This is a genomic window from Sulfitobacter sp. PR48 (assembly GCF_028807335.1).
In the GTDB taxonomy this organism is placed as follows: domain Bacteria; phylum Pseudomonadota; class Alphaproteobacteria; order Rhodobacterales; family Rhodobacteraceae; genus Sulfitobacter.
This window is the reverse complement of record NZ_JARAMM010000007.1, coordinates 171,302-261,794: the sequence shown is the minus strand read 5'-3', so window position 1 is coordinate 261,794 and position 90,493 is coordinate 171,302. Positions and strand designations below refer to the sequence as shown.

The window sequence follows — 90,493 nt, the reverse complement described above, 5'->3', positions numbered from 1 at the left end:
GGGAGGGTCGGGCGCGGCCCGGGCTGACACCCGGGCCAAGGCTTGTGGCTGGCGTCGTGGAAGAACGATTTCGTTGTTTCGGGGGGGGGCGGGTGCAGGAACGTGCTTTTTCAGCAGCCTCAGGAGAGCCGAAGCTCTCCTCTAGTTTCGCCGTTCCGTTTGCATTTCCTTCAAATGCAAACTCCCCTGACAGAGGCCTTTTCCTTAAAAGGCCGGAGTCAGCCCGCATCCTCCCGAACAGAAAAAAGGGAGCACCGAAGTGCCCCCGTAGTTTCGCCGTTCCGTTCGCGCTTTGCGCAGCAAACGCGAACTCCCCTGACAGAGGCCTTTTCCTAGAAAAAGGCCGGAGTCAGCCCTCATCCTCCTGAACAGAAAAAAGGAGAGCCGAAGCTCTCCTCTAGTTTCGCCGTTCAAGCTCAATATGTTAACCGCTCGGTATTTGTTTGCCTGCGGCCTGAACGTCGTCCAGAGCACGCGCACGCGCTCCGTGTCCCGCGCCCCGGCGATGCCGGGGCTGCGGCGTGGGTGGCAGCGTATCGCAAAGCGATGCGCGAGAACCCACCCCGTCTCAAATGGGCCTGCCCGGGGCCCTTGTCTCGTCGGGGCGGGCCCCAAGGCCCTGCCCCTGCACGCCCCCGTCAGGGCGCGGTCCGATATCAGCTACAGCCGCTTGTCCCACCGCAGGTGTTGCACTTCATGCAAGTGCCGTTGCGCACCAGCGTGTAATTGCCGCATTCGCCACAGGCCTCGCCCTCGTAGCCCTGCATCTTGGCCTTGGTCCGGGCATCCATGCTGACCGCCCCGGTGGCCACCGACGTGCTTGCCGCCATGGCGACGGCGGCATTGCCGTTGACCTGCGGAGCAGCTGCGGCGACGGCGGCTGCCATCTCGCGCTGGCCGCCCTGAAGCACCACCAGTTCCTGCGGCAGACGGTTGCGCAGATAGCCGGTCGAGCTGATCTGGCGCAGCACTTCGAGGCTCTTGGTCGCGGCGGTTTCCGACAGTTCGGAGACATTGGCCACGCCTTCTTCCTCTTCGCCCCGGCCCAGATCGTCAAATGTGGCGCCTTCGGGCTTCACATGGGCCAGATCGGTCCGGTCCAGGTAGCTGACCGCCAGTTCGCGGAAGATATAGTCGAGGATCGAGGTCGCATTCTTGATGCTGTCATTGCCCTGCACCATGCCTGCCGGTTCGAACTTGGTGAAGGTGAAGGCATCAACGAATTCCTCCAGCGGCACGCCGTACTGAAGCCCGACAGAGACCGCGATGGCGAAATTGTTCATCATCGCCCGGAAGCCCGCGCCCTCCTTGTGCATGTCGATGAAGATCTCGCCCAGCTTGCCGTCGCCGTATTCGCCGGTGCGCAGATAGACCTTGTGGCCGCCCACGATGGCCTTCTGGGTATAGCCCTTGCGGCGCTGGGGCATCTTCTCGCGGTGCGATTTGATGATTTCCTTGACGATCACCTTCTCGACGATCTTTTCGGCCAGCACGGCGGCTTTCTCCTGCAGGGAGCCGCTTTCCAGCACCTCTGCCGCATCGTCGTCATCCTCGATCAGCGCGGCCGCCAGCGGCTGGCTGAGCTTGGAGCCGTCGCGGTAGAGCGCATTGGCCTTGATCCCGAGGCTCCAGGACAGCTCATAGGCTTGCTGGCAATCCTCGATGCTTGCGTCATTGGGCATGTTGATCGTCTTGGAGATCGCGCCGGAGATGAAGCTTTGCGCCGCGGCCATCATGTAGATGTGGCTGTTGACGCTGAGATACCGCTTGCCCTTCTTGCCGCAGGGGTTGGCACAATCGAAGATGCCGTAATGCTCTTCTTTCAGGTGCGGCGCCCCTTCCAGCGTCATGGTGCCACAGACGTGGTCATTGGCCGCGTCGATGTCCGCGCGGGTAAAGCCCAGGGATTTCAGCAGGTCGAAGGTCGGGTCATTCAGCTTGTCCGCCGGGATGCCCAGCACGTTCTTGCAGAAATCCGCACCCAGCGTCCATTGGTTGAACACAAAGCGGATGTCGAAGGCCGAAGCCAGCGCCTTGTCCACCTTGGCCAGTTCGTTGGGGCCGAAACCATGGCCCGCCAGCGAGGTGTGGTTGATGCCGGGGGCATTGCCGATGGTGCCGTGGCCCACGGCGTAGGACACGATCTCTTCGATCTGGGCGGAGCCGTAGCCGAGCTTTTCCAGCGCGGCGGGCACAGATTGGTTGATGATCTTGAAATAGCCGCCGCCGGCCAGCTTCTTGAACTTCACCAGGGCAAAGTCAGGCTCGATCCCGGTGGTGTCGCAATCCATCACCAGACCGATGGTGCCGGTGGGCGCGATGACCGAGACCTGCGCGTTGCGATACCCATGTGCCTCGCCCAGTGTCAGCGCCTCGTCCCAGGTGGACATGGCCACGTCGATCAGGCCGGGCTGCGGGCAGTTGGCGTGATCCAGCGGCACCGGCTTGACGCTCAGCTTCTCATAGCCGGTGTCGTTGCCATAGGCCGCGTTGCGGTGGTTGCGGATGACGCGCAGCATGTGCTTGCCGTTCTTGGCATAGCCCGGGAAGGCCCCCAGCTCGCCCGCCATTTCGGCGGAAGTGGCATAGGACACGCCGGTCAGGATCGCGGTCAGCGCACCGCAAAGCGCGCGGCCCTCGTCGCTGTCATAGGAATAGCCCATGTTCATCAGCAATCCGCCGATGTTCGCATAGCCCAGACCCAGGGTGCGGAAGTCATAGGACCGCTGCGCGATTTCCCGGGAGGGGAATTGCGCCATCATCACGGAGATCTCCAGCGTCACGGTCCACAGGCGCGCGGCATGCATGTAGTCTTCGACGTTGAACACGCCGTCCTGCAGGAAGGTCAGCAGGTTCATCGACGCCAGGTTGCAGGCGGTGTCATCGAGGAACATGTACTCCGAGCAGGGGTTGGAGCCGCGGATCGCGCCGTCTTCGGGGCAGGTGTGCCAGTCGTTCACCGTGTCGTGGTACTGGATGCCCGGATCGGCACAGGCCCATGCGGCATGGCCCACCTGGGCCCAGAGGTCACGGGCGCGGATGGTCTTGGCCACCTTGCCGGTTGTGCGGTCGGTCAGTTCCCAGTCGGCATCCTTTTCGACGGCGGTCAGGAAGGCATTGGTGACGCGGATCGAGTTGTTGGAGTTCTGGCCGGAGACCGAGTTGTAGGCCTCGGAGTCCCAGTCGGTGTCATAGGTCGGGAATTCGATGCTGGTGTGGCCCTGCTTGGCGTAATCCAGCACGCGTTTGACGTAGGTCTCGGGGATCGCAACCTTTTTCGCTTCGCGGATCGCCTGTTTCAGCGCGTCATTCCTGGCCGGGTCATAGGCATCTTCAACTGTCCCGTCCCATTCCTTGATCGCCTTGAACAGAAGGTTCAGCTTCTGCTCGTGCATCTTGGAGCCTGCGACGATGGAGGCGACCTTCTGCTCTTCCAGCACCTTCCAGTTGATGAATTCCTCGATATCGGGGTGGTCCGCATCGACGATCACCATCTTGGCGGCGCGGCGTGTGGTGCCGCCGGATTTGATGGCACCGGCGGCGCGGTCACCGATTTTCAGGAAACCCATCAGGCCGGAAGATTTGCCGCCGCCCGACAGTTTTTCCCCTGCCGCACGCAGCGAGGAGAAGTTGGTGCCGGTGCCGGAGCCGTATTTGAACAGCCGCGCCTCGCGGACCCAGAGGTCCATGATGCCGCCATCGCCCACCAGGTCATCGGCGACGGACTGGATGAAGCAGGCATGCGGCTGGGGGTGTTCGTAGGAGGATTTGGAACGGGTCAGTTTGCCGGTCTTGTAGTCGACATAGTAATGGCCCTGCGCAGGACCGTCGATGCCGTAGGCCCAATGCAGACCGGTGTTGAACCACTGCGGGCTGTTAGGGGCCGCGCGCTGGCTGGCCAGCATATGGCGCATCTCGTCAAAATAGGCGCGGGCATCTTCCTCGGTGGTGAAATAGCCACCTTTCCAGCCCCAATAGGCCCAGGCCCCGGCGAGACGGTCGAAGACCTGCTTGGAAGAGGTCTCTCCGCCCATCTCGGCACCTTCGGCGGGCACGGAGCGCCACAGGAACTCGGGCACGCCCTTTTCCTTCACCTTTTTCAATTCGGAGGGCACGCCCGCCTTGCGGAAATATTTCTGCGCGATCACGTCGCTTGCGACCTGGCTCCAGCCGGAGGGCACTTCGACATTGTCGAGCTTGAACACGACGGAGCCGTCGGGATTGCGGATTTCGGAAACTGTGCTGACAAAATCCAGGTCCGCATATGCGTCCTGGCCCGCGGTCGTAAACTGACGTTCAATTTTCATTTTTTACTGCCTCATATCCAGCATTAACAATCTACGGAAACCCGCCTGTCATTGCAGACTGTCCCCACCCCGTTCATTGCCGACAAAAGGCACAGAAAGACCGATCACGGAGGGAGCCTGCCCCGTGTTCCTGCAGCATTTAACGAAGTTTTCGTCCTGGTGCCTGTCTTCTGCCCTGATGCGCCCTGCGAGCGTTAACCACTACATATTGTGGCGTCATCGTCGGCCTACACAAATTGACGCATCATGGGGGTACGGGTCAACGGATTTTTTGAGAAATCTTCCAATCTTTAAGGTTGACCGGTGCCGCTCTTTTTGAGCGGCCCGCCGGGCTCCGATTCATACCGATCATATCCCCAGCCCCCCTGAACCGTGGAGGTTGCATCGCCGGTGCTATTCTCCAAACGTTACGGCACATTTAGGGGTATCGGCTCACCCTTTGCATGAAGTTATCCACAGATCCGCTGTGAACAAGATGTCCTAAAGGTGGCGATCCGGTTTCGCCGGAAAAATCTGCAGCGATTCATAAAAATGTCACGTTGGCCGGATTCTCGGGCCAAGAATCATCGGCAAATGCCCACCGCATCTGGAAGGGGTCAGGGTGCTGCCCACCACATGTAGGGGTGTCGCGTCGTCAGGGGTCTTGTACGATGCGAGCACGGCCCGAGGTACAGCTAGGCGGAGGTTTCTGCCGTTGGCAACGAAACCCCAAGCCGCGCATCGACGGGCCGTGGTGCGGCGATCCGACCTCAGTGACTGGCACCCAGGCCCGGAACAAGCCGCAGGCGCCGGGCCCCAAGCCAACCTTTAAGATTTCATGAGGCGGCGCATTCAAGCCGCGGGTGCAGATAACGTGTTTGCAATCTGGTGGCGGGCAAACCGAGACTGGGCGCAACTGCACCCAAAGGGCATTTTGTGACCCGAAAGGGCAAATGTCCTGACTATCAACATAAATGAAAGTGGTCGGAGCGAGAGGATTCGAACCTCCGACCCCCTGTACCCAAAACAGGTGCGCTACCAGGCTGCGCCACGCTCCGACCTGGCCTCTTTAGTCGCTGGCTTCGTGAATGAAAAGACCTAGATTAAGGTGTCTCGCAAGGCCATGCCGGCCCGAAGCGCGCAAAGGCGGGATGGCGCAGCTCGGTGCCTTCCACGATCCCCAGCCGTTGTGCCAGCCCGCCGTTGATCTCCAGCACCGCCAGGACGTTCTCGCCGCCGAAAATCGCGGTTTCATCCAGCGGTACGGCATTGTGGTGAATGTGGCGCACGACACCGGTGGCGTCGATGAACAGCATATCGAGGGGAATCAGCGTGTTGCGCATCCAGAAACTTGAACGGCGCGGCGCGGGATAGACAAACAGCATCCCCGAAGAAACCGGCATCGAGGTCCGGCCCATCAGCCCGCGCATCTGTTCCTGCGGTTCATCCGCAATCTCGACGGTGAAGCGGACCTGGCCCCAGTCGCCACGCAGCAGGACCGTATCGGCGCGGCAGCCGGATGCGGCCTGGGCCGCAAGGGGCATCAGCGCGACAAGGACAAGGGCAAGGGCCGCAGCACGGATCCCTATTCGTCTTCGCGTTCCGTCAAGACCGTTTCCCATGCCTGTACCTCTGCGGCCATACGGCCGCGCTTGCCTTCGATCACCCGCATCGCCAGTGCTTCGCCCGGCTGCAAATCGGACAGGCCGGACTGGCGCAGCACTTCGATATGCAGAAACACATCCTGCGGCTTGCCAAAGACATTGGCAAACCCGAATCCCTTGGATTTATCGAACCACTTTACCCGCGCAGGTTCCAGAGGTGCCGCCGCCACGGCGCTGCGGTCCAGCCCCACGATATCCGGCAATGCGCTGGTCTGGACGTTGCCGGGCGGCTGGATCGACAGCACGGCGGTGGCCTGCACCCCGCGTTCGGTCCGCTGCGCGATCACCTCCACCCGCGCGCCATCGGTGACAGAGCTCTGGCCGAAGTTGCGCAGGACATTCACATGCAGCAGAATGTCCGGCCCCCCCTCGTCCGCCACAACAAAGCCGAACCCCTTGATCGGGTCGAACCATTTCACGACGCCCGATACCGGCGTCCCCTCGGGCGCATCTGTTTCGGGCTCGGTCGGTATGTCGCGGTCGTCCTGCACAATCGTCCTTTATCGTTTGCTTCCGTGCCCTTGGGCCGGAAAATTCAAGTTCTTATCACACGAGACAGCTTATTGATACTCAGGGGTTCAGGCGGGTCACATCCCAGGGGGAGGACGGATCGCCCCGCCGCCATTGGAACCGGTTGTGAAGCCGGAATTCGCCGTCGGCCCAGAACTCGATCTCCAGCGGCGTGATTCGATATCCGCCCCAGAACGGAGGCCGCGCCGGATCGGTTCCCTTTGCCGCCGTCACCTTTGCCACTTCGGCAACCAGCGCCGCGCGGCTTTTCAGGGGGCGCGACTGCGCCGAGGCCCAGGCCCCCAGCCGGCTGCCCAGCGAACGGCTCTTGTAATAGGCGTCGGCCTGCGGCCCGTCCTCGCGGGTGATCAGCCCGCGCACCCGGATCTGGCGGCGCAGCGATTTCCAATGCATGACAAAGGCCGCCTTGCCCGCGCCATCCAGCTCCCGCGCCTTGGCGCTCTCGTAATTGGTATAGAAGACAAAGGCATCCGCCTCGATCTCTTTCAAAAGCACCATGCGCGCATTTGGCAGACCATCGTCGTCCACTGTCGCCAGGGCGATCGCGTTCGGATCGTTGGGTTCTTTGCTTTCCGCCTCGCCCAGCCACTGCCGGGCAATTTCGAACGGATCCTGCCCCGCAAAAATACCGGTGCGTTTTTCCATGTAGTATCCCAATTTCATAATCGTGCGCCGCAAATCGCACCGATCACTATAGCGCTATATCAAATGACATAACGCAACAAGCCACAGGACCGATTTTTATACAACCAATCCGGTAGTTGGCGCTAACACGCCAAAGGCAGGCATCTTGATGGCATGGCCGCAATGTCCTAGAGGTAACCGGTAATGTAACAGGCAGAGGTTCGGTGCCCATGGAAAACACTTTGATGCAAGGCAAGCGTGGGCTGATCATGGGCCTTGCGAACGACAAGTCCATCGCCTGGGGCATTGCCCGTACCCTGAGCGAAGCGGGGGCGGAACTGGCGTTCTCCTATCAGGGCGATGCGCTGAAAAAGCGGGTCGATCCGCTGGCCGCACAATTGGGCAGCGACATCGTCCTGCCCTGCGACGTCGGTGACGAAGCCAGCCTGGACGCGCTGTTCGACGGGTTGAAAGAGCGCTGGGGCGGTCTTGATTTCGTTGTTCATGCCATTGGCTTTTCTGACAAAAACGAACTGCGCGGCCGCTATGTCGATACCAGCCGCCGCAATTTCGCGATGTCGATGGATATTTCCGTCTATTCCTTTACCGCCGTCATGCAGCGCGCGGAAAAGATGATGTCACCCGGCAGCAGCGCGCTGACCCTCACCTATTACGGCGCGGAAAAGGTCATGCCGCATTATAACGTCATGGGCGTGGCCAAGGCGGCGCTGGAAGCCTCGGTGCAATATCTGGCCGAGGATCTGGGCAAGGACGGCATCCGCGTCAATGCGATCTCGGCGGGGCCGATCAAGACGCTGGCAGCCTCCGGCATCGGCGATTTCCGCTACATCATGAAGTGGAACGAATACAACTCTCCGTTGCGCCGCAACGTCACCATCGACGACGTCGGCAAGGCGGCGCTTTACCTGCTCAGCGATCTGGGATCCGGCACCACCGGCGAGAACCTGCATGTGGATGCGGGCTACCATGTCGTCGGCATGAAGGCCGTGGACGCGCCCGACATGGCCAAGGAATAAGCCTGAACCGATGTCCCTGGAAAGCCTCATCGCCTTCAACCTGCTCCTCCTCGCAGCCCTGGCCAGCCCCGGTGCCGCGATGATCTTTGTCATCCGGACCACGGTCAGCGCGGGCCGCGTCGCGGGGCTGCTCAGCGGCGTGGGGCTGGCACTGGCGGCAGGCTGCTGGACGGCCTCGGCCTTTCTGGGGCTCGACCGGCTGCTGGCGCTTGCCCCCTGGGCCTATGTCACGCTGAAGGTGGCAGGCGCGCTCTATCTGATCTGGATCGCGGTGCAGACCTGGCGGCACGCCCGCCAGCCCCCCGGCGCTGCCCTGCCCCGGCCGGCCGGCCGCAACCTCATGGCCGGTGCGCTGGTGAACCTCGGCAACCCCAAATCAATGCTCTTTGCCGCCGCCCTGATCCTCGTGGTCTTTCCCAAGGGCATGAGCGCGGGCGAAATCGCCTTTGTCGTGTTCAATCATGTGACGCTGGAAATCCTGTTCTACAGTCTCTTTGCCACCCTGCTCAGCACCCCGGTTGCGCGGCAGGGCTATCTGCGTCTGAAACCGGTCTTCGACCGCATCGCCGCCCTGCTGCTGGGGGCCTTCGGCACCCGGTTGCTGATCGAAAGGTAACCCCATGTCCGACAAACGCGACGCCAACCGCCTGCCCCATGAAAAAGGCTTTCACATTTCCTGGGACCAGATCCACCGCGACAGCCGCGCCCTGGCCTGGCGGCTGGACGGCGAAGGCCCCGATGACGGCGCCTGGCGCGCGGTGGTCGCCATCACCCGTGGCGGCATGGCCCCGGCGATGATCGCGGCGCGCGAGCTGGACATCCGCACGGTCGATACGATCTCGGTCAAATCCTACGACCACCAGGACCAGTCCGAGGCGCAGGTGCTGAAATCGCCCGATGCGACGCTGATGGGCGACGGCACCGGCATCCTGATCATCGACGACCTGGTGGACAGCGGCAAGACGCTGGAAGTGGTGCGCAAGATGTACCCCAGGGCGCATTTCGCCACCGTCTATGCCAAGCCCAAGGGCCGCCCTCAGGTCGATACCTTCATCACCGAAGTCAGCCAGGACACATGGATCTTCTTTCCCTGGGACATGGCGCTGCAATATGTCGAACCCTACCGGGGCAAGGACTGAACCCTTCCCCTCTTTTTGACCTTAGGCTCTGGACCCATTAATTCTATATGCTCAGTTTGACAGATTTTTTCGCAGACCAGGAACATCTGCGCAGGAATAGTGGTTCTATTTCAAGCAGATGTGACGCAGGCTGCGGGAAAATCCGTCAAACCCGTCACGCCAAAGGCGTGCCAACATGACTCGGCGCTCCTTCGGAGCGACGGGCGGCGATTTCACTTCATTTCAACGGCTTGGGTCGCTTGCAAATAGAACCACTATTGGCTGCACGCCCCAAACCATTGAAATTTCGTGAAATCGCCGCTGAGTATATAGAATTAATGGGTCCAAAGCCTAAATATTCCCGGGGAGTGTGAGGGGCCGGCCCCTCACGTCCGCCGCTGCAAGAGGATGCCCCCGATGCCATTGCCCCGCACCGCCACCACCTTTGCCCCGCCGGTGATGGAAGCCCGCCGCTGGCTGCAGGGCGTCGACTTTGCCCCCGGCCGCCCGCTGATCAATGTCAGCCAGGCCGCCCCGGTGGAGCCGCCGCCACAGGCGCTGCGCCAGGCGATGGCCGATGCCGCCCTGACCAATGACGCGGCGCATCTTTACGGCCCGGTGCTGGGCCTGCCGGAACTGCGCGCGGAACTGGCGGCGCAGACCGGGCAGCATTATGGCGGGCCGGTCACGCCCTTGCAGGTCTGTATTACTTCCGGCTGCAACCAGGCCTTTGCCGCCGCCATTGCCACGCTCTGTGCCGAAGGGGATGAGGTTATCCTGCCAACCCCCTGGTATTTCAATCACAAGATGTGGCTCGACATGTCCGGTGTTGCGGCGGTCCCGCTGGCCACCGGCCCGGACCTGCTGCCGGATCCGGACCATGCCGCCGCCCTGATCACGCCACGCACCCGCGCCATTGCGCTGGTCACCCCCAACAATCCCGGCGGCGTCGAATACCCCGCCGATCTGGTGCAGGCCTTTTTCGATCTTGCCCGCCGCCATGGCATCGCGCTGATCCTGGACGAGACCTATCGCGATTTCGACAGCCGCAGCGGCCCGCCCCATGCGCTGTTCCAGGACCCGGACTGGGCCGAAACGCTGATCCACCTCTATTCCTTTTCCAAGGCCTACCGCCTCACCGGGCACCGTGTCGGTGCCATGGTCACCTCGGAACGGCGCCTTGCGGAGGTTGAAAAGTTTCTCGACACCGTGGCCATCTGCCCCGCGCAACTGGGCCAGCATGGCGCGCTCTGGGGCATGCGGAACCTCGCGCAATGGCTCGCCGGTGAGCGCGACGAGATCCTCGCCCGCCGTGCTGCGATCACGGCCAACATGCCCCGTCTGGAACCGCAGGGCTGGAAACTGCTGGGGCTGGGCGGCTATTTCGCCTATATGCAGCATCCCTTTGCGCAATCTGCCGCCACGCTGGCCCCGGAACTTGTGCGCAGCGCGGGCATCCTCTGCCTGCCCGGCACCATGTTCTGCCCCGAGGGCGACGCCACCGGAGAGCGGCAGCTGCGCATCGCCTTTGCCAATCTCGACGCCGCCGGGATCGGCGTGCTGTTCGACCGGCTGGCAGAGCTGAGGCCCGGTTAGGCCCGGGGTTCAATGATCCTGATCCAAAGCGCTGCAAAACATGCATAGTTGCTTGCCCCGCGCGGGTCGGACGCATAGACAGTTGCGAAAGTAAAAAAGGGTGATGGCACATGGCCAAAGGGTCGAGCATTTCAAAAACCGCGGTCTGGATTCTGATGGGTCTGCTGATCCTCGGTCTGGGTGGCTTTGGCGCGGTCAACCTGTCGGGCAACCTGCGCTCCATCGGTACGGTGGGTGACAAATCCATCCCGGTGGATGCCTATGCGCGCCAGCTGCAGAATGAAATCCGCGCCATCGAACAGCAGACCGGCGAAAGCCTGCCCTTTGCCCGTGCCCAGGAAATCGGCCTGGACCGCGCGGTGCTGCAACGGCTGGTGCGCAACCGGGCACTGGACCATGAAACGGCGCAGCTGGGCCTGTCCATCGGCGACGAAGCCCTGCGCGAGGACATTCTGAACATCCCCGCCTTTCAGGGTGTCGATGGCAAGTTCGACCGTGACGCCTACCGCTTCGCCCTGCAGCAGGGTGGCCTGTCGGAGGGTGAATTCGAAACCTCCCTGCGCGAGGAAGCGGCACGCACCCTTTTGCAACGCGCGGTCACCGGTGGCGTGGTGATGCCCGCCACCTATGCCGATACGCTGATGACCTATATCGCCCAGGAACGCAGCTTTACCTGGAGCGTGCTGGACGAAAGCGATCTGGCGACCCCGCTGGCAGAGCCCGGAGAAGAGGAACTGCGCGCCTATTACGACGAAAATCAGCAGGCCTTCATGCTGCCCCTGACCAAGAAGATCACCTATGCCTGGCTTTCCCCCGATGCCATGCTGGACGAGGTGGAGGTGCCCGAGGACGAGCTGCGCCGCGCCTATGACGACCGCGCCGCCGAATACCAGCAGCCCGAGCGCCGCCTGGTGGAACGCCTGGTCTTTGCCGATCAGGAAAGCGCCGACCGGGCCGCCGCCGCGCTTGAGGTCGATGGCACCACCTTCAACGCGCTGGTGGAGGAACGCGGCCTTGAACTGTCGGATGTGGATATGGGCGATGTCGGCAGGCTGGACCTGGACGCCGCGGGCGAGGCTGTCTTTGCCGCCGAAGTGGGCGATATCGTTGGCCCCCTGCCCAGCCCGCTTGGGCCCGCCCTGTTCCGGGTGAACGGCGTGCTGCCCGCCCAGAACACCACCTTCGAGGAAGCCCGCCCGGCCCTGCAGGCCGAGCTTGCCTCCGCCCGCGCCGTGCGCGCGGTAGAGGCCCGTGCGCAGGAGTTGGACGACCAGCTTGCCGGCGGCGTGACCCTCGAACAGATGGCTGAGGAAACCCATATGACCCTCGGCACACTCGACTGGACCCCCGAAAGCAGCGAGGGCATTGCCGCCTACACGGCGTTCCGTGACGTGGCTGCCGATGTCACCGCCGAGGATTTTCCGCGCATCACGCAACTGGAAGACGGCGGCGTCTTTGCCCTGCGGCTGGATGAGCGGCTGGAAGAACGCCCCGAACCTTTCGAGCAGGCCCGCGATGACGTGCGCGCCGCCTGGACCGCCGAACAGACCGTTGCGCAGCTGACCGAACAGGCCGAGGCATTGGTGCAGACACTGGGCGGCACCGCCTCCTTCGAGGAAGCGGGGCTTGACGCCACGATCGAGGAAAACCAGACCCGCCGCGCCTTTATCGAAGGCACGCCCGAAGGCTTCATGGAAACGGTCTTCAGCCTGGAACCGGGCGCCGTGACGGTGCTGCCGGGGGATGGCAATGTGGTGATCCTGCGCCTCGACGCGATTGAGCAGGCCGGCGAGACCGACGAATCCGCCGCCCTGCGCGCCCGCCTCACCGAACAGCTGGACCAGAACCTGTCGCAGGACCTCTATTCCGTCTTTGCCGATGACGTGGTGCGCCGCGCCGGGCCTAAGGTGGACCAGCGCGCGCTGCAGGCCGTCCATGTCAACTTTCCCTGATCGGCGGCACCCATGACCCTGACACCGGCATATGAAGATTTCGCCGCAGGCTACGGCGCGGGCGAAAACCAGATCGTCTTTACCCGGCTGGCCGCCGACCTGGACACACCTGTCTCGCTGATGCTGAAACTGACCGGGGCGAGCGAAAACGCCTTTGTGCTGGAATCGGTCACCGGCGGCGAGGTGCGCGGACGCTATTCCATCATCGGGATGAAACCTGACCTGATCTGGCGCTGCCGGGGCGAAAGCTCGGCGGTGAACCGCGCCGCCCGCTATGACGCGGATGCTTTCGAAGAGATGCCCGGCAATCCGCTGGACGTGCTGCGCAACGTCATCGCCGAAAGCCGGATCGACCTGCCCGAAGATCTGCCGCAGGCGGCGGCGGGGCTGTTCGGCTACCTGGGCTATGACATGATCCGCCTGGTCGAACATCTGCCAAACGTGAACCCCGATCCGCTGGGCCTGCCCGATGCGATCATGGTCCGCCCCTCGGTCATTGCCGTGCTCGACGGGGTCAAGGGCGAGGTCACTGTCGTCTCCCCCGCCTGGGTCTCTGACGGGCAATCGGCGCGTGCCGCCTATGCACAGGCCGCCGAACGGGTGATGGACGCGGTGCGCGATCTGGAACGCGCGATGCCTGCCACCTCCCGCGATCTGGGCGACGCCCATGAGACCCCGGAACCGGTCAGCAATTTCACCCGCGACGGGTACAAGGCCGCGGTGGAAAAGGCGCGCGACTATATCGCGGCGGGCGACATCTTTCAGGTGGTGCCCAGCCAACGCTGGGCGCAGGGCTTTACCCAGGATCCCTTTACCCTCTACCGCAGCCTGCGGCGCACCAACCCCTCGCCCTTCATGTTCTATTTCAACTTCGGCGGCTTTCATGTGGTGGGTGCCAGCCCCGAGATCCTGGTCCGGGTCTTTGGCAATCAGATCACCATCCGCCCGGTGGCAGGCACCCGGCCCAGGGGCGCCACGCCGGAAGAGGACCGCGCGCTGGAAGCCGACCTTCTGCTGGATCAAAAGGAGCTGGCAGAGCATCTGATGCTGCTGGATCTGGGCCGCAACGACGTGGGCCGGGTGGCAAGGATCGGCACCGTGCGCCCGACCGAGGAATTCATCGTCGAACGCTACAGCCATGTCATGCACATCGTCTCCAACGTGGTGGGCGAGCTGAAGGAAGGCTGCGATGCGCTTGATGCCTTCTTTGCCGGCATGCCTGCGGGCACCGTGTCAGGGGCGCCCAAGGTGCGCGCGATGGAGATCATCGACGAGCTGGAACCCGAGAAACGCGGCCTTTACGGCGGCGGTGTCGGCTATTTCAGCGCGGGCGGTGACATGGACATGTGCATCGCCCTGCGCACCGCCGTGATCAAGGACGAGACGCTCTATATTCAGGCGGGCGGCGGCGTGGTCTATGACAGCGATGCGGAGGCCGAATATATGGAGACCGTGCATAAATCCAACGCCATCCGGCGGGCTGCCGCGGATGCCGCGCGCTTTGGTGGTCAGGGGAACCGCTGAAGGTGCCCAGCCGCGCGCCTTTCGAGATCGCGGGGCAATCTGTCGCCCCCGGCACCAGCCTCGGCATTGACCTGCCGGTCTCCACCCTGCCCGATCACACGCCGGTGCATCTGTCGGTCGAGGTGCATCACGGCAAGCGCCCCGGCCCCACCATGTTCGTCAGCGCCGCCGTGCATGGCGACGAGGTGATCGGCGTCGAGATCGTGCGCCGCCTGCTGCGCGCACCACAGCTCAAATCCCTGCGCGGCACCTTGCTGGTGATTCCGGTGGTCAATTCCTTCGGCTTTCTCAGCCGCTCGCGCTACCTGCCCGACCGGCGCGACCTGAATCGCTGCTTTCCGGGCCACCCCTCCGGGTCGCTGGGGGCGCGGCTGGCGCATATCTTTCTGCAGGAAGTCGTCCTGCGCTGCGATTTCGGGATCGACCTGCATTCCGCCGCGATCCACCGCACCAACCTGCCGCAGGTGCGGGTTTCGCCCTCCGACAAGGTCACCCAGAAAATGGCGGTGGATTTCGGCGCGCCGGTGGTGCTGACATCGGGGCTGCGCGACGGGTCCCTGCGCGCGGTGGCTGGCAAACAGGGCGTGCCGATCCTGCTCTATGAAGCGGGCGAAGGGCTGCGGTTCGACGAAATGGCCGTGCGCGCGGGGCTTGCGGGCATCCTGCGGGTGATGCGCGGCCATGACATGCTGCCCGCCAAGGGCATCGCAAAGGCGCGTGTCGCGCCCTATCTGTGCACCTCCTCCCACTGGCTGCGCGCCCCTGCGGGCGGGCTGCTGCGCACCTTCCGCGGCGAGGGCGAGACCGTCGAAAAAGGCGATGTGCTGGCCACGGTCTCCGACCCTTTCGGCGCGGTGGAGACCGATCTGATCGCCCCCGAAGCCGGCATCCTGATCGGCCGCGCGATCCTGCCGGTGGTGAACGAGGGCGATGCTGTCTTTCACCTGGCCAAGCTCAGCCCCCGCGCGGCAGAGGCCACGGTGGATGACCTGGCCTCGCAGCTGGAAAGCGACCCGCTGTTCGACGAGGATGAAATCATCTGATTGCTCTGCCGCGCAGCCGCGCTACCTGTTCCTGCGACCCCGAAGGAGCCACCAGATGATCCGAACCGCCACCTGTCTCTTGATGCTTTGTGCCGGCAGCGCCCAGGCCGACCTGAACCTGCGCTTTGTCGAAGGTGCGCCCGGCGACCGTTTCGTGCTGACCAACACCGGCAGCTGCCCCCTGGCCGAAGCCACGCTGACGCTGGACATCGGTGCCGCCCCCGCCGGGCTGCTGTTTGACGCAACGCCGGGCGGTGCCGGGGTGGACAGCTATCACCCTTTCGAGGTGATCGAGGGCCGTGGCGCGCTCTTGGGGCTGCCGGAGCTGGCGGATGGCGACACGGTGCTGAGCCTGAACCTTGCAGGGCTTGAGGCGGGCGGCATCGTCAGCTTTTCGCTGGATGTGGATGATACCGGCACAGGCCGCCCCGAAACCATCGCTGACAGCGAGATCGCGGGCACGATGGTCACGCTGGTGATGGGCGAGACAACGCTGGAGGTGGCCTTTTCCGATCAGGCCAGCGCCGTCATTCCGATTGCGCCCTGCATCAGCTAGGGACGCCGGACTTTTCAAAAAGTCCGGAGCGATTTTTCAAAAAAATCGTCTCAGGTCTCAGGCCAGATCACCTGTGAAACCCGCCGAGGTCGGGACCAGCGACCTCATGCCAATTGCCCCGACATCAGCCAGACACGCCGGACTTTTCAAAAAGTCCGAACCGATTTTTTCAAAAAAATCGTCCCCGGCCCCAGGCCTATTCGCGGGTCAGAACCGCCGAGACCGGGACCAGCGCCACGCTGTTGGCCCGGTCCTGCAAGCCCCAGAGCAACAGCGCCGAGATCGTATCGGGCCGCAGCCGGCCCAGCATGATCACGGCCCCTTCCTGCCCCGCCTTGAACGCCGCCTGATCCAGGAACCGGCGGATCACCGTGGCGCTCTGCCCGTTGCTGTCGAAATCGCGAAAGATCGGATCGGCCGGCACGCCTTCCTTGCGGGCAAGTTTGGGCATCGTGTTCAGCCCCTTGTCCTGGGTGATCAGCCCATGCCCGGTATCGGCCAGGATCGCGGTGATCTGGTCTGACAGGTCGCGGCTGCCCTGAAAGCCGCCATCGGGGGCCTCCAGCACCGCGACGACCTGATCCAGATCCGGCAGCACCACATTGAACGTGGTTTCCGCGTCGCTGGGCTGCGCGCCTTCGGGCAGGGACACCATCGCCACCACTTCAAAGCCTGCCTCGCGGTAAAGCGCCATGCGCTCCGCCGCATCGGGCTTGCTGGCATCCACCGCGAAACTCAGGGGATAGGGAAAGCTGCGCAGCGCGGCCAGGCCCTGCGCCCCGGAGGTCAGGCCGGAGCCGTCGTCGATCAGCACGATCCCCATCAGCGGTTTGCCTTCGGTTGGCGGATAGGGCTGCGCAAAGGCTTCAAGCGGCAGCACCTTGCTGTCCTCCGGCGTGGCATCGCCATCCACGGCCCCGGCAGAGGCCTCGGCACTCTCCGGGGCGGGCGTGGCAGAGCCGGGGCGGTTGACGGTCACGCCGCTCTCGCGGTCGGTCAGCGTCACGGCGGGCGTGCCGATTGCGGGCCGTGTCGCGCGGTCTGCCGATGGCGTTTCTTCCGCTGCTGTCTCGGGCGTATCCGCGGCCGGGGGTGTCTCGGCGTCGGGAAGGGTCTCGGCCACCACTGGCGGCGTTTCCGGCTCGGCCTGCGGCGCGATCTCTGCGGTTTCGGGTTCCGGGGCCTGTGGCATCGGTTCGGCCCCGGTGGTCTGGACCGGTGTTTCGCTCTCCGGCGCGACCGGCGTGGCATCGGCGGCAATGTCGTCGGCGCCGGGCGTCTCCCCCCCCTCCTGCGCCACCTCGGGTGTCGCGGGCTGCTCCGGTGCATCGGGCACGGCAGGTGCGGCCCCGGTGGTCTCGAACGGTCCGCTTTCCGCCTGCGGTTCGGGCGGCTGCGCAGGTTCGGTGCTGATCGACAGGGTGTCAGGGTCCTGCGGGGCCATCGGGGCCAGGGCCTGCGGATTCGGCAGCACCGGGCTTTCGGCCTCGGTTGCAACACCGCTGCTGTCCGCCCCGCCCTCCGGCGCGTTCAGCCCTTCGACGCCGCCCGTCTCTGGCGCGGCCGCAGGGCTTGTCGCCGTTTCGTCCAGCGTGGCCAGCGTATCGGGGTCAGGCGGCACCCCCTGGGGCGCGGCAGGCGCGGTTGCGGGGGCGCGATCGGTAAGGCTGGCCTTGTCGGTGCCCGTGCCATCCGGGCTGGCCGGTGCCTGGGTTCCGCCGGGGGCCGCATCGGAGACCTCGGGCGGCATCGGCGGTTCCAGCAGAACCGAGGCGATGCCGGCCACGCTTACGCTCACCACGCCGCCCAGAACGGCCCCTTTGAAAAAACCCCGTGCCATTGTCGCACTCTCCTGCTCTTTTCAGCGGCATGTGAACGCCGCTTTGCCTGCCCTGTTCTTATGCACGGACCGCTCTTGACGCCAGCGGACAACCCTGAACATGTAGGGCGTAACTATACCCCCGTCAGGGGCCTCAAAACCAGTGCCAATCCGGTCATAAGGACAAAGAATTCAGACGTGTTGCTCCTGATAGATAACTACGACAGCTTTACCTACAACCTCGTCCATTATCTGGGCGAATTGGGGGCGGATGTGGTCGTGCACCGCAATGACAAGATCAGCGTGGAGGCGGCGCTGGCGCTGCAGCCCGCGGGCATCCTGCTGTCCCCCGGCCCCTGTGACCCGGACCGGGCGGGCATCTGCCTGGAACTGACCCGCGCCGCCGCCAAGACGGGCCTGCCCCTGCTGGGCGTCTGCCTGGGGCATCAGACACTGGGCCAGGCCTTTGGCGGCCAGGTGGTGCGCGCGGGCGACATCGTGCATGGCAAGCTGGGGCTGATGCACCATGAGGGCCAGGGCATCTTTGCCGGTCTGCCCAGCCCCTTCCCCGCCACGCGTTATCATTCCCTGGTGGTGGACCGCGACAGCCTGCCCGACTGCCTGCAGGTGACCGCGGCACTTGAGGACGGCACCATCATGGGGCTGCAACACCGCGAGCTGCCGCTGCACGGGGTCCAGTTCCACCCGGAATCGATCCGCTCGGAACATGGGCACAAGATGCTGCAGAACTTCCTCGACGTGATGAAGGTCCCGGCATGAGCGACACCCTCAAACCGCTGATCGACGCTGCCGCCAACGGCCCGCTGACCCGTGCGCAGGCGGCAGAAGCCTTTGAAATCCTCTTTGACGGCGAAGCCACCCCCAGCCAGATCGGCGGCTTCCTGATGGCGCTGCGCACCCGGGGCGAGACGGTGGATGAATATGCCGCCGCCGCCAGCGTGATGCGCGCCAAATGCCATGCGGTGAAAGCCCCCGAGGGCGCGATGGACATCGTCGGCACCGGCGGCGACGGCAAGGGCACGCTGAACATCTCGACCGCCACCGCCTTTGTCGTGGCAGGTGCCGGGGTGATCGTGGCCAAACACGGCAACCGCAACCTCAGCTCCAAATCCGGGGCGGCGGATGCGCTGACCCAGATGGGCCTCAATGTGATGGTGGGCCCCAAGGTGGTGGAGCGTGAACTCGCCGAGGTCGGGATCGGCTTCATGATGGCCCCCATGCACCACCCGGCGATTGCCCATGTGATGCCGACACGCTCAGAGCTGGGCACAAGGACGATCTTCAACATCCTTGGCCCCCTGACCAACCCCGCCGGCGTCAAACGCCAGCTGACCGGTGCCTTCTCGCGCGATCTGATCCGCCCGATGGCCGAAACCCTGCGCGCGCTTGGCAGCGACAAGGCCTGGCTGGTCCATGGCTCTGACGGCACTGACGAGCTGACCATCACCGGCGTGAGCTGGGTCAGCGGGCTGGACAGGGGCACCATCCGTGATTTCGAAATCCACCCCGAAGACGCGGGCCTGCCCGTCCACCCCTTCGAGGCGATTGTCGGCGGTACGCCTGCCGAGAATGCCCAGGCCTTCCATGCCGTGCTGGCGGGGGCCGCATCCGCCTATCGTGATGCCGTGGTGTTGAATGCGGCGGCGGCCCTTGTGGTGGCCGATGCCGCGCCGGACCTGAAAACAGGTGTTGAAATGGCCCGCAGCAGCCTTGATTCCGGCGCTGCCCGCGAAAAGCTGCGCCGCGTGGCCGAAGTATCTCAGGAAAAGTGATGAAATCCCCCCTTGCACGGCTTGGCGACTGGGCTGAGCTCCCCTTTTTTACCACCACCTTTCCGGCGATCGAGACCGCGCTGCGGGCCGAGAAGCGCAATGTCTTCCCCCCCGCCGACCAGATTTTCGCGGCGCTGGAACATGTCGCCCCCGGTGATGTGCGCGTGGTCATCCTGGGCCAGGACCCCTATCCAACCGTGAACCACGCCCACGGCTATGCCTTTTCCGCCGAGGAAGACACCCGACCGCTGCCGCGCTCTCTGGCCAATATCTTCAAGGAGATGCGCAGCGACATCGGCGCCGCACCGGAGAGTGCCGACCTGCGGTTCTGGTCCGATCAGGGGGTGCTGCTGCTCAACACCATCCTGACCGTGCCGGAGGGACAGCCGAAGGGCCATGAGACGCTGGGCTGGCAGGCCCTGTGCGATCAGGTGCTGGCACGGCTGGCCGACAGCCCGCGTGCCTATCTGCTCTGGGGCAGCAGCGCGCAAAAGGCCGCGGCCGGCGTGGACCCGACCACCAATCTCAAGATCGAAAGCCACCACCCGGTCGGCATGTATGGCAACATGGGCTTTTTCGGCTCCCGCCCGTTTTCCCGCACCAATGCGTGGTTGCGCCAGCAAGGCCTGCCCGCCATAAACTGGGCCAACCCGGAGACCACATGACACAGACCATCCTGGACAAGATCAAGGCCTACAAGCTGGAAGAAATCGCCGCGGACAAGGCGGCCAAACCGCTTGAAGCGGTCACCGCAGAGGCGCGCGCGGCAAGCCCGGTGCGCCCCTTTGCCGAAAGCCTGCATCAGGCCTCGCGGGAGGGCTATGGCCTGATCGCCGAAATCAAGAAGGCGAGCCCCTCCAAAGGGTTGATCCGGGATGATTTCAACCCGGCCAACCACGCCGCCGCCTATGCCGCCGGCGGGGCGACCTGCCTGTCGGTGCTGACCGATACGCCCAGTTTCCAGGGCGCCAAGTCATTCCTGACAGAGGCCCGCGCCGCCTGCGACCTGCCGGTGCTGCGCAAGGATTTCCTTTATGACACCTACCAGGTGGCAGAGGCCCGCGCGCTGGGGGCCGATTGCATCCTGATCATCATGGCCTCGGTCTCTGACGCTCAGGCGGCGGAACTGGAAGCGGCCGCGATGGAATTTGACATGGATGCGCTGATCGAGGTGCACAATGATGCGGAACTGGAGCGCGCCACCAAGCTGAAAAGCCGGATGATCGGGATAAACAACCGCAATCTCAATACTTTCGAGACCTCTCTTGATGTGACCCGCCGCCTGTCCAAACATGTGCCGCCGGACCGCATGATCGTCTGCGAATCCGGTCTGCACACACCGCAGGACCTGGCGGATATGGCCATGTTCGGCGCGCGGTCCTTCCTGATCGGTGAAAGCCTGATGCGCCAGCCGGATGTGGAACAGGCAACGCGGGACCTGCTGGCCAATCCGCTGACCGCCGGGGGCATGTGATGGCGCTGACGCATTTTGACGGCAAGGGCGATGCCCATATGGTCGATGTCTCCGACAAGGCAGTGACATCGCGCATCGCCATTGCCGAAAACCACATCAAGATGCGCCCCGAAACCCTTGATATCATTACCGAAGGACGCGCCAAGAAAGGTGATGTTCTGGGCGTGGCACGGCTGGCCGGGATCATGGCGGCCAAACAGACCGCCAGCCTGATCCCGCTGTGCCATCCCCTGCCGATCACCAAGGTCAGCGTGGAGCTGACCCCCGACGCCGCGCTGCCCGGCATCCGCATCGAGGCCACGGTCAAGACCACCGGCCAGACCGGGGTGGAGATGGAGGCGCTGACGGCGGCCTCCGTTGCGGCGCTGACGGTCTATGACATGGCCAAGGCCGTGGACAAGGGCATGGAAATCGGCGGCCTGCGCGTGGTTCTCAAGGATGGTGGCAAATCGGGCCGCTACACCGCCCCATGATCTCCGTCGAAGAGGCGCTTGCCCGGCTGCTGGCCCTTGTCGCGCCGCTTGAGGCCGAAGAGGTGCCGCTGCGCGCCGCCGCCGGCCGGGTACTGGCCCGCGATGTGACTGCCAGCCGCACCCAACCGCCCTTTGCCGCCTCTTCGATGGATGGCTATGCCCTGCGCCGGGACGAGGTGGAGCCGGGCGCGATGTTCAAGGTCATCGGAGAATCCGCCGCCGGCCACCGCTTTGACGACGCGGTCAAACCCGGTCAGGCGGTGCGCATCTTTACCGGCGCGCCGGTGCCGGAAGGTGCTGATTTCATTGTCATTCAGGAAGATGTCACCCGGCGCGGCGATCTGATCACCCTGGGCCATGACATCGGCGAAAAGGACAATATCCGCCCTGCAGGCGGTGACTTTGCCGCCGGTGACAAGATCCCGGCCCCGCTGCTGCTGCGGCCCACGGATATTGCGCTGCTGGCGGCAATGAACATCGCCCGCGTTCCGGTCACCCGCAAACCACGGCTGGCGATCCTTGCCACCGGTGATGAGCTGGTCCAGCCCGGCGAAGAGCCCGGCCCCGACCAGATCGTCGCCTCCAACAGCCACGGGCTGACCGCGATGTTCGAGGAAATGGGCGCCGAGGTGCAGCTGCTGCCCATTGCCCGCGACACTGCCGCTTGGTTGAAACAGGCGTTCACGCTGGCCCGGGGCGCGGATCTGATCGTCACCATCGGCGGTGCCTCTGTCGGTGATCATGATCTGGTCGCGCCGGTGGCGGTCGAACTCGGCATGGAACAGGCCTTTTACAAGGTGGCGATGCGCCCCGGAAAACCGCTGATGGCCGGGCGCATCGGTACATCGGCGATGATCGGCCTGCCGGGCAATCCGGTTTCGGCCATGGTCTGCGGCAGCGTTTTCGTGGCCCCGATGCTGCGCCGGATGCTGGGCCTGGGCGATGCGCCCGCCCCGATGCGCGACGCAGTGCTGGGCGTCGACCTGCCCGCCAACGGCCCGCGCGCCCATTACATGCGCGCACAGATCCGCGACGGCGCGGTCCACCCCGACACGCGGCAGGATTCCTCGCTCTTGTCGGTGCTGGCCCATGCCGATGCCCTGCTGGTCCGCCCGGTCGAAGACCCGGCGCGAAAGGCTGGCGATACTGTCCGTGTCATCCCGCTCTGAGGCACCGCGCCCTTTCAGCGTTGACACAAAACAGGAACATCCCTAGAACAAAAAGAAACAACTGACCAAAAGGGACGGGCCGTGCTTACCAAAAAACAACTCGATCTGTTGGCATTCATCCAGAAACGTGTGCAGCGCGACGGCGTACCGCCCAGCTTTGACGAAATGAAGATCGCGCTTGATCTGCGGTCGAAATCCGGCATTCACCGCCTCATCACGGCGCTGGAGGAACGCGGTTTCATCCGCCGTCTGGCGCACCGCGCCCGCGCGCTTGAGATTGTGAAACTGCCCGAAAGCCTGGGCGGCGCGCCCAGCGGTTTTACCCCCCGCGTGATCGAGGGGGACCGCCCCGACAGCCCGCCGCCGGCCCAGGCCATGGCGGTCCAGGCCACGGCGCTGGACCTGCCGGTGATGGGGCAGATCGCCGCCGGTGTCCCGATCGAGGCGATCAATCACGAAACCCACCGCGTTTCCGTGCCCGGCGGCATGGTTTCGGGCAAGGGCGAACATTACGCGCTTGAAGTCAAAGGCGATTCGATGATCGAGGCCGGGATCAACGACGGCGATGTCGTGGTGATCCGCGAGACCTCCACCGCCGACAACGGCGATATCGTCGTGGCGCTGGTCGATGACCTTGAGGCGACGCTGAAACGCTTCAAACGCAGCGGCACCTCCATCGCGCTGGAGGCCGCTAACCCGGCCTATGAGGCGCGGGTGCTGGCCGCCGACCGGGTCAAGGTTCAGGGCCGTCTGGTCGGGCTGATCCGCACATATTGATCCGGCGCAGCCTCCGGCTTTGCCGGGGGCCAATGGGTCCATAACCTGTCACCGGTCCGTTCGCGGGCCGTTGTCAGGGTCCAGCCCTGCTTGCCCGGTGTCAGCGCCAGCGCGCCCGTGTGTTTCAGCAGCAGCGGGTCAAAGACATCGCAGGGCGCCTGCGCCAGATCGGCCGCAGGGACAGAGACGACGACGATCTGCCCCGGCGCACATCCCTCGAATGCCGCCAGACGCCGCTTGCCGCTCAGGTGGATGACCTTGCCGCCCTCCGGCCAGCGCAGGGCGGCCTCCAGCTGCCCGCCACCGTCGCCATCATTCTCCAGCCAGTTGCGCGCGACAAATCCGGCGGTGCGCTCCCGGCTCAGCGCCCGGCCCTGCGGGGTCATCACCCCGACCAATGCGCCCGTGTCGGAGATCAGAACAGCGGGCCGCTGCGCCCCCTGCCAAAGAACAAGGGCCAGTGCCATCACGGGCAACCCCGCAAGGCGCAAACGGCCCTGCCAGAGGATCAGCAGCAGGAACCCCAGTGCCAGCAGCGGGATCACCCAGCCCCCCGGCCCCACCACATAGCCGCGCGCGCCCTCCAGCCCGGCGATCCAATGGGCCACGCCGAGAATCCAGCGCAAGCCCAGCCCCATCACCCAAAGCCCCAGCGCCTCTGCACCGAAGGGGGCCAGCACCAGCGCCGCCACGGCGGCAGGGATGATCAGCACCCCCATCAGCGGCACCGACACCAGGTTGGCGATCAGCCCGTAATGGGCAATGGTGTTGAAATGCGCCGCCGCAATCGGCGCAGTGGCCAGCCCCGCCACGGCAGAGGAGACAAAGACCGCAAAGGCGGGTTTCAGCCAGGGCGGCAACCAGCCCATATCGACCGCCCTGAGCCAGCCAAAGACCGCAACCAGCGCCGTTGTCGCGGCAAAAGACATCTGGAACCCCGGCCCCGTCAGCGCCTCTGGCCGAAGGATCAGCACCAGCGTTGCCGCAATCGCCACCGCCCGCAGGGACAGCGCCCGCCGCCCGATCATCAGCGCCCCCAGCGCCACACCCACCATGATAAAGGCCCGCTCCGTCGCCACGTTGCCACCCGACAGCGCAAGGTAACCTGCCGCCGCGATCAGCGCACCACCGGCGGCGATCCCCTTTGCCGGCCAGCGCAGGGCCGTGACCGGATGCGCGGCCAGCAGCAGCCTGAGCGCGCCCAGCACCACGGCGCTGAGCAGCCCCATGTGCAGGCCCGAGATTGCCAGCAGATGCGCCAGGTTGCTGGCGCGCAGCGCCTCCAGCGCCTCGCGGCTGATGGCGCTGCGGTCGCCGGTGGTGATGGCGGCGGCAAAGCCACCAATGTCACCGGGCAGAACCTGCCGGATGCGGGCAGAGGCCGCCATGCGGATGCGAAACACCGCCAGCCCCGCATGGCCATCCCGCGCCTCTGCCACCCCCAGCAGCGGCACGCGGGTATAGCCGACGGCGCCCAGCCGCGCGAACCAGGCGTGGCGCTGGAAATCGAATCCGCCCGGCTCCACCGGACCGGCGGGGGGCGACAGATGGGCCGTGGTCATCACCCGCAGCCCCGGTTCGGGCGTGATCCCCGCACCGCCATGCAGCGACAGCCGCACCCGGTCTGGCGTTCGCGCAGGTGACACCCGCGCCAGCCGCACCTGATCCAGCGTCAGGCGCAGCGCATCGGACTGGCTCCGGTCCATCGCGACAATCCGCCCCTCAACCGGCCCGTAATAGCGCCAGCCCAGCACCGGCCCCGCCACGCGATGCGCCCGGCCCGCCGCCAGCAATACCCCGATCAGGCAAAGCGCCGTGCCAAGGGCAAGGGGCGCCACCGGCTCCGGCAGGAAGCGGGCCAGCACCAGCATCAGCAGCGCCGTCGCGGCAAGCCCTGCAAGCACCGGCAGGTCAGGCTCCGTGGCCAGTGAAAAATAGCTGCCGACGCCCGCCGCCAGGCAGACCGGCACCCAGCAGATCAGGCCGCCGCGCTGTGCCAGCAGCACCTTGCCTGCAGAATTGGAAATGCGCCCGCATAGGCCCATGCTTGCCCCCGCGCACAGCACTGGATAGACAGGCAGCACCCTAGAGGCCCCGTGATGAACAAGAGATTAACACGAGGCTGAGCACGTCAGAATTTGTTAGGAAAACATCCCCCATGTCCGCCGAAGTCGTCACCCGTTTCGCCCCGTCTCCCACCGGTTTCCTGCACATCGGCGGCGCGCGGACCGCGCTGTTCAACTGGCTTTATGCGCGCGGCAAGGGCGGCAGATTCCTGCTGCGGATCGAAGATACCGACCGCGCCCGTTCGACCCCGGAGGCGACGGATGCGATTCTGCAGGGTCTGGCCTGGCTGGGTCTGGACCATGATGGCGAAATCGTCAGCCAGTTCGAAAATGCGCCGCGCCATGCGGAAGTGGCCAATGCCCTGCTGGAGGCCGGCAAGGCCTACAAGTGCTTTGCCACGCAGGAAGAAATCAACGCCTTCCGCGAGGCCGCCAAGGCCGAGGGCCGCAGCACGCTTTACCAGTCACCATGGCGCGATGCGGACCCCGCCAGCCACCCCGATGCCCCTTACGTCATCCGCATCAAGGCCCCGCAGGAGGGCCAGACGGTGATCCGTGACCAGGTGCAGGGCGATGTGACCATTTCCAACGCGCAGCTTGATGACATGGTGCTGTTACGTTCCGATGGCACACCGGTCTACATGCTGGCGGTTGTCGTGGATGATCATGACATGGGCGTGACCCATGTGATCCGGGGGGATGACCACCTGAACAATGCCGCGCGCCAGATGATGATCTATCAGGCGATGGGCTGGGATGTGCCGGTCTGGGCGCATATCCCGCTGATCCACGGGGCGGACGGCAAGAAACTGTCGAAACGCCACGGTGCTTTGGGCGCACAGGAATATCAGGCGATGGGCTATCCCGCCGCTGGCATGCGCAATTATCTGGCCCGGCTGGGCTGGAGCCATGGCGACGATGAATTCTTTACCGATGCCCAGGCGCGCGACTGGTTCGACCTGGACGGTATCCGCAAGAGCCCCGCGCAGTTCGACCTGAAAAAGCTGGAAAACATCTGCGGTCAGCATATCGCGGTCTCGGATGATGCCGCGCTGCGGCAAGAATGTCAGGGCTACCTGGCGGCAGCCGGTCTGCCCCCGCTTGATCCCGATCAGGCGCAGGGTTTGGAGCGGGCCATGTATTGCCTCAAGGAACGGGCAAAGACATTGCCTGAACTCATTGAAAAGGCACATTTTGTTCTGACGCATCGCCCTGTGGAGCCGGACGAGAAGGCGCAAAAGGCGCTGGATGCGGAGGCCCGTGGCTTACTGGCGGAATTGACGCCGCACCTGCAAGATGCTAGCTGGACCAAGGAAACGCTGGAAGAGGTAATGAACAGCTTTGCGGCTGCGCATGATACCAAATTCGGCAAACTCGCAGGGCCCCTTCGGGCTGCCCTTGCTGGGCGCGCGGTCACCCCATCCGTTTTTGACATGATGCTCGTGTTGGGACGTGATGAGACCCTCGCCCGACTGACGGATGCGGCGGCGTGAACAGGGTTAACCCCCTGGAAACGCCACGCGCGATAACACATCGGCAGGTCCTGTCTCAGGGCCTCGTCGTGACGGCGGGCAATACGCCCTGCCGCCAGCTCAAGGGGAAGGGACCGCATGACTGAGAGCACGAAATCCGCAACGCTGACCATCGACGGCAAAAACTATGATCTGCCGATCTTTTCGCCAACCGCAGGCCCCGACGTGGTCGACATCCGCAAGCTCTATGCGCAGGCCAATGTCTTTACCTATGACCCCGGCTTCACCTCCACCGCCGCTTGCGACAGCACCATCACCTATATCGACGGCGATGCCGGGATCCTGCTGCACCGGGGCTATCCCATCGACCAGCTGGCCGCCAAATCGCATTACCTCGAAGTCTGCTACCTGCTGCTTTACGGTGAGCTTCCCTCCCCCGCAGAGCTTGAGGATTTCGAAAGCCGCGTGACCAACCACACCATGCTGCACGAGCAGATGATGAACTTCTTCCGCGGGTTCCGGCGCGATGCGCATCCGATGGCGGTCATGGTGGGCGTGGTGGGCGCAATGTCCGCCTTTTATCACGACAGCACCGACATCAACGATCCCTGGCAGCGCGAGGTCGCGTCGATCCGCCTGATCGCCAAGATGCCGACGATCGCCGCGATGGCCTATAAATACACCATCGGCCAGCCGTTCGAATATCCGCGCAACGATCTGGACTATGCGTCCAACTTCCTGCGCATGTGCTTTGCCGTCCCGGCAGAGGAATATGTCGTCGATCCGATCCTGAGCCGGGCGATGGACCGCATCTTTACCCTGCATGCGGATCACGAGCAGAACGCCTCCACCTCCACGGTGCGACTGGCGTCCTCCTCGGGGGCCAACCCCTTTGCCTGTATCGCGGCGGGCATTGCCTGTCTCTGGGGCCCTGCCCACGGCGGCGCCAACCAGGCCTGCCTGGAAATGCTCAAGGAAATCGGCACGCCCGACCGCATCCCCGAATTCATTGCCCGCGCCAAGGACAAGAACGATCCGTTCCGCCTGATGGGCTTTGGCCACCGCGTCTACAAGAACTTCGACCCGCGTGCGACGGTGATGAAGGAAAGCGCGGACGAGGTTCTGGAACTGCTGGGTGTGGAGAACAACCCGATCCTGCAGGTTGCCAAGGAACTTGAGAAACAGGCGCTCAACGATCCGTATTTCGCGGAAAAGAAACTGTTCCCGAACGTGGATTTCTATTCGGGCATCATCCTTGAGGCCATGGGCTTCCCCACCTCGATGTTCACCCCGATCTTCGCGCTGTCGCGGACCGTCGGCTGGATTTCGCAGTGGAAGGAAATGATCGCCGATCCGCAGAACAAGATCGGCCGGCCGCGCCAATTGTACCTTGGCCAGACCGCCCGCGATTACACGGACATCGAAAACCGGTGATCCGACCCCGGCAAACGCCCCGTTCAACGGGGCGTTTCGCTTTGTTGCCCAAACGTAAACAACCTTCCCATCAGAACGGGAAGTTTTCGGGGTGCTGATCTTCGCCGGCAGATCGGCTGCCGGTTCGTCGGAAGGCCAAGAATCACAACTTTCCCTTCCGCGCCCAAGAACCAAAGGCCGCTGAGCCTGCCGACTGTTTCAGCCGTCATTGCCCAATGCGAAACACCGGCCCCTGAAACATGGCTAAATTGTGGCATTGTTTCGCCCTTCCAGACAATCTGCGAGGTTGCTTGACCGCCCTTCAAAAGCACCGTTAACCTGTTGAGAAATGTAGCGAGGAGGCACCATGTCGCTTTGGTTTTCATGCGGGTCGATTGTGCTGGTCGTTGCCACACTGATCCGGACCACACGAACAGATCAGGCTTTGTTGCGGCCTGTTCTGGTCCCGATCCGTTACAAAACAGATGCGCCCGGTCCCTTGCGGAAATGGAGGCTCACATGACAGATTGCCGCTCGGACCGCCCGATGGAGGGCAGATTGCGCTGGGACCGCGCGGCAGGCTTGTTGCCCACCGCGGCGCGGTCAGGCCCGGGGCCGCAGGGCGCGCTGGTGCCCGCAGGCCTGCGTGACAACGATCAGATCGCCGTGATCTATGACAAGGGGCAGACCCCGCCGGAAATCACCATCCGGCAGGTGTCGGGTACGGTCCATACGGTTCTGGCGGATGGTGTTGCGGTCGCCGTTGTGGCCAGCGCCAATGGCCCCGCCCCCAGCAAGGACGATGTGCTGCTGGTCGAACGCTCGGTATGACCGGCATCGCGCAGCCGACGCGTTTCGCGTCCCGGTGCGGGTGTTCGTGGTCTGCGCGGTGTGGGATCGGAAGCTGTTCAATGTGACATGAGACACAAGCCGGGCCGTCGCCTGCCCGGGGTGGGCGATACTGCCCTTGGCTCAAGCCACTTTATTTCTCAACCATGATGAATCCCATCAGTGGAACACCCAGCCTCACCAAATCGCCTACCCGAGGGGCGGGCAGGCGATGGCCCGGCGCCTTCGGCTTGTTCCGGGCCTTGGCATGACTGATCGACGACAGCGCTGCCCGGCTCTGATGAAACTCAATGCCCAATACCGTCAGTTTGTACGATCACCTGAAGTGTCATGCGAAAGACCGCAAAAGCCCCGGAGCCCAAACCGGGCCACAGGGTCCGACATTCAGCGCCCCTCGAAGGTCGCCTTGCGTTTCTCGGTAAAGGCCAGCACCCCTTCCTTGAAATCACGCGTTGCGCCGCATTGGCCTTGCGTCTCGGCCTCCTGCGCCAGCTGATCTTCATAGGAATTGTCCCAGGTCCCCCGGATCACCTGTTTGACCCCGGCATAGGCCGCTGTCGGCCCCTGCGCCAGTTGCGCCGCGCGGGCCTGCCAATGGGCCGCAAAATCCGCATCTGCAACAGCTTCCCAGATCATGCCCCAGTCGTCGGCCTGCCGCGCGCTGATCTTGTCCGCAAAAAGTGCGGCCCCCATGGCCTTGGCCGTGCCCATGTTGCGCGGCATCACATAGGTGCCGCCCGCGTCGGGGATCAGGCCGATCCGGGTAAAGGCCTGCATGAAGTAGGCGCTTTCGGTGGCAAAAACCACGTCACAGGCCAGCGCCAGGTTCGCCCCTGCCCCCGCCGCCGGTCCGTTCACCGCAGCAATGGTCGGCACCGGGCAGTTCACGATGGCACGCAGCATCGGCGCATATTCATCGCGCAGCGTGCGTTCCAGATCGACAGAGGCCGCGGTGGCCCGATCCCCCAGATCCTGGCCGGAGCAGAACGCCCTGCCCGCCCCGGTGATCACCACCACCCGCGCTTCCTTGCCGCCCTGGGTTGCGGCATGTGCAATCTCGGCGCGCATCTGCGTGGTCAATGCGTTCATCTTGTCCGCACGGTTCAGCGTGATCGTGGCAATGCCCTCTGCCACATCATAGGTGATCGTCTGATATTCCATGTTTCCGGTATCCTTCGCTTGAGGCCTTTGCCCCTTGATACCAAAGCGGGTCACACGGACCAGCAAAACCGCACGTCAATCCTTGAGAATCTCGCGCAGCCGGGCCTCTTCCTCCGGGCTCAGAGGGGTCTCTCCGGCCTGGGTGGCACGCGACCGGCCGCGCAGATAGACAAAGCCGACACCCCCCGCGATGAGCAGCATCAGCGGCCCCGCTCCCCAGAGCAGCCAGTTCGCCCCCGTCACCTCGGGCCGCAGCAGCACATATTCGCCGTAGCGTTGCACGATGAAATCCACCGCCTCGGCGTCCGTGTCCCCGGCAACCAACCGCTCGCGCAGCAGGATGCGCAGGTCACGCGCGAGACTTGCGTTGCTCTCATCAATGCTTTCGTTGCGGCAGACAAGACAACGCAGCCCCCTGGACAGCTCCCGCGCCCGTGCCTCCAGCGCGGGATCCTCCAGCATCTCATCGGGCTGCACGGCAGCCAGCGGCGAGGCCAGCAGCATCAGGATCAGGACAAGGCGTTTCATGCCGCAGGCACCGGCGTGGCGCGGGTCTTGCGCGCGCCTGCCGCCACGCGGAAGCGCCGGTCGCTCAGGCTCAACAGCCCTCCCAGCGCCATCAGCCCGCAGCCGATCCAGATCCAGTTGGTCAGCGGCTTGACATAGACCCGCACGGTCCAGCCGCCATTGTCCTGCTGATCCCCGATCACCACATAGACATCCCGCGCGAGGTTGTAGTCGATGGCAGCCTCGGTCGTGGGCATGCGGGCGACCGGGTAGAACCGTTTCTCGGGCATGAGCTGCGAGATCACGCTGCCGTCCTTCGACAGGGTCACATCGGCCTGCGTCGCCTGATAGTTCGGCCCGCGTATCTCGTTCACTTCGTTCAGCGTCAGGGTGTAGCCGCCCACAACCCAGGGCTGCCCGATCTGGGCCACGCGGATGTCATCCTGTGTCCAGGCGGTCAGCCCGGCGATGCCTGCCATGGTCACGCCAAGCCCCGCGTGGGCCACGGCCTTGCCCCAGTCCGCGCGCGGCAGCCGGCGCAGCCGCGCCCAGCGTCCCGCCCCGCGCCCCGTGCGCTGCGCCAGTTCGACAACCACACCGGCCACCAGCCAGGCCCCGAGGAACAGGCCCATCGGCCCCAGCAGGCTGCGCCCTGACTGCATCGTCCAGGCCAGCCCGCCCACCGCCAGCGCCAGCACAAAGGCATAGCGCAAGGGCCGGACAGCACGGGCAATGCGCGCCCGTTTCCAGGGCAGCACCGACCCCACCGGCAGGATCAGCCCCAGAAGCACCATGAAGGGGGTGAAAGCCGCGTTGAAAAAGGGCGGACCGACGCTCAGCTTGCGGTCAAAGAACATCTCGGCCAGCAGCGGCCACATGGTGCCGACAAAGACCACGAAACAGGCCACCGCCAGCAGCAGGTTGTTCACCACCAGAGCGGATTCGCGGCTGACCAGTCCAAAGACGCCCTTGGCCTCCATCGCGCCCGCGCGCAGGGTGAAGAGGATCAGCGCGCCGCCCATGAAAAAGGCCATGATCGCCAGGATGAACACGCCGCGTTCGGGATCGTTGGCAAAGGCATGCACAGAGGTCAGAAGCCCCGAGCGCACGATGAAGGTGCCGATCAGCGAGAATCCGAAGGCGAGGATCGCCAGCAGGATCGTCCAGCTTTTCAGGCTTTCGCGTTTTTCCACCACGATGGCCGAATGCAGCAGCGCCGCCGCCAGCAGCCAGGGCATGAAACTGGCGTTTTCCACCGGGTCCCAGAACCAGAAACCGCCCCAGCCCAGCTCGTAATAGGCCCACCAGGACCCCAGCGCGATGCCGATGGTCAGGAAGATCCAGGCCGCCAGTGTCCAGGGCCGCACCCAGCGGCCCCATGCGGCATCCACCCGCCCCTCGATCAGCGCCGCCACGGCAAAGCTGAACGCCATGCTGAGGCCCACATAGCCAAGGTAGAGGAACGGCGGATGAAAGGCCAAACCCGGGTCCTGCAGCAACGGGTTCAGGTCACGCCCGTCAAAGGGCGGTGTTTCCAGCCGCAGGAAAGGGTTGGAGGTGAAGATGATGAAGGCGAAGAACGCCACCGCGATGGCCGATTGCACCGACAGCACCCGCGCCCGCAGGCTGGGCGGCAGGTTGCCGCCGAACCAGGCCGCCATGGCACCGAACAGCGTCAGGATCAGCACCCAGAGCAGCATGGAGCCCTCGTGATTGCCCCAGGTGCCGCTGATCTTGTACAGCATCGGTTTCGCCGAATGGCTGTTCTCGACCACCAGCTTCAGCGAGAAATCGGAGTTGATGAAGGCCCACATCAGCGCGCCGAAACTCAGTGCCGTCAGGGCAAACTGCGCGCCTGCCGCCGGTTCCGCCACCGCCATCCAGCCGGGCCAGCGTTTCTGCGCCCCGATCAGGGGCACGATCATCTGAACGATCGCCACCGCAAAGGCGAGGATCAGCGCGAAATGTCCGAGTTCTGTGATCATGCCCCGATTATAGGCGGGGGCCGGGGCGCCTGCCACGGGATTCTGTCACAATCGGCGCATCAAAGCGTCGCAGCCTGCTCAGATGTCAGGCCGCGCGTTTCCAGGCCTCCAGCGCCGGGTTGCTGTCGGGTGTGATCACCGCCAGTGACAGGCCCGCGTCATTGCCGGTTTCTGCCGCCCGCGGGCTGTCGCTGCGCAGGGCCTTGATGGCGCTGATGTTCTCCAGCACCTGGGGCAGCCGGGTGACCGTGCCTGCAATCTCGCGCTGGAACTGCTGGGCTTTGACCTGATGGCGTGCCCCGAAATAGAAGGACACGATCACCCCCAGCAACCACCACAGCGGCTCCGGCACCAGGGCGATGCCCTGCATCCGTTCGGAAAACCACAGCGGATCAACCATGGCAGAGACGAACAGCCCCATCGTCCCCAGCGCCAGCGCCGGACGTGGCAGACGGTTCAGCCCATCCATGAAACGGTCAAAGCCGCCCTGCCGCGCCACCGCGAATTCCGCGCCATATTGCGACATCGCCTGCCCCTGCGCCGCGGCGGCCCGCACCGCCCCCGCCTCTGCGTTCTCGCGAAAGACTTCCACGGTTTCGCGCACAACGTTACGCTCGCCCCCGAACATCAAGCCAAAGATGCGTCCGATTACCCCCATGCCGAGATCCTTTGCCGAAATGCCGCCGTGCTGAGATGATACTGCGGCGAGATGAACTCCTCGGCCCGGAGGATCCAGCCGCCCTTGCCGCCCGCCCGGTTGCGCGCGTATTTGCGGCTGGCCGGGCGGCGGTCTGCCAGTCTGAAATAATAGTTCCGGCGCGCGATCCCATAGGCATCGACAAAGGCATCAGCGCCCCGCCGCATGGCCCCGCGCACCGCGCCGATGCTTTGCGGTCCCAGCGCGCCATCAACCACCACGTCATATCCCATGTCGCGCAACAGCCGTTGCAGGATCTTCACCGCATTGGCCCCCGCGTTGACATACATGTCAAAGACACTGGGTTGCAGAGTGCCGGGCAACTCCCCGATCAGCGGCCTTTCGAAATAATGCCGGATAAAGATATCGACGGCCTGCGCGCGGGTCAGGCTGCGCACATCGCTGACGTCGACCTGCCCGTCCCCGGTCAGGTCCAGCCCCAGCCGCCGCATCGTGTGGATTGTCACGCCAAAGTTCGTGGCCCCGCCCGGATCGTCCGGATCATTCACGAATCCGCCTTCCCGCGCCACGATGGCCTCGGCGATCTGCCTGACCGTCTGCATTGCTGCTGCTCCTTGCCCGTTGATCGGGGCAAAGACTGCTCAGAGAATGGTTAACAGATCTGGCGGCAGCGCGCGTTGCTCAGCCTTCGGGCTCCTTGTAGACGCCCTGCGCCTTGAGCGCGTCCACGACCTCTTTCGGCATGTAGGTTTCATCGTGTTTTGCAAGGATTTCAGTGGCTTCGAAAACACCGTTGATGTAACGGCCGGTGCCAACCATACCTTGATTTTCCGCAAAGAGATCCGGCAGGACACCGCTGAAGGTCACCGGCACCCTGGCCCCGCCATCGGTCACGTTGAAGCGCACGACCTCACCATCACCGCGGATCAGACTGCCCTCTTCCACCAGCCCGCCGATGCGGAACACCTCCGTCGGCGCGGGCGGTTCCGCCATCACCTGAGAGGGCGCCCGGAAAAAGTTGATGCCGTCGCGCATCGCATAGCCGATCAGCGCAGTGGCGGCGACCAGCGCCACCACCGCCACGGCGATCACTTGAATACGGCGTTGCTTTTTCAGGTTTTTCATCGGCTTAGCATGGCCTCACGGGAACAGGGGCGCCATCATCAGCCCCTCGGTCTCTGCAATACCTAACATCAGGTTGGCGTTCTGCAATGCCTGCCCGCTGGAACCCTTTGTCAGGTTGTCCAGCGCCGCGATGACAATGGTGCGCCCTTCGATCCGGTCCGCCACCACGCCGATATGGCAGAAGTTCGACCCGCGAATATGCCTTGTGCTGGGGGCCTCGCCCAGCGGCAGAACCTCGATGAACGGTTCGGCCTCATAGGCATTTTTCAACGCGTTATGAATGGCTTGCGCCTCTCCTTTCACGTAGCATGTCGCCAGGATACCCCGGTTTGCCGGGACCAGATGCGGCGTGAACTGCACCTTCACGGGCCGCCCCGCAAGCGCCGAAAACTCCTGATCGAACTCGCCCAGGTGCCGGTGTGTCCCGCCCACCGAATAAGCGTGGTAGCCTTCGGACAATTCCGCGTGAAGCAGGTTTTCCTTCAGCGACCGGCCCGCGCCCGACACCGCGCATTTCAGATCCAGGATGATCTCATCCAGGTCGATCACCCCGGCCTCGATCAGCGGGCGCAGGGCAAACTGCCCCGTGGCCGCGTTGCAGCCCGTGCCCGCCACCAGCCGCGCGGCGGCGATCTCCTTGCGGTAGAATTCGGTCAGCCCATAGACCGCCTCCTCCTGCTGCGCCAGCGCGGCATGGTCGTTGCCATACCATTTCTTGTAGGCCGCCGGATCGCGCAGCCGGAAATCCGCGGAAAGGTCAACGATCTTGAGGTCTTTCGGCAGCGCCGCGATCACCTCTTGCGAGGTCTTGTGCGGCAGGGCGCAGAAACACAGGTCGATGTCGGAAAAGTCGATTTCCTCGATGGTCACCAGGGCGGGCAGATCAAGGTGGCGCAGGTGCGGAAACACTTCTGCCATGCTTTGCCCGGCCTTCGAGTTTGCACCCAAGGCCTTGATTGTCATGGAGGAATGTCCGGCGATCAGCCGGATAAGTTCAGCACCGGTATAGCCGGATGCGCCAAGAATGGCGATGTTATGGGTCATGTCGTGGTCCCTCTTGCAGGGGATGGAATATCGGGGGTTCAGGCGGCGGTAAATGTGATCGGTCGTCGCAGGAACTGGGTCGCGCGGGCGCTCACCTGCTTGGGGTCACCCGTTGTCAGAAAGGCCCGTTCGCCCGTGCCCAGCATGTCGGGATGCCGGGTCAGGTAATCGGCCAGGCTTTCAGCCACCAGATTGGCCTGGCTGAACACCTGCACATCGGCGCCCAGGGCATCCTGAAAGGCATCCTGCATCAGCGGATAATGGGTACAGCCCAGAATCGCGGCCTGCGGATGCGGCATCTTGCGTTTCAATGCATCCACATGGCTGCGCACCAAGGCTTCTGCCAGGATGAAATCACCCTCTTCGATGGCATCGACCACGCCGCCGCAGGCCTGCGCCTCCACGTCCACGCCGATGGCGCGGAACGACAATTCGCGCTGAAAGGCGCGGCTGGCGACGGTTGCGGGTGTGGCAAAAAGCGCGACATGGTTCAGCGCCACCTCGCGCGGCGGGGAATTGTCGCCCCATTGCCGTTCGGTCAGCGCCTCGATCATCGGGACAAAGACCCCAAGCACCCGCTTGTCCGTGGGCACCCATGATTCCTGCATCCGCCGCAGCGCTGCGGCAGAGGCCGTGTTGCAGGCCAGAACCACCAGATCGCAGCCCGCATCGAACAGGCGCTGCACCGCTGCCGTGGTCAGATTGTAGATGTCATCAGACGTCCGCACGCCATAGGGCGCATGGGCGCTGTCGGCGATATAGGTGAAATCCACCTCAGGCAAACGCGCCTGCACCGCCTGCCAGACGGTCAGACCGCCCAACCCACTGTCAAAAATGCCAACCGCCATGTCGTCCCTTCAGGCGCGATGCCTTGCTTCGAATTCATAGCCCAGTTCATGCGCATGAACCGGGTTCGGGGACAACTCATATGTCGCTTTGCGCAGGAAATCCATCATCGCTTTTGCATCGCCGCGCAGCGGGTCCAGAAGGTCACGCCCCAGCGGCGCGCCGATGGCGACACGCACCGGCGTATCCACACGTTTGCTGAATTCCTTGATCAGCAGACCCATGCGCAAAGTGGCGTGCAGATGGCTGGCAATCTGGAACATCCGGCTGCATTGGCCGTCGAAAAAGACCGGCACGACAACCGCATCGGATTTGGCGATCATCCGCGCGGTAAAGCTGCGCCAGCCGGGGTCCAGCGGACGCGAAAAGGGTCTGGCCGCGGTGCTGACGGTGCCGCCGGGAAAGATGCCGATGGTGCCGCCCTGCCCCAGATAGTCCAGCGCGGTCTTGCGGGTCGCCAGGTTCAGCGCCAGCGCCTCCCTACCGGGTGCAAAATCAATCGGCAGCAAATGGCGGTTCAGGTCCGGCGCACGGTTGAACACCGCATTGGCGAGGATCCTGAAATCCCCACGGCTGCGCGACATCATATGGCCCAGCATCAACCCGTCCAGAATGCCATAGGGGTGATTGGCGATAAAGATCACCGGCCCGCTGCGCGGAATGAGGTCCAGACTGCCCGCCACCACATCCAGCGAAAGCCCGTAGCGCGCCGCCATCACGTCGAAAAAACATGCCCCCGCGCCGATCTCGTCCTCATAGCCCGCGGCACGCCTGATCAGGCGCAGCCGGCCGGTGGAATTTTCCATCAACCGGATCAGCGCACGCCCCCCGCGGCTTTGCGCGGACCATGCGTAGGATATGTCACTGGCCCGGTCCGGTCTCAGCTTGGGCATCGCGGCTCCTGAACGACGGTCACGGCGCATCAGATAGCGGCGAAATGCAACAGTCGCGTGACAGTTACTCCGCCGCCTTTGCGGCTTCCGCCCCGCCGGACCGGATCACCGCCAGCAGCTCCTCCCGCCGTTTGGCGGCCTTGGCTTCATTGGCCTGTTTGACCGGGCCGAAGCCGCGGATCTGCAGCGGCAGTTCGGCCAGCGCCACGATGGCATCGCGGGTCCGGTCGGTCAGCCGGGGCAGCACATCGGCCATATCCCCCTCATACTGCTTGATCAGCGCGCGCTCCATCTTGCGCTCGGCCGTATAGCCAAAGACATCCAGCGGCGTGCCGCGCAGGCGCTTCATGCCCGCCATCATCCGCAGCGGTCTTTCCAGCCACTGGCCGAATTCGCGCTTCACCGGGCGGCCGTCCGGCCCCTGTTTCGAGATGATCGGCGGGGCCATGTGGAAAGTCATCTTGAAATCGCCATCGAACTCGGCGGCGGCCTGTTCCCGGCTGCGCAGCAGCAGGCGGGCGACCTCGTATTCATCCTTGTAGGACAAGAGCTTGTGATAGCCCAGCGCGACCGCTTCTTTCACCCTGGGGTCGCTGATCTGGTCCAGCATCTTGCCATAGCGTTTGGCCAGACCCTTGCCCTGGTAACCGGTCAGATGCTCCTTGCGATAGGCGATCCTGTCGTCCAGCGATTTGGGCAGCGACACGACCTTGGGCATGATCACCGCCGCCGCATCCTCGGGATAAAGCACCGCCCAGCGCCCGATCTCGAAGGCGCGCAGGTTGCGTTCGACCGCGGCACCGTTCAGGCGGATCGCCTCCTCGATGGACTCAAAGCTCAGCGGGATCAGACCCTTCTGCCAGGCGCCCCCAAAGACCATCATGTTGGAATAGATGCTGTCGCCCAGCGCCGCCTTGGCAAGATCGGAGGCATCGAACAGCGCCACATCCTGCTTCAGCCGCGCCTCCAGCGCCAGGGTCAGCCGGTCATAGGGCATCTGGAATTCGGTATCGCGGGTAAATTCGCCGGTGATGATCTGGTGCGAATTGACCACCGCACCAGTGCGCCCGGCGCGCGTCAGCCCCAGCGTCTTGTTGCCTGCCGAGACAACAAGGTCGCCGCCGATCAGGGCATCGGCCTCGCCGGTGGCGACACGGATGGCGCTGATGTCTTCGGGCCGCTCGGCGATGCGGCAATGGATGTGGACCGCGCCGCCCTTCTGGGCGAGGCCCGCCATTTCCATCATGCCGGCCCCCTTGCCATCAAGCTGCGCCGCCTGCGCCAGAACCGCACCGATGGTCACAACCCCGGTGCCGCCGACCCCGGTGACCACAACGTTATGGGTGCCCTTGATCACGGGCAGATCGGGTAAAGGCAGATCGGGAATGTCGATTTTGGTGGTGGGGTCCTTGCGTACCTTGGCCCCTTCCAGCGTCACGAAAGACGGGCAGAACCCTTTGACGCAGGAGAAATCCTTGTTGCAGGACGATTGGTCGATGGCGCGCTTGCGGCCCAGTTCCGTGTCCTGGGGGACGATGGAGACACAGTTCGACTGCACGCCGCAATCGCCACAGCCCTCGCAGACATCCGTGTTGATGAACACCCGCTTGTCGGGGTCGGGGAACAGCCCCCGCTTGCGGCGGCGGCGTTTCTCGGCGGCGCAGGTCTGGATATAGACGATGGCCGAAACGCCTTCGATCTGTTCGAACTGCTTTTGCACCTTCATCAGTTCGGCGCGTTCATGCAGCGGCACCCCCTTGAAGGCGGCAAAATCCACGTCTTCTTTCTCGTCATAGACCACGGCCAGGTGCTTGACCCCCATGGCGCGCAATTCGGCCACGATGCGCGGCGCATCCAGGTCGCCCTCATTGTGCTGGCCGCCGGTCATGGCGACCGCATCGTTATAGAGGATCTTGTATGTGATATTGGTCTTGGCAGCGATCGCGGCACGGATCGCCTGCACACCGGAGTGGTTGTAGGTGCCGTCACCGAGGTTCTGGAACACATGCTTGCGGGTGGAAAACGGCGCTTCGCCGATCCAGTTCGCGCCCTCGCCGCCCATATGGGTAAAGCCGGTGGTTTCGCGGTCCATCCACTGCACCATGTAGTGACAGCCGATCCCGGCATAGGCGCGCGCGCCCTCGGGCAGCTTGGTCGAACTGTTGTGCGGACAGCCCGAGCAGAAATAGGGTGTGCGCGCTGCGATATCCTCGGCGTTGTCGGCACGGCGCGCATCGTCGAGCGATTGCAGGCCGGCGCGGATGCCATCGGTGTCGCGGCCCTCTTCCAGCAGGATTCCGCCCAGCTTTTCCGCAATCCAGATCGGGTCCAGCGCACCCCGTGTCGGGAAAAGCTCCTCGCCGTGCTCCATCCCCGCGCCGGACTTGTGCCAGCCATAAACGCGGCGGTGGGTGTCGTTGAACAGTGCCTCCTTGATCTGGATCTCGATCAGCTTGCGCTTTTCCTCGACCACCACGACCAGGTCCAGCCCCTCTGCCCAGTCATGAAACCCATGCATGTCCAGCGGAAAGGTCTGCCCGACCTTGTAGAGCGTGATGCCCAGCCGCTCCGCCTCGTTCTGGTCGATGTTGAGCAGGCTCATGGCGTGGATCAGATCGAGCCAGTTCTTGCCCGCCGCGACAAAGCCGATCTTGGCCCCGCGCTTGCCCCAGAGGCGTTTGTCCATCTTGTTGGCATGTGAAAAGGCTTCCGCCGCAAAACGCTTGTGGTCGATCATCCGCGCTTCTTGCAGATGCGGCGTGTCCTGCAGACGGATGTTCAGCCCGCCCTGGGGCAGGTCGATCTCCGGCACCGCCAGCTGCATGCGATGCGGATCGCCGTTGACGACAGAGGTCGCCTCCACCGTGTCCTTCATCGTCTTCAGGCCGACCCAGAGACCGGAAAACCGGCTCAGCGCCCAGCCATAGATGCCGTAATCGAGTATTTCCTGCACCCCGGCAGGCGAGACCACGGGCATATAGGCATCCACCATCGCCCATTCGGACTGATGCAGCACGGTGGAGGATTCACCGGTATGGTCATCGCCCATCGCCATCAGCACGCCGCCGTGCTTGCTGGTGCCCGCCATATTGGCATGGCGCATCACGTCGCCCGACCGGTCCACGCCCGGCCCCTTGCCGTACCACAGCCCGAATACGCCGTCGAATCTGCCCTCACCGCGCAGTTCCGCCTGCTGGCTGCCCCAAAGCGCCGTCGCCGCCAGATCCTCGTTCAGACCCGGCTCAAAGCGGACCTGATGTTCCGTCAGCACCTTCTCGGCCCGTGCCATCTGCAGGTCCACCGCCCCCAGCGGGCTGCCGCGATATCCGGTTACGTAACCCGCGGTATTCAGCCCCGCCGCCTTGTCGCGCGCCGCCTGCATCAGCATCATCCGCACCAGCGCCTGCGTGCCGTTCAGGAGCACAGGGCTCTTATCCAGGTCGAAACGATCGTTGAGTGAGATTTTCTGCGTTGTCATGGCGTCCTCCCAGAACGTCGGTTCGCGTGATACGGGATACATAGGTCATTAATGCTGACCTGTATAGCGGGTTTTTTGCCGTATCTCCGCAATATTCCAACTGTGAGACTTTATCTTATATCTATTTAGGATAGAGACAGACAAAGCCAAAGAAAGCGCCGATCATGGATTGGGACAAACTCAGAATCTTTCATGCCGTGGCCGATGCCGGCTCGCTCACCCATGCGGGTGACAAACTGAATCTGTCGCAATCCGCCGTCAGCCGCCAGATCCGCGGACTGGAAGAACAGCTGAACACCAATCTGTTTCACCGCCACGCGCGCGGCTTGATCCTGACCGAACAAGGCGAGCTGCTGTTTGATGCAACGCGGTCGATGACCAAGCGGGTCGATGCCGCCACCGCACGCATCCGCGACAGCGAGGAAGAAGTCTTTGGCCAGCTGCGGGTGACCACCACCACCGGCTTCGGCACGCTCTGGCTCGCCCCGCGCCTGCCGAAGCTCTACGAGAAATATCCGGACCTCTCCGTCGACCTGATGCTGGAGGAACGCGTGCTTGACCTGCCCATGCGCGAAGCCGATGTGGCCATCCGCATGAAGGAACCCAGCCAGGCGGACCTGATCCGCAAGAAGCTGATGATGATCCGCATGTGCCTTTACGCAACCCCCGCCTATCTGAAGGCGAACGGCACGCCGATCCGGCTTGAGGATATGTCCGACCATCGGCTGATCTGCCAGAATACCGAAAGCGCCCAGGTTGCGGCGGGCCAGAACCTTGTCCAGCAGCTCATGCTGAACGATGTGCGGTCCCTGCTGACGGTGAACAATTACTTCGGCGTGCTTCAGGGTGTGCTGCATGATCTGGGAATCGGGGTTCTCCCCGACTACCTGACACAGGACTTTCCCGACCTTGTGCGGATCCTGCCGGATATCGAGTCGGCGGATGTCCCGGTTTTTCTCGCCTATCCGGAGGAATTGCGGCAATCAAAACGCGTCGCCGCCTTCCGGGATTTCGTCCAGGATGAGATTATTACCTACCGTAAACGCCTGCGGGATAAAGAAAACGCCTAAGCTATGCGCAACAAGCATACCCGACATGCTATGGAAATTGAAAAACTGACTTGATCCAGGGCACGGTGCTACCTAATTCAGCGTTATGAAGATTGATGCGCTTCGAACGAGTTCCAGGCGCGTGGCTTCATACCTCCCTGTTGGACTTGGGCCGAGCTTCGTGCTCGGCCTTTTTTTTGGCCCCGCGCGACCGGCCTTGCGTGACAAACCCGCGACAGCATCCGGTCAGGTCCTGACAGCACGGATTGAAGGCCGCTTTGCCCTTTTCCCCTTCCTGCGCTTCAATTAAGACAGCCCCATGAACGCCATCGGGGATACCGCACATGACCGAACCTGAGATCACACCGGAAATCATCAAAGCGCACGGGTTCACCCCCGAGGAATTCGCCGAGGTGAATGCGATCCTGGGACGGGCGCCGAATTACACCGAGATGGGGATCTTCTCGGCCATGTGGAACGAACATTGTTCCTACAAATCCTCCAAGAAGTGGCTGCGCACCCTGCCCACCACCGGCCCGCAGGTCATCTGCGGCCCCGGCGAAAACGCAGGCGTGGTCGATATCGGCGACGGTCAGGCGCTGGTCTTCAAGATGGAAAGCCACAACCACCCCTCCTACATCGAACCCTATCAGGGGGCAGCCACCGGCGTGGGGGGCATCCTGCGCGATGTCTTCACCATGGGCGCGCGGCCCATCGCGGCGATGAACAGCTTGAGCTTCGGCCGCCCCGACCACCCCAAGACGCGCCAGCTGGTGCATGGTGTCGTGGCGGGTGTCGGCGGTTACGGCAATTGCTTTGGCGTGCCCACCGTGGGCGGCGAGGTCCGCTTTGACGCGGCCTATGACGGCAACTGCCTGGTCAACGCCTTCGCCGCGGGCCTCGCGGATGCGGACAAGATTTTCTACTCCGCCGCCTCCGGCGTCGGCATGCCGGTGGTCTACCTTGGTGCCAAGACCGGCCGCGACGGCGTTGGCGGGGCCACCATGGCCTCTGCCGAATTCGACGACACCATCGAGGAAAAGCGCCCCACCGTGCAGGTCGGCGACCCTTTCACCGAAAAACGCCTGATGGAAGCGACGCTGGAACTGATGGCGACCGGTGCGGTGATCTCGATCCAGGACATGGGCGCGGCGGGCCTGACCTGCTCTGCGGTGGAAATGGGCGACAAGGGCGGCCTTGGCGTGCGGCTGAACCTGGAAAACGTGCCCCAGCGCGAAGAGAACATGACCGCATACGAAATGATGCTGTCGGAATCCCAGGAGCGCATGCTCATGGTGCTCAAGCCCGAGCTTGAGGCCGAGGCGCGCGCCGTCTTCGTGAAATGGGACCTCGATTTCGCCATCGTCGGCGAAACCATTGCCGAAGACCGTTTCCTGATCACCCTGAACGGCGAGGTCAAGGCCGACCTGCCGCTGAGCAAACTCGCCTCCACCGCCCCCGAATATGACCGCCCCTGGGAGGAAACACCCCCCGCGGCACCGCTGACCGATGTGCCGGGGGTCGATCCCATCGACGGGCTGCGCGCACTGTTGTCCGATCCCAACCACGCCTCCAAGGCCTGGGTCTACGAGCAATACGACACCATGGTCATGGGCGACAGCGCCCGCACGCCGGGTCTGGGGGCCGGCATCATCCGGGTGCATGGCACCGACAAATCCATCGCCTTCACCTCGGATGTGACACCGCGCTACGTCAAGGCGAACCCGGTCGAGGGCGGCAAACAGGCCGTCGCCGAGGCCTACCGCAACCTGACCGCCGTGGGGGCGACCCCGCTGGCGACCACCGACAACATGAACTTCGGCAACCCTGAAAAGCCCGCGATCATGGGCCAGTTCGTGGGTGCCATCAAGGGGATCGGCGCCGCCGTCACCGCGCTGGACATGCCGATCGTCTCGGGCAACGTCTCGCTCTACAACGAGACCGACGGCACCGGCATCCTGCCCACCCCGACCATCGGGGCGGTGGGGCTGATCACCCATCCCGACGAGATCATCGGCTGCGAGGTGCGCGACGGCCATGTGGCGCTGGTGCTGGGTGAAACCACAGGCCACCTGGGCCAGTCCGCCCTGCTCGCCCGTGTCCACGGCCGCGTCGAAGGCGACGCGCCGCCGGTCGATCTGGCGGCGGAAAAGGCCCATGGCGATTTCATCCGCGCCAACCGCGCCCACATCAAGGCCTGTACCGACCTCAGCGACGGCGGTCTGGCACTGGCGGCTTTCGAACTTGCCGAAAAGTCCGGCGTCGGCGTCTCGCTGGACGCGGGCGACACCCCGACCCTTTTCGGAGAGGACCAGGCCCGCTACCTGATTGCCTGCAACTTCGACCAGGCCGAGGCGCTGATGATCGCCGCCTCCCGCGCGGGCGTGACCCTGACCAGCGTCGGCAAATTCGGCGGCAGCGAGGTCAGCTTCGGCGGCGTCTCCGCCCCATTGGCCGACCTGTCAGAGACCTACCGCACCACCTTCGCCGCCACTTTCGCCTGAACCTTTGGTTTCGGAGCCGCCTTTGCTTGCGCAAGGAACGGCGGCGCGCGGGGTGATTGCCAAGGGAAATCGCCGAGGGGCCCCTTTGGGGAGACGGCTATTTCCCTTGGGAAGCGCCGCGCGCGTTGCCATGACGGGCGCGATCAAAGACGGGTCCGAAATCCATTGGTTTTGGTAAGACCTGCAGCGCAAAACAATAATGTAATGCGCCTTAAGGCGCTCAATTTTCCAACACCCCCATCAGGCGCACCTTCTCGCCGGTGTCATCCGGTTTCGAAATCACCGCCGCCAGTTCTTCGAGCGAGGCAATCGAATGGCCTGCGCGAAAACTGTCCACATGGGGCAGCATCGCACGGATGCCTGCGGCCTTGGGCGCAAACCCGTCCCAGCGCAGCAGCGGGTTCAGCCAGATCAGCCGCCGCGCCGTCAGATGCAGGCGCTGCATCTGACGCGCAAGGTCACTTTCTTTCACGCCGTCCCCGCCCGCATCCCGGTCCAGCCCGTCGGTGATCAGCAGCACCACCGCGCCCTGCCCCACGACCCGGCGCGACCAGTCTCGGTTGAACATCTCCAGACAAGTCCCGATCCGCGTGCCGCCCTCCCAGTCCTGCGCCTCTGCCCCGGCGGCGGCCAGTGCCGCATCCACGTCACGGGTGGCCAGGTGCCGGGTGATGTTGGTCAGCCGGGTGCCGAAGGTAAAGGCATGCACCTGCGCCCAGCCCGCCCCGCGCGTATTGCTGACCGCATGCAGGAAATGCAGGATCACGCGGGAATACTGGCTCATCGACCCGGAAATGTCGCAAAGCACCACGAGGTTGGGATAGCGCGGGCGCGGTGTCTTGAAGGCGAGCCTGTCCATCTCCCCGCCCCGCCGCAGGGCGCCGCGCAGGCTGCGGGCCGCGTCGATCCGGCCCCGCTGCGACACCATTCCGCGCCGGGAGGGGATCGGTTTCACCGGCAGCTTCAGCCGTGCCAGCATCCGTTTCGCCTCGGCCACCTCCGCCAGGCTCATCTGTTCGAAATCCAGCGTCTTCAGCCGTTCCGCGGCGGACATGGTCAGGCTTGCGTCAAGCTCGATCAGCGCATCCTCGTCGCGCGGCTCCTCCGCATCCTCGCCCGGCGGGGCCTCTGCCCCGTCCAGCAGCGCCTCCGCCGCGCGTTTCTCGGCGGCCTGGGCGGGCCGGTCCTCCTGGACTCCCCGGATCGCGGGCAGCATGGCGGCCATCATATGTTCAAGGTATCGCGGATCGCGCCAGTAGAGCCGGAACAGCTGCGCAAAGACGCGCCTGTGTTCGGGCCGGTTCACGAAACAGGCGTGCAAGGTCCAGTAGAAGTCGCGCCTGTCGGTGAAGCCCGCCGCCCGGACCGCGCGGATCGCGTCGATCACCCGGCCCGGCCCGATGGGCAGGCCGGCCCGGCGCAGGGCGCGGGCGAAATGGGTGATGTTGCCCGCAAGCTTGGGGTCATCGGGCAATTCAAGCGGCGGCAGTTCAGCCATGACTGGCTGAATGGAGGGCGCTGCCCTCCAAACCTCCCGAGATATTTTCTGCCAAAAAGAGGATCATGCCGGTTCCAGGCTGGCGCGCGCCTGGTCGAGAATGCGCTTGGCCTCGGATCCCTGCAATTTGGCGATGTCGTCCTGGTATTTCAGCACCGCGCCCAGCGTATCCGCGATCACCTCGGGCGAGAGGGTCATCACGTCCAGCGCCAGCAGGCATTTGGCCCAGTCGATGGTTTCGGCCACGCCGGGTTTCTTGAACAGATCCTCGGTGCGCAGCTGCTGGACAAAGGCCACCACCTCGCGGCTCAGCGCCTCTGCCGCCTCGGGCGCACGGGCGGCAAGGATTTCCATTTCGCGCCCGAAATCGGGATAATCCACCCAGTGATAGAGACAGCGGCGCTTGAGCGCGTCATGCACCTCCCGCGTGCGGTTGGAGGTCAGGATGACGATGGGTGGCTCCGGCGCCCTGATGGTGCCCATCTCGGGGATGGTGACCTGAAAATCGCTGAGCGCCTCCAGCAGGAAGGCCTCGAAAGGCGCATCGGTGCGGTCCAGCTCGTCGATCAGCAGGATCGGCGCGCCGTTCTCATCCGGTCGCAGGGCCTGCAACAGCGGGCGTTCGATCAGGAATTCGTCGCTGAAAAGCGATCTGGTGAGCGCGGCACTGTCCGTGCCCTCCCTGGTTGCCTCGGCGCTGCGGATCGCCACCATCTGGGCCGGAAAGTTCCATTCATAGACCGCCGATGCCGCATCCAGCCCCTCGTAACATTGCAGGCGGATCAACCGGCGGTTCAGTCCGGCCGCCATGGCCTTGGCAATCTCGGTCTTGCCGACGCCCGCCTCCCCCTCAAGGAACAGCGGCCGGCCCAGCCTGAGGCTCAGGAACACGACCGTGGCAAGCGCGCGCCCGCAAACGTAGCCTTGCGCATCCAGCATCTTCTGGACCGCGTCGATGGATGTCATTTCTGTCATGGTGCCTCCCCGCTGCTGACAAAGGTGCATCTGCACCGGGCGGGGTCAAGGTGCCAAAAAGTGCCGATTTGTCACGCGCACCCCCACAGATACGCGCCAGATTGACGCGATTCCACCGCGCTGCCATAATATTTACGAATAAAGATGAGGTTGGGGGCATCCTGCCACCGAACCCAGAGGCGGAAGATGAGACAGACAACAGACACCCCGATGACGGTCGGCGGCTGAGGCCATGCGCATCACGGCAGTCACCTGCGTCAAGAACGAAGGGCCCTTCCTGCTGGAATGGATCGCCTTTCATCGGATCATCGGCGTCACTGATTTCCTGTTTTATTCCAACGATTGCACCGATGCGACGGACCGGCTGCTGGACCGGCTGGAGGGGCATGGCATCTGTGCGCATCTGCCGAACCCGGCAACCAACCGCAATTACCAGATGCAGGCGCTGAAGAAGGCCCGGCGGCATCCGCTGATCAGATCGGCCGATTGGGTCTGGGTCGCAGATGTGGACGAATTCCTGAACATCCATGTGGGCGATCATACGATCCCCGCGCTGATTGCGGCCTGCGGCAATCCCAAGGCGATATCGGTGACCTTTCAGTTCATGGCCAATGGCGGGGTGGAGGCATTTGAGGATGCGCCGGTGATCACCCAGTTCCTGCGCTGTCACAATCCGGACATCTGGTGCGCCGAGACCGCGATCGAGGTCAAAAGCCTGGTGCGCGGGGATTTCCCGCTGGAATATTACGGCGCGCACCGCCCGTTCCACGACGAGGCAAAGGAACGCCCGCAGTGGACCGACGGATCAGGCCGCCCGGTGCCACCGCCGTTTCGCAAGCAGTCGAACAAGCGCCGCATCCGCGCCTATCCCGCAAGAGGGGCGCGGGAATTTGCCACGCTCAACCATTATGCCCTGCGCTCGCTCGACAGTTATCTGGTCAAGAACGACCGCGGGGATGTGAACCGCGAACACCGTGCCTTTGACGATACCTACTGGCGCGAGCGCAATGACGGGGCCTGGTTCGACGACAGCATCCTGCGCTACGACGCGGCACTGCGGGCCGAGATGGACAGGCTGAAGGCGCTGGAAGGTGTGGGCGACTTGCATGACGAGGCGGTGCGCCTGCACCGCGCGAAACGCGATGCCCTGCTGGCGCAGGAGAGCTACCGCGAGATGCAGGCGCAATTGCGCGCAGCCAGCCCCTATGCCGCGGCCGAAGCCGCCCTGCGCGACGTGATCGGTCTGCAGCCGGGGGAAGCGCTTTGAGCCGTTTGCGTGTCGTCAACCTCGCCCTGCCGAAAACCGGCACCACCACGCTGACGGATGCGCTGCGTCAGGCCGGTCTGACGGTGGCGGACTGGAAGATCCGCCCCGGCCAGAGCAGCCGCAGCGACATTCCCCGCCAGCACCTGGGCAAGGTGATCTACGAGGATTACTTTGCCAGTGGCGATCCGCTGGCGCGGCTGGATGAATTCGACGTCATCAATGAAATGTCCGCGGTGCGCCAGGACCGCTCGCTCTGGCCGCAGACCGACTGGGGGCTGATCAGCGCCATTGCGGCGCATCATCCCGGTGTGCGGTTCATCCTGACCACCCGTGACCCGGCAAAAGCTGCCAACAGCATGATGCGCTGGAACAATCTGGGCAAACGCCGCCTGCCGCAGGCCGATATCCCCGGCCTGCCGCGCGGTTTCGGCAGTACGGAGGCCGAGCTGGCGCGCTGGATGGCGGGGCATTACGCCTTTTGCCGCCGTGTCTTTGCGGGGGCCGGCAATTTCATGGAATACGACATCGAAGATGCGGATGCGCCGGAGAAGATCGGAAGCTACCTGGGCCTTGACCTGCCCTGGTGGGGACAGAGCAACATGGGCAAGCCCCAGGCGCAGGAGGTCGGCTAGATGCGTCTGACGCTGTTCATCGGCCCCACCGAGAAAGCCGCCATGCGGCTGCGGGGGCTTTTCAAGGAGAAGGAAGCGCCGCTGGCCAAACAGGGGATCATGGCCCCCGACTGGAACCATGTGCGCCTTTATGCCGCCTGTGCCGAGGCCGAAGAGATCAGTTCGCTGCGCCACAAGCGGGGGCTGGACAATCCGCTGGTGCAACAGACCCTGACGGCGGAGTTCCAGAGCCTGCTGGCAAGGGAATTGCCCGAAATGAAGGGCAATCATGTGGTTCTGGCTGCGGCGCAGATGGGCAGCCTGCTGTCCCGGCCCGCGGAACTGGCGCGGCTGCACGATCTGCTGGCGCCGCATTTCGAGCGGATCGAGATCGTGGCGCATCTGGAGGAACAGGCACGCGCCCTGACGCAGCATTACAATCTTGCGGTGCTGGACGGGCGGCGGCGCAATCTGGGGCAGGAACTGGCGCTGGCGGGGCAAAAGGACTGGTGGAAGGGCGCGCTGGCGCTCAGGGGCGAAAACGACAGCTACCTGGCGCAGTTCAACGATGTGCAATGCCCGCCTTTCTGGCTGGACTACAAGGCGCTGCTGGCGGCATGGGAAAAGGCATTTGGCAAGGGCCGGGTGACATTGCGCCCCCTGGATCTGCCCGCGCTTTGTTCCGAAACCGGCACGGCGGAGCTGGAAGCTGTGCTGGGGGTCAAATCGCTTGGCAAGGTACAGCCGGACCGCATCCCGCAGCAGGAGGCGGCGGCCTCCCTCACCCGGATCAGACAGATGAACGAAGGTCTGGCGCGATATGCCCGGGCCAAACAGATCATCATTGCGCGCGACTTCTGCCAGCAGATCCGCTTGGCGGTGCGCGTCGGCGGGCCGGAAATCGCGCCGGGCAGCCTGCATGCGATCTCGAAACATTTCAAATCCGCCAATGCGGCATTGGTCAAAGACTTTCCCGACCTCAAGGCGGCGCTGACGCCGGATGCGCCTGCCCCCGACTGGAGGGAAGCGGACCCCACCCTGGGGTTCCGCGCGACGCAATATCTTGCCGCCTTTGCCTTTGGCATCAACAAGAACGCCACCCCAATGGCCAGCAAGCGCGCCGAAGCCGAAGCGGTGGAGGAAGCGGCGGAAAAGTTCGACGAGTTGCTGCCTGCGGACAGCCGGGATGACGCCGAACAGGACGCCAACACGCGGCTGCTGAACCGGGTGAAGGTCAATCACCAGATGGTGCTTTCCACCCAGTTCCGGCCCCATAACAACCTTGGCGCGGTGAACGAGGAGGAATTGGGAGCGGCCTATGCCCCGGCCCCGGCACGGGTGCTGAAACCCGGCTCAACCGGCAATGTGATCGTCGGCTGCATGAAGAACGAAGCGCCCTATATCGTCGAATGGATCGCCTATCACCGCGCCATCGGGGTCGACAACTTCCTGATCTACACCAACGATTGCAGCGACGGCACCGATGCGGTGCTGGGCCGCTTGCAGGAAATGGGCGTGATCCAGCACCGCAACAACGACAACTGGAAGGGCAATTCGCCCCAGCAATACGCGTTGAACCAGGCGATGAAGGAACCGGTGATCGAGAATGCGGAGTGGATCATCCATATCGACGTGGATGAATTCATGAACGTGCGCACCGGCAATGGCACGCTGGAGGACTTCTTTGCCGCTGTGCCCGATGCCACCAATGTCGCGATGACCTGGCGGCTCTTCGGCCACAACGGCGTGACGCAGCTGCGCGATGAATTCGTGATCGACCAGTTCGATACCTGCGCACCGAAATACTGCCCCAAGCCGCATACGGTCTGGGGATTCAAGACCATGTTCCGCAACATCGGGGCCTATGCGAAACTGTCCTGCCACAGGCCCAACAAGCTGGCGCAACCCTTTGAAGACAAGGTGAAATGGGTCAACGGATCGGGCCGTGACATGACCCGCGATGCCGCCCATAACGGCTGGCGGTCGTCGAAAAAGAACGTGGGCTACGACCTTTTGCAACTGAACCATTATGCCCTGCGCTCGGCTGAAAGTTTTCTGATCAAACGCCAGCGCGGCCGCGCCCTGCATGTGGACCGCTCCATCGGGATCAACTACTGGATCCGCATGGACTGGTCCGATTTCCGCGACATCACCATCAAGCGCAACATCCCCCGCCTGCGCGCCGAATACGACAGGCTGATGCAGGATGACATCCTGCGCGCGGCCCATGAGGCGGGCTTTGAATGGCACAAGGCCAAGGCGCGCGAATTGCATGGCATGCCGGAGTTCCGCGACCTTTACACGCAGGCGCTGGAGGTCAAACTGAACGAAACGGAGCGGGTGGCCTATGCGCTCTCGCTCGACATGGAGAGTTGAGACATGGACGGTAACACAGTCGATACGCCCGGACGCAAGACGAACGCCCAATTCGTGATGTCACGCGGCATGCGATTCCCCAAACATCCCGACATCATCCAGGGCCGCGTCCGCAAGCTGTTGCGCACCAACCAGTATGAAGCCAAGGAGACCGAGGCCGCCCTGCGGGTCGTGCGCGAGGGCGATGTGGTGATGGAACTGGGGGCCGGCATCGGCTATATGTCCACCCTGGTCGCCACCAAGCGCAAGATCGCCTCGGTCCATTCCTTCGAGGCCAATCCGCACCTGATCCCCTATATCCAGACCGTACATGCCGCCAATGGCGTGAAAAACGCCTCGGTGACCAATGCCATTCTCGGCCCCCGCAAGGGCACCGTCGATTTCTATGTCCGCGACGCGTTGCTGGGCTCCTCCCTGCAGGTGCTGGAGGGTGAAGTGGACCCGCCCGCCACCAAGGTCGACGTGCTGAACATGAACACGGTGATGAAGGAGATCAAACCCAATGTGCTGATCTGCGACATCGAAGGGGCCGAAGCGGATCTGATCCCGCAGATGGACCTGTCAGGCCTGCGCGCCGCGATCCTGGAGACCCATCCGCAATGGATCGGCCCCGAGGGGATCAACAAGATTTTCCGCGCCTTCATGGATGCAGGCCTCGCCTATTACCACCGCGGCTCGCAGGGCAAGGTCGTCTGTTTCCGCACGGATTGGTAAGTGACCCATACCGCGCTTTTGTGCGTCCGCAACGAGGGCGCTTTCCTGCTGGAATGGCTGGCCCATCACCGCGCGGTGGGCTTTGACCATTTTGTCGTCTTTTCGAATGATTGTCAGGATGGCACCGATGACATGCTGGATCATCTGGCGACGCAGGGCTGGCTGACCCATCTGCGCAACGACGGCCCCTATGACAAGGGCGGCATCCAGTTCACCGCGCTGAAGGCGGCGGCAAAGCGCGAAGAGCTGCGCCGCGCCGACTGGCTGTTGCCGCTGGACGTGGATGAATTCGTCAACATCCACGCGGGCGACCATACGCTCGCCGCCCTGCACACCGCCCTGCCGGAGGCCACGGCGATCACCCTCACCTGGCGGTTGTTCGGTACGGCGGGTCAGGTCCGCTATCAGGATACCCCGGTGACAGAGACCTTCACCCGCTGCGCCCCTGCCGTTCTGCACTGGCCCTGGCGCGCGGCGATGTTCAAGACGCTCTACCGCAATGACGGCACCTACGGCAAACCGGGCGTCCACCGCCCCCGCGCGCCCGACCCCGCGCGGCTGGAACAGGCCCGCTGGTTCGATGGCCATGGCCGCCCCCTGCCCGACCAGTTCAAGACCAAACGCATCTTCTCCAACTTCGGCCAGGACAATTACGGTCTGGCCCAGCTCAACCATTATCCGCTGGGCGCGCTGGAATCCTATGTGCTCAAGGCCGACCGGGGCCGCGCGGTGCATTCGGATCACCTGCTGGGGCTGGATTACTTCGTGGAGCGGAATTTCAACACCGACAGCGACACCAGCGTCAATGCCATCGCCCCCCGGCGCGATGCCCTGCTGAACGAATTGCGCGCCGATCCCACCCTGGCCGCGCTGCATGACGCCGCCGTCACCTGGCGCAAGCAAAGGTTCGAGGCATTGCTGCGCCTTGAGCCCTTCCGCGCCCTCTTTGGCAGGCTGATGATGGCACAGCCGACCCAGCCCCTGCCTCGGCAGGCCGCCCGCTTCCTGGTGCAACACGCCAACCTGGCGCGGCAGAGCAAGGGCGATTAAAGCGCTTCGGGATATACCTGAATCACTTGTTCGCTGCCTCTCCCTTCGGCCCTACGCGAAAAGTGACGCGGGATGTTTCAAGTTTATCCCGAAACGCTGTAGCGCCAATTTCGCAAAATTTCTCCCAATTTTTGCCGCATTCCCGATCTATTGCCTGCATAATCATACGCTCCAGACGTATGAAACCGGCTTGAGGATGCGGCAATGGCTGACGAACCCCTTACCCTGAAGTCTTCGCTGGCTGACCTGTCCAAACGGGACTGGCTCGCCGCGGTGTCTGAACTGTGTGAGGAAGACGGGTATTTCGAACCCCTGGGCAAGCGCCACTTCGCGGCCTTCATTGAGCGTGATTCAACCCTTCTGGTCAGCTTTGAAACCATTCAGGGCATGCATGCGCTGTCGGACAAGGCACAGCCACTGGGCTGGGAAATGATCGAGACGGGCAACTGGTCGCACCTGTGCCTTGCCAGCGACGGCGACACCTGGTTTCGCGACCAGGCGGTACATGGCTATTTCGACCGGCTGATCGACGATGGGTTCTTTGACGAATTCGAAACCGTGCTGTTCTATGGCGCGGGGCCCTGCGGCTATGCCGCTGCGGCCTATTCCGTTGCCTCCCCCGGTGCCCGGGTGCTGGCGATCCAGCCGCAGGCCACGCTGGATCCGCGCGTCACCGAATGGGATCCGCGGTTTACCGACATGCGCCTGCAGGATTTCACATCCCGCTACGGCTATGCTCCCGACATGCTGGATGCCGCCGACCACGCCTATGTGCTTTATGACCCGCGCGAGGCGCTGGACGCGATGCATGCGGCGCTGTTCACCCGCCCCAATGTGACCAAGCTGCGCATGCGCTTCATGGGCGATGCCCTGCAGACCGATCTGCTTGAGATGGAACAATGGGGCCCCCTGCTGATCGCAGCCGCCGACGGCAGCCTTGATGCCGCGGCTTTTGCCACCACCTATCGCGCGCGGCGCGAATACCGCCCCTATCTGCGCAATCTGCTGAACGCGCTGGACGACGACGACCGCGACGGGCTGATCGAGATGCTGTGCCGCAATGTCGCCGGACGCATTGGCGGGCGGCGCTTTGTGAACCGGCTGGCGCAACTGGAAAAAGCGCGCGGCGAAGGGTGATCTGATCCCGCGCCACCTGCCCCTCACGCACAACTCCGGCTCGACGCGCTCTACCTGCTCGATCGACCTGCCCGACGCCCCACCCCCGAATGATGACATGTCATTTATGACATGTCTTGGCAGCAGGCGCCCCGGACAAGGCACCAGCGCGCCACGGGTCACCTTCTGCCCCGGAAGTGCCAAAGGATACTGGCCCCCCCGCCGCCATTGTGCTAGCGCGAGGCCATGACACAGACACTGACAATCCGCCGCCCGGATGACTGGCACCTGCACCTGCGCGACGGCGACATGCTGCGCGCCGTTCTGCCCCATACCGCGCAGCATTTCGCCCGCGCCATCATCATGCCCAACCTGGTGCCGCCCGTGGTGACCGGGGCCGAAGCCGCCGCCTACCGCGACCGGATTCTCGCGGCCCTGCCAGAGGGCGCTGATTTCACCCCCCTCATGACCCTCTATCTGACCGAAGACACCGACCCCGACGACGTGGCACAGGCCCATGCCTCGGGGCTGATCCACGCGGTCAAACTCTATCCCGCCGGGGCCACCACCAATTCCGCCAGCGGCGTCTCCGACTTTTCCCGCGTGGCCACGGTCCTGGGCAGGATGGCAGAAATCGGCCTGCCGCTCTGCACCCATGGCGAAGTCACCGATCCGGCCATCGACATCTTCGACCGCGAGGCGGTGTTCATCGAACGGGTGCTGGACCCGATCCGCAAGGCCCACCCGGAGCTGCGCGTGGTGATGGAACATATCACCACCTCCGATGCGGTCGACTATGTGATGGCCTCGGACCGGAACCTTGCCGCAACGATCACCACCCATCACCTGGTGATCAACCGCAACCACATCCTCGCCGGGGGCATCAAACCGCATTACTACTGCCTGCCGGTGGCCAAGCGCGAAACCCACCGCCTGGCCCTGCGCCGCGCCGCGACCAGTGGCGATGCCAGGTTCTTTCTGGGCACCGACAGCGCGCCGCATACGGATGCCAACAAGCTGCTGCCCTGCGGCTGTGCCGGCTGTTTCACCGCCCCCAACACCATGTCCATCCTCGCCGAAGTCTTTGAACAGGAAGCGGCGCTTGACCGGCTGGAGGCCTTTGCCTCCCGCAATGGTCCGGCCTTCTACGGCCTGTCCGTGAACGAGGCTACCCTGACCCTGGTGCGCGAAACCCCGGATTTTCCCGGCCATATCGACACCCCCGATGGCCCGGTCACGGTTTTCGATCCGGCCATGCCGCTGCACTGGACCGCCTGATTTCATTGTTCCCAAAATACACCAAAGCACCGCCAGCAAAGGACGCAACCGATGATCCCAACCAGCTATCCCTCGCCACAGGAAATGGCCCGCCTCACCGCCCGGATGCTGCTTGAGATCAAGGCGGTCCATTTCAACGCCGCGGAACCGTTCATCCTGGCCTCCGGCCTGCCCAGCCCGACCTATATCGACTGCCGCAAGCTGATCTCCTACCCCCGCATCCGTGCCACGCTGATGGATTTCCTGACCGTGACCGTGATGCGCAACGCAGGGTTTGAGGCCTTCGACAACATCGCGGGCGGCGAAACGGCCGGTATCCCCTTTGCCGCCCTGGTGGCCGAACGCATGGGCCTGCCGATGACCTATGTGCGCAAGAAACCCAAGGGCTACGGGCGCAATGCCCGTATCGAGGGCGACATGAGCGAAGGCCAGCGCGTGCTGCTGGTCGAGGATCTGACCACCGACGGCGGATCCAAGCTCAGCTTCGTGGATGCGATTCGCGACACCGGCGCGCGCTGCGCGCACACGGCGGTGATCTTCTACTACGGCATCTTTCCGCAGACCGAAAAGACATTGGGTGATCATGGCGTTACCCTGCATGCGCTCTGCACATGGTGGGATGTGCTGGCCGAAGCCAGGGCGCAGAACGCCTTTGACACGAAGACGCTGCAGGAAGTGGAAAGCTTCCTCAACGCCCCAAAGGCATGGCAGGACGCCCATAAATCCTGAGGATTTCCCACCTCATCTTGACCCGGAGGCCCTTTCCCGGGCAAGATGTGGTGTGCGGGCGGTTCTCCACCAGATATCCACAAAAACATACAATTTGCCCCCGCGCAGCGCGCTGCCTATGACAGCCCTGGGGACAAACGGGTGAGACAATGAACGAGATCACGTCGCTGAACGCGAACAATATCGCCGTGCAGGCACCGGAAACGATGCCGCATTCCATCGAGGCCGAGCAACAGCTTCTGGGCGCGATCCTGACCAATAACGACATCTATGACCGTGTCGCCTCCATCATCGGGGCCAGGCATTTCTACGACCCCGTTCATGCCCGCATCTATGACATCGCGGCCCAGCGGATCGCCAAGAACAACCTCGCCAGCCCGGTGACCCTCAAGGCTTTCATGGAAGACGACGAGGGCCTCAAGGAGCTGGGCGGCCCGGCCTATCTGGCCCGCCTTGCCGGTGCGGCGATCAGCGCCTTTGCGGTGCGCGACTATGCCCAGATGATCTATGACCTCGCGGTGCGCCGCGATCTGATCCAGCTGGGCCGCGACATCTCTGCCAAGGCCGCACAGGTCGATATCGATTCAGAGCCGCGCGAACAGATCGTCGAAGCGGAACAGAAACTCTACCAACTGGCCGAACAGGGCCAGATCGAAAGCGGATTTCAGAGCTTTCTCAAGGCGGTAACGGACGCTGTTAATGTCGCCAACGCGGCCTATCAACGCGACGGGGGGCTCTCGGGTGTCTCCACCGGGCTCATCGACATGGATGCCAAGCTGGGCGGGCTGCACCGCTCCGACCTGCTGATCCTTGCGGGCCGCCCTTCGATGGGCAAGACCTCGCTGGCGACCAACATCGCCTTCAACGTCGCCAAGGCCTATAAGCGCGGGCTGACCCATGATGGCACCGAAGGGGCCGTCGATGGCGGCGTCGTGGGGTTTTATTCGCTGGAGATGAGCGCGGAACAGCTGGCCGCGCGCATCCTCTCCGAAGCCGCCGAGATTCCCTCCCAGCAGATCCGGTCCGGTGACATGACCGAAGCCGAGTTCCGCCGTTTTGTCGATGCCGCCAAGGCGCTGGAGGCCTGCCCGCTATTCATCGACGATACGCCCGCCCTGCCGATCAGCCAGCTGGCCGCCCGCGCACGCCGCCTGAAACGGACCCATGGCCTTGACCTGCTGATCGTGGACTACCTGCAACTGGTGCGCGGCACCGGCAAGTCCGAGAACCGGGTGAACGAGATTTCCGAGATCACCATGGGCCTCAAGGCCATCGCCAAGGAGCTGGACATTCCGGTCATTGCCCTGTCCCAGCTTTCCCGCCAGGTGGAAAGCCGCGAGGACAAACGGCCGCAGCTGTCGGACCTGCGTGAATCGGGCTCCATCGAACAGGATGCCGATGTGGTGATGTTCGTGTTCCGCGAGGAATACTACAAGGAACGCGAGAAACCCGGTGACCACGAGCTGGAAAAAATGGCCGCCTGGCAGGAAGAAATGGAGCGCCTGCATGGCCGCGCCGAGGTGGTGATCGGCAAGCAGCGCCATGGTCCCATCGGCACGGTCGACCTCAGCTTTGAAGGGCGCTTTACCCGCTTTGGCAACCTGGCCAAGCCCTGGCAGCAAAACGGCGGCAACGATCAGGAATTCTGACGGCCTGCGATCCGCGCCGGAATTTTCAAAAATTCCGCACCGATTTTTTCGAAAAAATCGCCTCCTATTGAAAGGGCACCGTGCAAAAGCCGGTGTCCTTCGTCATTGAACGGATCGTCCCGGCGATGCAGGGCGCCGGCCCTGCCGCGTCCCGCACCGGAATTTTCAAAAATTCCGGGCCGATTTTTTCGAAAAAATCGCCCCCGCAGAAAGGGCACCGCGCCAATGCCGGTGCCCTTTATCATTCATTCGGGCGTTTTGACCTCATAGACCAGCCCCTTGGCCGTGCCTTCCGGAAAGCCTTTCCAATAGCTGTGGTCTTCCTTTTCAGTGCCGTCCTCGTTCATCGACCAGACACCATCATTGGAGTTTTCCACCAGGTCGAGGTAGGCACCGGCACCGGCATCGCCTTTCAGCTGTTCATCCAGCCAGGCGGTCACGAAATGCTGCGCGATGTTGTTCATCCGCGCGGTGTCCCAGACCGCATCCGTGTAATGTTCGGAAATGTTGAACCCCTTTTCCTCGCTGAAATAATAGCTTTCCTCCGGGGCGGGCATCGGCGCACCGGCGTTGTGATCCGCATTGACGTAGGTCAGCAGCGCCGTCTTCACGCCCGACACGTTTTCCCAGATCGCCCGCACACCCTTTTCATAAAGCGATGTTTCATCCCGCGAACCCGCAATGAAGAGCATCGGAATCTGCACGCCTGCCAGGCCTTCGGCGTCCCAGAACCCGGTGTTCATCCCCCAGGGGCCAAAGGCAACGGCGGTCTTGATGCGCGGATCGGGCAGGTTCTTGTGGGTTTCGGACCCGGCCTGATGGATGCCCAGCGTGCCATGCGGCCCGCCCCATGGATAGCCGACCGAGGCTTCGGTCACGCCGCCCCCGGCGGTGATCACGGCACCGTATCCGCCCATGGAATAGCCGATCAACCCGGTGTTTCCGGCGTCGTAGAGCCCCGCGAACTCACCGCCCTCGGCCGCCTTCTGCGCCATCTGCTCCAGCACGAAAAGCTGGTCCAGCGACCGGTTCACCAGGGTCGAGCCAAAGGCCGCCTGGGTGCGATAGGTGCTGTCGGTATGGTCGATGGAGGCCACCACATAGCCCTTGGAGGCCAGATTTTCAGCCAGGTGTGACATCAGGAACCGGTTGCCGGGATAGCCATGGCTGATCAGCACCAGCGGATAGGCCGCCGCGCCCGCCGCAGGCTCTGCGTCCCGGTGGGCCTTTCCGACCAGTGTCACCTCGGTGACCCCATCGCGCAGATAGGCCTTCATGCTGGTATCGCCCTCGGCCCCCTCTGCCGCAGGATACCACATCTCCACCGTCAGCGGACGGTCATAGCGGGGCCATTCGGCGGGCTTTTCCGCCTGCGGGTCGATGGCCAGGATGTCGATCTGGCCGGGATTGACCATCTCGATCGTGCGGACCCCGACCGGCAGCGCTCCGTAGGCTGCCAGTTCCGGCGCGTTTGGCAGTTGGGTGTCGATGCGATTTTCGGCCAATGCGCCCCCCGTCCCCAGGGCAACCGTCGCCGTGGCGATGATAAGATGTTTCATGGTCCTCTCCCTTTATGAGTGCATCCAGACCTTAGGCGCATCTCGGGACAGGGCAAGCGGTGATAAAGTGACGTTACGAAGACTTCATATTTGCGGCCTGCGTCATCTGTGCGGCGCTGATGCCAAAGCGCGGCCCAAAGCGCGCCCGTGCCGCAATCAGGCGCGGATCGTCCGGCCGCATGCCCAAGGTGCGGATAAAGTCGATGCGCTGGCGGGTCTTCAGCGCCTCGCGGTCGATGTCGGTGCCCATCGCGCGGTCGATGATCTGGCCGCCCGGGCTGACATGGAACCATTTTGAGAAATCGCGGAAATGGTGCTGGTTGTGCAGGCGCGTGACATGGGTGGCAACGCGGGACTTGGGGATGTTCAGATGCGCCGTCATGTGGAACCATTCATAGACCATGAACATCGCCACCCCGCCCACCGGCACGATGGCCACGGCGATCCACAGCGCATCGGTCAGACCCGACAGGGCCGCGATCCCCCAGACCAGCAGGAAATTGCCTGCCAGCATCGGCAGTGCCACCCAGACCGGGACAAAGAACAACCCGGTGTTTGTCGGGAAATCGTGATGCCCGTAATGTGCGCGATAGAGCAGGTCAAAGGCCCATTGCCGGCGCGGCGGATGCAGGTGAAAGACAAAGCGATGCAGGTTGTATTCATTCAGCAATTGCGCCCCGATGCCCAAAGGCACCAGCGCCCAGACCCAGCCCGGACCGGCGCGCAGCAGCGCGGCCAGCCCAAGCGCAAAGGCCAGCGCCATGACCACAAGCGACAGATGCGATGCCATGATCTTCACCCGCTGCATCTGCTTTACCCCCCTGGTGGTCTTGGTTAGACGGAAACAACCCTTCCCAGCGGAGCATCGTGATGCAGATCGAATTCGTCAACCATGCCTCGGTTCTGATGACCCATGGTCAGGTTGGTCTGCTGTCAGACCCCTGGTACAGCGGCCCCGCCTTTCACAAGGGCTGGCGCCTGCTGGTGGAGACGCCCGAGGACCGCATCGAAGAGCTGCTGTCCCGCGTCACCCACATCTGGATCAGCCATGAACATCCCGATCATTTCTCCATCGGGTTCTTCAAGCGCTGGGGCGATGTGATCCGCCAGCGCGGCATCAAGCTGCTGTTTCAGGACATCGACGATCAGCGGGTTGCCGACTTCCTGCGCGCCCAGGGGATGGCGCTGACCGAACTGACATTCGGCAAGGCCCATGATCTGGGCAGCGGCGTTTCCGTCACCTGCCTGAAGGATGAATTCTACGATTCGGCGCTCTCCGTGCGGATGGGCGACACCCATGTGCTGAACCTGAACGACTGCGCAGTGCGCACGCCGGAGCGCGCCCGCGAGATCCGTGGTGCGGTTGGCACCTGCGACATCCTGCTGACCCAGTTCAGCTATGCCGCCTGGAAAGGCGGGCGGGAAAACCGCGACTGGCGCGCGGAAGCCGCGCAGGAAAAACTGAACAATATCAGAATACAGGCAGAGGTTCTTGAACCGAAAACAGTGATCCCCTTTGCCAGCTTTGTCAGCTTTGCCCATCAGCGCAACGCCTATCTGAACGATGCCGCAAACCGGCCTAAGGACGTGATCGAGGCGTTTCAGGCCGCGCCCTTTGCGCTTTGTGTGATGCAGCCGGGCGATGTGACCGACGGCACGGTGCCCCCCGGCCAGAACGCCGCCGCCGTGGCTTTCTGGGCCGAACATTATGACCGCGCGGGCCAGGACCTGATGACCTATGACAGCGTGGAGGAAAGGACCCTGCGCGAGAGCTTTGCCACCTGGCGCAAGCGCGTCTTCACCAACAATTCCCGTCCCGCGATGCGGCTGGCGCAAACGCTCTCTCCGATCCGGGTGCTGCAGCCCGTGGTGGTGCGCCTGGACGATACCGGCCAAAGCTGGCGGATCGACCCGCCGCGCGGCACGCTGGACAAGACCGATGACCCCGCTGATCTGATCATGCATTCCGAAAGCCTGAACTTCCTGTTCTCGAATTCCTTCGGTTTCGACACCCTGGGCGTCAACGGCACGTTTGAAGAGGCGCGCGAGGGCGGATTTTCCCGCGCCGCGCGCTCCATCTCCATCGAGAACCTGAACAATCTCGGCATCCGCTTTGGCCCCGGCCTTTTCCTGAACCCCAAGATCATCGGAATCTTCCTGGAACGCCTGCGCGGCGTCAGCGCCAAGATGAAGCGCAGGGACAGATGACCCTTTTCCCCGATAGGACCCACGAGAGCCCATGACCACACCGACCCTGACCATCGACCTGACCGCCATCGCCGCCAACTGGCGCGCGCTGGACGCCCTTTCCACCTGCGAGACCGCGGCGGTGATCAAGGCCGATGCCTATGGTCTGGGTGTCGCCCGTGTCGGCCCTGCCCTGGCCGAAGCCGGCGCGCGGACCTTTTTCGTTCATGCGGCAGAAGAAGGCGTGCATCTGCGGCGCGCCCTCGGGGCCGGCCCTGTCATCAACGTCTTTTCCGGCCATATGCCCGGTGACGCCGACATGATCCGCGCGGCGGGGCTGGTGCCGATGATCAATTCGGTCGATCAGCTTCTCACCCATGTGGAATCGGTGCCGGGCCACCCCTTTGGCCTGCAGCTGGACAGCGGCATGAACCGGCTGGGGATGGAACCTGCCGAATGGTCCGCCCTGCGCGACATCGCATTGGCGCAAAAGCCCCGGCTGATCATGTCGCACCTGGCCTGTGCCGACGAACCGGACCACCCGATGAATGCCATGCAATTGCAGAACTTCAGGGACATGACCGACGGGCTGGATGTGCCCCGGTCGATCGCCGCGACCGGCGGCACCTTGCTGGGGCCGGATTTTCATTTCGACATGACCCGGCCCGGTGTCGGGCTTTACGGCGGGCTGCCCTTTGTCGATGCGACGCCGGTGGTCACCCTGGACCTGCCCGTCGTGCAGGTGCGCGAGATCGCAGCCGGTGAGACGGTGGGTTACGGCAATGCCTTTATCGCACCCGGCCCGATGCGCATCGCGACCGTCTGCGGCGGCTATGCCGACGGGCTGATCCGCGCCATGGGGAACAACGCGACCCTGACCTTCGAGGAACACAAGCTGCCGCTTGTGGGGCGCGTGTCGATGGACATGATCACCGTCGATGTCACCGCCCTGTCAGAGGTGCCGGAACACCTGCAACTGATCGGCCTGCACCAGTCGGTGGATACCATCGCCGATTTTGCCGGGACCATCGGTTACGAGATCCTGACATCGCTGGGCGCGCGCTATGACCGGGTCTATCTGAAGTGATCCTCAGGGCGCTGAACCTTGCGCTGCTGGTTCTCTACCCCATCGCATGGGCCGCCCCGCTGATGCGGGCGGGCCTGCTGCCACTGTTCGGGCTGGAGGAGATTTCCGTGCTGACCGGGCTGCAATCGCTCTGGGCCTCGGACATCTTTCTGGGGCTGGTGGTCACCCTCTTTGCGCTGTTTGCCCCTTATATCAAGACCATCGGCCTGTCGCTGGTCCATTTCGACCTGCTCAGCCGCCGTGCGCTGCCTGTCCTGTCCTTTCTGGGCAAGCTGGCGATGGCGGACATTTTCCTGATCGCGCTTTACATCACCCTGTCCAAGGGAATCGGCGTCGGCCGGATCGAAACCGCCTGGGGATTGTACCTGTTTACCGGCTGCATTCTTGCCTCAATCTTCGTTTCCTGGCGGACTGAACAATCAGGCGGCTAGCGCCCGGATTGGTCCCGATCAGGAAACAGCCACATAACGGAATGTGTCACAGGACACCGATTCGTTAACTTTTCCGTCGAAAACCTTTTTTTTCATGGCAAAAGTCCTGGATCAGCATAAACTTGCCGATGAAGGTTATCCGTGGGGGAATAATCGCTTGTCTCATTTTCGTGCTGTTGTTTACCTGTTCCAATACCTGATGCAGCGCCTTGCATTGGCCATATTTCTTGTGGCCGCACTGGCCCTGCTGGCGGCAACCGCCATGGCAGCGCTTGGGCAATGGTCCTGGGTCAGCCTGACGGTCTATTTCCAGGGCCAGCCGGTGCCGGAGGCCGGGATGTACGCCCAGATCGGGCTGACCGTGCTGGCGGTGGGCCTGTGTTTCTTTCTGCCCTCCAACCGCCGCATCATGCAGCTTGAGAACTCGCACCGTTCCTTTTCCATCGGGATGCGCGATGTGGCCCGTGCCTATCACGCGGTCCATGCCGCGGACCGGGCCCAGACCTTCAAGCTCAGCTCCGAATTCGATGCGGTGCGCGAGCGTCTGGCCTATCTGCGCGACCATCCGGACCTCAGCACGCTGGAACCCTCCCTGCTGGAGGTCGCCGCCCAGATGAGCCACATCAGCCGCGAGCTGGCCACCGTCTATGCCGATGACAAGATCGCCCGCGCGCGCGGCTTCCTTGAGCAGCGCCAGCAGGAGATCGAACTGTTCAACAGCAGGCTGGAACAGGCCAAGGCCATTTCGAACGAATTGAAACATTGGGTCCACGAGATCGAACTGGAAGAAAGCGTCGCAGCCGCCCAGCTGGACCGCTTGCGCCGCGAGATGCAGGAAATCATGCCGGAACTCGGCCTTGAGACAACCGTGCGTACAGATCCCACCGCGCTGGACAACACCATCGTCGACCTGCAACCCAAAGCGGCGGAATAACCGGCAGGCTCAGGTCGCGCTTGCCCCGGACTGGCCCCGAATATATACGCCAATCCATGTTGGACACCCCCCAGAACCGCCCCGAATTGCCGCCCGAAATCGCGCGGCGCCGCACCTTTGCGATCATCAGCCACCCTGACGCGGGCAAGACCACGCTGACGGAGAAATTCCTGCTGTTCGGCGGGGCAATCCAGATGGCCGGACAGGTGCGCGCCAAGGGCGAGGCGCGGCGCACCCGTTCCGACTTCATGGCGATGGAAAAGGACCGGGGCATCTCCGTCTCGGCCTCTGCCATGTCCTTCGATTTTCAGGGCAAGGACCGCAATTACCGGTTCAACCTGGTAGACACGCCCGGCCACTCGGACTTTTCCGAAGATACCTACCGCACGCTGACAGCGGTGGACGCAGCCGTGATGGTGATCGACGGCGCCAAGGGTGTGGAAAGCCAGACGCAGAAACTGTTCGAGGTCTGCCGCATGCGCGACCTGCCGATCCTGACCTTCTGCAACAAGATGGACCGCGAATCGCGTGATGTCTTCGAGATCATCGACGAGATTCAGGAAAACCTTGCCATCGACGTGACCCCGGCAAGTTGGCCCATCGGCGTCGGCCGCGATTTTCTGGGCTGCTATGACATCCTGCGCGACCGGCTGGAACTGATGGACCGCGCCGACCGCAACAAGATCGCCGAAAGCATCAAGATCGAGGGGCTGGACGACCCCAAGCTGGCCCAGCATGTGCCGCCTGCCCTGCTGGAAAAGCTGCGTGAGGATCTGGAGATGGTGCGCGAATTGATGCCGCCGCTGGATGCCGCGCTGATGGCCGAAGGCTCGCTGACCCCGATCTGGTTCGGCTCGGCCATCAACTCCTTTGGCGTCAAGGAACTGATGGACGGCATTGCCACCTATGGGCCGGAACCGCAGATCCAATCCGCCGAGCCGCGCCAGATCCTGCCGGAGGAAAAGAACGTCTCCGGCTTTGTCTTCAAGGTGCAGGCCAACATGGACCCCAAGCACCGCGACCGCGTGGCCTTTGTCCGCCTTGCCTCGGGGCATTTCACCCGTGGCATGAAACTGACCCATGTGCGGTCGAAAAAACCGATGTCCATCACCAACCCGGTGATGTTCCTCGCCTCTGACCGCGAACTGGCCGAGGAAGCCTGGGCCGGCGACATCATCGGCATTCCCAACCACGGCCAGCTGCGCATCGGCGACACGCTGACCGAAGGCGAAGCGATTCGTGTGACCGGCATCCCCTCCTTCGCGCCGGAACTGTTGCAGGGCGTGCGCGCAGGCGACCCGATGAAGGCCAAGCACCTGGAAAAGGCGCTGATGCAATTTGCCGAGGAAGGAGCCGCCAAGGTCTTCAAACCCTCCATCGGCTCCGGTTTCGTGGTGGGTGTCGTGGGTCAGTTGCAGTTCGAGGTGCTGGCATCACGGATCGAGCTGGAATACGGGCTGCCGGTGCGGTTCGAGGCCTCGCAATTCACCTCGGCCCGCTGGGTCAATGGCACCAAACAGGCGGTGGACAAGTTCACCGAGGCCAACAAGCAGCACATCGCCCATGACCACGACGGCGACATCGTGTACCTCACGCGCCTGCAATGGGACATCGACCGGATCGACCGCGACTATCCCGATGTGCGCCTGACCGCGACCAAGGAAATGATGGCGTGAGCCCGCGCTGGGGATTGGTTGCGACGATCAAGGCCCCGGCGGAGGAGATCCTGCGCTTTGCCGCCTTTCACCTTGAGGCCGGCGCGCACCGGTTGTTCATCTATCTGGACGAGCCGAACCCGGCAGCGCAGAGCGCGCTGGAAAACCACCCGAAATGCCGGGTGACCCTGTGTGATACCGCTCATTGGAAGATGCTGATCGGCAAGCGCCCGGTCAAACACCAGTCGCGCCAGACCCTGAATGCGACCCATGCCTATGGCCGCGCGGGGGATGTGGACTGGCTGGCCCATATCGATGTGGACGAGTTCCTGGTCAGTGACCGCCCGGTGGCCGACCATCTGGCAGATGTCCCGCCAGAGGTGGAAACCGCCCGCGCCCGCCCGATGGAGATGCTGGGCGGTGACGGCACGGCCTTCAAACGGTTCATCCCCAATGGCCCCCGACGCGAGCGCATCGTGAACGCGGTGTACCCGACCTTTGGTGAATATATCAAAGGCGGGTTTCTGAGCCATCTGGCCGGCAAGGTCTTTGTCAGGACGGGCATGGAGGGCATCACGATCCGCATCCACAACGCCTTTCGCGGGTCCGAGATGATCGAAGGCACGCAGGAGCTGTCGGAGCTGCGGCTGGCCCATGCCCATGCAAAATCCTGGGAAGACTGGCAGGCCGCCTATCGGTTCCGGCTTGAGAAAGGCTCCTACCGCGCCGATCTTGGTCCCGCCAAGCCCCGCGTGCGCGGCGGGCTGACCCTGAACGAATTCTTCGCCATCCTTGAGGCGGAAGAGGGTGAAGCGGGATTGCGCGCCTTTTACGACGAAGTCTGCGCCGACACGCCCGACCACCGCGCGCGGCTGGCGGCCCATGACCTGCTGCACCGCGCCGATCTGCGGCTAAGCACCCATTTGGCCACATATTTCCCCGATTGGGCGGGCTGAACGGACATCTGTTTGACCGCAGCCAGTTATGTTGCTATGCGGTCGCAACATGTAGCGGCAAAGTCGCCTTGGGCCATGGGGGCCTGCATGATTGCTGCTGCGGGCCAAATGAGTGTCCGCAAAACACGGACACACATGACAAAATTCTCTGATCTGAACTTGAATCCCAAGGTCCTCAAGGCGATTGCCGAAGCGGGCTATGAAACCCCCACACCGATTCAGGCCGGGGCCATCCCCCCTGCCCTTGAAGGTCGCGACGTTCTGGGCATCGCCCAGACCGGCACCGGCAAGACCGCCAGCTTCACGCTGCCGATGATCACCATGCTGGCGCGGGGCCGCGCAAGGGCGCGGATGCCGCGCAGCCTGGTGCTTTGCCCCACACGCGAACTGGCGGCACAGGTGGCGGAAAACTTCGACACCTATGCCAAACATGTGAAACTGACCAAGGCGCTGCTGATCGGCGGCGTGTCGTTCAAGGAACAGGACACCGCCATCGACAAGGGCGTGGATGTGCTGATTGCCACACCGGGCCGCCTGCTGGACCATTTCGAGCGCGGCAAGCTGATCCTGAATGACGTCAAGGTCATGGTGGTGGACGAAGCCGACCGGATGCTCGACATGGGGTTCATCCCCGACATCGAGCGTATCTTCGGCCTCACGCCCTTTACCCGGCAGACGCTGTTCTTCTCGGCCACCATGGCGCCCGAGATCGAGCGGATCACCAACACTTTCCTGTCCAACCCCGCCCGCATCGAAGTGGCGCGGCAGGCCACGACGGGCGAGAATATCACCCAGGGCGTGGTGATGTTCAAAGCCTCCCGCAAGGACCGCGAAGCAACCGAAAAGCGCAACCTGCTGCGCGCGCTGATCGACGGCGAAGGCGACAAATGCACCAACGCCATCATCTTCTGCAACCGCAAGATGGATGTGGACGTGGTGGCCAAGTCGTTGAAAAAATACGGCTATGACGCGGCACCGATCCACGGCGACCTGGACCAGAGCCAGCGCACACGCACGCTTGACGGGTTCCGCGCGGGCGATCTGCGCTTTCTCGTGGCCTCCGACGTGGCCGCGCGCGGCCTTGATGTGCCGGCCGTCAGCCATGTCTTCAACTTCGACGTGCCCAGCCATGCCGAGGATTACGTACACCGCATCGGCCGCACCGGCCGCGCGGGCCGTGACGGCAAGGCGATCATGATCTGCATCCCCCGCGACGAAAAGAACCTCGCCGATGTGGAACGTCTGGTCGAACGCGAGATCCCGCGCCTGGACAACCCGCTGGGCAATGGCAATGCGGCAGAGGCGGCACCCGTGGCCGATGACACTGCCGACAAACCCAGGAAAACCCGCTCGCGCAGCCGCAGCAAGCCCAAGTCAGAGGCACCAAAGCCCGAGGCGGACGCCAAACCGGCAGCCGAGGCAAAGCCCAAAGCCGAACCTCAGTCAAAACCGGAACCCAAGCGCGAGAACGCGCCGAAGTCCGAGCCGAAGCAATCCGCGCAATCCAACCGGAACGATGCGCAGGACCGCAGCAGCAGCAGCAGCTCACGCAGCCGCAGCCAGAACAGCCGCGGCAATGACAACCGCGTCGTGGGCCTGGGTGATCACACCCCGGATTTCATCGGACTGAGCTTCGAAGACCGCGAGTAAGGTCAAAGCCCCGGTCCGTCACGGCCCATCGGCAGAAAGCAGCGCGTAGACGTCTGGACCACATGGCGCGCCCCTCTGGGGCGCGGTATTCAGGGCCGAACCCTTTTCAAGGCCTGACAGATGCTGCGCCCTTTCCTTGCCCTGCTGTTGATCATCTCCGCCTCTGCCGCCACGGCAGAGCGGTGCCGCGCCGTGGTCAACGGCAGCGAAATCGTGATCGAGGCGGATAATTTCGCCACTTTCGCCGAAGACGTCAAAACCCGTGAAAAACTGATGCGCTGGCCCTCGGCCAGGTGGAACCGCGCCTGGGGCACACCCCCCGCCTGCCTGAGCGCTGTGCTCTACGATTACCTCGCGACCACGGTGCCCGACAACCAGATCGAGGGCTATTGCCTGACACAGGACGACAAGACCGGTTTTTTCCTGGTCCCCGGAGAGCGCAATTTTCGCGGGCTCTGCCGCACGACGGTCTGCGAGCGGGTGAACACGACAAAGGCCGAAACGCTGGCCGTGACAAAATCCATCGCAAATGCCGCCCTGACAACGGTGACGGACCCGGCGGCGGCGGTGGCCGTGGCGCATAAATCCGGCGCGATGATCCTGTCGGGCAGCGCCAGCACTCTGATCACCAACCTGAACGCCACCAGCTCAACCGTGGTCACAGCCCTGTCCACCCCCGCCGCGCTGACGGCGGTGGGCGTATCGGTGCTTGCGGTTGGTGGTGCGGTCTACATGTGCAGCGGCGACGCGCCGGAGGAGGATGTTCCCGCCGAATGATCCGGCGGGAACGATAAAGCGTTACGTGATGCCTGATGCTTCAGGTATTTCGTCAGACGCTATGGTCAGCTCAACCGGCTGACCACCACTGTCACTTCCGGCTTCTTGCCGATCTCGTCCTGCGCGGACTGGCGCACGGCGCGTTTCAGCCCCTCGTTCAGCTTGTCATCGTCGCGCAGCGTGGCGGCCTTGGACCGGCCCAGGAACTGGCTCAGGTCCGCTTCGATCACATCGGCCAGCGGCGCCTTGGAGCGGCCCGTTTCCGGCAGGCCCATCATGTCGACCCAGGGGTCACCCAGCGGCTCGTCATCCTCGTCCATGATCACGGTGACGGTCACATGCCCGTTCAGCGCCATGCGGATACGGTCGCGCACCACCCCGTCCAGCGCGCCGATCTGCACCGAGCCATCCAGATAGGTGCGCCCGGTCTCGACATATTCGGCCACGCTCGGCTTGTTGCCGCTGAGGTCGATCATCATGCCATTGACCGCCAGCACACCGGTCATGCCCTTGCCCTCGGCAATCTTGACGTGTTCGCGCAGGTGGCGGTGTTCGCCGTGCATCGGGATCAGCACCTGCGGCTTGACCACGTCATGCAGGGTTTCCAGGTCAGGCCGGTTCGCATGGCCGGACACGTGGTAGAGGCCCGAACTGTCGTCCACCACATCCACACCGATTTCGGAGAACTGGTTGATGATGCGGATCACGCCGCGTTCATTGCCGGGAATCGTCTTGGAAGAGAACAGGAACATGTCCCCTTCCTTCATCTCGATCCCCTGATACTTGCCCCGGGCAAGCTGGGCCGATGCCGCGCGGCGTTCGCCCTGCGACCCGGTGACCAGCAGCAGCAGGTTCTCGCGCGGGATGCCGCGCGCCTCTTCGGGGCTGACGGTGTTCGGGAAATCTTTCATCACGCCGGTTTCCAGCGCCGCTTCGACCATGCGTTTCATCGCACGGCCCAGCAGCACGATGGAGCGCCCCGCCTTGTCGCCCGCGACCGCCAGCGTCTTTACCCGCGCCACGTTGGAGGCAAAGGTGGTCGCAACCACCATGCCCGACGCGCCGCTGATCAGCTTTTCGATCTCGGGGCCAAGCGTCGCTTCCGACCGGCCCGGCAGCGGCGAGAACACATTGGTACTGTCACAGACCAGCGCCTTGATCCCGTCCTTGCAGACCTCGGCCCAGAGTTCCGGGTCAAAGGCTTCGCCGACGCCGGGGGTCAGGTCGATCTTGAAGTCACCGGAGTGGATCAGACGCCCCTCTGGCGTGTCGATCACCAGCGCGGAGGATTCAGGGATGGAATGCGAAATCGGCAGGAACCCCACCTGGAACGGCCCCGCCCCCTGCTGGTGCGGCCAGGCCCCCACGGTCTGCACCGCGTCATCGGGATGGCCGTGTTCGGACATCTTGCGCCGCGCGATATTGGCGGTGAAGGTCCGGGCATAGATCGGCGCCTGCAGCGCCTCGTAGGTATGGGCGATGGCGCCAACGTGGTCTTCATGCGCGTGGGTCACGAAAATCGCCTCGATCCGGTTGCGGCGTTCCTTCAGCCACTGGATGTCCGGCAGGATCAGGTCCACGCCGGGGCTGCCATCCATATCGGGAAAGGCCACGCCCATGTCCACGACGATCAGCCGCTCCTTGCCCGGTTTCCCGTAGCCATACACATAGGCATTCATGCCAATTTCACCCGCCCCGCCGAGGGGAAGGTAGATCAATCTCTCGCTGCTCATATTATTCAGCTTTATCCTTGTTATACTTATGGATCACGGTCAGGCCGTGCATCGTAAGGTCATCTTCAATGACGTCGAAAAGGTCTTCGGTCTGGGCAAACAACGGGGCCAGCCCGCCGGTTGCGATAATCTTCATGTTCTGGTCGCGTTCGGCCTTGATCCGGGCACAGATCTCCTTGACCAGGCCGACATAGCCCCAGAACACGCCCGATTGCATGCAAGCGACCGTATTGGTGCCTACTACACGTTGTGGCTTGGTAATGTCCACATGTGGCAGTGCGGCGGCGGCCATATGCAGCGCTTCAAGGCTCAGGTTCACGCCGGGTGCAATGACCCCGCCCACATATGCGCCATCATGGCCCGCCACATCAAAGGTGGTGGCGGTGCCGAAATCGACCACGATCAGGTTGCCACCGTGCCGGTCAAAAGCGCCCGAGGTGTTGACCAGCCGGTCCGGCCCCACGATCGTGCCCTGGTCCACGCGCGGCGCGGCCGGCAGCAGGCAGTCGGGCTTGCCCACCACCATCGGACGGCAGTTGAAATACTGGTCGGAAAAGACACGCAGGTTGAACACCACCCGCGGCACGGTCGAGGAGATGATCACATCGGTGATGTCGGGCTTGATCTGATGATGGTTCAGCAGGGTCGAAAACCAGGTGAAATAGGCATCCGCCGTGCGCGCGTGATGGGTCGATGTGCGCATGGTGCACAGCGCCCGCCCCTCATCATAGATGGAAAAGACCGTGTTGGTGTTCCCGCAGTCAATCGCCAAGAGCATCCCCTGCCCCCCTTCTTTCAGAAAAACACATCCGCAGCGGCAATCGCGACCCTGCCCTTTGCCGTGTTCAATATCAGATTCCCGTTCTGGTCCACATCCTCAAAGACGCCACTGGTCTCATCCCGGGTCGTGCGCGCGCGGATGACCTCGCCCAGACGTGCCGCATGGGCCAGCCAGGCGGTGCGGATGGGATCGAACCCATAGGTGGTGAACTGCGTCTCAAGCACCGCGTATTCGGCCGCCAGCACATCCAGAAAGGCCTCTGGCGCAACGCCGATCCCGAATGCCCCGGCAAGGCTGACAGGGGTGACAGCCCCCGGTTCCACCTGATCCGCGCCCGGCGCATGGGCCAGGTTCACACCAATGCCGATCAGCAGATGCGGACCGTTTGTTTCCAGCAGGATGCCGGCGACCTTGCCGCCGTCCAGCAGCACGTCATTGGGCCATTTCAGGGCAAAACGGTTTCCCTGCCCGGTGACCGCGACAAAGCTGCGATAAAGCGCCAGCGAAGAGACAAAGGACCGCAGCGCGGCAATGCCCGGTGCCTCGGCATTGGGCAGGACCAGCGTTGCCGCGAAATTCCCCCGGGGGGTGGACCATGCGCGGCCCCGCCTGCCCCGTGCCGCGGATTGCTCCCTTGCCAGGATCCATTCCGGACCGGAGAGGTCACGCAACCGGCGCCCGGCCTCTGCCAATGTGGAATCGACCGTGTCCAGCACCAGCCGCCCATATCCTTCGGGCCAGCCCATCAAGGGGTGAGGGTCCGTGAAAGCGGCAAGCTCAGCCTGTCAGACCGCAGAACGGTCAGTTGACAAGCGCCCCGGCGGCGGCCGCAGCCACGCCTTCGACACCAAACATGTTGATGATGCCCAGCACCATGATCAGCGCCGAAGCCATCAGGAAGCCCGAGAGCACGCTGCTGCCGGACCGGTCCAGCGTATCCGCCTGTTCGGACCCGAAGTACATGTAGAACACGATCCGCAGGTAATAATATGCCCCGATCACCGATGCGATCACACCGGCCACCGCCAGCCAGGCCAGCCCGGCGTCATAGGCGGCGCGCAGCACGTAAAGCTTGCCGAAGAAGCCCAGCATCGGCGGCACCCCCGCCAGCGAGAACAGCAGCACCAGCATTGCCAGCGCCCGGCCCGGGTTGGTCTTGGCGTACATGTTGAGCGATGCGATATCGGTCACCGGCGCGCCATCCCGGCTCATCAGCAGGATAAAGGCGAAGGTGCCGACGTTCATGGTTACATAGATCGCCATATAGACCAGCATCGCCTGCACGCCCAGGGCGGTGCCCGCGGCCAGCCCCATCAGCGCATAGCCCATATGCGCGATGGAGGAGAAGGCCATCAGCCGCTTGATATTGGTCTGGCCGATGGCGGCAATGGCGCCCAGGAACATGGACAGCACCGAAAGCAGCGCGACAATCTGGCTCCAGTCCGCAACGGCATTGCCGAAGGCGTCATGCAGCACGCGGGCGAAAAGGCCCATCGCCGCGACCTTGGGCGCGGTGGCAAAGAAGGCGGTGACCGGCGTGGGCGAGCCTTCGTAGACGTCCGGCGTCCACATATGGAACGGCACGGCGGAAACCTTGAAGCCCATGCCCGAGATCAGGAAGACGATGCCAAAGAGCAGGCCCAGCGAGGTCTCGCCCGATTGCGCGGTCTGGATGATACCGGAGAACAGCGTGGTGCCCGCATAGCCGTAAACCAGCGAGGCGCCATAGAGCAGCAGGCCCGAGCTGAGCGCGCCGAGAACGAAGTATTTCAGCCCCGCCTCGGTCGAGCGCACGGAGTCGCGCCGCAAGGAGGCGACCACGTAAAGCGCCAGTGATTGCAGTTCCAGCCCCATGTACAGCGCCATCAGGTCGCCCGCGCTGACCATCATCATCATGCCCACGGCGGAGAGGGCCACCAGCATCGGGTATTCGAACCGCAGCAATCCGCGGGCTTTCATATAACCTTCGGACATCAGCAGCACGGCAGCGGCGCTGAGCAGGATCGTGACCTTGGCAAAACGGGCAAAGCCGTCTTCGATGAACATGCCGTTGAAGGCCAGACGGGTGCCTTCGCCGGTAAAGCCGATCCAGGCTGCCAGCAGAACAAAGACCGCCGCGGTCAGCCAGATCAACAGGCTCCCCACCTTGTCCTTGGTGGTATAAACCGCGACCAGCAGTCCCAGCAGCGAAAAGCAGGACAGCAGGATTTCTGGCAGGATGATGTTCAGATCAGCGGAAATCATCGCACGGGTCCTTTTAGTTCGACACTTCGGCGGTCTGGATTGCGGCGCTCGCCGCCTCCAGCGCGATGTCATAATTTTCAACAAGTTCCGTGACCGAGGGGCCGATAATGTCCAGCACCAGTGACGGGTAGACGCCCAGCAGCAGTGTCATCACCACCAGGGGCGCGAAGATCCAGCGCTCGCGCGTGGTCATGTCGGTGATCGACCGCAGGCTTTCCTTGATCAGGTCGCCCATGACCACCCGGCGGTAAAGCCAGAGCGCATAGGCCGCCGAGAAGATCACCCCGGTGGTCGCCACGGCGGCAACCCAGGTGTTGACCTGGAAGGTCCCCATCAGCGTCAGGAATTCACCCACAAAACCGGAGGTGCCCGGCAGGCCCACGTTGGCCATGGTGAACAGCATGAAGATCAGCGCATAGGCGGGCATCCGGTTCACCAGTCCGCCATAGGCGTCGATGTCGCGGGTGTGCATCCGGTCATAGATCACGCCGACGCAAAGGAACAGCGCGCCCGAGATGAAGCCGTGGCTGATCATCTGGAAGATCGCACCATCGACACCCTGCTGGTTGGCAGCAAAGATGCCCATGGTCACAAAACCCATATGCGCAACCGAGGAATAGGCGATCAGCTTTTTCATGTCTTCCTGCACCAGCGCCACCAGCGAGGTATAGACGATGGCAATCGCGCTCATCCACAGGATCAGCGGCGTCAGCACCTCTGCCCCCACCGGGAACATCGGCAGGCTGAACCGCAGGAAGCCGTAGCCGCCCATCTTGAGCAGGATCGCAGCCAGCACCACCGACCCCGCCGTGGGGGCCTGAACGTGGGCATCGGGCAGCCAGGTATGGACCGGCCACATCGGCATCTTGACCGCAAAGCTGGCGAAGAAGGCGATGAACATCAGCGTCTGCATCCCGCCGATCACCTGCACGCCCATCAGGCTGAAGCTGTCAGAGGCGAAGCTATGGTTCAGCAGGCTGACATCACAGGCGCCGATGCAGGTGGTGCCGGCGTCGGTGTACATCGCCACCATGGCCACCAGCATCAGCACGGAACCGAGGAAGGTATAAAGGAAGAACTTGAAGCTGGCGTAGATCCGGTTGGCCCCGCCCCATATGCCGATGATCAGGAACATCGGGATCAGCCCGGCCTCGAAGAACAGGTAGAACAGGATCAGGTCCAGCGCCATGAAGACGCCCAGCATCAGGGTCTCCAGCAGCAGGAAGGCGATCATGTATTCCTTGACCCGGTGCTCGACATTCCAGCTTGCCGCGATGACCAGCGGCATCATGAAGGTGGTCAGCATCACGAAGAGCACCGAAATGCCATCGACGCCCAGGCGGTACTTCAGCCCCAGCAGCCATTCCGATTCCTCGACGAACTGAAACCCGGTGTTGCTGGGGTCAAAGTCGAACAGCACGAAAAGCGAGATCAGGAAGGTTGCCGATGTGGTGATCATCGCCAGCCACTTGGCATTGCGCGCCGCTGCCGCATCCTCACCGCGCAGGAACACCGCAAGGATCAGCGCCGCAAAGGCGGGCATGAAGGTAATGATGGAAAGAAGATGCGTGTCCATCAGTGGGACCCTCCGGTCATCGTCATCCATGTGACCAGAACCGCGATCCCGATCACCATGGCAAAGGCATAGGTAAAGATATAGCCGGACTGCGCCTTACCGGCGAGCCGCGTGAACCAGGGCACGATGCCCATCGCGACCCCGTTCAGGGTGCCATCGATCACGTCGCCGTCGCCGCGCTTCCACAGGAAGCGGCCAATCGCCTTGGCCGGACGGACAAAGATCACGTCATAGATTTCGTCAAAGTACCATTTGTTCAGCAGGAACAGGTAAAGCGGCTGCTGGTTCGCGGCCAGACGGCCGGGCAGTGTCGGGTTCCAGATGTAGAACCACAGCGCCAGGACAAACCCCAGAAGCATCGCGATGAAGGGGCTGACCTTGACCCAGACCGGTGCCTCATGCGCCGCTTCCAGCACGTGGTTTTCGGAACCGAAGTACAATGCCCCCTCGCCCGGCGCGCCGCCAAAGGCTGCGTGATGTCCGCCGCCGTGGCCCGCTTCGGCCGTCTCGCCGTGGCCCGCTTCGGCAGTCTCGCCGTGACCGGCATCTTCTTCGGTTGCGGCATGGGCTTCGCCCGCGCCTTCGGCATGGGTTTCGCCACCTGCCGCCATTTCGGCCAGCGGGATGTCGTAGAATTCTGCCATCTCCTCGGTCGAGCCGAAGAAGCTGCCGTACCACAACATGCCGGAGAAGACGGCACCAAGGGCCAGAACACCCAGCGGCACCAGCATGGTCATCGGGCTTTCATGCGCGTGGTCATGGGTATGTTTGTCGCCACGCGGCTTGCCGTGGAATGTCAGGAAGATCAGACGCCAGCTGTAGAAACTTGTCATCGCAGCGGCGACAACCAGCAGCCAGAAGCCATACATGGACCCGCCGCCCCAGGCGCTTTCGATGATCGCATCCTTGCTGAGGAAGCCGGCGAAACCGATATGTGTCAGCGGGATGCCGACCCCGGTGATCGCCAGGGTGCCGATCATCATCGCGGCATAGGTATAGGGGATCTTTTTGCGCAGACCGCCATAGTTGTTCATGTCCTGCTCGTGATGCATGGCATGAATGACCGAGCCCGCACCGAGGAACAGCATCGCCTTGAAGAAGGCATGGGTGAACAGGTGGAACATCGCTGCCGAATACATGCCAACGCCTGCGGCGACGAACATGTAGCCCAGCTGCGAACAGGTGGAATAGGCGATGACGCGCTTGATATCGGTCTGTACCAGACCCACGGTCGCGGCGAAAAAGGCGGTGGTGGCACCGATCACGGTGACAAAGGTCATCGCCTGGGGCGCGAATTCCATCAGCGGCGACATCCGGCAGACCAGGAAGACACCCGCCGTCACCATGGTCGCGGCGTGGATCAGCGCGGAGACCGGTGTCGGGCCTTCCATCGCATCGGGCAGCCAGGTGTGCAGGAACAGCTGGGCCGATTTGCCCATCGCCCCCACGAACAGCAGGAAGGCGATCAGGTTCGCGGCATTCCAGTCGGTCCAGAGGAACGAAATGGTCTGCTCTGCCAGATCGGGGGCCGATGCAAAGATATCGTCGAAACGGATGCTGTCCGTCATCAGGAACAGGGCAAAGATGCCCAGGGCAAATCCGAAGTCCCCCACGCGGTTGACCACGAAGGCCTTGATCGCCGCGGCATTGGCGCTGGGTTTGCGATAGTAAAAGCCGATCAACAGGTAGGAGGCGACGCCGACCCCTTCCCAGCCAAAGAACATCTGCACCAGGTTGTCGGAGGTCACCAGCATCAGCATGGCAAAGGTAAAGAACGACAGATAGGCGAAGAACCGGGCGCGGTATTGCTCGGTATCCTTGAAGTTCTCGTCATGGGCCATGTAGCCGAAGGAATAGAGATGCACGAGGCTGGAGACCGTCGTCACCACGATCAGCATGATCGCGGTCAGCCGGTCCAGCCGGATCGACCAGTCGGTGGACAGGCTGCCGGAATCGATGAACCGCAGGATCTCGATATGTTCGGTGGGCCCGTCGAAGGTCAGGAATACGATCCAGGACAGGATCGCGGCCAGGAACAACAGGCCGGTTGAAACCCACTGCGCCGCTGGCTGGCCGATGATCTTCCAGCCGAAACCGCAGATCAGTGAACCGACAAGCGGGGCGAAAAGGAGTATGGTTTCCATTGCCCTCAGCCCTTCATCACGTTGACGTCTTCGACGGCAATGGTGCCGCGATTACGGAAGAAACAAACCAGGATCGCCAGACCGATCGCCGCCTCGGCGGCCGCGACGGTCAGCACGAACAGCGTATAGACCTGCCCCACCAGATCGCCGAGAAAGCTGGAGAAGGCGACAAAATTGATGTTCACCGCCAGCAGCATCAACTCGATGCTCATCAGCAGGATGATCACGTTCTTGCGGTTCAGGAAAAGCCCGAAGATGCCGATGACAAAAAGCGTCGCCGCCACTGTCAGGTAATGTTCAAGTCCGATCATGTCGTCCCTCGTCTCGCGCCCTGTTGCCGGGCTTCTAGTCTTTCGTGTTCCCGACTTCCACCGGGAACCCGCCGCTCAGCCGATAAATCAGCAGGCATCCTTCGCGACCAATCCGCCCGCGATGTCTGCCATCGCCACCGATATGATCACAGCCGGTTTCACAAGCCCTGCCCCGGTTTCACGTCACGCAGTTCCATCGCCTTGGCCGGATCGCGCATCATCTGCGCCACAACGTCCTGACGCTTCACATCCGCGCGGTGGCGCAGGGTCAGAACGATGGCCCCGATCATCGCAACCAGCAGGATCAGACCCGCAAGCTGGAACAGCAGGAAATACTGATCATAGAGGATCAGGCCCAAAGCCTCGGTGTTGAAGGTGTTCGGGTCCGCCACCTGTGCGCGCAGCCCCTCGGCGGCGTCGTTGGTTTCCCAGGCGCCAAAGGCCATGACGAACTGCATCAGGATCACAAGGCCGATCAGCAGGGCCAATGGCATGTATTTCGCCATCTCCGCCTTCAGTTCGGCAAAATCGACGTCCAGCATCATGACCACGAAAAGGAACAGCACCGCGACCGCGCCGACATAGACGATGATCAGCAGCATCGCGACGAATTCCGCCCCCAGCAGCACAAAAAGCCCCGCCGAGCTGAGAAAGGCCAGGATCAGCCAGAGCACCGAATGCACCGGATTCCGGCTGACCACGGTCAGAAGCCCGCCCGTGATCACGCAAATGGCAAACAGATAGAATGAAAAGACCGTCATTCCTTACCCTCTTTTTCGTCCCAGACCTGCCCGGCCAGTTCCATGGCGCGCGACATGGCCGGTACGCCGGCAAATACCGACATCTGGCCAATTGTCTCGGTGATATGTTTCTTGGTGGCACCGGCCTCCAGCGCGTGGCGCACCGTCTGGCGCACCGCAACATCGTTCTGCGCGCCCTGCATGGTCAGCCCCGCAAGGGTCAGCAGCAGCCGCGTCCGCGCGTCCAGCCCGCCCTCGTTGACGGCATTGCCGAACATCATTTCCATCATGTCCTTGGGCATGGTGCCCATCATTGCCTCGAACACCTTGGGGGAAAAGGCATCCATTGCCGGAAAGGACTTTGCCATCTCCTGCGCCTGGCGCATCATCGCCTCGAAGGGGTTGGTGGGATCACTCATCTGTAAGGCGCATCTATTTCGAGGTTGCGGGCAATTTCCGCTTCCCAGCGTTCGCCATTCGCCAGCAGCTTGTCCTTGTCATAGTACAGCTCTTCGCGGGTTTCGGTGCTGAACTCGAAATTCGGCCCCTCGACGATGGCATCCACCGGGCAGGCCTCCTGACAGAAGCCGCAATAGATGCACTTGGTCATGTCGATGTCATAGCGCGTGGTGCGGCGGCTGCCGTCGTCGCGCGGTTCCGCGTCGATGGTGATCGCCTGCGCCGGGCAGATCGCCTCGCAAAGCTTGCAGGCGATGCAGCGCTCTTCGCCGTTGGGATAGCGGCGCAGCGCATGTTCACCGCGGAAACGCGGGGACAGCGGCCCTTTTTCATGCGGATAGTTCACCGTCGCCTTGGGGCGGAACATCTGCTTGAACCCCAGCGCGAAACCCTTGGCGAAATCCTGCAGCAGGAAATACTTGGCGGCGCGGGCATAGTCGATTTGTGTCATGTCAGCCTCCTACGGGCCAGCGGGCATAGATGCCCCAGAACCATTCGAATTTTGCCGCGAAGGCTACGAAAACCACCCAGAACAGCGAGAACGGCAGGAACACCTTCCAGCCCAGGCGCATCAGCTGGTCATAGCGGTAGCGCGGGGTGATCGCCTTGACCATGGAGAACATGAAGAACACCAGCAGCATCTTCAGGAACATCCACAGGAAACCATCCGGCAGGAACGGGATCGGCGACAGCCAGCCGCCCAGGAACAGCAGGGAGACCAATGCGCACATCAGCACCACGGCCACCAGTTCACCGATCATGAACAGCAGGAACGGCGTCGAGGAATATTCAACCTGATAGCCCGCCACCAGCTCTGATTCCGCTTCCGGAAGGTCAAAGGGCGGGCGGTTGGTTTCGGCCAGGGCCGAGATGAAGAACAGGATCAGCATCGGGAAATGCGGCAGGAAGTACCAGTTGAAGATGCCCCCGGCCCCCTCCTGCGCCGCAACGATGGCGGAGAAGTTCATCGACCCGGTGGAGATGATGACACCGATGATGATCAGGCCGATGCTGACCTCATAGGAAATCATCTGCGCGGCAGAGCGCAGCGAGCCCAGGAACGGGTATTTCGAGTTCGAGGCCCAGCCGCCCATGATCACGCCGTAAACCTCCAGAGAGGAAATCGCGAAGACATAGAGGATCGCCACATTGATGTCCGACAGCACCCAGCCGTCGTTGAAGGGAATCACCGCCCAGGCCACCAGAGCCATCACCAGGCTGACCATCGGGGCCAGCAGGAACACCGCCCGGTCGGCCCCGGCGGGAATCACCACTTCCTTGACCACATATTTCAGCAGGTCGGCAAAGCTTTGCAGCAGGCCAAAGACACCCACCACATTGGGCCCGCGCCGCATCTGGACGGCCGCCCAGATCTTGCGGTCGGCGTACATCAGGAACGCCAGGCACACCAGCAGCGGCAGCAGGATCAACAAGACCTGCCCCGTGACCAGCAGCCCAATCCCCAACCCCGTGTTCGTAAAGAAGTCAGCCATTGTCCCTCACACCGTCGGTATGCCTTTTTCCACACAGCTCTGTGTGGTCACTTCAGCATCAATTGTCTTTATGCCCCGCGGCAAGCTTGGCGAGATTGTATAAACAGCATCCGCTCGCCAGATGCCACCCTCTTGCTCTACATTTGTGCGAACATGGCGCGCAAATCCGTAGCCGCGGATCAGCGTATAGCGTGCGGCGGCACATTCGGCGTAATCCGCCACGTCCTGCGTGCTGAGCGCCTTGGTCATCGCCACGTTGAACTGCACCAGGTCACCATCCAGCAAAACAGTCTCTACCCCCTTGTATTCCGGGATAAAATCAGAGGCCACGGGCACCTGCGGTTCACATGCACCCAAGGTCATCATCGCAAGGACGGCGGTTGTTCTCACTCCGCCGCCATGGGTTTGGCGCGGCGCGCCGCGGCATTGGCTGAAAGCTCCGCCATCAGCTGGCTGGCCCGGGCAATCGGATTGCTGAGGTAGAAATCCGCAATCGCCTCGCCAAAGGGTGCCGCATCGACGCTGCCGCGTTCCAGTGGCGTCCATGCGTTTTCGGCAACCTCGTCAACACGGGCCAGATGCGGCACGTCACTGACCAGCGCGCGGCGCAGGGCGGCGATGGAATCAAACGACAATGTCGCCTCCATCTCGGCGCTCAGCGCGCGCAGGATGGCCCAGTTTTCCTTGGCCTGACCGGGGGCAAAGCTGGCGCGTTGCGCAAGCTGCGGACGGCCTTCGGTGTTCACGAACAGGCCCGGTTCCTCGGTATAGGCGGCGCCGGGCAGGATGATGTCCGCGCGGTGCGCACCCCGGTCGCCGTGGCTGCCCTGATAGATCACGAAAGGACCGGCGGGAATGTCGCCTTCATCCGCGCCAAGGTTATAGATCACGTCAGCTTCCAGAACGGCAGGCACCCCGCCTTCGGCGGTGGCGCCGATATCCATCGCACCGACACGCGATGCAGCGGTGTGCAGCACCATGAAGGAGGATTTTGTTGCTTCCGCCAGCGCCATCGCATCGGCCAGCACTGCGGCACCGTCTTCGCGGGTCAGGGCCGCCTGCCCCACGATGATCACCGAGTGCTTTTCCTGAACCTCTGAATGATCGCGCTTCAGCAAATCGGCCATGACCGACGGATTGTCACCGATGTGGGCATATTCATAGGTCAGATCGACCTGCGGCCCGATCACACCCACGTTTGCCCCACGCGACCACGCCTTGCGGATACGCGCGTTCAGCACCGGAGCCTCCACCGCCGGGTTGGTCCCGATCAGCATGATCGCCTTGGCAGTGTCCAGTTCTTCGACCGTGGCTGTCCCGACATAGCCGGAGCGGTTGCCCGCAGGCAGCTTGGCCCCATCGGTGCGGCATTCGACGCTACCGCCCTGCCCTTCGATCAATGTTTTCAATGCATAGGCCGCCTCGACCGAGGACAGATCGCCGACCAGACCGGCAACCTTCTTGCCCTTCATCGCGGCAGCGGCGGCTGCCAGCGCCTCGGGCCAGTCCGCTTTGCGCAGCTTGCCGTTCTCGCGGATGTAGGGCGTATCCAGCCGCTGGCGGCGCAGCCCGTCCCAGACAAAGCGGGTCTTGTCGGAAATCCATTCCTCGTTCACGCCGTCATGGTTGCGCGGCAGCATCCGCATCACTTCGCGGCCCTTGGTATCGACACGGATGTTCGACCCCAGCGCATCCATCACGTCGATGCTTTCGGTCTTGGAAAGCTCCCAGGGACGCGCGGTAAAGGCATAGGGTTTGCTGACCAGCGCCCCCACCGGGCAAAGGTCGATGATATTGCCCTGCAGGTTCGATTCGAGCGTTTCCCCCAGGTAGGAGGTGATCTCCGCATCTTCGCCACGGCCGGTCTGGCCCATCTTGTGCACGCCTGCGACCTCGGTGGTGAAACGCACGCAGCGGGTGCAGGAGATGCAGCGGGTCATATGGGTTTCGACCAGCGGCCCGAGGTTCAGATCCTCGGTCGCGCGCTTGGGTTCGCGGTAGCGCGAGAAATCCACACCATAGGCCATCGCCTGATCCTGCAGATCACATTCGCCACCCTGGTCGCAGATCGGGCAATCCAGCGGGTGGTTGATCAGCAGGAATTCCATCACGCCTTCGCGCGCCTTCTTGACCATCGGGCTGTTGGTTTTCACAACCGGCGGCTGGCCCTCGGGACCGGGGCGCAGATCCCTGACCTGCATCGCGCAGCTTGCGGCGGGCTTGGGCGGGCCGCCCACGACCTCCACCAGACACATGCGGCAGTTCCCCGCAATCGAAAGCCGCTCGTGATAACAGAAACGCGGGATCTCGACGCCCGCCTGCTCGCAGGCCTGAATGAGCGTCATCGCCCCTTCGGTTTCGATTTCCTTGCCATCAATGATGATCTTGCGAAGGTCGCTCATAGGTTCACTTTGCTCTCAGTAACGAACCGATCCGGCTCTGTTTTTGAATCTCTTCGAGTCCAAGCGCACAATAGCTTTGTGGATCGGAAGTATCGACCCCCCTCGCCTTGAAAAACGCCCTTCCGCGCGCTTTGAGCCGTTCTTTTTCCGCATCGCTTTTGCGATAGGCGTCGATTTCAGCATCCGTATAGCCCAGATCATTGGCTTGGCCCTTGATTTTCCACAGAAAACTGGTGGCCCTGATCAGCCGGGCATCTATCGTGGGACAATTCTTGCGGATTGCATCGGCGATTCCGACATCCAGCAGGGCATCGTCGATCGCGGCGACCTCGCGCAGCGGTGGTTTGGCCGAAACCGGGGCGGCAAGCACCGCCAGACCAAACAGGGCAATCATCATCAAACGCATTTCACTCTCCTTCGGAAGTTGACCGACAGCTGGGTGAGCCTGCGCTGATATGCAATAACACCCGGTCCCGACAGCCATTTTCCGCAGGTTTCAGCGCATGGCCTATTGGGCCTGCGGGCAGGTCCCCTGATAGGTCAGCGTGTCATCGACGATGCGCAGCTGGTCTGCCGGCGTGTCCGGCCCCACCACCCAGTCGATGTCGGAACTTCCATAGGTCGCCACGCAATAGCCGTTTGCCGCGTGCAGCGCGGCCCCCCGTGCCCCTTCGAAGGATTGCGAGACACCTTTCACCGTCGCCACGAAGACGTCGCGTTGCTTGTCGACCCGCTTGACCTTGGTGCGGAAATACTTGCCGTCAAAGGCAAAGCGGTTCTCGCTGTCGGAGCAACCAGCCACAAGGGCGGCGCAGAGCAGCGCCATGACGCTAATTCGGGTCTTCATCATTTCTGCACTCTCGAATGGGTGGGGCGTTGCGCTTCGGCCTTGTCGATCACGACAATGGAATCATGCACATGCACGCCGCTGATTTCGCGCTTCATCTGCGGAAGCTGCGCCGGTTTGTTGTTGTGATACCACATGTGCATGTCATCTATCATTCTGCGCACCGTGTTATAGAAATTCTCCGGCGCGTGAAAGCCACCGCCGAAACGCGGGTAATAGGCGGTGTGCAGATCCTCTATCATATAGGTGCCGCCGGTGGTCAGCAGCGGGAACAACACCCGCAGCGAGGCTTCGATATGGGCCATCCGGTGGCTGCCGTCATCCAGCACCACATCGACGCCGCCCATCTCCTCGACCACCTTTGCCAGGAATGCCGGATCGTCCTGCGAGCCGATGCGCACCATGCCGGACTGGCCGTCGTATTGCGCGCAATCGGGGTTGATGTCGATGCCGCAGAGCACCGCGTCCTTGCCCAGGTAGCGCCGCCACATCTGCAAGGAGCCGCCGTTGTTCACCCCGATCTCAAGGAATTTCACCGGCGTATTCCGGTAGCGGCTGAAATAGCGGTCATAAAGCGGCAGGTAATGATGCCACTTGTGCACCTTCACCCCGTCGTTCTGCGCATAGATGTCCAGCAGGTCGCCGTCGAATCCGTATCGTTCCCTGATGTCAGCGGCGACATCCCCGTCTTCGGGAAATCTGAACTTCTTCATTGGCGGTCTCCTGCACGGCTCTTTGGGGTTTTCCCCTTATTTCTCAACATATCCGCCAATTCGGGATTTCAGGCAACCTCTGTCTGGCGGCAACCGTGGGTCCTGTGCATTGTTGCAGCAGGCAGATGCCCCCAGCCAAAGGCATGATCGCTGTCGCCATGGGCGCGCAGATGGTCGAGCCGGTCCAGCGCCTCGCCCAGGCCGGGCCGATGCCCCGGCGGCACCCACCACATCACGAAATGCATCGCTCCCAACACCTCGAACCATTCGGCTCGGCGTTCGTAGAATTTCTTGTGCACCGTGCCCCAGACAAAGGTTTCCAGCGTGGCGACACTCTCCCAGACGCTCAGGTTCGGAATGAACAGGGGATCGCCGTCAATTGCGGTATCGGTGTTGCCTGCCCCGCTCTCGCCTTCCATCATCCACTGGAAACCGGGCATCCGCTTGGCCAGCCCGTTGATCCGGTCAAGGTTGGCCATGAATTCCGCCACGCGGGGATCATCCTTGGCGGCGACAAGCCTGCCCACGTTCAGTTCCGCCAGATGCATGCCCTTGTGTGCCCCGCCCTGCATCAAACGGTCCCCCGGCGACAGGTCTTTCCGCGACCGCGCGCATCATGAAACCCCGCTGCGAACTTCACCCCCGTTTGTCCACCCGCGCTGCATGTTGCGCAGAGGTGCCAAAGGGGTTCTCACGGACCGGCCTGGCCCCAATCCCAAAATCCGCGACAGGGTCTTGCATCAAAAGACCGCCACAACCGCCATCAGGCCCAGAAAGACACAACATGCCCAGCCAAAGGTGTAGATCATGGTGCGGAGGCCGAGGTTCTCCTTGCCGATGCCACGAATATGCACAAAGGCCACCACCACACGGCTGATCAGAAACAGCGAGGCCAGCAGATTCACCCAGAACGGGCCGGCCCCGGCAAGGATCGCCGCAACGGTCACGGCGGCGAACATGCCGCTCATTTCCATCGCGTTCATATAGGCCCGGCTCAGCCGATAGCTGGCATTGCTGTAGTCGGCGGCGGGCATATCGCCTGCCGTCACCCCATCCGCCGATTTGCGCGCGGCGGAAATCGGGCTGAGCAGCAGGCCGATAAGGCCGAACAAGGCCAAAGACATGATCGCATGGCCGTAGTCAGAAAACTGTTCCATTGCAGAACCTCCCTCTTGATGAACCAAACGAAATGCCGGTTCCTATTCCGCCGCAACGGCGCTGACGCGCCCTGTCCGCTTGTGCTTGATCCGGTCTTCGATCTCATCGCGGAAATGCCGGATCAACCCCTGGATCGGCCAGGCCGCCGCATCGCCAAGCGCACAGATCGTATGGCCCTCGACCTGCTTGGTCACATCCAGCAGCATGTCGATTTCCTCGGGCTCCGCGTCGCCTGTCACCAGCCGGTCCATGACCCGCATCATCCAGCCCGTGCCCTCGCGGCAGGGCGTGCACTGGCCGCAACTTTCGTGCTTGTAGAACTTGGACAGCCGCCAGATCGCCTTGATCACATCGGTGGAATTGTCCATCACGATCACCGCCGCCGTGCCCAGGCCCGACCGCTGCTCGCGCAGATAGTCGAAATCCATGATCGCGTCTTTCATCTGCGCGCCGGGGATCAATGGCACGGAGGACCCGCCGGGGATCACCGCCTTGAGATTGCTCCAGCCGCCCCGGATGCCGCCGCAATGGGTCTCGATCAGCTCTTCGAAGGTGATGCTCATCGCCTCTTCGACGACGCAGGGGTTGTTCACATGGCCCGACACGGCAAACAGCTTGGTCCCCGCATTGTTGGCCCGGCCGAAACCGGCAAACCATTCCGGCCCGCGCCGCAGGATCGTCGGCACCACGGCAATGGATTCCACATTGTTCACCGTGGTCGGGCAACCATAAAGGCCCGCGCCCGCCGGGAACGGCGGCTTCATCCGCGGCATCCCCTTCTTGCCTTCGAGGCTTTCCAGCAGGGCGGTTTCCTCGCCGCAGATATAGGCCCCCGCGCCATGGGCCAGGTAGAGGTCGAAATCCCAGCCGGATTTCGCCGCGTTCTTGCCCAGCAGGCCCGCGTCATAGGCCTCGTCGATGGCCGCCTGCAGCGCCTCGCGCTCGCGGATGTATTCGCCACGGATGTAGATGTAGCAGGCATGCGCATTCATCGCGAAAGAGGCGATCAGGCACCCTTCGATCAGCGTATGCGGATCATGGCGCATGATCTCGCGGTCCTTGCAGGTGCCGGGTTCGGATTCATCCGCGTTGATCACCAGATAGGCCGGGCGCCCGTCGCTTTCCTTGGGCATGAAGGACCACTTGAGGCCGGTGGGAAAGCCCGCGCCGCCCCGGCCGCGCAATCCGCTTGCCTTCATCTGGTCGATGATCCAGTCGCGGCCCTTCTTGATGATCCCGGCGGTGCCGTCCCAATGGCCACGCTGCTGCGCGCCCTTCAGGGTGCGGTCATGCATCCCGTAGATGTTGGTAAAGATGCGGTCCTGATCTGCAAGCATTGCTGCGTCCCTTACGTTTGTCTCGGCCCCTGAGGGTCGTTTGTCTGTTGCTCCGAAAGGAGCGTTCTATCCATCATCCGCAGCCCGGCGCGCCTGCCAGAGCTGATAGGCCACCACCAGCGACCAGAACAGCGCCGCAAGTGCGGCAAAGTCGATCAGCAGCGCATAGCGCCCCGGCAATCCCAGTGCCGGACCGGCCCAGTTCGCGGCCAGCCAGATCAGCATGGTCCCGGCAATCACCAGTGCCACGGTCTGCCCCTTGCGAGACTGTGCCTTGTCGCTTTGCTCACTCATGCCTGGCCCGGTTGCCCCCTCGGCGGTTTACTTCTTTTTCTTCTTCGAAAACTCGGTTTCGCCGCCTTTTGCAAGGATCTTGGCCTGGCTCATCCAGTCGTCACGTTCGATCCGGCCCTTGAAGCGCAGCCGCGCATCGACCCAGGCGATCTCTTTCTTGCGCCAGCCCGCGACCTGGCTGTAATGCCAGATGCCCAATTCGTTCAGCGTCTGCTCCAGCTTGGGGCCGACACCGCTGATCAGTTTCAGATCATCGGCACCTTCGGCGCGCGGGGCGTCCATCAGATCGGGCTTGCCGTCAGCCGCCACCGGCGCACGCTTGGCCCTGGCCGGTGCGGCCTTTGCCGCTGGTGCAGGCTCTGCCACAGCCGCCGAGGCGCTTGCCGCAGCCTTTGCCGGGGCCGCTTTCCTGGCAGGCGCTCCCGCGCCCTCTTTCTCGTATTTCCATTCGCCCTTGCGCGCCGCCAGTTCCGCCTGACCCGCCAGCGGTTTGGTGGGCTTGATGACGGAATCCGATGCAGGCGCAGCCGCTTTCGGCGGGTCAGCCTCCGCCGCGGCTGCCGGTTTCTCAGCCGCCTCGGGCGCGTCGGAAACGGCCGGGGCCACGGCAGATGCAGCAGCAGTCGGTGCAGCAACGGCATCAGCCGCCGGCGCTGCCACGGCGCTGCCGCTGGTTGCACCCGGACAGATGGCCAGGGAAAGGAACAGACCGACAACCAGCGCGACGACAATGGCCAGGATCAGGGCAGCGGCAAAGCCCCACCCGCCGACCAGCATCAGCAAAAGCCCGATCACAAGGCCCGCAACAATTGTCAGTGCCCAGCTTTTCGCCGTGCAGCTCATCGAATTGTCATTCTCAGCCATCTAAAGTTCCCTCTCCCGTCAGACCGGTAGCGGCCCGGATTACGTGTCGTAGAGACCATCCTTGCTGGCACGGGCAGAAAACTCGGTCTCCTCCCCCGCAGCCAGGCGCGTGGCCTGATCAACCCAGTTGTCGCGCGACACGCGGCCCTTGAACCCCTTGAGGTTCTCATCGACCCAGGCCACTTCCTCCGCGCCCCAACCGGCAATCTGATCGTAATGGAAGAATCCCATATCGTTCAGCATTTTTTCCAGCTTGGGCCCGACGCCCCTGATCATCTTGAGATCATCCGCCCCGGTATCGCGTGCGGCGGCCATTGTGGCGGGCTTGGTGCCCGGCCCCTCAGACGCTGCTGCGGCTTGCGCCTTGGTTTCCTGCTTGCCGCCGGGGGCGACACTGCCCTTTGCCGGTTTCGCCTTGGCCTTGACCTTGGGCGCTTCACCTTCAGCCTCGGCGTGTTTGTCGGAACTGTCACCCTTGTTGCGGGGGGCCCTTGCCTCTGCCTTGCTGCGGCCGGCCTGCGCGCCATCCGGGCCTTTGGGCGGCATCATGTCGTCCCGCTTGGCCTTGGCCGGTTTGCCGCCCGCATTTGCGGCCTTGCCCTGCCAGGGCGTCAACAGCGGCACCTCTGTGCCGTCGATCCGCTTGATCGTGTCGCCGATATCGACCGCAAGCTGCACGCTGGCGTTATACTGCGTGCGGCCGCTGTCGTGATCCTTGAGGCTGGTCAGCCCGCCCAGAGGCTCGGAAGCATAGCGCCCGTTCTGCGGACCCGGCACCGGCACCTTGCCCGCCGCCAGTTCATCCAGCAGCTTGCCAAAGCCCTCTGCGGTCAGATCCTCATAATAATCCTTGCCGATCTGCGCCATCGGCGCATTGGCGCAGGAACCGAGGCATTCGACCTCTTCCCAGGAAAACTTGCCATCCGCCGAAAGCTCATGGGCATTGGGCGCGATCCGCTCCTTGCAGACGGCCATCAGGTCCTCTGCCCCGCAGATCATGCAGCTGGTGGTGCCGCAGACCTGAATATGTGCCACGGAACCAACGGGTTGCAGCTGAAACATGAAGTAGAAAGTCGCGACCTCAAGACCCCGGATATAGGCCATGCCCAGCATCTCCGACACATGTTCGATCGCCGGGCGGGAGAGCCAGCCCTCCTGCTCCTGCGCACGCCAGAGCAGCGGGATGATGGCAGAGGCCTGCCGCCCCTCGGGGTATTTGGTGATCTGCGCTTCGGCCCACTTCTGGTTGGCAGGCGTGAAGGCGAAACTCTCGGGTTGTTCGTGGTGCAGTCGGCGGAGCATCAGTGGGTCTCTTTCGAATTCGCTGTCTGGCTTGCGGCACCGGGAAAGCCCGCAAAGAAATGAGATGTCGGCATCACCGGTCAATCTCCCCGAACACCACGTCCATGGTGCCGATGATCGCGGCGACATCTGCCAGCTGGTGGCCTTTGGAAATATGATCCATCGCCTGCAGATGCAGGAAGCCGGGTGCGCGGATCTTGGCGCGGTAGGGTTTGTTGGAACCATCCGCCACAAGGTAGACGCCGAATTCGCCCTTGGGCGCCTCGACCGCGCAATAGACCTCGCCCGCAGGCACGTGGAACCCTTCGGTGTAAAGCTTGAAGTGGTGAATCAGGCTTTCCATGTCGGTCTTCATCGCGGTGCGGCTGGGCGGTGTGATCTTGCCACGGGCCAGCACATCGCCCTTCCCTTCGGGCGCGCGCAGTTTCTCGATGGCCTGTTCCATGATGTGCACGGACTGGCGCATTTCCTCCATCCGGCAGAGGTAACGGTCAAAGCAGTCGCCGTTCTTGCCCACCGGCACCTGGAAGTCGAATTCGTCATAACATTCATAGGGCTGCGAGCGCCGCAGGTCCCAGGCCAGGCCCGATCCCCGCACCATCACGCCGGAGAAGCCGTAGTTCAGGATGTCCTCTTCGCTGACCACGCCGATATCGACGTTGCGCTGCTTGAAGATGCGGTTCTCGGTCAGCAGACCGTCAATGTCCGCAAGGATTTCGGGGAAGGATTTGCACCAGGCCTCGATGTCGTCGATCAGCGCTTCGGGCAGGTCCTGATGCACGCCGCCGGGCCGGAAATAGGCCGCGTGCAGACGCGCGCCACAGGCCCGTTCGTAAAAGATCATCAGCTTTTCGCGCTCTTCAAAACCCCAGAGCGGCGGCGTCAGCGCGCCCACATCCAGCGCCTGCGTGGTCACGTTCAGCAGGTGGTTCAGGACGCGGCCGATCTCGCAGAACAGCACCCGGATCAGCGAGGCGCGGCGCGGCACCACCGTGCCGGTCAGCTTTTCGATGGCCAGACACCAGGCGTGCTCCTGGTTCATCGGTGCCACGTAATCCAGCCGGTCAAAATACGGCAGGTTCTGCAGGTAGGTCCGGCTCTCCATCAGCT

General features: G+C 63.2%; 81 protein-coding genes and 1 tRNA gene (1 of these 82 only partly in view). 37 read left to right on the top strand and 45 right to left on the bottom strand.

From position 1 onward, the window contains the following. Nucleotides 1–656: 656 nt before the first annotated feature. From PVW51_RS11805 to pdxH, 5 genes are all read right to left on the bottom strand, one after another. The gene (locus PVW51_RS11805; protein WP_269361724.1) at nucleotides 657–4,307 is read right to left on the bottom strand and encodes a vitamin B12-dependent ribonucleotide reductase; all 3,651 of its coding nucleotides are present in this window, start codon (nucleotides 4,305–4,307) and stop codon (nucleotides 657–659) included. Between the two features lie 960 nt (nucleotides 4,308–5,267). Beyond that, nucleotides 5,268–5,344, bottom strand: a tRNA-Pro gene (locus PVW51_RS11800). Nucleotides 5,345–5,389: 45 nt separating this feature from the next. Beyond that, complete coding sequence (locus PVW51_RS11795; protein WP_269361723.1) at nucleotides 5,390–5,830, bottom strand: DUF192 domain-containing protein; 441 nt, start codon at nucleotides 5,828–5,830, stop codon at nucleotides 5,390–5,392. 41 nt (nucleotides 5,831–5,871) lie between these two features. After that, entirely contained in the window at nucleotides 5,872–6,441 is a 570-nt protein-coding gene (locus tag PVW51_RS11790) for a cold-shock protein (RefSeq protein WP_443069511.1), read from the bottom strand. A 79-nt stretch (nucleotides 6,442–6,520) separates the two neighbouring features. After that, nucleotides 6,521–7,126, bottom strand: coding sequence for a pyridoxamine 5'-phosphate oxidase (pdxH, locus tag PVW51_RS11785; protein WP_269362077.1), 606 nt, complete (start codon nucleotides 7,124–7,126; stop codon nucleotides 6,521–6,523). A gap of 209 nt (nucleotides 7,127–7,335) precedes the next feature. Here pdxH and fabI point away from each other — a divergent pair, with 209 nt between their 5' ends. The 8 genes from fabI to PVW51_RS11745 all read left to right on the top strand — a co-directional run bounded on the left by fabI (nucleotide 7,336) and on the right by PVW51_RS11745 (nucleotide 15,931). Next, nucleotides 7,336–8,142, top strand: a complete 807-nt coding sequence (gene fabI / locus PVW51_RS11780; protein WP_269361722.1) for an enoyl-ACP reductase FabI — start codon at nucleotides 7,336–7,338, stop codon at nucleotides 8,140–8,142. 10 nt (nucleotides 8,143–8,152) lie between these two features. Further along, nucleotides 8,153–8,758, top strand: coding sequence for a LysE family translocator (locus PVW51_RS11775; RefSeq protein WP_274575221.1), 606 nt, complete (start codon nucleotides 8,153–8,155; stop codon nucleotides 8,756–8,758). Nucleotides 8,759–8,762: 4 nt separating this feature from the next. Further along, nucleotides 8,763–9,281 (top strand): xanthine phosphoribosyltransferase, encoded by a 519-nt coding sequence (gene gpt / locus PVW51_RS11770; protein WP_274575220.1) that lies wholly within the window; start codon nucleotides 8,763–8,765, stop codon nucleotides 9,279–9,281. A 396-nt stretch (nucleotides 9,282–9,677) separates the two neighbouring features. Then, a complete protein-coding gene (locus PVW51_RS11765; RefSeq protein WP_274575219.1) occupies nucleotides 9,678–10,856 on the top strand; it encodes an aminotransferase in 1,179 nt (392 codons plus the stop codon). Nucleotides 10,857–10,966: 110 nt separating this feature from the next. After that, complete coding sequence (locus PVW51_RS11760) at nucleotides 10,967–12,808, top strand: peptidyl-prolyl cis-trans isomerase (protein ID WP_274575218.1); 1,842 nt, start codon at nucleotides 10,967–10,969, stop codon at nucleotides 12,806–12,808. A 12-nt stretch (nucleotides 12,809–12,820) separates the two neighbouring features. Further along, nucleotides 12,821–14,332: an anthranilate synthase component I gene (gene trpE, locus PVW51_RS11755; protein ID WP_274575217.1), complete on the top strand. Its 1,512-nt coding sequence runs from the start codon at nucleotides 12,821–12,823 to the stop codon at nucleotides 14,330–14,332. 2 nt (nucleotides 14,333–14,334) lie between these two features. Continuing rightward, nucleotides 14,335–15,375 (top strand): succinylglutamate desuccinylase/aspartoacylase family protein, encoded by a 1,041-nt coding sequence (locus tag PVW51_RS11750; protein ID WP_269361717.1) that lies wholly within the window; start codon nucleotides 14,335–14,337, stop codon nucleotides 15,373–15,375. A 55-nt stretch (nucleotides 15,376–15,430) separates the two neighbouring features. After that, nucleotides 15,431–15,931: an aggregation factor core gene (locus tag PVW51_RS11745; RefSeq protein WP_274575216.1), complete on the top strand. Its 501-nt coding sequence runs from the start codon at nucleotides 15,431–15,433 to the stop codon at nucleotides 15,929–15,931. Nucleotides 15,932–16,127: 196 nt separating this feature from the next. On the opposite strand, the gene PVW51_RS11740 is transcribed toward PVW51_RS11745, so the two are convergent. Further along, on the bottom strand, nucleotides 16,128–17,771 hold the full coding sequence (locus tag PVW51_RS11740; RefSeq protein WP_274575215.1) for a divergent polysaccharide deacetylase family protein: 1,644 nt from the start codon (nucleotides 17,769–17,771) through the stop codon (nucleotides 16,128–16,130). Between the two features lie 177 nt (nucleotides 17,772–17,948). On the opposite strand from PVW51_RS11740, the gene PVW51_RS11735 reads away from it, so the two are divergent. The 7 genes from PVW51_RS11735 to lexA all read left to right on the top strand — a co-directional run bounded on the left by PVW51_RS11735 (nucleotide 17,949) and on the right by lexA (nucleotide 23,436). Further along, entirely contained in the window at nucleotides 17,949–18,530 is a 582-nt protein-coding gene (locus PVW51_RS11735) for an anthranilate synthase component II (protein WP_274575214.1), read from the top strand. Further along, nucleotides 18,527–19,543, top strand: coding sequence for an anthranilate phosphoribosyltransferase (trpD, locus tag PVW51_RS11730; protein ID WP_274575213.1), 1,017 nt, complete (start codon nucleotides 18,527–18,529; stop codon nucleotides 19,541–19,543). The genes PVW51_RS11735 and trpD overlap by 4 nt, the downstream gene beginning before the upstream one ends. Further along, the gene (locus PVW51_RS11725; protein ID WP_274575212.1) at nucleotides 19,543–20,208 is read left to right on the top strand and encodes a uracil-DNA glycosylase; all 666 of its coding nucleotides are present in this window, start codon (nucleotides 19,543–19,545) and stop codon (nucleotides 20,206–20,208) included. The genes trpD and PVW51_RS11725 overlap by 1 nt, the downstream gene beginning before the upstream one ends. Beyond that, the gene (gene trpC / locus PVW51_RS11720; protein WP_274575211.1) at nucleotides 20,205–21,017 is read left to right on the top strand and encodes an indole-3-glycerol phosphate synthase TrpC; all 813 of its coding nucleotides are present in this window, start codon (nucleotides 20,205–20,207) and stop codon (nucleotides 21,015–21,017) included. The genes PVW51_RS11725 and trpC overlap by 4 nt, the downstream gene beginning before the upstream one ends. Further along, nucleotides 21,017–21,490 carry a cyclic pyranopterin monophosphate synthase MoaC gene (gene moaC / locus PVW51_RS11715; protein WP_269361710.1) on the top strand — a complete coding sequence of 158 codons (474 nt, stop codon included), beginning with the start codon at nucleotides 21,017–21,019 and terminating at the stop codon, nucleotides 21,488–21,490. Before trpC ends, moaC begins: the two co-directional genes overlap by 1 nt. Then, on the top strand, nucleotides 21,487–22,659 hold the full coding sequence (locus PVW51_RS11710) for a molybdopterin molybdotransferase MoeA (RefSeq protein ID WP_274575210.1): 1,173 nt from the start codon (nucleotides 21,487–21,489) through the stop codon (nucleotides 22,657–22,659). Before moaC ends, PVW51_RS11710 begins: the two co-directional genes overlap by 4 nt. 81 nt (nucleotides 22,660–22,740) lie before the next feature. Further along, nucleotides 22,741–23,436 (top strand): transcriptional repressor LexA, encoded by a 696-nt coding sequence (gene lexA, locus PVW51_RS11705; protein WP_269361708.1) that lies wholly within the window; start codon nucleotides 22,741–22,743, stop codon nucleotides 23,434–23,436. Here lexA and PVW51_RS11700 read toward each other — a convergent pair. Then, the gene (locus PVW51_RS11700) at nucleotides 23,400–25,481 is read right to left on the bottom strand and encodes a ComEC/Rec2 family competence protein (protein ID WP_274575208.1); all 2,082 of its coding nucleotides are present in this window, start codon (nucleotides 25,479–25,481) and stop codon (nucleotides 23,400–23,402) included. The two genes, lexA and PVW51_RS11700, sit on opposite strands and share 37 nt — an antisense overlap. A 113-nt stretch (nucleotides 25,482–25,594) precedes the next feature. On the opposite strand from PVW51_RS11700, the gene gltX reads away from it, so the two are divergent. The 3 genes from gltX (at nucleotide 25,595) to PVW51_RS11685 (ending at nucleotide 29,218) form a co-directional block, all read left to right on the top strand. Next, nucleotides 25,595–26,995, top strand: a complete 1,401-nt coding sequence (gene gltX, locus PVW51_RS11695; RefSeq protein ID WP_274575207.1) for a glutamate--tRNA ligase — start codon at nucleotides 25,595–25,597, stop codon at nucleotides 26,993–26,995. A 117-nt stretch (nucleotides 26,996–27,112) separates the two neighbouring features. Further along, entirely contained in the window at nucleotides 27,113–28,408 is a 1,296-nt protein-coding gene (gltA, locus tag PVW51_RS11690) for a citrate synthase (protein WP_269361705.1), read from the top strand. 498 nt (nucleotides 28,409–28,906) lie between these two features. Further along, complete coding sequence (locus tag PVW51_RS11685) at nucleotides 28,907–29,218, top strand: hypothetical protein (protein ID WP_269361703.1); 312 nt, start codon at nucleotides 28,907–28,909, stop codon at nucleotides 29,216–29,218. A 402-nt stretch (nucleotides 29,219–29,620) separates the two neighbouring features. Here PVW51_RS11685 and PVW51_RS11680 read toward each other — a convergent pair whose 3' ends face one another. From PVW51_RS11680 to PVW51_RS11635, 10 genes are all read right to left on the bottom strand, one after another. Continuing rightward, on the bottom strand, nucleotides 29,621–30,397 hold the full coding sequence (locus PVW51_RS11680) for an enoyl-CoA hydratase-related protein (RefSeq protein WP_269361702.1): 777 nt from the start codon (nucleotides 30,395–30,397) through the stop codon (nucleotides 29,621–29,623). Nucleotides 30,398–30,472: 75 nt separating this feature from the next. Then, on the bottom strand, nucleotides 30,473–30,925 hold the full coding sequence (locus PVW51_RS11675) for a cytochrome c-type biogenesis protein (protein WP_274575206.1): 453 nt from the start codon (nucleotides 30,923–30,925) through the stop codon (nucleotides 30,473–30,475). Next, complete coding sequence (locus PVW51_RS11670) at nucleotides 30,922–32,889, bottom strand: heme lyase CcmF/NrfE family subunit (RefSeq protein WP_274575205.1); 1,968 nt, start codon at nucleotides 32,887–32,889, stop codon at nucleotides 30,922–30,924. Before PVW51_RS11670 ends, PVW51_RS11675 begins: the two co-directional genes overlap by 4 nt. Before the next feature lie 85 nt (nucleotides 32,890–32,974). Continuing rightward, on the bottom strand, nucleotides 32,975–33,547 hold the full coding sequence (locus PVW51_RS11665) for a holin family protein (RefSeq protein ID WP_274575204.1): 573 nt from the start codon (nucleotides 33,545–33,547) through the stop codon (nucleotides 32,975–32,977). Further along, on the bottom strand, nucleotides 33,538–34,149 hold the full coding sequence (locus PVW51_RS11660; RefSeq protein ID WP_274575202.1) for a holin-associated N-acetylmuramidase: 612 nt from the start codon (nucleotides 34,147–34,149) through the stop codon (nucleotides 33,538–33,540). Before PVW51_RS11660 ends, PVW51_RS11665 begins: the two co-directional genes overlap by 10 nt. Nucleotides 34,150–34,228: 79 nt before the next feature. Beyond that, nucleotides 34,229–34,672, bottom strand: coding sequence for a cytochrome c maturation protein CcmE (gene ccmE, locus PVW51_RS11655; RefSeq protein ID WP_274575201.1), 444 nt, complete (start codon nucleotides 34,670–34,672; stop codon nucleotides 34,229–34,231). 15 nt (nucleotides 34,673–34,687) lie between these two features. Beyond that, nucleotides 34,688–35,716, bottom strand: coding sequence for an N-acetyl-gamma-glutamyl-phosphate reductase (gene argC, locus PVW51_RS11650; protein ID WP_274575200.1), 1,029 nt, complete (start codon nucleotides 35,714–35,716; stop codon nucleotides 34,688–34,690). 38 nt (nucleotides 35,717–35,754) lie between these two features. Beyond that, nucleotides 35,755–36,564, bottom strand: coding sequence for a glutamate racemase (locus PVW51_RS11645; protein ID WP_274575199.1), 810 nt, complete (start codon nucleotides 36,562–36,564; stop codon nucleotides 35,755–35,757). A 9-nt stretch (nucleotides 36,565–36,573) separates the two neighbouring features. Then, a complete protein-coding gene (locus PVW51_RS11640; protein WP_274575198.1) occupies nucleotides 36,574–37,455 on the bottom strand; it encodes a lysophospholipid acyltransferase family protein in 882 nt (293 codons plus the stop codon). 64 nt (nucleotides 37,456–37,519) lie between these two features. Next, a complete protein-coding gene (locus PVW51_RS11635; protein WP_274575196.1) occupies nucleotides 37,520–40,933 on the bottom strand; it encodes an indolepyruvate ferredoxin oxidoreductase family protein in 3,414 nt (1,137 codons plus the stop codon). A gap of 164 nt (nucleotides 40,934–41,097) precedes the next feature. Here PVW51_RS11635 and PVW51_RS11630 point away from each other — a divergent pair, with 164 nt between their 5' ends. Together PVW51_RS11630 and purL are read left to right on the top strand one after the other, a co-directional pair. Beyond that, entirely contained in the window at nucleotides 41,098–42,003 is a 906-nt protein-coding gene (locus PVW51_RS11630) for a LysR family transcriptional regulator (protein WP_269361692.1), read from the top strand. 323 nt (nucleotides 42,004–42,326) lie between these two features. Further along, nucleotides 42,327–44,486: a phosphoribosylformylglycinamidine synthase subunit PurL gene (purL, locus tag PVW51_RS11625; RefSeq protein ID WP_274575194.1), complete on the top strand. Its 2,160-nt coding sequence runs from the start codon at nucleotides 42,327–42,329 to the stop codon at nucleotides 44,484–44,486. A 220-nt stretch (nucleotides 44,487–44,706) separates the two neighbouring features. Here purL and PVW51_RS11620 read toward each other — a convergent pair whose 3' ends face one another. Continuing rightward, the gene (locus PVW51_RS11620; protein WP_274575193.1) at nucleotides 44,707–45,984 is read right to left on the bottom strand and encodes a vWA domain-containing protein; all 1,278 of its coding nucleotides are present in this window, start codon (nucleotides 45,982–45,984) and stop codon (nucleotides 44,707–44,709) included. Between the two features lie 63 nt (nucleotides 45,985–46,047). Continuing rightward, nucleotides 46,048–46,959: an AAA family ATPase gene (locus PVW51_RS11615; RefSeq protein WP_274575192.1), complete on the bottom strand. Its 912-nt coding sequence runs from the start codon at nucleotides 46,957–46,959 to the stop codon at nucleotides 46,048–46,050. Between the two features lie 232 nt (nucleotides 46,960–47,191). Between PVW51_RS11615 and PVW51_RS11610 the strand changes: the two genes are divergently transcribed. The 9 genes from PVW51_RS11610 (at nucleotide 47,192) to PVW51_RS11570 (ending at nucleotide 57,749) form a co-directional block, all read left to right on the top strand. Then, nucleotides 47,192–48,226: a glycosyltransferase family 2 protein gene (locus PVW51_RS11610; protein WP_274575191.1), complete on the top strand. Its 1,035-nt coding sequence runs from the start codon at nucleotides 47,192–47,194 to the stop codon at nucleotides 48,224–48,226. Then, nucleotides 48,223–48,858 (top strand): sulfotransferase, encoded by a 636-nt coding sequence (locus PVW51_RS11605; RefSeq protein ID WP_274575190.1) that lies wholly within the window; start codon nucleotides 48,223–48,225, stop codon nucleotides 48,856–48,858. The genes PVW51_RS11610 and PVW51_RS11605 overlap by 4 nt, the downstream gene beginning before the upstream one ends. After that, entirely contained in the window at nucleotides 48,859–51,213 is a 2,355-nt protein-coding gene (locus PVW51_RS11600) for a glycosyltransferase family 2 protein (RefSeq protein ID WP_274575188.1), read from the top strand. Between the two features lie 3 nt (nucleotides 51,214–51,216). Continuing rightward, nucleotides 51,217–51,927, top strand: a complete 711-nt coding sequence (locus PVW51_RS11595) for an FkbM family methyltransferase (RefSeq protein ID WP_114275509.1) — start codon at nucleotides 51,217–51,219, stop codon at nucleotides 51,925–51,927. After that, a complete protein-coding gene (locus PVW51_RS11590) occupies nucleotides 51,928–52,977 on the top strand; it encodes a glycosyltransferase family 2 protein (RefSeq protein ID WP_274575187.1) in 1,050 nt (349 codons plus the stop codon). It begins immediately after the preceding gene. Between the two features lie 204 nt (nucleotides 52,978–53,181). Continuing rightward, nucleotides 53,182–54,114, top strand: coding sequence for a phosphoadenosine phosphosulfate reductase (locus PVW51_RS11585; protein WP_274575186.1), 933 nt, complete (start codon nucleotides 53,182–53,184; stop codon nucleotides 54,112–54,114). 225 nt (nucleotides 54,115–54,339) lie between these two features. Continuing rightward, entirely contained in the window at nucleotides 54,340–55,371 is a 1,032-nt protein-coding gene (gene pyrC, locus PVW51_RS11580; RefSeq protein ID WP_274575185.1) for a dihydroorotase, read from the top strand. A 51-nt stretch (nucleotides 55,372–55,422) separates the two neighbouring features. Then, nucleotides 55,423–56,100, top strand: a complete 678-nt coding sequence (locus tag PVW51_RS11575) for an orotate phosphoribosyltransferase (RefSeq protein WP_274575184.1) — start codon at nucleotides 55,423–55,425, stop codon at nucleotides 56,098–56,100. 149 nt (nucleotides 56,101–56,249) lie between these two features. Continuing rightward, nucleotides 56,250–57,749, top strand: coding sequence for a replicative DNA helicase (locus tag PVW51_RS11570; protein WP_274575183.1), 1,500 nt, complete (start codon nucleotides 56,250–56,252; stop codon nucleotides 57,747–57,749). Here PVW51_RS11570 and PVW51_RS11565 read toward each other — a convergent pair. The 3 genes from PVW51_RS11565 to PVW51_RS11555 form a co-directional block, all read right to left on the bottom strand. After that, nucleotides 57,737–57,994 (bottom strand): hypothetical protein, encoded by a 258-nt coding sequence (locus PVW51_RS11565; protein WP_274575182.1) that lies wholly within the window; start codon nucleotides 57,992–57,994, stop codon nucleotides 57,737–57,739. The two genes, PVW51_RS11570 and PVW51_RS11565, sit on opposite strands and share 13 nt — an antisense overlap. Beyond that, nucleotides 57,995–59,308 carry an alpha/beta hydrolase family protein gene (locus PVW51_RS11560; protein WP_274575181.1) on the bottom strand — a complete coding sequence of 438 codons (1,314 nt, stop codon included), beginning with the start codon at nucleotides 59,306–59,308 and terminating at the stop codon, nucleotides 57,995–57,997. Between the two features lie 73 nt (nucleotides 59,309–59,381). After that, nucleotides 59,382–60,116, bottom strand: a complete 735-nt coding sequence (locus tag PVW51_RS11555; RefSeq protein ID WP_274575180.1) for a sterol desaturase family protein — start codon at nucleotides 60,114–60,116, stop codon at nucleotides 59,382–59,384. Nucleotides 60,117–60,178: 62 nt separating this feature from the next. Here PVW51_RS11555 and PVW51_RS11550 point away from each other — a divergent pair, with 62 nt between their 5' ends. From PVW51_RS11550 to PVW51_RS11515, 8 genes are all read left to right on the top strand, one after another. Beyond that, nucleotides 60,179–61,516 carry an MBL fold metallo-hydrolase gene (locus PVW51_RS11550; protein WP_274575179.1) on the top strand — a complete coding sequence of 446 codons (1,338 nt, stop codon included), beginning with the start codon at nucleotides 60,179–60,181 and terminating at the stop codon, nucleotides 61,514–61,516. A gap of 31 nt (nucleotides 61,517–61,547) precedes the next feature. Continuing rightward, the gene (alr, locus tag PVW51_RS11545; protein ID WP_269361674.1) at nucleotides 61,548–62,582 is read left to right on the top strand and encodes an alanine racemase; all 1,035 of its coding nucleotides are present in this window, start codon (nucleotides 61,548–61,550) and stop codon (nucleotides 62,580–62,582) included. Beyond that, nucleotides 62,579–63,013 (top strand): paraquat-inducible protein A, encoded by a 435-nt coding sequence (locus PVW51_RS11540; protein ID WP_274575178.1) that lies wholly within the window; start codon nucleotides 62,579–62,581, stop codon nucleotides 63,011–63,013. The genes alr and PVW51_RS11540 overlap by 4 nt, the downstream gene beginning before the upstream one ends. A gap of 199 nt (nucleotides 63,014–63,212) precedes the next feature. Continuing rightward, the gene (locus PVW51_RS11535; protein WP_274575226.1) at nucleotides 63,213–63,947 is read left to right on the top strand and encodes a DNA repair protein; all 735 of its coding nucleotides are present in this window, start codon (nucleotides 63,213–63,215) and stop codon (nucleotides 63,945–63,947) included. 56 nt (nucleotides 63,948–64,003) lie between these two features. Further along, complete coding sequence (locus PVW51_RS11530; protein WP_114275520.1) at nucleotides 64,004–65,623, top strand: peptide chain release factor 3; 1,620 nt, start codon at nucleotides 64,004–64,006, stop codon at nucleotides 65,621–65,623. Beyond that, the gene (locus PVW51_RS11525; RefSeq protein ID WP_274575177.1) at nucleotides 65,620–66,558 is read left to right on the top strand and encodes a glycosyltransferase family 2 protein; all 939 of its coding nucleotides are present in this window, start codon (nucleotides 65,620–65,622) and stop codon (nucleotides 66,556–66,558) included. The genes PVW51_RS11530 and PVW51_RS11525 overlap by 4 nt, the downstream gene beginning before the upstream one ends. Nucleotides 66,559–66,693: 135 nt before the next feature. Next, nucleotides 66,694–68,208 (top strand): DEAD/DEAH box helicase, encoded by a 1,515-nt coding sequence (locus PVW51_RS11520; protein WP_274575176.1) that lies wholly within the window; start codon nucleotides 66,694–66,696, stop codon nucleotides 68,206–68,208. Between the two features lie 120 nt (nucleotides 68,209–68,328). Next, nucleotides 68,329–68,985 carry a hypothetical protein gene (locus PVW51_RS11515; RefSeq protein ID WP_274575175.1) on the top strand — a complete coding sequence of 219 codons (657 nt, stop codon included), beginning with the start codon at nucleotides 68,329–68,331 and terminating at the stop codon, nucleotides 68,983–68,985. 65 nt (nucleotides 68,986–69,050) lie between these two features. On the opposite strand, the gene PVW51_RS11510 is transcribed toward PVW51_RS11515, so the two are convergent. From PVW51_RS11510 to PVW51_RS11400, 23 genes are all read right to left on the bottom strand, one after another. After that, the gene (locus PVW51_RS11510; RefSeq protein WP_274575174.1) at nucleotides 69,051–70,718 is read right to left on the bottom strand and encodes a ribonuclease J; all 1,668 of its coding nucleotides are present in this window, start codon (nucleotides 70,716–70,718) and stop codon (nucleotides 69,051–69,053) included. A gap of 1 nt (nucleotide 70,719) precedes the next feature. Next, nucleotides 70,720–71,496 (bottom strand): type III pantothenate kinase, encoded by a 777-nt coding sequence (locus PVW51_RS11505; protein WP_269361667.1) that lies wholly within the window; start codon nucleotides 71,494–71,496, stop codon nucleotides 70,720–70,722. A 17-nt stretch (nucleotides 71,497–71,513) separates the two neighbouring features. Next, the gene (locus tag PVW51_RS11500) at nucleotides 71,514–72,245 is read right to left on the bottom strand and encodes a biotin--[acetyl-CoA-carboxylase] ligase (protein WP_274575173.1); all 732 of its coding nucleotides are present in this window, start codon (nucleotides 72,243–72,245) and stop codon (nucleotides 71,514–71,516) included. A gap of 55 nt (nucleotides 72,246–72,300) precedes the next feature. Next, nucleotides 72,301–73,743, bottom strand: a complete 1,443-nt coding sequence (nuoN, locus tag PVW51_RS11495; RefSeq protein ID WP_274575171.1) for an NADH-quinone oxidoreductase subunit NuoN — start codon at nucleotides 73,741–73,743, stop codon at nucleotides 72,301–72,303. A 13-nt stretch (nucleotides 73,744–73,756) separates the two neighbouring features. Further along, nucleotides 73,757–75,319, bottom strand: a complete 1,563-nt coding sequence (locus PVW51_RS11490) for an NADH-quinone oxidoreductase subunit M (protein ID WP_114275527.1) — start codon at nucleotides 75,317–75,319, stop codon at nucleotides 73,757–73,759. Continuing rightward, entirely contained in the window at nucleotides 75,319–77,463 is a 2,145-nt protein-coding gene (gene nuoL / locus PVW51_RS11485) for an NADH-quinone oxidoreductase subunit L (RefSeq protein ID WP_274575170.1), read from the bottom strand. The genes PVW51_RS11490 and nuoL overlap by 1 nt, the downstream gene beginning before the upstream one ends. 5 nt (nucleotides 77,464–77,468) lie before the next feature. Continuing rightward, nucleotides 77,469–77,774 carry an NADH-quinone oxidoreductase subunit NuoK gene (gene nuoK / locus PVW51_RS11480; RefSeq protein WP_025048953.1) on the bottom strand — a complete coding sequence of 102 codons (306 nt, stop codon included), beginning with the start codon at nucleotides 77,772–77,774 and terminating at the stop codon, nucleotides 77,469–77,471. 158 nt (nucleotides 77,775–77,932) lie between these two features. Next, nucleotides 77,933–78,535 carry an NADH-quinone oxidoreductase subunit J gene (locus PVW51_RS11475; RefSeq protein WP_269361663.1) on the bottom strand — a complete coding sequence of 201 codons (603 nt, stop codon included), beginning with the start codon at nucleotides 78,533–78,535 and terminating at the stop codon, nucleotides 77,933–77,935. Next, complete coding sequence (locus PVW51_RS11470) at nucleotides 78,532–78,933, bottom strand: carboxymuconolactone decarboxylase family protein (RefSeq protein WP_114275530.1); 402 nt, start codon at nucleotides 78,931–78,933, stop codon at nucleotides 78,532–78,534. Before PVW51_RS11470 ends, PVW51_RS11475 begins: the two co-directional genes overlap by 4 nt. Next, nucleotides 78,930–79,424, bottom strand: a complete 495-nt coding sequence (gene nuoI / locus PVW51_RS11465) for an NADH-quinone oxidoreductase subunit NuoI (protein ID WP_269361662.1) — start codon at nucleotides 79,422–79,424, stop codon at nucleotides 78,930–78,932. Before nuoI ends, PVW51_RS11470 begins: the two co-directional genes overlap by 4 nt. Before the next feature lies 1 nt (nucleotide 79,425). Then, nucleotides 79,426–80,466 (bottom strand): NADH-quinone oxidoreductase subunit NuoH, encoded by a 1,041-nt coding sequence (gene nuoH / locus PVW51_RS11460; protein WP_269361661.1) that lies wholly within the window; start codon nucleotides 80,464–80,466, stop codon nucleotides 79,426–79,428. A 6-nt stretch (nucleotides 80,467–80,472) separates the two neighbouring features. Next, on the bottom strand, nucleotides 80,473–80,832 hold the full coding sequence (locus PVW51_RS11455; RefSeq protein ID WP_269362075.1) for a hypothetical protein: 360 nt from the start codon (nucleotides 80,830–80,832) through the stop codon (nucleotides 80,473–80,475). Between the two features lie 20 nt (nucleotides 80,833–80,852). Then, nucleotides 80,853–82,868, bottom strand: coding sequence for an NADH-quinone oxidoreductase subunit NuoG (nuoG, locus tag PVW51_RS11450; protein WP_274575167.1), 2,016 nt, complete (start codon nucleotides 82,866–82,868; stop codon nucleotides 80,853–80,855). A gap of 4 nt (nucleotides 82,869–82,872) precedes the next feature. Then, complete coding sequence (locus PVW51_RS11445; RefSeq protein ID WP_274575166.1) at nucleotides 82,873–83,274, bottom strand: DUF5333 domain-containing protein; 402 nt, start codon at nucleotides 83,272–83,274, stop codon at nucleotides 82,873–82,875. Nucleotides 83,275–83,376: 102 nt separating this feature from the next. Beyond that, the gene (locus PVW51_RS11440; protein WP_269361658.1) at nucleotides 83,377–83,715 is read right to left on the bottom strand and encodes a hypothetical protein; all 339 of its coding nucleotides are present in this window, start codon (nucleotides 83,713–83,715) and stop codon (nucleotides 83,377–83,379) included. After that, nucleotides 83,715–84,428: a class I SAM-dependent methyltransferase gene (locus tag PVW51_RS11435; protein ID WP_269361657.1), complete on the bottom strand. Its 714-nt coding sequence runs from the start codon at nucleotides 84,426–84,428 to the stop codon at nucleotides 83,715–83,717. Before PVW51_RS11435 ends, PVW51_RS11440 begins: the two co-directional genes overlap by 1 nt. Nucleotides 84,429–84,496: 68 nt before the next feature. Then, nucleotides 84,497–85,000 (bottom strand): DUF3291 domain-containing protein, encoded by a 504-nt coding sequence (locus tag PVW51_RS11430; RefSeq protein ID WP_274575165.1) that lies wholly within the window; start codon nucleotides 84,998–85,000, stop codon nucleotides 84,497–84,499. 168 nt (nucleotides 85,001–85,168) lie between these two features. Continuing rightward, nucleotides 85,169–85,585 carry an MAPEG family protein gene (locus PVW51_RS11425; RefSeq protein ID WP_274575164.1) on the bottom strand — a complete coding sequence of 139 codons (417 nt, stop codon included), beginning with the start codon at nucleotides 85,583–85,585 and terminating at the stop codon, nucleotides 85,169–85,171. A gap of 42 nt (nucleotides 85,586–85,627) precedes the next feature. Beyond that, nucleotides 85,628–86,923: an NADH-quinone oxidoreductase subunit NuoF gene (nuoF, locus tag PVW51_RS11420; RefSeq protein WP_269361654.1), complete on the bottom strand. Its 1,296-nt coding sequence runs from the start codon at nucleotides 86,921–86,923 to the stop codon at nucleotides 85,628–85,630. A 66-nt stretch (nucleotides 86,924–86,989) separates the two neighbouring features. After that, nucleotides 86,990–87,217 (bottom strand): DUF5337 domain-containing protein, encoded by a 228-nt coding sequence (locus tag PVW51_RS11415; protein ID WP_269361653.1) that lies wholly within the window; start codon nucleotides 87,215–87,217, stop codon nucleotides 86,990–86,992. Nucleotides 87,218–87,244: 27 nt separating this feature from the next. Beyond that, on the bottom strand, nucleotides 87,245–88,081 hold the full coding sequence (locus PVW51_RS11410; RefSeq protein WP_274575162.1) for a hypothetical protein: 837 nt from the start codon (nucleotides 88,079–88,081) through the stop codon (nucleotides 87,245–87,247). Between the two features lie 39 nt (nucleotides 88,082–88,120). Continuing rightward, entirely contained in the window at nucleotides 88,121–89,383 is a 1,263-nt protein-coding gene (locus PVW51_RS11405; protein ID WP_274575161.1) for an NADH-quinone oxidoreductase subunit E, read from the bottom strand. Between the two features lie 73 nt (nucleotides 89,384–89,456). Continuing rightward, nucleotides 89,457–90,493, bottom strand: the 3' portion of a protein-coding gene (locus PVW51_RS11400; protein ID WP_269361650.1) for an NADH-quinone oxidoreductase subunit D. 208 nt of this gene lie beyond the right edge of the window; 1,037 of the gene's 1,245 nt are visible here — the last part of the coding sequence; the start codon falls outside the window, past its right edge; its stop codon occupies nucleotides 89,457–89,459.

Excerpts from the sequence above, each read along its gene's own strand:
- PVW51_RS11530 (WP_114275520.1), top strand. The coding sequence starts at position 64,004 with ATGTTGGACACCCCCCAGAACCGCCCCGAATTGCCGCCCGAAATCGCG.
- PVW51_RS11415 (WP_269361653.1), bottom strand. The coding sequence starts at position 87,217 with ATGAGTGAGCAAAGCGACAAGGCACAGTCTCGCAAGGGGCAGACCGTG.
- PVW51_RS11570 (WP_274575183.1), top strand. The coding sequence starts at position 56,250 with ATGAACGAGATCACGTCGCTGAACGCGAACAATATCGCCGTGCAGGCA.
- PVW51_RS11670 (WP_274575205.1), bottom strand. The coding sequence starts at position 32,889 with ATGATCACAGAACTCGGACATTTCGCGCTGATCCTCGCCTTTGCGGTG.
- argC (WP_274575200.1), bottom strand. The coding sequence starts at position 35,716 with ATGACCCATAACATCGCCATTCTTGGCGCATCCGGCTATACCGGTGCT.
- PVW51_RS11455 (WP_269362075.1), bottom strand. The coding sequence starts at position 80,832 with ATGATGACCTTGGGTGCATGTGAACCGCAGGTGCCCGTGGCCTCTGAT.
- pdxH (WP_269362077.1), bottom strand. The coding sequence starts at position 7,126 with ATGGAAAAACGCACCGGTATTTTTGCGGGGCAGGATCCGTTCGAAATT.
- PVW51_RS11410 (WP_274575162.1), bottom strand. The coding sequence starts at position 88,081 with ATGGCTGAGAATGACAATTCGATGAGCTGCACGGCGAAAAGCTGGGCA.
- gltX (WP_274575207.1), top strand. The coding sequence starts at position 25,595 with ATGTCCGCCGAAGTCGTCACCCGTTTCGCCCCGTCTCCCACCGGTTTC.
- nuoF (WP_269361654.1), bottom strand. The coding sequence starts at position 86,923 with ATGCTTGCAGATCAGGACCGCATCTTTACCAACATCTACGGGATGCAT.
- PVW51_RS11425 (WP_274575164.1), bottom strand. The coding sequence starts at position 85,585 with ATGGAACAGTTTTCTGACTACGGCCATGCGATCATGTCTTTGGCCTTG.
- PVW51_RS11725 (WP_274575212.1), top strand. The coding sequence starts at position 19,543 with ATGAAATCCCCCCTTGCACGGCTTGGCGACTGGGCTGAGCTCCCCTTT.
- PVW51_RS11700 (WP_274575208.1), bottom strand. The coding sequence starts at position 25,481 with ATGGGCCTATGCGGGCGCATTTCCAATTCTGCAGGCAAGGTGCTGCTG.
- PVW51_RS11490 (WP_114275527.1), bottom strand. The coding sequence starts at position 75,319 with ATGGACACGCATCTTCTTTCCATCATTACCTTCATGCCCGCCTTTGCG.
- PVW51_RS11685 (WP_269361703.1), top strand. The coding sequence starts at position 28,907 with ATGACAGATTGCCGCTCGGACCGCCCGATGGAGGGCAGATTGCGCTGG.
- PVW51_RS11500 (WP_274575173.1), bottom strand. The coding sequence starts at position 72,245 with ATGGGCTGGCCCGAAGGATATGGGCGGCTGGTGCTGGACACGGTCGAT.
- PVW51_RS11680 (WP_269361702.1), bottom strand. The coding sequence starts at position 30,397 with ATGGAATATCAGACGATCACCTATGATGTGGCAGAGGGCATTGCCACG.
- fabI (WP_269361722.1), top strand. The coding sequence starts at position 7,336 with ATGGAAAACACTTTGATGCAAGGCAAGCGTGGGCTGATCATGGGCCTT.
- ccmE (WP_274575201.1), bottom strand. The coding sequence starts at position 34,672 with ATGAAAAACCTGAAAAAGCAACGCCGTATTCAAGTGATCGCCGTGGCG.
- PVW51_RS11795 (WP_269361723.1), bottom strand. The coding sequence starts at position 5,830 with ATGCCCCTTGCGGCCCAGGCCGCATCCGGCTGCCGCGCCGATACGGTC.
- alr (WP_269361674.1), top strand. The coding sequence starts at position 61,548 with ATGACCACACCGACCCTGACCATCGACCTGACCGCCATCGCCGCCAAC.
- PVW51_RS11445 (WP_274575166.1), bottom strand. The coding sequence starts at position 83,274 with ATGCGTTTGATGATGATTGCCCTGTTTGGTCTGGCGGTGCTTGCCGCC.
- PVW51_RS11585 (WP_274575186.1), top strand. The coding sequence starts at position 53,182 with ATGGCTGACGAACCCCTTACCCTGAAGTCTTCGCTGGCTGACCTGTCC.
- nuoG (WP_274575167.1), bottom strand. The coding sequence starts at position 82,868 with ATGAGCGACCTTCGCAAGATCATCATTGATGGCAAGGAAATCGAAACC.
- PVW51_RS11765 (WP_274575219.1), top strand. The coding sequence starts at position 9,678 with ATGCCATTGCCCCGCACCGCCACCACCTTTGCCCCGCCGGTGATGGAA.
- PVW51_RS11470 (WP_114275530.1), bottom strand. The coding sequence starts at position 78,933 with ATGAGTGATCCCACCAACCCCTTCGAGGCGATGATGCGCCAGGCGCAG.
- PVW51_RS11635 (WP_274575196.1), bottom strand. The coding sequence starts at position 40,933 with ATGACAACGCAGAAAATCTCACTCAACGATCGTTTCGACCTGGATAAG.
- PVW51_RS11675 (WP_274575206.1), bottom strand. The coding sequence starts at position 30,925 with ATGAAACGCCTTGTCCTGATCCTGATGCTGCTGGCCTCGCCGCTGGCT.
- gltA (WP_269361705.1), top strand. The coding sequence starts at position 27,113 with ATGACTGAGAGCACGAAATCCGCAACGCTGACCATCGACGGCAAAAAC.
- PVW51_RS11430 (WP_274575165.1), bottom strand. The coding sequence starts at position 85,000 with ATGCAGGGCGGGGCACACAAGGGCATGCATCTGGCGGAACTGAACGTG.
- moaC (WP_269361710.1), top strand. The coding sequence starts at position 21,017 with ATGGCGCTGACGCATTTTGACGGCAAGGGCGATGCCCATATGGTCGAT.
- PVW51_RS11550 (WP_274575179.1), top strand. The coding sequence starts at position 60,179 with ATGCAGATCGAATTCGTCAACCATGCCTCGGTTCTGATGACCCATGGT.
- PVW51_RS11665 (WP_274575204.1), bottom strand. The coding sequence starts at position 33,547 with ATGGGGGTAATCGGACGCATCTTTGGCTTGATGTTCGGGGGCGAGCGT.
- PVW51_RS11645 (WP_274575199.1), bottom strand. The coding sequence starts at position 36,564 with ATGGCGGTTGGCATTTTTGACAGTGGGTTGGGCGGTCTGACCGTCTGG.
- PVW51_RS11505 (WP_269361667.1), bottom strand. The coding sequence starts at position 71,496 with ATGCTCTTGGCGATTGACTGCGGGAACACCAACACGGTCTTTTCCATC.
- gpt (WP_274575220.1), top strand. The coding sequence starts at position 8,763 with ATGTCCGACAAACGCGACGCCAACCGCCTGCCCCATGAAAAAGGCTTT.
- pyrC (WP_274575185.1), top strand. The coding sequence starts at position 54,340 with ATGACACAGACACTGACAATCCGCCGCCCGGATGACTGGCACCTGCAC.
- nuoI (WP_269361662.1), bottom strand. The coding sequence starts at position 79,424 with ATGACACAAATCGACTATGCCCGCGCCGCCAAGTATTTCCTGCTGCAG.
- trpE (WP_274575217.1), top strand. The coding sequence starts at position 12,821 with ATGACCCTGACACCGGCATATGAAGATTTCGCCGCAGGCTACGGCGCG.
- nuoL (WP_274575170.1), bottom strand. The coding sequence starts at position 77,463 with ATGGAAACCATACTCCTTTTCGCCCCGCTTGTCGGTTCACTGATCTGC.
- PVW51_RS11475 (WP_269361663.1), bottom strand. The coding sequence starts at position 78,535 with ATGACGGTCTTTTCATTCTATCTGTTTGCCATTTGCGTGATCACGGGC.
- nuoK (WP_025048953.1), bottom strand. The coding sequence starts at position 77,774 with ATGATCGGACTTGAACATTACCTGACAGTGGCGGCGACGCTTTTTGTC.
- purL (WP_274575194.1), top strand. The coding sequence starts at position 42,327 with ATGACCGAACCTGAGATCACACCGGAAATCATCAAAGCGCACGGGTTC.
- PVW51_RS11435 (WP_269361657.1), bottom strand. The coding sequence starts at position 84,428 with ATGAAGAAGTTCAGATTTCCCGAAGACGGGGATGTCGCCGCTGACATC.
- PVW51_RS11760 (WP_274575218.1), top strand. The coding sequence starts at position 10,967 with ATGGCCAAAGGGTCGAGCATTTCAAAAACCGCGGTCTGGATTCTGATG.
- PVW51_RS11775 (WP_274575221.1), top strand. The coding sequence starts at position 8,153 with ATGTCCCTGGAAAGCCTCATCGCCTTCAACCTGCTCCTCCTCGCAGCC.
- PVW51_RS11555 (WP_274575180.1), bottom strand. The coding sequence starts at position 60,116 with ATGCAGCGGGTGAAGATCATGGCATCGCATCTGTCGCTTGTGGTCATG.
- PVW51_RS11560 (WP_274575181.1), bottom strand. The coding sequence starts at position 59,308 with ATGAAACATCTTATCATCGCCACGGCGACGGTTGCCCTGGGGACGGGG.
- PVW51_RS11640 (WP_274575198.1), bottom strand. The coding sequence starts at position 37,455 with ATGCCCAAGCTGAGACCGGACCGGGCCAGTGACATATCCTACGCATGG.
- PVW51_RS11745 (WP_274575216.1), top strand. The coding sequence starts at position 15,431 with ATGATCCGAACCGCCACCTGTCTCTTGATGCTTTGTGCCGGCAGCGCC.
- PVW51_RS11535 (WP_274575226.1), top strand. The coding sequence starts at position 63,213 with ATGCAGCGCCTTGCATTGGCCATATTTCTTGTGGCCGCACTGGCCCTG.
- PVW51_RS11565 (WP_274575182.1), bottom strand. The coding sequence starts at position 57,994 with ATGATAAAGGGCACCGGCATTGGCGCGGTGCCCTTTCTGCGGGGGCGA.
- PVW51_RS11440 (WP_269361658.1), bottom strand. The coding sequence starts at position 83,715 with ATGAAGACCCGAATTAGCGTCATGGCGCTGCTCTGCGCCGCCCTTGTG.
- PVW51_RS11575 (WP_274575184.1), top strand. The coding sequence starts at position 55,423 with ATGATCCCAACCAGCTATCCCTCGCCACAGGAAATGGCCCGCCTCACC.
- trpD (WP_274575213.1), top strand. The coding sequence starts at position 18,527 with ATGAGCGACACCCTCAAACCGCTGATCGACGCTGCCGCCAACGGCCCG.
- nuoN (WP_274575171.1), bottom strand. The coding sequence starts at position 73,743 with ATGATTTCCGCTGATCTGAACATCATCCTGCCAGAAATCCTGCTGTCC.
- nuoH (WP_269361661.1), bottom strand. The coding sequence starts at position 80,466 with ATGGCTGACTTCTTTACGAACACGGGGTTGGGGATTGGGCTGCTGGTC.
- PVW51_RS11620 (WP_274575193.1), bottom strand. The coding sequence starts at position 45,984 with ATGGCTGAACTGCCGCCGCTTGAATTGCCCGATGACCCCAAGCTTGCG.
- PVW51_RS11520 (WP_274575176.1), top strand. The coding sequence starts at position 66,694 with ATGACAAAATTCTCTGATCTGAACTTGAATCCCAAGGTCCTCAAGGCG.
- trpC (WP_274575211.1), top strand. The coding sequence starts at position 20,205 with ATGACACAGACCATCCTGGACAAGATCAAGGCCTACAAGCTGGAAGAA.
- PVW51_RS11630 (WP_269361692.1), top strand. The coding sequence starts at position 41,098 with ATGGATTGGGACAAACTCAGAATCTTTCATGCCGTGGCCGATGCCGGC.
- PVW51_RS11615 (WP_274575192.1), bottom strand. The coding sequence starts at position 46,959 with ATGACAGAAATGACATCCATCGACGCGGTCCAGAAGATGCTGGATGCG.
- PVW51_RS11405 (WP_274575161.1), bottom strand. The coding sequence starts at position 89,383 with ATGCTCCGCCGACTGCACCACGAACAACCCGAGAGTTTCGCCTTCACG.
- PVW51_RS11710 (WP_274575210.1), top strand. The coding sequence starts at position 21,487 with ATGATCTCCGTCGAAGAGGCGCTTGCCCGGCTGCTGGCCCTTGTCGCG.
- PVW51_RS11805 (WP_269361724.1), bottom strand. The coding sequence starts at position 4,307 with ATGAAAATTGAACGTCAGTTTACGACCGCGGGCCAGGACGCATATGCG.
- PVW51_RS11595 (WP_114275509.1), top strand. The coding sequence starts at position 51,217 with ATGGACGGTAACACAGTCGATACGCCCGGACGCAAGACGAACGCCCAA.
- PVW51_RS11610 (WP_274575191.1), top strand. The coding sequence starts at position 47,192 with ATGCGCATCACGGCAGTCACCTGCGTCAAGAACGAAGGGCCCTTCCTG.
- PVW51_RS11600 (WP_274575188.1), top strand. The coding sequence starts at position 48,859 with ATGCGTCTGACGCTGTTCATCGGCCCCACCGAGAAAGCCGCCATGCGG.
- PVW51_RS11660 (WP_274575202.1), bottom strand. The coding sequence starts at position 34,149 with ATGCAGACGGTCAGGCAGATCGCCGAGGCCATCGTGGCGCGGGAAGGC.
- PVW51_RS11740 (WP_274575215.1), bottom strand. The coding sequence starts at position 17,771 with ATGGCACGGGGTTTTTTCAAAGGGGCCGTTCTGGGCGGCGTGGTGAGC.
- PVW51_RS11510 (WP_274575174.1), bottom strand. The coding sequence starts at position 70,718 with ATGAGCAGCGAGAGATTGATCTACCTTCCCCTCGGCGGGGCGGGTGAA.
- PVW51_RS11515 (WP_274575175.1), top strand. The coding sequence starts at position 68,329 with ATGCTGCGCCCTTTCCTTGCCCTGCTGTTGATCATCTCCGCCTCTGCC.